The organism is Streptomyces sp. P13-3-3, assembly GCF_050571355.1.
Lineage (GTDB): Bacteria > Actinomycetota > Actinomycetes > Streptomycetales > Streptomycetaceae > Streptomyces > Streptomyces althioticus.
The window spans coordinates 4,542,628-4,657,970 of record NZ_CP192228.1; the positions used below are offsets into that span (position 1 = coordinate 4,542,628).

General features: G+C 72.2%; 93 protein-coding genes, 2 pseudogenes and 2 riboswitches (2 of these 97 only partly in view). Of the genes and pseudogenes, 64 read left to right on the forward strand and 31 right to left on the reverse strand.

Annotated features, from left to right (window positions below):
• Positions 1-340: the 5' end (the start) of a response regulator gene (locus ACQZOG_RS20920; RefSeq protein WP_193456131.1), read on the reverse strand. It extends 344 nt beyond the left edge of the window; only the first 340 of its 684 coding nucleotides appear in the window; the start codon lies at positions 338-340; the stop codon falls past the left edge of the window.
• Positions 337-1,980: a sensor histidine kinase gene (locus tag ACQZOG_RS20925; RefSeq protein WP_430741715.1), complete on the reverse strand. Its 1,644-nt coding sequence runs from the start codon at positions 1,978-1,980 to the stop codon at positions 337-339. Before ACQZOG_RS20925 ends, ACQZOG_RS20920 begins: the two co-directional genes overlap by 4 nt.
• 155 nt (positions 1,981-2,135) lie before the next feature.
• On the opposite strand from ACQZOG_RS20925, the gene ACQZOG_RS20930 reads away from it, so the two are divergent.
• The 4 genes from ACQZOG_RS20930 (at position 2,136) to ACQZOG_RS20945 (ending at position 6,876) form a co-directional block, all read left to right on the forward strand.
• Entirely contained in the window at positions 2,136-3,527 is a 1,392-nt protein-coding gene (locus tag ACQZOG_RS20930) for a cation:dicarboxylate symporter family transporter (RefSeq protein WP_033275471.1), read from the forward strand.
• A 198-nt stretch (positions 3,528-3,725) separates the two neighbouring features.
• Positions 3,726-4,154: a MerR family transcriptional regulator gene (locus ACQZOG_RS20935; RefSeq protein WP_033275470.1), complete on the forward strand. Its 429-nt coding sequence runs from the start codon at positions 3,726-3,728 to the stop codon at positions 4,152-4,154.
• Complete coding sequence (locus tag ACQZOG_RS20940) at positions 4,151-4,474, forward strand: thioredoxin family protein (RefSeq protein ID WP_037641652.1); 324 nt, start codon at positions 4,151-4,153, stop codon at positions 4,472-4,474. Before ACQZOG_RS20935 ends, ACQZOG_RS20940 begins: the two co-directional genes overlap by 4 nt.
• 122 nt (positions 4,475-4,596) lie before the next feature.
• Positions 4,597-6,876: a HelD family protein gene (locus ACQZOG_RS20945; protein WP_430741890.1), complete on the forward strand. Its 2,280-nt coding sequence runs from the start codon at positions 4,597-4,599 to the stop codon at positions 6,874-6,876.
• 15 nt (positions 6,877-6,891) lie between these two features.
• Here the strand turns inward: ACQZOG_RS20945 and glgB are convergent, their stop codons facing one another.
• From glgB to ACQZOG_RS20965, 4 genes are all read right to left on the reverse strand, one after another.
• Complete coding sequence (glgB, locus tag ACQZOG_RS20950) at positions 6,892-9,126, reverse strand: 1,4-alpha-glucan branching enzyme (protein ID WP_230229227.1); 2,235 nt, start codon at positions 9,124-9,126, stop codon at positions 6,892-6,894.
• Positions 9,127-9,415: 289 nt separating this feature from the next.
• Positions 9,416-10,834 carry a maltokinase N-terminal cap-like domain-containing protein gene (locus ACQZOG_RS20955; protein ID WP_430741716.1) on the reverse strand — a complete coding sequence of 473 codons (1,419 nt, stop codon included), beginning with the start codon at positions 10,832-10,834 and terminating at the stop codon, positions 9,416-9,418.
• Positions 10,835-10,944: 110 nt separating this feature from the next.
• Positions 10,945-12,645, reverse strand: a complete 1,701-nt coding sequence (gene treS / locus ACQZOG_RS20960) for a maltose alpha-D-glucosyltransferase (RefSeq protein WP_037641659.1) — start codon at positions 12,643-12,645, stop codon at positions 10,945-10,947.
• Positions 12,642-14,816 (reverse strand): alpha-1,4-glucan--maltose-1-phosphate maltosyltransferase, encoded by a 2,175-nt coding sequence (locus ACQZOG_RS20965; RefSeq protein ID WP_401457506.1) that lies wholly within the window; start codon positions 14,814-14,816, stop codon positions 12,642-12,644. The genes treS and ACQZOG_RS20965 overlap by 4 nt, the downstream gene beginning before the upstream one ends.
• Positions 14,817-15,576: 760 nt before the next feature.
• Between ACQZOG_RS20965 and ACQZOG_RS20970 the strand changes: the two genes are divergently transcribed.
• The gene (locus ACQZOG_RS20970) at positions 15,577-18,195 is read left to right on the forward strand and encodes a glycosyltransferase family 1 protein (protein ID WP_058916975.1); all 2,619 of its coding nucleotides are present in this window, start codon (positions 15,577-15,579) and stop codon (positions 18,193-18,195) included.
• Between the two features lie 344 nt (positions 18,196-18,539).
• Here ACQZOG_RS20970 and ACQZOG_RS20975 read toward each other — a convergent pair whose 3' ends face one another.
• The 9 genes from ACQZOG_RS20975 to ACQZOG_RS21015 all read right to left on the reverse strand — a co-directional run bounded on the left by ACQZOG_RS20975 (position 18,540) and on the right by ACQZOG_RS21015 (position 31,867).
• Positions 18,540-19,061: a DUF1990 domain-containing protein gene (locus tag ACQZOG_RS20975; protein ID WP_033276055.1), complete on the reverse strand. Its 522-nt coding sequence runs from the start codon at positions 19,059-19,061 to the stop codon at positions 18,540-18,542.
• Positions 19,062-19,152: 91 nt separating this feature from the next.
• Positions 19,153-20,805: a M4 family metallopeptidase gene (locus tag ACQZOG_RS20980; RefSeq protein WP_430741717.1), complete on the reverse strand. Its 1,653-nt coding sequence runs from the start codon at positions 20,803-20,805 to the stop codon at positions 19,153-19,155.
• Between the two features lie 324 nt (positions 20,806-21,129).
• A complete protein-coding gene (locus tag ACQZOG_RS20985) occupies positions 21,130-23,175 on the reverse strand; it encodes a M4 family metallopeptidase (protein WP_430741718.1) in 2,046 nt (681 codons plus the stop codon).
• Positions 23,176-23,410: 235 nt separating this feature from the next.
• Positions 23,411-25,186 carry an ABC transporter ATP-binding protein gene (locus ACQZOG_RS20990; RefSeq protein WP_037641673.1) on the reverse strand — a complete coding sequence of 592 codons (1,776 nt, stop codon included), beginning with the start codon at positions 25,184-25,186 and terminating at the stop codon, positions 23,411-23,413.
• A gap of 118 nt (positions 25,187-25,304) precedes the next feature.
• Positions 25,305-25,511: a hypothetical protein gene (locus tag ACQZOG_RS20995; protein ID WP_033276051.1), complete on the reverse strand. Its 207-nt coding sequence runs from the start codon at positions 25,509-25,511 to the stop codon at positions 25,305-25,307.
• Complete coding sequence (locus tag ACQZOG_RS21000; protein WP_033276050.1) at positions 25,508-27,229, reverse strand: ABC transporter ATP-binding protein; 1,722 nt, start codon at positions 27,227-27,229, stop codon at positions 25,508-25,510. Before ACQZOG_RS21000 ends, ACQZOG_RS20995 begins: the two co-directional genes overlap by 4 nt.
• A 52-nt stretch (positions 27,230-27,281) precedes the next feature.
• Positions 27,282-28,166, reverse strand: a complete 885-nt coding sequence (locus ACQZOG_RS21005) for a fructosamine kinase family protein (protein ID WP_430741719.1) — start codon at positions 28,164-28,166, stop codon at positions 27,282-27,284.
• Between the two features lie 66 nt (positions 28,167-28,232).
• A complete protein-coding gene (locus tag ACQZOG_RS21010) occupies positions 28,233-30,086 on the reverse strand; it encodes an ABC transporter ATP-binding protein (RefSeq protein WP_354795948.1) in 1,854 nt (617 codons plus the stop codon).
• Positions 30,083-31,867, reverse strand: a complete 1,785-nt coding sequence (locus ACQZOG_RS21015) for an ABC transporter ATP-binding protein (protein WP_037641682.1) — start codon at positions 31,865-31,867, stop codon at positions 30,083-30,085. The genes ACQZOG_RS21010 and ACQZOG_RS21015 overlap by 4 nt, the downstream gene beginning before the upstream one ends.
• 221 nt (positions 31,868-32,088) lie before the next feature.
• Here ACQZOG_RS21015 and ACQZOG_RS21020 point away from each other — a divergent pair, with 221 nt between their 5' ends.
• The 4 genes from ACQZOG_RS21020 to ACQZOG_RS21035 are packed head-to-tail and all read left to right on the forward strand — an operon-like array spanning position 32,089 to position 35,696.
• Positions 32,089-32,991, forward strand: a complete 903-nt coding sequence (locus ACQZOG_RS21020) for an ATP-binding cassette domain-containing protein (RefSeq protein WP_430741720.1) — start codon at positions 32,089-32,091, stop codon at positions 32,989-32,991.
• Positions 32,988-33,740: an ABC transporter permease gene (locus ACQZOG_RS21025; protein WP_430741721.1), complete on the forward strand. Its 753-nt coding sequence runs from the start codon at positions 32,988-32,990 to the stop codon at positions 33,738-33,740. Before ACQZOG_RS21020 ends, ACQZOG_RS21025 begins: the two co-directional genes overlap by 4 nt.
• A 26-nt stretch (positions 33,741-33,766) precedes the next feature.
• Complete coding sequence (locus tag ACQZOG_RS21030) at positions 33,767-35,023, forward strand: sensor histidine kinase (protein WP_387760111.1); 1,257 nt, start codon at positions 33,767-33,769, stop codon at positions 35,021-35,023.
• A complete protein-coding gene (locus ACQZOG_RS21035) occupies positions 35,013-35,696 on the forward strand; it encodes a response regulator (RefSeq protein ID WP_268267847.1) in 684 nt (227 codons plus the stop codon). Before ACQZOG_RS21030 ends, ACQZOG_RS21035 begins: the two co-directional genes overlap by 11 nt.
• A 19-nt stretch (positions 35,697-35,715) precedes the next feature.
• On the opposite strand, the gene glgX is transcribed toward ACQZOG_RS21035, so the two are convergent.
• Complete coding sequence (gene glgX / locus ACQZOG_RS21040) at positions 35,716-37,968, reverse strand: glycogen debranching protein GlgX (RefSeq protein ID WP_430741722.1); 2,253 nt, start codon at positions 37,966-37,968, stop codon at positions 35,716-35,718.
• 185 nt (positions 37,969-38,153) lie between these two features.
• On the opposite strand from glgX, the gene ACQZOG_RS21045 reads away from it, so the two are divergent.
• The 7 genes and pseudogenes from ACQZOG_RS21045 to ACQZOG_RS21075 form a co-directional block, all read left to right on the forward strand.
• Positions 38,154-39,380, forward strand: a complete 1,227-nt coding sequence (locus ACQZOG_RS21045) for a L,D-transpeptidase (RefSeq protein ID WP_430741723.1) — start codon at positions 38,154-38,156, stop codon at positions 39,378-39,380.
• Positions 39,381-39,532: 152 nt separating this feature from the next.
• On the forward strand, positions 39,533-40,774 hold the full coding sequence (locus tag ACQZOG_RS21050) for a L,D-transpeptidase (protein ID WP_430741724.1): 1,242 nt from the start codon (positions 39,533-39,535) through the stop codon (positions 40,772-40,774).
• A gap of 125 nt (positions 40,775-40,899) precedes the next feature.
• Positions 40,900-41,667, forward strand: a complete 768-nt coding sequence (locus ACQZOG_RS21055) for an enoyl-CoA hydratase/isomerase family protein (RefSeq protein ID WP_359596836.1) — start codon at positions 40,900-40,902, stop codon at positions 41,665-41,667.
• 179 nt (positions 41,668-41,846) lie between these two features.
• Positions 41,847-42,455, forward strand: a complete 609-nt coding sequence (locus ACQZOG_RS21060) for an ATP-binding protein (RefSeq protein ID WP_078493017.1) — start codon at positions 41,847-41,849, stop codon at positions 42,453-42,455.
• Positions 42,456-42,539: 84 nt separating this feature from the next.
• Positions 42,540-43,454 (forward strand): MerR family transcriptional regulator, encoded by a 915-nt coding sequence (locus tag ACQZOG_RS21065; protein WP_033276038.1) that lies wholly within the window; start codon positions 42,540-42,542, stop codon positions 43,452-43,454.
• 42 nt (positions 43,455-43,496) lie between these two features.
• Positions 43,497-43,709: an EF-hand domain-containing protein gene (locus ACQZOG_RS21070; RefSeq protein ID WP_033276037.1), complete on the forward strand. Its 213-nt coding sequence runs from the start codon at positions 43,497-43,499 to the stop codon at positions 43,707-43,709.
• A 215-nt stretch (positions 43,710-43,924) separates the two neighbouring features.
• Positions 43,925-44,590: pseudogene (locus ACQZOG_RS21075) on the forward strand (NADPH-dependent F420 reductase); the annotation flags it as partial.
• Positions 44,591-44,600: 10 nt separating this feature from the next.
• On the opposite strand, the gene ACQZOG_RS21080 reads toward ACQZOG_RS21075, so the two are convergent.
• The 5 genes from ACQZOG_RS21080 to gcvT form a co-directional block, all read right to left on the reverse strand.
• The gene (locus ACQZOG_RS21080) at positions 44,601-45,158 is read right to left on the reverse strand and encodes a glycoside hydrolase family 25 protein (RefSeq protein ID WP_033276035.1); all 558 of its coding nucleotides are present in this window, start codon (positions 45,156-45,158) and stop codon (positions 44,601-44,603) included.
• Positions 45,159-45,264: 106 nt separating this feature from the next.
• Positions 45,265-46,632 (reverse strand): L-serine ammonia-lyase, encoded by a 1,368-nt coding sequence (locus tag ACQZOG_RS21085; protein ID WP_037641699.1) that lies wholly within the window; start codon positions 46,630-46,632, stop codon positions 45,265-45,267.
• A 166-nt stretch (positions 46,633-46,798) separates the two neighbouring features.
• The gene (gene glyA / locus ACQZOG_RS21090) at positions 46,799-48,058 is read right to left on the reverse strand and encodes a serine hydroxymethyltransferase (protein WP_019524355.1); all 1,260 of its coding nucleotides are present in this window, start codon (positions 48,056-48,058) and stop codon (positions 46,799-46,801) included.
• Between the two features lie 14 nt (positions 48,059-48,072).
• The gene (gcvH, locus tag ACQZOG_RS21095; RefSeq protein WP_033276033.1) at positions 48,073-48,450 is read right to left on the reverse strand and encodes a glycine cleavage system protein GcvH; all 378 of its coding nucleotides are present in this window, start codon (positions 48,448-48,450) and stop codon (positions 48,073-48,075) included.
• 123 nt (positions 48,451-48,573) lie between these two features.
• Positions 48,574-49,692, reverse strand: coding sequence for a glycine cleavage system aminomethyltransferase GcvT (gene gcvT, locus ACQZOG_RS21100; RefSeq protein WP_037641701.1), 1,119 nt, complete (start codon positions 49,690-49,692; stop codon positions 48,574-48,576).
• 35 nt (positions 49,693-49,727) lie between these two features.
• Positions 49,728-49,850, reverse strand: a riboswitch (glycine riboswitch).
• Positions 49,851-49,951, reverse strand: a riboswitch (glycine riboswitch).
• A gap of 223 nt (positions 49,952-50,174) precedes the next feature.
• Between gcvT and ACQZOG_RS21105 the strand changes: the two genes are divergently transcribed.
• The 10 genes from ACQZOG_RS21105 to ACQZOG_RS21150 all read left to right on the forward strand — a co-directional run bounded on the left by ACQZOG_RS21105 (position 50,175) and on the right by ACQZOG_RS21150 (position 61,504).
• Positions 50,175-50,843: an AAA family ATPase gene (locus ACQZOG_RS21105; RefSeq protein WP_033276031.1), complete on the forward strand. Its 669-nt coding sequence runs from the start codon at positions 50,175-50,177 to the stop codon at positions 50,841-50,843.
• An 835-nt stretch (positions 50,844-51,678) separates the two neighbouring features.
• Entirely contained in the window at positions 51,679-52,455 is a 777-nt protein-coding gene (locus ACQZOG_RS21110) for an enhanced serine sensitivity protein SseB (RefSeq protein ID WP_058916990.1), read from the forward strand.
• A gap of 106 nt (positions 52,456-52,561) precedes the next feature.
• Positions 52,562-53,344, forward strand: coding sequence for an enhanced serine sensitivity protein SseB C-terminal domain-containing protein (locus ACQZOG_RS21115; protein ID WP_037641706.1), 783 nt, complete (start codon positions 52,562-52,564; stop codon positions 53,342-53,344).
• A 433-nt stretch (positions 53,345-53,777) separates the two neighbouring features.
• Positions 53,778-55,448 (forward strand): ABC transporter substrate-binding protein, encoded by a 1,671-nt coding sequence (locus ACQZOG_RS21120; protein WP_033276028.1) that lies wholly within the window; start codon positions 53,778-53,780, stop codon positions 55,446-55,448.
• Positions 55,449-55,555: 107 nt separating this feature from the next.
• Positions 55,556-56,560 carry an ABC transporter permease gene (locus ACQZOG_RS21125; protein WP_033276027.1) on the forward strand — a complete coding sequence of 335 codons (1,005 nt, stop codon included), beginning with the start codon at positions 55,556-55,558 and terminating at the stop codon, positions 56,558-56,560.
• A 1-nt stretch (position 56,561) separates the two neighbouring features.
• The gene (locus tag ACQZOG_RS21130; protein ID WP_033276026.1) at positions 56,562-57,521 is read left to right on the forward strand and encodes an ABC transporter permease; all 960 of its coding nucleotides are present in this window, start codon (positions 56,562-56,564) and stop codon (positions 57,519-57,521) included.
• Positions 57,522-57,527: 6 nt separating this feature from the next.
• Complete coding sequence (locus tag ACQZOG_RS21135; protein WP_033276025.1) at positions 57,528-58,529, forward strand: ABC transporter ATP-binding protein; 1,002 nt, start codon at positions 57,528-57,530, stop codon at positions 58,527-58,529.
• Positions 58,526-59,857, forward strand: coding sequence for an ABC transporter ATP-binding protein (locus ACQZOG_RS21140; RefSeq protein WP_203550064.1), 1,332 nt, complete (start codon positions 58,526-58,528; stop codon positions 59,855-59,857). Before ACQZOG_RS21135 ends, ACQZOG_RS21140 begins: the two co-directional genes overlap by 4 nt.
• A gap of 70 nt (positions 59,858-59,927) precedes the next feature.
• Positions 59,928-60,584, forward strand: coding sequence for a trimeric intracellular cation channel family protein (locus tag ACQZOG_RS21145; RefSeq protein WP_033276023.1), 657 nt, complete (start codon positions 59,928-59,930; stop codon positions 60,582-60,584).
• Between the two features lie 59 nt (positions 60,585-60,643).
• Positions 60,644-61,504, forward strand: a complete 861-nt coding sequence (locus tag ACQZOG_RS21150; RefSeq protein WP_033276022.1) for a thioesterase family protein — start codon at positions 60,644-60,646, stop codon at positions 61,502-61,504.
• A 72-nt stretch (positions 61,505-61,576) separates the two neighbouring features.
• Here the strand turns inward: ACQZOG_RS21150 and ACQZOG_RS21155 are convergent, their stop codons facing one another.
• On the reverse strand, positions 61,577-62,227 hold the full coding sequence (locus ACQZOG_RS21155; protein WP_058916993.1) for a TetR family transcriptional regulator: 651 nt from the start codon (positions 62,225-62,227) through the stop codon (positions 61,577-61,579).
• A 114-nt stretch (positions 62,228-62,341) separates the two neighbouring features.
• Here ACQZOG_RS21155 and ACQZOG_RS21160 point away from each other — a divergent pair, with 114 nt between their 5' ends.
• The 7 genes from ACQZOG_RS21160 (at position 62,342) to ACQZOG_RS21190 (ending at position 67,504) form a co-directional block, all read left to right on the forward strand.
• A complete protein-coding gene (locus ACQZOG_RS21160; RefSeq protein WP_033276020.1) occupies positions 62,342-62,509 on the forward strand; it encodes a hypothetical protein in 168 nt (55 codons plus the stop codon).
• A gap of 48 nt (positions 62,510-62,557) precedes the next feature.
• Positions 62,558-62,824, forward strand: coding sequence for a hypothetical protein (locus ACQZOG_RS21165; protein ID WP_033276019.1), 267 nt, complete (start codon positions 62,558-62,560; stop codon positions 62,822-62,824).
• Positions 62,825-62,917: 93 nt separating this feature from the next.
• On the forward strand, positions 62,918-64,087 hold the full coding sequence (locus ACQZOG_RS21170; protein ID WP_403261040.1) for a cysteine desulfurase family protein: 1,170 nt from the start codon (positions 62,918-62,920) through the stop codon (positions 64,085-64,087).
• Positions 64,088-64,193: 106 nt separating this feature from the next.
• Positions 64,194-64,709: a hypothetical protein gene (locus ACQZOG_RS21175; RefSeq protein WP_261675667.1), complete on the forward strand. Its 516-nt coding sequence runs from the start codon at positions 64,194-64,196 to the stop codon at positions 64,707-64,709.
• A 99-nt stretch (positions 64,710-64,808) separates the two neighbouring features.
• Positions 64,809-65,984, forward strand: coding sequence for a hypothetical protein (locus tag ACQZOG_RS21180; RefSeq protein ID WP_163092053.1), 1,176 nt, complete (start codon positions 64,809-64,811; stop codon positions 65,982-65,984).
• A gap of 48 nt (positions 65,985-66,032) precedes the next feature.
• On the forward strand, positions 66,033-66,608 hold the full coding sequence (locus ACQZOG_RS21185; RefSeq protein WP_261675668.1) for a hypothetical protein: 576 nt from the start codon (positions 66,033-66,035) through the stop codon (positions 66,606-66,608).
• A 56-nt stretch (positions 66,609-66,664) separates the two neighbouring features.
• Positions 66,665-67,504, forward strand: coding sequence for a hypothetical protein (locus ACQZOG_RS21190; protein ID WP_351035988.1), 840 nt, complete (start codon positions 66,665-66,667; stop codon positions 67,502-67,504).
• Positions 67,505-67,558: 54 nt separating this feature from the next.
• Here the strand turns inward: ACQZOG_RS21190 and ACQZOG_RS21195 are convergent, their stop codons facing one another.
• The gene (locus tag ACQZOG_RS21195) at positions 67,559-68,227 is read right to left on the reverse strand and encodes an N-acetylmuramoyl-L-alanine amidase (RefSeq protein ID WP_261675669.1); all 669 of its coding nucleotides are present in this window, start codon (positions 68,225-68,227) and stop codon (positions 67,559-67,561) included.
• Positions 68,228-68,287: 60 nt separating this feature from the next.
• Between ACQZOG_RS21195 and mnmA the strand changes: the two genes are divergently transcribed.
• On the forward strand, positions 68,288-69,418 hold the full coding sequence (mnmA, locus tag ACQZOG_RS21200; RefSeq protein WP_351035969.1) for a tRNA 2-thiouridine(34) synthase MnmA: 1,131 nt from the start codon (positions 68,288-68,290) through the stop codon (positions 69,416-69,418).
• Between the two features lie 51 nt (positions 69,419-69,469).
• Here the strand turns inward: mnmA and ACQZOG_RS21205 are convergent, their stop codons facing one another.
• Both ACQZOG_RS21205 and ACQZOG_RS21210 read right to left on the reverse strand, forming a co-directional pair.
• Positions 69,470-70,249, reverse strand: coding sequence for an alpha/beta fold hydrolase (locus ACQZOG_RS21205; protein ID WP_193456521.1), 780 nt, complete (start codon positions 70,247-70,249; stop codon positions 69,470-69,472).
• Positions 70,250-70,330: 81 nt separating this feature from the next.
• Positions 70,331-70,654, reverse strand: a complete 324-nt coding sequence (locus ACQZOG_RS21210) for a DUF427 domain-containing protein (RefSeq protein ID WP_033276015.1) — start codon at positions 70,652-70,654, stop codon at positions 70,331-70,333.
• Positions 70,655-70,732: 78 nt separating this feature from the next.
• On the opposite strand from ACQZOG_RS21210, the gene ACQZOG_RS21215 reads away from it, so the two are divergent.
• From ACQZOG_RS21215 to gatB, 9 genes are all read left to right on the forward strand, one after another.
• A complete protein-coding gene (locus tag ACQZOG_RS21215) occupies positions 70,733-71,272 on the forward strand; it encodes a TIGR00730 family Rossman fold protein (RefSeq protein ID WP_033276014.1) in 540 nt (179 codons plus the stop codon).
• Between the two features lie 18 nt (positions 71,273-71,290).
• Positions 71,291-71,989 (forward strand): SDR family oxidoreductase, encoded by a 699-nt coding sequence (locus tag ACQZOG_RS21220; RefSeq protein ID WP_033276013.1) that lies wholly within the window; start codon positions 71,291-71,293, stop codon positions 71,987-71,989.
• A gap of 142 nt (positions 71,990-72,131) precedes the next feature.
• Positions 72,132-73,133, forward strand: coding sequence for a methionine synthase (locus tag ACQZOG_RS21225; RefSeq protein WP_359520553.1), 1,002 nt, complete (start codon positions 72,132-72,134; stop codon positions 73,131-73,133).
• A 14-nt stretch (positions 73,134-73,147) separates the two neighbouring features.
• Positions 73,148-75,343: an NAD-dependent DNA ligase LigA gene (gene ligA, locus ACQZOG_RS21230; RefSeq protein ID WP_033276011.1), complete on the forward strand. Its 2,196-nt coding sequence runs from the start codon at positions 73,148-73,150 to the stop codon at positions 75,341-75,343.
• Between the two features lie 260 nt (positions 75,344-75,603).
• On the forward strand, positions 75,604-77,856 hold the full coding sequence (locus ACQZOG_RS21235; protein ID WP_193456520.1) for a putative bifunctional diguanylate cyclase/phosphodiesterase: 2,253 nt from the start codon (positions 75,604-75,606) through the stop codon (positions 77,854-77,856).
• Positions 77,857-78,127: 271 nt separating this feature from the next.
• Complete coding sequence (gene gatC, locus ACQZOG_RS21240; protein WP_006130840.1) at positions 78,128-78,424, forward strand: Asp-tRNA(Asn)/Glu-tRNA(Gln) amidotransferase subunit GatC; 297 nt, start codon at positions 78,128-78,130, stop codon at positions 78,422-78,424.
• A gap of 6 nt (positions 78,425-78,430) precedes the next feature.
• Positions 78,431-79,927: an Asp-tRNA(Asn)/Glu-tRNA(Gln) amidotransferase subunit GatA gene (gene gatA, locus ACQZOG_RS21245; RefSeq protein ID WP_037641728.1), complete on the forward strand. Its 1,497-nt coding sequence runs from the start codon at positions 78,431-78,433 to the stop codon at positions 79,925-79,927.
• Positions 79,924-80,163 (forward strand): hypothetical protein, encoded by a 240-nt coding sequence (locus ACQZOG_RS21250; RefSeq protein WP_033276008.1) that lies wholly within the window; start codon positions 79,924-79,926, stop codon positions 80,161-80,163. The genes gatA and ACQZOG_RS21250 overlap by 4 nt, the downstream gene beginning before the upstream one ends.
• A 16-nt stretch (positions 80,164-80,179) precedes the next feature.
• Positions 80,180-81,691 carry an Asp-tRNA(Asn)/Glu-tRNA(Gln) amidotransferase subunit GatB gene (gene gatB, locus ACQZOG_RS21255; RefSeq protein ID WP_193469260.1) on the forward strand — a complete coding sequence of 504 codons (1,512 nt, stop codon included), beginning with the start codon at positions 80,180-80,182 and terminating at the stop codon, positions 81,689-81,691.
• Between the two features lie 68 nt (positions 81,692-81,759).
• Here the strand turns inward: gatB and ACQZOG_RS21260 are convergent, their stop codons facing one another.
• The gene (locus ACQZOG_RS21260) at positions 81,760-82,563 is read right to left on the reverse strand and encodes an SAM-dependent methyltransferase (RefSeq protein WP_033276006.1); all 804 of its coding nucleotides are present in this window, start codon (positions 82,561-82,563) and stop codon (positions 81,760-81,762) included.
• Positions 82,564-82,751: 188 nt separating this feature from the next.
• Here ACQZOG_RS21260 and ACQZOG_RS21265 point away from each other — a divergent pair, with 188 nt between their 5' ends.
• From ACQZOG_RS21265 to ACQZOG_RS21295, 7 genes are all read left to right on the forward strand, one after another.
• Positions 82,752-83,108, forward strand: coding sequence for a hypothetical protein (locus ACQZOG_RS21265; protein WP_033276005.1), 357 nt, complete (start codon positions 82,752-82,754; stop codon positions 83,106-83,108).
• 192 nt (positions 83,109-83,300) lie between these two features.
• Positions 83,301-85,547, forward strand: coding sequence for an MMPL family transporter (locus tag ACQZOG_RS21270; RefSeq protein ID WP_230229245.1), 2,247 nt, complete (start codon positions 83,301-83,303; stop codon positions 85,545-85,547).
• The gene (locus tag ACQZOG_RS21275) at positions 85,525-86,094 is read left to right on the forward strand and encodes a GNAT family N-acetyltransferase (protein ID WP_430741725.1); all 570 of its coding nucleotides are present in this window, start codon (positions 85,525-85,527) and stop codon (positions 86,092-86,094) included. Before ACQZOG_RS21270 ends, ACQZOG_RS21275 begins: the two co-directional genes overlap by 23 nt.
• A gap of 35 nt (positions 86,095-86,129) precedes the next feature.
• On the forward strand, positions 86,130-86,681 hold the full coding sequence (locus tag ACQZOG_RS21280; protein ID WP_058917003.1) for a hypothetical protein: 552 nt from the start codon (positions 86,130-86,132) through the stop codon (positions 86,679-86,681).
• Between the two features lie 169 nt (positions 86,682-86,850).
• Entirely contained in the window at positions 86,851-87,030 is a 180-nt protein-coding gene (locus ACQZOG_RS21285; protein WP_033276001.1) for a hypothetical protein, read from the forward strand.
• A gap of 164 nt (positions 87,031-87,194) precedes the next feature.
• The gene (locus ACQZOG_RS21290) at positions 87,195-90,299 is read left to right on the forward strand and encodes a helix-turn-helix transcriptional regulator (protein ID WP_058917004.1); all 3,105 of its coding nucleotides are present in this window, start codon (positions 87,195-87,197) and stop codon (positions 90,297-90,299) included.
• Positions 90,300-90,343: 44 nt separating this feature from the next.
• The gene (locus ACQZOG_RS21295; RefSeq protein WP_359671578.1) at positions 90,344-90,598 is read left to right on the forward strand and encodes a DUF6191 domain-containing protein; all 255 of its coding nucleotides are present in this window, start codon (positions 90,344-90,346) and stop codon (positions 90,596-90,598) included.
• Here the strand turns inward: ACQZOG_RS21295 and ACQZOG_RS21300 are convergent.
• Both ACQZOG_RS21300 and ACQZOG_RS21305 read right to left on the reverse strand, forming a co-directional pair.
• On the reverse strand, positions 90,591-91,733 hold the full coding sequence (locus ACQZOG_RS21300) for a PQQ-dependent sugar dehydrogenase (RefSeq protein WP_430741891.1): 1,143 nt from the start codon (positions 91,731-91,733) through the stop codon (positions 90,591-90,593). The genes ACQZOG_RS21295 and ACQZOG_RS21300 overlap by 8 nt on opposite strands.
• 124 nt (positions 91,734-91,857) lie before the next feature.
• A complete protein-coding gene (locus ACQZOG_RS21305) occupies positions 91,858-92,856 on the reverse strand; it encodes an aldo/keto reductase (protein ID WP_033275997.1) in 999 nt (332 codons plus the stop codon).
• Positions 92,857-92,931: 75 nt separating this feature from the next.
• Between ACQZOG_RS21305 and ACQZOG_RS21310 the strand changes: the two genes are divergently transcribed.
• The 6 genes from ACQZOG_RS21310 (at position 92,932) to serA (ending at position 102,874) form a co-directional block, all read left to right on the forward strand.
• Positions 92,932-93,882 (forward strand): 2-hydroxyacid dehydrogenase, encoded by a 951-nt coding sequence (locus ACQZOG_RS21310; RefSeq protein ID WP_106963329.1) that lies wholly within the window; start codon positions 92,932-92,934, stop codon positions 93,880-93,882.
• 400 nt (positions 93,883-94,282) lie between these two features.
• Entirely contained in the window at positions 94,283-97,273 is a 2,991-nt protein-coding gene (locus ACQZOG_RS21315) for a putative bifunctional diguanylate cyclase/phosphodiesterase (protein ID WP_037641747.1), read from the forward strand.
• 231 nt (positions 97,274-97,504) lie between these two features.
• On the forward strand, positions 97,505-99,355 hold the full coding sequence (locus ACQZOG_RS21320; protein ID WP_193456517.1) for an acetolactate synthase large subunit: 1,851 nt from the start codon (positions 97,505-97,507) through the stop codon (positions 99,353-99,355).
• 21 nt (positions 99,356-99,376) lie between these two features.
• A complete protein-coding gene (ilvN, locus tag ACQZOG_RS21325) occupies positions 99,377-99,901 on the forward strand; it encodes an acetolactate synthase small subunit (protein WP_006130824.1) in 525 nt (174 codons plus the stop codon).
• A 117-nt stretch (positions 99,902-100,018) separates the two neighbouring features.
• Positions 100,019-101,017, forward strand: coding sequence for a ketol-acid reductoisomerase (gene ilvC, locus ACQZOG_RS21330; protein WP_033275993.1), 999 nt, complete (start codon positions 100,019-100,021; stop codon positions 101,015-101,017).
• Positions 101,018-101,284: 267 nt separating this feature from the next.
• A complete protein-coding gene (gene serA, locus ACQZOG_RS21335) occupies positions 101,285-102,874 on the forward strand; it encodes a phosphoglycerate dehydrogenase (protein WP_033275992.1) in 1,590 nt (529 codons plus the stop codon).
• Between the two features lie 18 nt (positions 102,875-102,892).
• Here the strand turns inward: serA and ACQZOG_RS21340 are convergent, their stop codons facing one another.
• The gene (locus ACQZOG_RS21340; RefSeq protein ID WP_430741726.1) at positions 102,893-104,434 is read right to left on the reverse strand and encodes an MFS transporter; all 1,542 of its coding nucleotides are present in this window, start codon (positions 104,432-104,434) and stop codon (positions 102,893-102,895) included.
• A gap of 85 nt (positions 104,435-104,519) precedes the next feature.
• Between ACQZOG_RS21340 and ACQZOG_RS21345 the strand changes: the two genes are divergently transcribed.
• Positions 104,520-105,137 (forward strand): TetR/AcrR family transcriptional regulator, encoded by a 618-nt coding sequence (locus tag ACQZOG_RS21345; RefSeq protein ID WP_033275990.1) that lies wholly within the window; start codon positions 104,520-104,522, stop codon positions 105,135-105,137.
• Here the strand turns inward: ACQZOG_RS21345 and ACQZOG_RS21350 are convergent.
• Positions 105,118-106,317, reverse strand: a complete 1,200-nt coding sequence (locus ACQZOG_RS21350) for a PucR family transcriptional regulator (protein WP_033275989.1) — start codon at positions 106,315-106,317, stop codon at positions 105,118-105,120. The two genes, ACQZOG_RS21345 and ACQZOG_RS21350, sit on opposite strands and share 20 nt — an antisense overlap.
• A 177-nt stretch (positions 106,318-106,494) precedes the next feature.
• On the opposite strand from ACQZOG_RS21350, the gene ACQZOG_RS21355 reads away from it, so the two are divergent.
• The 5 genes from ACQZOG_RS21355 (at position 106,495) to ACQZOG_RS21375 (ending at position 112,018) form a co-directional block, all read left to right on the forward strand.
• A complete protein-coding gene (locus tag ACQZOG_RS21355) occupies positions 106,495-107,421 on the forward strand; it encodes a proline dehydrogenase family protein (RefSeq protein ID WP_033275988.1) in 927 nt (308 codons plus the stop codon).
• A 36-nt stretch (positions 107,422-107,457) separates the two neighbouring features.
• Positions 107,458-109,089, forward strand: a complete 1,632-nt coding sequence (gene pruA / locus ACQZOG_RS21360; protein ID WP_037641755.1) for an L-glutamate gamma-semialdehyde dehydrogenase — start codon at positions 107,458-107,460, stop codon at positions 109,087-109,089.
• 323 nt (positions 109,090-109,412) lie between these two features.
• Positions 109,413-109,544 carry a hypothetical protein gene (locus tag ACQZOG_RS21365; protein WP_093768038.1) on the forward strand — a complete coding sequence of 44 codons (132 nt, stop codon included), beginning with the start codon at positions 109,413-109,415 and terminating at the stop codon, positions 109,542-109,544.
• 89 nt (positions 109,545-109,633) lie between these two features.
• Positions 109,634-110,677: a 3-isopropylmalate dehydrogenase gene (locus tag ACQZOG_RS21370; RefSeq protein WP_380827649.1), complete on the forward strand. Its 1,044-nt coding sequence runs from the start codon at positions 109,634-109,636 to the stop codon at positions 110,675-110,677.
• A gap of 252 nt (positions 110,678-110,929) precedes the next feature.
• Positions 110,930-112,018, forward strand: a complete 1,089-nt coding sequence (locus tag ACQZOG_RS21375; RefSeq protein ID WP_033275985.1) for a branched-chain amino acid aminotransferase — start codon at positions 110,930-110,932, stop codon at positions 112,016-112,018.
• Between the two features lie 50 nt (positions 112,019-112,068).
• Here ACQZOG_RS21375 and ACQZOG_RS21380 read toward each other — a convergent pair.
• Positions 112,069-113,503 (reverse strand): annotated as a pseudogene (locus tag ACQZOG_RS21380) (cytosine permease).
• Positions 113,504-113,657: 154 nt separating this feature from the next.
• On the opposite strand from ACQZOG_RS21380, the gene ureA reads away from it, so the two are divergent.
• Positions 113,658-114,380 (forward strand): urease subunit gamma, encoded by a 723-nt coding sequence (ureA, locus tag ACQZOG_RS21385; protein ID WP_037641756.1) that lies wholly within the window; start codon positions 113,658-113,660, stop codon positions 114,378-114,380.
• Positions 114,377-115,343: the 5' portion of an urease subunit alpha gene (locus ACQZOG_RS21390; protein WP_359671587.1), read on the forward strand. The gene runs 746 nt beyond the window's last position; 967 of the gene's 1,713 nt are visible here — the first part of the coding sequence; the start codon lies at positions 114,377-114,379; the stop codon falls past the right edge of the window. Before ureA ends, ACQZOG_RS21390 begins: the two co-directional genes overlap by 4 nt.

Genomic DNA, 115,343 nt, shown 5'->3' on the forward strand with positions numbered 1-115,343 from the left:
TCGCGAAGGTGAACGGCTTCAGCACGTACTGCACGACGCCGAGCGACACCCCCTCGCGCACCACGGCGAGGTCCCGCGCCGAGGTCACCGCGATCACGTCGGCCTGATGGCCGGCCGCCCGCAGCGTGCGGGCCAGCTGCAGCCCGTGCACGTCCGGCAGGTGCAGGTCGAGCAGCAGCAGGTCGACGGGGGTGCGGTCGAGCGCCCGGCGGGCCTCCGACCCGGTGTGCGCCTTGCCGACGGCGACGAAGCCGGGCACCCGCCCCACGTACATCACGTGCGCGTCGGCGGCCACCGGGTCGTCCTCGACGACCAGCACCCTGATCGGCTGCCCGGTCACACGGCACCGCCCACGCCGTTCACGACCGCACCGGCCGTCTCCCGCAGCGGGACCCGCACGTCGAACACGGCGCCGCCGTCCCCGCCGGAGGTCACCGCGAGGGTGCCGCCGTGCCGGGACACCGCCTGCCGGACCAGGGCGAGGCCCAGACCCCGCCCGCCGGGGCCGGACGGCTTGGTGGTGTACCCGAGCCGGAACAGTTCCTCCGCGCGGTCCGGGTCGACGCCCGGCCCCGTGTCGCCGACCCGCAGGACCAGCTCCGAGCCGTCCTCCTCGGTCAGCGCCGTCACCGTCACGCGCGGCCGCACCCCGCCCTGCGCCGCGTCCACCGCGTTGTCGATCAGGTTGCCGAGGATGGTCACCAGGTCGCGGGAGGGCAGCGCCTCCGGCAGCAGGCCGTCGTCCAGGCGGCTGTCCGGGGACACCACCAGCTCCACGCCCCGCTCGTTGGCCTGCGCGGTCTTGCCCAGCAGCAGCGCCGCCAGCACCGGCTCGCTCACCGCCGCCACCACCTGGTCGGTGAGGGCCTGCGCCAGCTCCAGCTCGGCGGTGGCGAACTCCACGGCCTCCTCGGCGCGGCCCAGCTCGATCAGCGACACCACGGTGTGCAGCCGGTTGGCCGCCTCGTGCGCCTGGGAGCGCAGCGCCTGCGTGAAGCCCCGCTCCGAGTCCAGCTCGCCCATCAGCGACTGCAGCTCGGTGACGTCCCGCAACGTCACCACCGAGCCGCGCCGCTGGCCGCCGGTGACCGGCGAGGTGTTCACCACCAGCACCCGGTCGGCCGTGAGGTGCACCTCGTCGACCCGGGGCTCGGAGGCGAGCAGCGCGCCCGTCAGCGGCGCCGGCAGCCCCAGTTCCGCGACCGACCGGCCCACCACGTCCTCCTCCTGGTCCACCCCGAGCAGCTCCCGGCCGCCGTCGTTGATCAGCGCCACCCGGAACTGACCGTCCAGCATCAGCAGCCCCTCGCGCACGGCGTGCAGCGCGGCCTGATGGTAGTCGTGCATGTGGCTCAGCTCGGTCGCGTTCATCCCGTGCGTGTGCCGGCGCAGCCGCGCGTTGATCACGTACGTGCCGATCGCGCCGAGCCCGAGCGCGCCCGCCGCGACCGCCAGCAGCGCGGCGAGCTGCTCCTGCACCCGCCGGCCGATCTCCTCGACCCGTATGCCCGCGCTGACCAGGCCGACGATCCGGTCGCCGTCCCGCACCGGCGTCACGGCCCGCACGGACGGGCCGAGGGTGCCGGTGTAGGTCTCGGTGAAGGTACGCCCCTGGAGCGCCGGGCCGGTGTGCCCCTGGAAGGGCAGGCCGATCTGGGCCGGGTCGGGGTGGGTCCAGCGGATGCCCCGCGGATCCATGATCGTGACGAAGTCCACGTCGGTGTCGCGCACCACCGCCACCGCGTACGGCTGGAGCCGCGCCGACGGGTCGGACGAGCGGATCGCCTCGCGCACCGACGGTGAGTCGGCGACGGAGCGGGCCACCGAGGCGGCCTGCCGCCCCGCGGCCTCCTCGGCTTCGCTGCGGTGGCTGAGATAGGTGGCCAGCGCGTACCCCGCCACGACGACCGTGAGCAGCACGGCCTGCATGGCGAAGAGCTGTCCCGCGAGGCTGCGGGGCCGGGGGAGGGGGATGCGCATCCAGCCAGTCTGCCTCGCGCCCTCGCGGTGAACTAAATGAACGGAAGGGTGACCGCACTCACAAGGCACGACATAGTCGCCGCGTTCCCCCGAACCATCCCCCGGACGTGAGCCGCACGCCGGTGATGCCGACGACGACGTCAAGGAGGGCCGCCGTGACCAGCACCGCCGATACGGCACCTGCCGCACCCAAGGCCAAGCGGGACCGCACGCACTATCTCTACATCGCGGTGATCATCGCGGTCGCCCTCGGCATCGCCGTCGGCCTGATCGCGCCGGACTTCGCGGTCGAGCTGAAGCCGATCGGCACCGGCTTCGTGAACCTGATCAAGATGATGATCTCGCCGATCATCTTCTGCACCATCGTGCTGGGCATCGGGTCCGTGCGGAAGGCGGCCAAGGTCGGCGCGGTGGGCGGCATCGCCCTCGGCTACTTCATGGTCATGTCCGTGGTGGCGCTCGGCATCGGCCTGGTCGTCGGCAACATCCTGGAGCCGGGCAGCGGCCTCGCGATCACGGATGCGGTCAAGGAGACCGGCCACGCGCAGATCGACGCCGAGGCGAAGGACACCACCGAGTTCCTGCTCGGCATCATCCCGACCACCATCGTGTCCGCCTTCACCCAGGGCGAGGTGCTGCAGACCCTGCTGATCGCCCTGCTGTGCGGCTTCGCCCTGCAGGCCATGGGCAACGCGGGTCAGCCGGTCCTGCGCGGCATCGAGCACATCCAGCGGCTGGTCTTCCGCGTCCTCGCCATGATCATGTGGGCCGCGCCGGTCGGCGCGTTCGGCGCGATGGCCGCCGTCACCGGCTCGGCCGGCCTGGAGGCGCTGAAGAGCCTCGCGGTGCTGATGCTCGGCTTCTACATCACGTGTGTGCTGTTCCTCTTCGTGGTGCTCGGCTCGATGCTGAGGATCGTCGCGGGCCTGAACGTGTGGACCCTGTTCAAGTACCTGGGCCGTGAGTTCCTGCTGATCCTGTCCACCTCGTCGTCCGAGTCCGCGCTGCCGCGGCTCATCGCGAAGATGGAGCACCTGGGCGTCAGCAAGCCGGTGGTCGGCATCACCGTCCCGACCGGCTACTCCTTCAACCTCGACGGCACCATGATCTACATGACCATGGCCTCGCTGTTCATCGCCGACGCCATGGGCACGCCGATGTCGGTCGGCGAGCAGATCCCGCTGCTGCTGTTCCTGCTGGTCGCCTCGAAGGGCGCCGCCGGAGTCACCGGCGCCGGCCTCGCGACCCTGGCCGGCGGTCTCCAGTCGCACAAGCCCGCCCTGGTGGACGGCATCGGCCTGATCGTCGGCATCGACCGCTTCATGAGCGAGGCCCGCGCGCTGACCAACTTCGCCGGCAACGCGATCGCCACGGTGCTGATCGGCACCTGGACGAAGGAGATCGACAAGGAGCGGGTCGCCGAGGTGCTGTCCGGGCGCGCCCCGTTCGACGAGCGCACGCTGCTGGACGACCACGGCGACGGCGCCGGCCGGGACGACGCCGAGGCGTCCGGGCCGGGCGGTGAGAAGGAACTCGCCAAGGCCTGACCCCGGGCCCTTCCCGCCCCGGCCGGCCGGGCCGCACCCCCGTCGCCCCGGCCGGCCGGCCCCCGGAGGCCCACCCCCCTGACAGGGCCTCCCGCCGGGCGGCCGGACTCTCCCCCGTGAGTCCGGCCGCCCGGCCTTCCGCGTCACCGGCGCTCCGCCCTTGCCCTGACGCCCGCGTCAAGCCTTACGTTCGACGGCATGCGAATCGGCGAGCTGGCCGCACGCGCCGGGACCACGACGCGGACGCTGCGGTACTACGAGTCCCGCGGGCTGCTGCCCGCACGACGGAACGGGAACGGATACCGGACCTACGACGAGTCCGACCTGAGGCTGCTGCGGCAGATCCGCACCCTCCAGGACTTCGGGTTCGGCCTGGAGGAGACCCGGCCGTTCGTGGAGTGCCTGCGGGCCGGGCACCCCGAGGGCGACTCCTGCCCGGCCTCGCTCCAGGTCTACCGGCGCAAGCTCGACGAGCTCGACACGCTCATCGCCGAACTGGGCGCGGTGCGGGAGCAGGTCGGGCGGCAGCTGGCGAGGGCGGAGGCGGCCCGTGCGGCGCTGGCCGCCGACGCGGCGGTCCCGGGTGGTCCGGAACCGGAGTGCGAACTGGGAGGGGGACCGCGATGAGCGGCGTTCCTGAGGTGACGGACACGGATTTCGCGGAGGAGGTGCTGGGCGCCGGGCTTCCGGTGCTGGTGGAATTCACGGCCGACTGGTGCCCGCCGTGCCGGCAGATGGCGCCGGTGCTGCGGGAGCTGGCCGCGGCGGAGGAGGGCCGGCTGAAGGTGGTCCAGCTGAACGTGGACCGCAACCCGACGACGACCCACGCGTACAAGGTGCTGTCGATGCCGACCTTCGTCGTCTTCCGCGACGGCGAGCCGCTGCGGTCGATGGTCGGCGCGCGGCCGGGCCGGCGGCTGCGGGAGGAACTGCGCGACGTGCTCTGACCCGCCGCCCTCCGCACAAGGAAAACCCCCGGGTAATTGCGCCCGGGGGTTTTCCTTGCGTATATTCGTTCATTCGCGCCTTCATGAAGAGAAGTCGCGAAGAAATTCAGTGAGCACAGTATATCCGGGCGGGAGTGGAATTGTCAAACACCGAATATCCGGACGATGAATTGCGGCACGAACAGGAATTCATCGACGGACTGTACGCACGGGTGGACGTCCTGCGGGGCGACGCCGAGGCCGGTGTGGCGGACGCCCTCGCCCAGGGCCACACACCCCGGCAGGCCCGGCTGGAACGGGACATCCTGGTCGCCGAGCGCTCCGGGCTGCTCGCCGCGCTCAACGCGGTGGACGGCTCCCTCTGCTTCGGGCGCATCGACCTCACGTCCGGGCAGACCCACCACATCGGACGCATCGGCCTGCGCGCCGACGACGACGAGCTCACCCCGCTCCTCATCGACTGGCGGGCCGACGTCGCCCGCCCGTTCTACCTGGCCACCGGCCACACCCCCATGGGGCTGCGGCGCCGCCGGCACATCGCCACCGAGGGCCGCCGGGTCACCGACCTGCACGACGAGATCCTCGACCTCGGCGACGACACCCGCACCGGCCACGAGGACCCCACCGGCGACGCCGTACTGCTCGCCGCCCTGAACTCCGCCCGCACCGGCCGCATGGGCGACATCGTCCGCACCATCCAGGCCGACCAGGACCGCATCATCCGCGCTCCGCACCGGGGCGTCATGGTGGTCGAGGGCGGCCCCGGCACCGGCAAGACCGCCGTCGCCCTGCACCGCGCCGCGTACCTGCTCTACGAGCACCGCGAGCTGCTCGCCCGCCGCGCCGTGCTGATCGTCGGACCCAACCCGGCGTTCCTCGGCTACATCGGCGAGGTGCTGCCCAGCCTCGGTGAGACCGGCGTGCTCCTCGCGACCGTCGGTGAGCTGTTCCCGGGCGTGCGGACCACCCGCACGGACACGCCGGAGGCCGCCGCCGTCAAGGGGCGGGCGGAGATGGCCGGCGTGCTCGCGGAGTACGTCCGCGACCGGCAGGCGCTGCCCGACCCGGTCATCGCGATCGAACACGACCGCGAGGTCCTGATGCTCGACGACGGCCTGGTGAACGTCGCCCGGGAGCGCACCCGCGCCACCAAGCTGCCGCACAACGTGGCACGCGAGCACTTCGAGGGGCACATCCTCAACACGCTCACCGACATGCTCGCCGAGCGCATCGGCACCGACCCGTACGACGGGTCCAACCTGCTCGACCCGAGCGACATCACCCAGATCCGCGACGAGCTGGCCGAGAACCCCGAAGTCTGGTCGGCGATCGACCAGCTCTGGCCGCGCATCACCCCGCAGCGGCTGGTCGCGGACTTCCTCGCCGCCCCGGAGGGCTACCTCCCCGACGAGGACGCCGCCGTGGTCCGCCGCCCGGTCACCCGGCACTGGACCGTCTCCGACGTGCCGCTGCTGGACGAGGCCGCCGAACTCCTCGGCGAGGACGACAGGCTCGCCCGCGACCGCGCCGAACGCGAGCGGCAGCGGCAGATCGCCTACGCCCAGGGCGTGCTGGACGTCTCCTACGCCTCCCGGACCTTCGAGTTCGAGGACAAGGAGGAGGACGACCCCGAGTCCTCCGAGGTGCTGTCCGCGCACGACATCATCGACGCCGAGCGGTTCGCCGAACGGCACGAGGAGGACGACCACCGCAGCGCCGCCGAGCGCGCCGCCGCCGACCGCACCTGGGCGTTCGGGCACATCATCGTGGACGAGGCGCAGGAGCTGTCCCCGATGGCGTGGCGGCTGCTGATGCGGCGCAGCCCCACCCGGTCCATGACCCTCGTCGGCGACCCGGCGCAGACCTCGGAGGCGGGCGGCGTCGGCTCCTGGGAGGGCATCCTCGACCCGTACGTCGAGGACCGCTGGGAGCACCACCGGCTCGGCGTCAACTACCGCACCCCCGCGGAGATCATGGAGGTCGCGGCCGCCGTGGTCCGGGACGCGCACCCCGGCTTCGAGCCGCCCAGCTCGGTCCGCGCCACCGGGGTGAGGCCCTGGGCCCGCGCCGCCGCCGACCTGCCCGCCGCCACCGCCGAGGCGGTCAAGGAGCTCACCCCGAAGGAGGGCCGCCTCGCGGTCATCGCGCCGCGCGAGCTGCACCGCACCCTCGCCGCCCGCCTGGACGGGGTCACGGCGGGCGCCGAGCCGGACCTCACCCACCAGGTGGTGCTCCTCGACCCGCGCCAGGCCAAGGGGCTCGAGTTCGACTCGGTCCTGGTGGTCGAGCCGGGCCGCTACGGCACCAGCGACCTGTACGTGGCGCTCACCCGCGCCACGCAACGGCTCGGCGTGCTGCACACCGAGCCGCTCCCGGAGCCGCTGGCCAAGGCGCTCGCGTAGACCGTCCGCCCGCCGTCAGGCCGGGCGCAGCCACACCGTCGCCAGGGGCGGCAGGGTCAGCCGGATGCTCGCCGGCAGGCCGTGCCACCCCTGCGGCTCCGGCTTCACCGGGTCGGGGTTGGTGACGTCGGAGCCGCCGTAGCGGGCCGCGTCGGTGTTCAGGGCCTCGTGCCAGGCGGGCACGTCGTCCGGGACGCCGATGCGGTAGTCGTGCCGCACCACGGGCGCGAAGTGGGACACCGCGAGCAGCGGCGAGCCGTCGGCGTCGTACCGCAGGAACGCCAGCACGTTGTCGTCGGCGGCGTCCCCGGTCACCCAGCGGAAGCCGGCCGGCTCGGTGTCGTACTGCCACAGTGCGGGGCTGGCCCGGTAGACCGTGTTGAGGTCGCGCACCAGGTCCCGCACCCCGCGGTGGTCGGCCTCCGCGCCGTAGTGCGGGTCGAGCAGCCACCAGTCGGGGCCGTGCGCCTCCGACCACTCCGCGCCCTGCGCGAACTCCTGCCCCATGAAGAGGAGCTGCTTGCCGGGGTGGGCCCACATGAAGCCCAGGTAGGCGCGCAGGTCGGCGCGCTGCCGCCACCAGTCGCCCGGCATCTTCGACACCAGGGACCGCTTGCCGTGCACCACCTCGTCGTGGGAGATCGGCAGCACGTAGTTCTCGCTGTACGCGTACACCATCGAGAACGTCATCTCACCGTGGTGGTACCTGCGGTGCACCGGCTCGTGGCTCATGTACTCCAGCGAGTCGTGCATCCAGCCCATGTTCCACTTCAGCCCGAAGCCCAGCCCGCCGAAGCCGCTCGGACCGCGGTGGTGGGTGGCGCGGGTGACGCCGTCCCAGGCGGTGGACTCCTCGGCGATCGTCACGACCCCCGGCACCCTGCGGTACACGGTCGCGTTCATCTCCTGCAGGAACGCCACCGCGTCCAGGTTCTCCCGGCCGCCGTGCTCGTTCGGCGTCCATTCGCCGGGCTCGCGCGAGTAGTCCAGGTAGAGCATGGAGGCGACCGCGTCGACCCGCAGCCCGTCGATGTGGAACTCCTCGCACCAGTACAGGGCGTTCGCCACCAGGAAGTTGCGCACCTCGCGCCGCCCGAAGTCGAACTCCAGGGTGCCCCAGTCGGGGTGCGCGGCGCGCAGCGGATCGGAGTGCTCGTACAGCGGGCGGCCGTCGAACTCGGCCAGCGCCCACTCGTCACGCGGGAAGTGCGCGGGCACCCAGTCCATGATCACGCCGATGCCGGCCCGGTGCAGGGCGTCCACCAGGTACTTGAAGTCGTCCGGGGTGCCGAGCCGGGCGGTCGGCGCGTAGAAGCCGGTGACCTGGTAGCCCCACGACCCGCCGAAGGGGTGCTCGGCGACCGGCATCAGCTCGACGTGCGTGAAGCCCAGGTCCTTCACATACGCGGGGAGCTGCTCGGCGAGCTGCCGGTAGGTGAGGCCCGGACGCCAGGAGGCCAGGTGCACCTCGTACACGGAGAGCGGCGCCCGGTGCGCGGGCACCTCCGCCCGCCGCTCCAGCCACTGCGCGTCACCCCACTCGTACCGGGACGACGTGACGATCGACGAGGTGGCCGGCGGCACCTCCGTGCGGCGGGCCATCGGGTCGGCGCGCAGGGTCTTCGAACCGTCGGGGCGGGTGATCTCGAACTTGTACAGCTCGCCCTCGCCGATCCCCGGCACGAACAGCTCCCACACCCCGGTCGAGCCCAGCGAGCGCATCGGGAAGCCGGTGCCGTCCCAGAAGTTGAACGAGCCCGCGACCCGCACGCCCCGCGCGTTCGGCGCCCACACGGAGAAGCGGGTGCCGGTCACCCCCTGGTGGGTCATGGGGTGCGCGCCCAGCACCGTCCACAGCTCCTCGTGCCGGCCCTCGCCGATCAGGTGCAGGTCCAGCTCGCCCAGCGTGGGCAGGAAGCGGTAGGCGTCCTCCGTCTCCAGCTCGGTCCCCTCGTACGCGACGCGCAGCCGGTACGCGGGGACCTCCCGCAGCGGCAGCAGGCCGGAGAAGAAGCCGTCGCCGTCGTCGTGCAGGTCGACGGTCATGCCGCCGGACACCACGGTCACCGCGCGGGCGTACGGGCGGAACGCCCGGAAGGCGACCCCGCCGGGTACGGGGTGCGCGCCCAGGACGGAGTGCGGGGCGTGGTGGGTGCCGTGCAGGAGGCGGTCGCGGTCGTCGGCGTCGAGAGCGGGGGAGACGGCGAGCTCCGCCTCCGGCGGGGCGAGCTGCGGTGCCTTTTCCGGCACCGGTGCCGGAGGCGCCGCCGGCGTTGTCCGTGCGGTCTTCGGCCCGGCAGTCGTCCGTTTCGGGCCGGCCGTCGCTGAGGGCGTTGCCCGGGTGCCGCCCGCGCCCACCCGTGCCGCCCCAGCGGCACGACTGCCCGCGGGCTGCGTAGTTGCCTTCTTCGCGGGCTTCTTCTTCCGCGTGGGTGCCGGTGGCTCGGTGGGCCGCTGGTCGGCCGGGTGCTCCGGGGGCGGACCGCTGGACTCGGGGCGGGGGGTCACGGGCGAAGCCTCCTGGACGCGGGTCGGGTGGTCAGGTCGGGTCGGCCGAGGCGAGCCGGCGCAGCGCCGCCAGCGGCACGGGCAGCCAGTCGGGGCGGTGCCGTGCCTCGTACACCGCCTCGTAGACCGCCTTGTCGGTCTCGTACGCGCGCAGCAGCACCGGCTCGGTGCGCGGGTCACGGCCGGCGGCCTCCGCGTACCCGGAGCAGTAGGCCGCCCGGCAGTGGGCGGCCCAGTCGGGCTGCGGCGGGTCCGTCGTGCGCGCCGCGTAGTCGAAGGAGCGCAGCATGCCCGCCACGTCCCGCACGGCCGGCTGCGGCATCCGGCGCTCGGCCAGCGGCCGGGCCGGCTCCCCCTCGAAGTCGATCAGCGACCAGGTGCCGGCCGGGGAGCGCAGGCACTGCCCCAGGTGCAGGTCGCCGTGGACCCGCTGGGCGGTCCAGGTGCGGCCCTCGGACGCGAGGTCGTCCAGCGCGGTGTACGCCGAGCGCAGATCCTCCGCGTACGGCCGCAGCGCGGGCACCGCGTGCACGGCCGCCTCCAGCCGCTCGGTCATGCCGTCGACCAGGGCGCGCATGGGCACATGACCCAGGGTGACCGTGGGCAGGGCACGCGCCAGCGCGGTGTGCACCTCCGCGGTGGCCCGCCCGATGGCCCGCGCCTCGGCGACGAAGTCCTCGCCCTTGGCGAGTTCCCGCAGCGACAGCTCCCAGCCGTCGGTGGCGCCCTGCACGAAGGGCTGGAGCACGCCCAGGACGTACGGCTCGGGGGTGTGCGACGGCCCGGCCGTGTCCTCGGCGTCGGCGACCAGCCACGCGGTCGGCGGGGGCACCCGGGGGCAGCCCTCGCGGGCGAGCGCCAGCGGCAGCTCCAGGTCGGGGTTGATGCCGGGCACCACCCGGCGCATCAGTTTCAGGATGAACGTGTCGCCGTAGACGACCGACGAGTTCGACTGCTCGACGGTCATCAGGCGCGGCACCAGCCCGGGACGGATCTCCTGGCGGGGGTCCCGCTCGAAGCGAAGCCCACCGATCCGGGCCTGGGTGCGCAGGGCCTCCAGGAGCAGGTCGGCGGGCCGGGTGTCGTGCAGGGCCTCGTAGACCGTCCGTCCGGCCAGGGGACCCTGCGACACATGACCGATCAGCGCGGGCGCCAGCCGGGGCGGCAGCGCCTCGCGCACGCCTATGAACAGCTGGTAGCAGTCGCCCGGCTGCTCCGACCCGCCATGCCCGGGCTGGAGGGGCTGATGGGCGCGCACCAGCAGGTGGTAGAGGCCCAGCTTGGCGCCGGCCGGCAGCAGCTCGGTGGCCGCGACCAGGTCGAACCCGGTGACCGGGCGGCCCTTCCCGGCGAACCAGCGCTGTCTCGGCAGCCACTCCCGCAACAGTGGATCCAGTGACGCAAGGAGGCCGGGCGGGGTCGTGACGGTGCGTGTGACGGCTTCCGACATGGCGTCGCGTCCTTTCCCCTCTGTCGGCGCGCCACGGGGCGCCGCCGGTGGGCGGGGTGTTACTCATGCGTGCCCCGGGCGGAGCGGGAGAAACCGCCCCGCCCCGGGTTCTACGCGGCGTCCTTCCGGAGCCGGAACCAGTAGAAGCCGTGCCCTCCGAGCGTCATCAGGTACGGCAGCTCGCCGACCGCCGGGAAGCGCACCCCGCCGAACAGCTCCACCGGGTGCCGCCCCTCGAAGGCGCTGAGATCCAGCTCCGTGGGCTGCGCGAAACGGGAGAAGTTGTTGACGCAGAGGACGAGGTCGTCCTCGTACTCGCGGAGGAAGGCGAGGACGGCGGGGTTGGAGGAGGGCAGCTCGGTGTAGGAGCCGAGGCCGAAGGCGGGGTTCTGCTTGCGGATCTCGATCATGCGCCGGGTCCAGTGGAGCAGCGACGAGGGTGAGGCCATGGAGGCTTCGACGTTGGTGACCTGGTAGCCGTAGACCGGGTCCATGATCGTGGGGAGGTAGAGGCGGCCGGGGTCGGAGGAGGAGAAGCCGGCGTTGCGGTCGGGGGTCCACTGCATGGGGGTGCGCACCGCGTCGCGGTCGCCGAGCCAGATGTTGTCGCCCATGCCGATCTCGTCGCCGTAGTAGATGATCGGCGAGCCGGGCAGGGACAGCAGCAGGGCGTTGAAGAGTTCGATCTGGTTGCGGTCGTTGTCGAGGAGGGGTGCGAGGCGGCGGCGGATGCCGATGTTGGCGCGCATGCGGGGGTCCTTGGCGTATTCGGCCCACATGTAGTCGCGTTCCTCGTCGGTGACCATCTCCAGGGTCAGCTCGTCGTGGTTGCGCAGGAAGATGCCCCACTGGCAGCCCGACGGGATGGCGGGGGTCTTGGCGAGGATCTCGGAGACCGGGTAGCGGGACTCCCGTCGTACCGCCATGAAGATGCGGGGCATGACGGGGAAGTGGAACGCCATGTGGCATTCGTCGCCGCCGGCGGCGTAGTCGCCGAAGTAGTCGACGACGTCCTCGGGCCACTGGTTCGCCTCCGCCAGCACCACCGTGTCCGGGTACTGCGTGTCGATCTCCTTGCGGACCCGCTTCAGGAACGCGTGGGTCTCCGGGAGGTTTTCGCAGTTCGTCCCTTCCCGCTGGTACAGATACGGCACCGCGTCGAGCCGGAACCCGTCGATGCCGAGGTCCAGCCAGAACTTCAGCGCCGAGATCATCTCCTCCTGCACGGCCGGGTTCTCGTAGTTCAGGTCCGGCTGGTGCGAGAAGAAGCGGTGCCAGTAGTACTGCTTGCGTACGGGGTCGTACGTCCAGTTCGACGCCTCGGTGTCGACGAAGATGATGCGCGCGTCCTGGAACTGCTTGTCGTCGTCGGCCCACACGTAGTAGTCGCCGTACGGACCGTCGGGGTCGCGCCTGGACTCCTGGAACCACGGGTGCTGGTCGCTGGTGTGGTTCATGACGAAGTCGATGATCACGCGCATGCCGCGCTGATGGGCCGAGTCGACGAACTCCACGAAGTCGGCGAGGTCACCGAACTCCGGCAGGACGGCGGTGTAGTCGGCCACGTCGTACCCGCCGTCGCGCAGCGGCGACTTGAAGAACGGCGGCAGCCACAGGCAGTCGACGCCCAGCCACTGCAGGTAGTCCAGCTTGGCGGTCAGACCCTTCAGGTCACCGATGCCGTCCCCGTTGCTGTCCTGGAAGGAGCGGACGAGGACCTCGTAGAAGACGGCGCGTTTGAACCAGTCGGGGTCCCGGTCCTTGGCGGGGGTGTCTTCGAAGGTGTCCGGGACGGGTTCGTTGACGCTCATGTGGCGGATGACCCTCCGATCTGCGGGGTGGACGGTCGCAGAACCGTGCTGTGCGGCCCGGAAGGCCCGTTCCCGGACCCTCCGCCGACGACGAGTACATGTGCCCCGCCCGGACCGAGACGCACATAGTTGGCGCTGCCCCATTGATAGGTCTCACCGGTGAGCTCGTCGCGCACCGGCACCGACTCGTGCCAGTCCAGGCCGAGTTGCGGCATGTCCAACGAGACCGTCGCCTCCTGGGTGTGCCGGGTGTCGAGATTGGCGACCACGAGCACCGTGTTGCCGTCCCGCCGCTTCGAGTAGGCGATGACCTCCTCCTTGTCCGACCGGTGGAAGTGGAGGTCGCGGAGCTGCCGCAGGGCCGGGTTCTCGCGCCGGATGGTGTTGAGGCGGGTGATCAGGGGTGCGATGGTGCGGCCCTCGCGGGCGGCGGCTTCCCAGTCGCGGGGTTTGAGCTGGTACTTCTCGCTGTCGAGGTACTCCTCGCTGCCCTCGCGCAGCGGGGTGTTCTCGCACAGTTCGTAGCCGCTGTAGATGCCCCAGGCGGGGGAGAGGGTGGCGGCGAGGACGGCGCGGACCTCGAAGGCGGGCCGGCCGCCGTGCTGGAGGTAGGCGTGCAGGATGTCGGGGGTGTTGGCGAAGAAGTTGGGCCGCATGTAGGAGGCGGCCTCCCCCGACAGTTCGGTGAGGTACTCCGTCAGTTCCTGTTTGGTGGTGCGCCAGGTGAAGTACGTGTAGGACTGCTGGAAGCCGATCTGGGCCAGGGTGTGCATCATCGCCGGGCGGGTGAAGGCCTCCGCCAGGAAGATGACGTCCGGGTCGCTGCCGTTGATCTCCCCGATGACGCGTTCCCAGAAGACGACGGGTTTGGTGTGCGGGTTGTCCACGCGGAAGATCCGCACCCCGGCGTCCATCCAGTGCCGCAGGACCCGGCAGGTCTCGGCGACCAGGCCGTCCATGTCGGCGTCGAAGGCGATCGGGTAGATGTCCTGGTACTTCTTCGGCGGGTTCTCGGCGTAGGCGATGGAGCCGTCGGGGCGGTGGTGGAACCACTCGGGGTGCTTGTGCACCCAGGGGTGGTCGGGGGAGCACTGCAGGGCGAAGTCGAGGGCGACCTCCATGCCCAGGTCCCGGGCGCGGTCCACGAACCGGGTGAAGTCCTCCAGCGTGCCCAGCTGGGGGTGGACGGCGTCGTGGCCGCCCTCGGGGGAGCCGATCGCCCACGGCACACCCACATCGTCCGGGCCGGCGTCCAGGCTGTTGTTGGGGCCCTTGCGGAAGGTGGTGCCGATCGGGTGGATCGGGGGCAGGTAGACGACGTCGAAGCCCATCGCCGCAATCGCCGGGAGCCGGCGCGCGGCCGTGTCGAAGGTGCCGTGCGGCTGCTCGGGCGTGCCCTCGGAGCGGGGGAAGAACTCGTACCAGGACCCGAACAGCGCCCGTTCCCGCTCCACCAGCAGGGGCAGCGGCTCGCTGCTGGTGACCAGCTCCCGCAGCGGATGCCGCGCCAGCACCGCGTCCACCTCCGGCGTCAACGCCGCCGCCAGCCGGGCCGCCGCCGGGCGTTCCGTGTCGCGCAGCGCCGCCACGGCCGCGCGCAGCACCTCCCGGTCGCCGGACCCGGGCACCTGTTCCGCCGCCCGCTCGTGCAGCCGGGCGCCCTCCTCCAGCACCAGCTCGGTGTCGATGCCCGCCGGGACCTTGATCTGCGCGTGGTGCCGCCAGGTGGTGACCGGGTCGCCCCACGCCTCCACCGCGTACGTCCACAGACCCGTGCGGGTCGGGGTGACGGTCGCCCCCCACCGGTCCGTGCCCGGCGCCAGCTCCCGCATCGGCGTGAACGGACCCGGACGCCCCTCCGGATCCCTCAGCACCACGTCGGCCGCCACCGCGTCGTGCCCCTCACGGAACACCGTCGCCGTCACCTCGAACGCCTCGCCCACCACGGCCTTCGCGGGCCGGCGGCCCTGCCGCACCAGCGGCCGGACGTCCAGCACGGGGATGCGTCCCACGGAGGTCCCGGGGGCCGCCGGGGGAGTGGTGCCGCGTGCGACGGCCGGGGCGGGACCGGTGCGGGGCGGGCGGCCGCGCGCGGGCGCTGTGCCGCTGCGGGCGGCGGACGCCTCGGTGCCGGACGGCGAGGGGGATGACGAGTGGTGCTTGGCGGGCATGACCGCTCCTGTCCGCGTCAACGAAGGGTGGGCGGATGACTGTGGGGAGGTGGGTCCTGCGGGGTCCCCGTGGGGTGTACCCGCAGGAGCCTTCCCACACCGTTCGGGTGGGCAATCCGGCCCTTTGTTAACTACTCACGCGTATGTCGACACACAAGACCGGCCGGTGCCCCTCGGCGCCCCAGGGTCCGGAGCGCACCCGTGCTGGGTTCGTTCCCACCGGCGGCGGGCGCTTCGAAGCGTGCGCGGCCCCCCGGCGCACGCGGGCGCCGCGGCGGACCGGGACACGCGCCGCGAGTGCGTCACCCGCCCCGCCCGGTGACCAGCGGCTTCCCCGAACGCGCCGTCCGCCACCCGTCCGGGGCGGGTCGGCACGCCCACGCCGTGCGTCGGCGGCGGCCCGTGACCGGTGGGACGGGCGGGGCGCAAGGGGCGCGCGAGGCGAGAACACCGCAGGTGACGTGGGGGCGAACCCGTCGGCGGGCGGAAACGGCCGGTTTCTTGCCCTGCCCGGCGACCGGCCCGGGGCGTGCGGTGCGACACGGGTCGCGGAGCGGCGGCGCGACGCGCGGGGTGAAGTGTGACAAGGCCGTACATGGGGCCGGAATCGGCCATGTCCACTGTGCGGTGAATCGTTTGGACGGGGCAGGCGAGGTACCCGTGTCCCCCGGCCTCCCCCGCGGACGGTGTCCGCGCCGGTACTGTCGGCTGCGATACCCGGACGCACACCGCGTCTCTCACGAACGCGCCGAGGTGGCTTGTGAAGGCTATCCGTCGATTCACCGTCCGACCCGTGCTCCCCGAACCCCTCCGGCCGCTGAGCGACCTGGCCCGCAATCTGCGCTGGTCCTGGCACACCGGAACCCGTGACCTCTTCCGCTCCGTCGACCCCGAACGCTGGGCCGCGGCCGGCGGCGACCCCATGCGCCTGCTGGGCAGCGTCCCCACCGAGCGGCTCACCGAGCTGGCCGGCGATCGCGACTTCCTCGACCGGCTCGCCGCGGTCGCGGACGACCTGGACACCTACATGACCGGCGACCGCTGGTACCAGCGGCAGAGCGGCCGGCTGCCCGCCGCCGTCGCCTACTTCTCCCCCGAGTTCGGCATCACCGCCGCCCTGCCCCAGTACTCGGGCGGGCTCGGCATCCTGGCCGGCGACCACCTCAAGGCCGCCAGCGACCTCGGCGCCCCGCTGATCGGCGTCGGCCTGCTCTACCGGCACGGCTACTTCCGCCAGTCGCTGTCCCGCGACGGCTGGCAGCAGGAGCACTACCCCGTCCTCGACCCGCACGAGCTGCCCCTGGACCAGCTCAAGGAGGCCGACGGCGCCCCCGCCCGGATCACCCTCGCCCTGCCCGGCGACCGCTCCCTGCGCGCCCGCGTCTGGGTCGCCCAGGTGGGCAGGATCCCGCTGCTCCTGCTCGACTCCGACATCGAGGAGAACGACCTCATCGAGCGCGGGGTGACCGACCGGCTCTACGGCGGCGGCAGCGAGCACCGGCTCCTCCAGGAGATGCTCCTCGGCATAGGAGGTGTCCGCGCCGTCCGCACGTACTGCAGGCTCACCGGGCACGCGGCGCCGGAGGTGTTCCACACCAACGAGGGGCACGCCGGGTTCCTCGGCCTGGAGCGGATGGCGGAGCTGCGCGCCGGAGGACTCGACTTCGACGCCGCCCTGGAGGCGGTCCGCGCCGGGACGGTGTTCACCACGCACACGCCCGTGCCGGCCGGCATCGACCGCTTCGACCGCGAACTGGTCGCCCGGCACTTCGGCCCGCACGCGGAGCTGCCGAACCTGGAGGTCGACCGCATCCTGCGGCTCGGCATGGAGACCTACCCCGGCGGCGAGCCCAACCTGTTCAACATGGCCGTGATGGGCCTGCGCCTCGCCCAGCGGGCCAACGGCGTCTCCCTGCTGCACGGCCAGGTCAGCCGGGAGATGTTCGCCGGACTGTGGCCCGGGTTCGATCCCGAGGAGGTGCCCATCACCTCCGTCACCAACGGGGTGCACGCGCCCACCTGGGTCGCCCCCGAGGTGTACCGGCTCGGCGCCCGGCAGATCGGCACCCAGCGCGCGGAGGAGGCGCTCAGCATCGGCGACTCCGACCGCTGGGACTCCGTCGCCGACATCCCCGACCAGGACATCTGGGACCTGCGCCGGTCGCTGCGCGAGCTGCTGGTGCTGGAGGTACGGGAACGGCTGCGCGCCTCCTGGCGGCAGCGCGGCGCCGGAACCGCCGAACTGGGCTGGATCGACGGCGTCCTCGACCCGGACGTGCTCACCATCGGCTTCGCCCGGCGCGTCCCGTCGTACAAGCGGCTGACGCTGATGCTGCGCGACCGGGACCGGCTGATGGACCTGCTGCTGCACCCCGAGCGGCCCGTGCAGATCGTGGTCGCGGGCAAGGCCCACCCGGCGGACGACGGGGGCAAGCGGCTCATCCAGGAGCTGGTCCGCTTCGCCGACGACCCGCGGGTGCGGCACCGGATCGTGTTCCTGCCCGACTACGGCATGGCGATGGCGCAGAAGCTGTACCCCGGCTGCGACATCTGGCTGAACAACCCGCTGCGGCCGCTGGAGGCGTGCGGCACCAGCGGGATGAAGGCCGCGCTCAACGGCGGGCTCAACCTGTCCGTGCTGGACGGCTGGTGGGACGAGTGGTTCCAGCCCGACTTCGGCTGGTCCATCCCCACGGCGGACGGCGCGGGGACCGACCCGGACCGGCGCGACGACATAGAGGCCGCGGCGCTGTACGACCTGCTGGAGCAGCGGGTGACCCGCACCTTCTACGAGCGCGGGCGCAGCGGGCTGCCGGACCGGTGGATCGAGATGGTCCGGCGGACGCTGAGCCTGCTCGGGCCGAAGGTGCTGGCCGGGCGCATGGTGCGGGAGTACGTGGACCGGCTGTACACGCCGGCCGCGCACGCGCACCGGGCGATGGACGCGGACGCGGCCCGGGAGCTCGCCGAGTGGAAGGCGGCGGTGCGGGGGGCGTGGCACGGGGTGACCGTCGACCACGTCGAGACGTCCGTGGCCTCCGCCACCGCCGAGCTGGGCAGCACGCTGGCCCTCCGGGTGCGGGTGGGGCTGGGGAGCCTGCGGCCGGAGGACGTGGAGGTGCAGGCCGTCGCGGGGCGGGTGGACGAGGAGGATCGCATCACGGACGCGGTCGCCGTGCCGCTGAAGCCGGTGGGTGTTCCCGGGGCGGGGGGCGAGTGGGTCTACGAGGGCCCGCTGGCCCTCGACCGGACGGGGCCGTTCGGGTACACGGTGCGGGTTCTTCCCAGCCATCGGCTGTTGGCGTCCGGGGCGGAGCTGGGTCTGGTGGCGGTGCCACCGGAGGATGTCGCCGAGGCGGCGGGCTTACTGATGCGGTGAGATGACGCCCTTCAGGGGCGCGGGGAACTGCGCGACCAGCCCCCGACGGCCGGCACCCGAGTACCCGTCGGGGGCGTTACGCTGCGAGGCGCCTTAGGGGCGCGGGGAACTGCGCGATCAGCCACGGATGGCCCGCGCCCGGCGGTGAACAGTGCCTGGCACTCTCGTGGCCGTGGGGGCGTTGCACACCTCGGTGCTGCGAGGTGCCGCCTGCGCCCACCCGTGCCGCCCCAAGCGGCACGACTGCCCGCAGGCGGAGGCGCCTTAGGGGCGCGGGGAACTGCGCGATCAGGCCCCGACAGCCCGCACCCGGCGATGGACAAGGCCCCGCACCCCCGTAACCCTCAGGCGTCCTCCACGCCTCGGGTCGCCAGGCGGCGGAGGGTCTTGCCGGCGCGGCGGGCGTACGCGTGCTGGAGGGACCGGGTAGCCGCGCCACCCGCTCGGGCGTACCAGCGGGCCGGGCGGCTGAACGCCGAGACCGTGAGCCACACCGTGCCGTCACCCGTACGGTGCACCACGAACGCCTCCTCCCCGCTCTCCGGATGCCCCGCCAGCGTCCCGTACGCCCACCCCGCCTCGCGGTACTCTTCCGCCGCCCACACGACCCGGCAGGGCGCCTTCACCAGCCCCGCCAGGGTGACGGTGACGTCGACGCCGGCCGCGGCCCGGTCCGCCGAGGCGTCGATGCCGACCCCCATCTCCCGGTGCATCTCGAAACCGAACAGCGCGTCCACCGCCTGGTGGAACACCTTCTCCCCCTCGCCGAGCCGCGTGCGCTCCCTCAAGTGGTGAAATCCCGGAGGGCAGAACTCGGGATCCCGGCTCGCGCCGACGTGGTCGTAGGTGAAGTCCGCCGAAGACATAGGACCCAAGCCTAGGCGGTGGCCCCGAACGCACCGGCGGCACCCGGAGCGAAGTGCTCCGGGTGCCGCGCGGCACGGGCGGGAACCGGCCTCAGCTGACGTTGACCGCCTTCCAGGCCGCGTTGACCGCCTTGTACTCCGTGCTGTTCGCGCCGTACAGCGCCGACGCCGCGTTCAGGGTGCCCGTGCGGGCCGCCTTGTAGTTGGTCGTCGAGGTGAAGTACGTGGTCAGCGCCTTGTACCAGATCTGCAGCGCCTTGGCGCGGCCGATGCCGGTGACGGTGGAGCCGTCGTACGTCGGCGAGTTGTAGCTCACGCCGTTGATCGTCTTCGAGCCGCTGCCCTCGGCGAGCAGGAAGAAGAAGTGGTTCGCCGGGCCCGAGGAGTAGTGCACGTCGACCGAGCCGAGGCTGGAGGACCAGTAGTCCTTGGACGCGCCGTCCTTGCTCGGCTTGTCCATGTACCGCAGCGGCGTGCCGTCGCCGTTGATGTCGATCTTCTCGCCGATGAGGTAGTCACCGGAGTCGGCGGAGTTGTTCGCATAGAACTCCGCCCCGGCGCCGAAGATGTCGCTGGTCGCCTCGTTCAGGCCGCCGGACTCGCCGCTGTAGCGCAGGCCCGCGGTGACCGAGGTGACGCCGTGGCTCATCTCGTGGCCGGCGACGTCCAGCGAGGTCAGCGGGTGGGTGTTGCCCGTGCCGTCGCCGTAGGTCATGCAGAAGCAGCTGTCCTGCCAGAAGGCGTTGACGTAGTTGCTGCCGTAGTGGACGCGGGAGTAGGCGGCCTTGCCGTCGTTCCTGATGCCGCTGCGCCCGAAGGTGTTCTTGTAGAAGTCCCAGGTGATCTGGGCGCCGTAGGCGGCGTCCACGGCCGCGGTCTGGTCGCTGGAGGAGCTGGAGGCGGTGCCGGTGCCCCAGGTGTCGTCCGCGTCGGTGAACAGGGTGCCGGTGCCGGAGGTGCCGCGCGCCAGGTTGTAGGTCTTGTGACCGCCGCGCGCGGTGTCGTACAGCTGGTACGTCGAGCCGGACTTGTAGGTGCCGAGGGTGACCGTGCCGGAGTAGAGGCTCTTGCCGGTGCCGGTGTGGACGGCCTGCCACTCGTGCAGCTTCTCGCCCGTGGTGGCGTCCGTGATCACGTGCAGCTCGTTCGGGGTGCCGTCCTCCTGGAGGCCGCCGACGACGGTCTCGTAGGCGAGGACGGGCGTGCCCTCGGCGGCCCAGATCACCTTGCGGGGCGCCGAGTCGGCCTCGGTGCGCGCGGAACCGGCCTTCTCGGCGGCGGCGAGCGCCTGCGTCTCCGCCTTGCCCGCGGCGACCTTCGGCGTCACGGAGGCGACGGCGACAGAGGTCTTCACGGCCTTGGTGACGGTTCTGGCGCCGCCCGCCGGCTCGTGCACGACGAGGTCGCCGCCGAGCACGGGCAGCCCGTCGTAGGTGCGCTCGTAGCGGGTGTGGACCGTGCCGTCGACGTCCTTGACGACATCCTTGACGATCAGCTTCTCCTTGGCGCCGAGGCCTATCGCGTCGGCGGTCCCGGAGGCCGTGGACTGCTGCTCCTGGATGAGGGAGGTGCGCGCGGAGGCGGACAGCAGCACGGGGGCGCTGCCCAGGACCGGCTTGCCGGCCGGGGCGGAGTCGGCGGTCGCGGTACCGGTGGCCAGGCCGGTGGTGAGCAGGGCGCCGGCCGCGACGGCGGTGGCGGCGGCCAGGGCGGTACGGCGACGACGCGCGTAGAGGGGAGTCACTCGAAGCTCCTCGGGGGGTGAGTGGGGGTGCCGGACGGTTGGGGGGCCGTCCGGGTGGTGCACCGAGCGAGGGAAGAGTGACACCCGCGACGCGTACATGTCATGAGGGTCGAATGATGTTGGCCGAAAGTAGCCGTCGGGCCGTGTGTTGCGGGTGTGTAAAACCGTGTGACCTCGGCAAAGGCGCAACCCTCGGTGCGTATGGGGTCGGCAAAAAGCGGCGCCGTCCCGGGCGGTCGGAACCACCCGGGACGGCGTCGCGACAGGGTCCGTACGACGACGGGATCCGTACGACGACGGAATCCGTACGACGACGGGGTCCGCCTACGGGAAGGTCAGGCTCCAGCCGTTGATGTAGCCGGTGTCGTAGCGGGCCGTGTCCTGGACCCGAAGCCGCCAGGTGCCGTTGGCCGTCTCCGACGAGGCGTTGACCGTGTACGTCTCGTTGATGTTGTCCGCCGAACCGCCGGTGCGGTTGCGGAGGCGGTACGAGGTGCCGTCCGGGGCCACCAGGTCGACGACCAGGTCACCGCTCCACGTGTGCACGATGTCCACCGCGACCTGGAGGTTGGCCGGCGCGTTGCCGGTGCGGCCGGTGACGGTGATCGCGGACGTCACCGCGGCGCCGGCGTCCGGGATCGCCACGTCGGTGGTCGACTCGAAGGTGGTGCCGCCGCCCCCGGGACCGCCGGAGCGGGTGCCGACGTTGACGGCCGCCCAGGCGTCCTGCACCGCCTTGTACTCGGCGCTGTCCGTGCCGTACAGCTCACCGGTCGCCGCCAGGGTGCCGGTGCGGGCCGCCGCGTAGTTCGTGGTGGAGGTGAACTTCGTGGTGAGCGCGCGGAACCAGATCTTCTCCGCCTTGGCGCGGCCGATGCCGGTGACCGGCAGGCCGTCGGAGGTGGGGGAGTCGTAGGTGACCCCGTTGATGGTCTTCGTACCGCTGCCCTCGCTCAGCAGGTAGAAGAAGTGGTTCGCCACGCCCGACGAGTAGTGGACGTCGATCGAGCCGATGCCGGAGTACCAGGAGTCCTTGGACCGGCCGTCCTTGCTCGGCTTGTCCATGTACCGCAGCGGGGTGCCGTTCCCGTTGATGTCGATCTCCTCGCCGATGAGGTAGTCACCCACGTCGGAGGAGTTGTTGGCGTAGAACTCGACGGTCGAGCCGAAGATGTCGCTCGTCGCCTCGTTGAGGCCGCCGGACTCGCCGCTGTAGACCAGGCCCGCGGTGGCCGAGGTGAGGCCGTGCGACATCTCGTGCGCGGCCACGTCGATCGAGGTGAGCGGGTTGGCGTTGCCGGAGCCGTCGCCGTAGGTCATGCAGAAGCAGCTGTCCGACCAGAAGGCGTTGACGTAGTTGTTGCCGTAGTGGACCCGGGAGTACGCGCCGACGCCGTCCCCGCGGATGCCGGTGCGGCCGTGCACGTTCTTGTAGTAGTCCCAGGTCAGCGCCGCCCCGTAGTGGGCGTCCGCGCCGGCCGACTCCGCGTTGGAGGGACTGCCGTTGCCCCAGACGTCGTCGGAGCCGGAGAACAGCGTCCCGGTGCCGGAGGTGCCGCGGTTGAGGTTGTACGTCTTGTGTCCGCCGCGCGCGCCGTCGGTGAGGTTGTACGTCGAGCCCGACTGGGTGGTCGTCAGGTCGACGGTGCCGCTGTAGACCGTGTGGCCGGTGCCGTTCTGCACGGCCTGCCACTCGTACAGCTTCTCGCCCGTGGTGGCGTCGGTGACGACGTGCAGCTCCTGCGGGGTGCCGTCGTGCTGGAGGCCGCCGACCACCGTCTCGTACGCGACGACCGGCTTGCCGTCCGCCGCCCAGATCACCTTGCGCGGGGCCCGGTCGACGTCCGCGCCCTCGGCCTTCTCGGCCTGCGCGGCGGACAGGGCCTGCGCCTCGGCCTTCGCGGCCGGCACCTTCGCGGCGGTGGTGGCGGGCTTCACCGCGGCGCGGGTCGCCTTGACGACCCTGTCCGCCTCGCCGGCCGAGTCACCCTGGACGATCAGGTCGCCGCCGAGGACGGGCAGCCCGTCGTAGGTGCGCTCGTAGCGGACGTGCACGGTGCCGTCGCGGTCCTTGAGGACGTCGCGGACGACGAGCTTCTCCTTCGCGCCCAGACCGAGGTCCTTCGCGGTCTCGGCCTTGACGGAGTCCGCCTGGCGCATCAGCGCGGCACGCTGGGCGGGGGTGAGCTTGACCGGCTCCGAGCCGGGCGCGGCGGCGCTCGCGGTCCGGGGCGCCGTGCCGGGGGCGGCGGTGGCGGCGCCGGACTGGACGGCCGTGGCGATCAGCGCGGCCACGCCGGCCAGGGCGACGGCGGCGACGCGGCGCTGCGCGGTGCGGGGGGTGCGTCTGTGGGACGTCCTGCTTCTCAACGCTGACTCCTTCTGCGGGGCCGCGGGGGTACGCGGCCTGGGGAGACCGGCCGGCGGGTCAGCCGGCCGGGCAGAACGGAAGTGCTCCGAGCAGTGACCGCCGCACAACGGGCAGCCGAAGCTGTGGGGTTGCTGTGAAGCGGCCGTGGGAAGAGTGGCAGGGGATCGCGGTTTCTGTCAGGAGCGCGTCAGGAAGTTGGCCGGATTCCGTTCGGTCTCCGGAAGGGGGCGTCCGTTATACGGACGACGGCGGGACGCCGCCCGTCCCGTCCCCGTGCCACGAGCGCCACAACGCCGCGTACACCCCGTCCTCCGCCACCAGGGTGTCGTGCGTGCCCAGTTCGGAGAGGCGGCCGTCCTCCATCACGGCCACCCGGTCCGCGTCGTGCGCGGTGTGCAGCCGGTGCGCGACGGCGACGACCGTACGGCCCTCCAGCACGGCGGCCAGCGCGCGCTCCGCGTGCCGGGCGGTCGCCGGGTCGAGCAGGGCCGTCGCCTCGTCCAGTACCAGCGTGTGCGGGTCGGCCAGCACCACGCGGGCCAGGGCGAGTTGCTGCGCCTGGGGTCCGTCGGTGGCGTGGCCGCCCTCGCCCAGCTCGGTGTCCAGCCCGCACGGCAGCTCACGTACCCAGCCGTCCGCGCCCACCACGGCCAGCGCCGCCCACAGCTCCCCGTCCCCGGCGTCCGGCGCGGCGATCCGCAGATTGTCCCGGACCGACCCCAGGAAGACATGGTGCTCCTGGGTCACCAGCACCACCTGCCGCCGCAGCCGCTCGGGGTCCAGCGCCGCCACCGGCACCCCGCCCACGGTCACGCTCCCGGCGGCCGGCGCGTCCACCCCCGCCAGCAGCCGGCTCAGCGTGGTCTTGCCCGCGCCCGACGGCCCGACCACCGCCAGCCGTTCGCCCGGCGTCAGCGTCAGGTCCACCCCCCGCAGCACCTCACCGCCCCCGTCGTACGCGTAGCGCACACCGGTCACGTCGATGCGGTCGTCCGCCGGGTCGGGAGCGTCGCTGCGCCCGGCCGCGCGCGGCGCCTGGGCCAGGCCCTCCACCCTGGCGAACGAGGCCCCGCTGGACTGGAGCTGCTCCAGCCGCATCAGCACCTCGTCCAGCGGGCCGCTCAACTGCAGCAGGTACAGCGACGTCGCCACGACCGCGCCCAGGCTCACCGCGTCCCGCGCGAGCAGCCATCCGCCGCACAGCAGCACCCCCGCCACCGGCACGATGTACGACAGCTCGACCACCGGGAAGAACACCGACCGCAGGAACAGCGTGCGCATACGGGCGCGGCGGGACGTCTCCAGCGCCTCCCGGCTCGCCCGGATCCGCCGCTCCTCCATCCGGAACGCCTCCACCGTGCGGGCGCCCGCCGCCGTCGACGCGACCACCTCCGCGACGTCCGAGTTGGCCGCGCCCTCGGCGAGGTACGCGTCCCTGGCCCGCCGCAGGTACCAGCGCAGCACCAGCCAGATCGGGGTGAGGCACAGCAGCCCCAGCGCGCCCAGCAGCGGGTCCACGACCAGGATCGCGACCATCACGAACAGCGACTGCACCAGGTTGACCAGCAGTGAGGGTCCGGCGTCGCGCAGCGTGGTGCCGACGGCGGTCACGTCCGCCGTGCCCCGCGTCGTCAGATCGCCGGTGCCGGCCCGCTCCACGACGGCGGACGGCAGCGCCAGCGCCCGGTCCACGAACCGCTCACGCACCCGCGCCAGCGTCCGCTCCCCGAACCGGTGGCCCACGTAACGGGCCCACCGGGACAGCAGCAGCTGCGCCACCGCGCACGCCAGGATGACCGGGGCCAGCCGGTCCACCACGGCGGTGCCGCCGCCCGCCCGCACCTCGTCGACGATCCGCCCGAGCAGCCACGGCCCGGCCAGCCCGGCGAGGGCGGCCGCGCCGTTCAGCGCCAGCACACCCGCGAACGCCCGCCCGTCGGCCCGCACCAGCTCCCCGGCGGCCCGCCGCACATCACCCGGCTCCGCCACCGGCAGTCGTTCCGCGCTCATCGGGGGACCTCCTGGGTGACGTTCCGTTCGGCGTCCCGGACCGCCGCGTTGGTCTCTGCCAGCTCCCCAAGCGTCCCCGGCACATCGCCCGGCTCCGCCACTGGCAGTCGTTCCGCGCTCATCGGGGGACCTCCTGGTGGGTGTCCTGTCCGGCGTCGTGGGCGACCTTGTGGCCGTGTTCCGGCTCTTCGGGCAGCCGGTGGTGGGCGCCGCTCGCCGACGCCTTGGCGGCGGTCGGGGGACGCCGACGGTCGGCCGGCGCGCGCTCCCCGGCGGCCCGCCGCACATCACCCGGTTCCGCCACAGGCAGTCGTTCCGCGCTCATCGGGCCACCTCCTCGGTGGCGTCCTGCTCCGCGTCCCTGGCCACCAGGCGTCGGTACTCCGGCTCACCTTCCAGCAGTTCACGATGCGAGCCGCTCGCCGTCACCTTGCCGTCGGACAGGAACAGCACCCGGTCGGCCCGGTCGAGGACCAGCGGTGAGGTGGTGACCAGCACCGTGGTCCGGCCCTCGCGCTCCGTGCGCAGCCGGTCGGCGACCAGCGCCTCGGTGTGCGCATCGAGCGCCGAGGTCGGCTCCACCGCCAGCAGCACCTCCGGGTCGGCGAGCAGCGCCCGCGCCAGCCGGACCCGCTGCCGCTGACCGCCGGACAGGCTGCGGCCCTGCGCGGACACCACCGAGTCGAGGCCGTCCGGCAGCCCGCGCACCACGTCGTCGGCCGCCGCCGCGTGCAGTGCGCCCAGCACCCGCGCGTCGGACGCCCCGCCCCGGCCCGCGACCACCTCGCGCAGCGGGCCCGCGAAGAGCGCGGCCTCCGGTTCGGCGACCAGGATCCGCTCCCGCACCCGGGCGAGCGCCACCTCGTCCAGCCGGACCCCGCCCCACATGACGTCGGACGGCGTGTACCGGCCCAGCCGGTCCACCACGGCCACCGCGTCCGCCGGCCGGGCACAGACCAGCGCGGTCAGCCGCCCCGGCAGCACCCGCACCCCGGACTGCGGGTCCTCCAGCGTGGACGGTTCGGCCGGCGGTTCGGCGGTGGCCGCGTCCGGCGGCGGCTGGATCCGCAGCAGCGCCGCCACCCGGCCGGCCGCGACCACGCCCCGGCTGAGGTAGTAGCCGCACTCGATCAGGAACATCACCGGCCACACCAGGACGGTCACGTACCCGTACACCGACACCAGTTCGCCGACGGTGATCTCCCCCTGCGCGGCCTGCCGGGCGGCGATCCACGTCACCACCGCGAGGAACAGCGCCGGCAGGCCCGCGGCCAGCGCCTGCATCCAGCTGGTCACCGCCCCCACCCGGTAGCCCTGCTCCCGCAGCCGCCCCGAGTCGCGGCGGAACGCGTCCGCGACCAGCCCCTTGCCGCCGAGCCCGCTCAGCACCCGCAGCCCGCCCGCGAGATCCCCGATCCGCGCGGTCAGCACGCCCTGCCTCTCGCGGTACTCCGTCTCCGCGCCCTGCAGCCGCCCGGCGAGCGGTCCCACCACCAGCCCGATCACCGGCACCCCCAGCACCACCACCGCGGCCAGCAGCGGAGACACCGTCAGCAGCAGCCCCGCCACCGCCGCGTACGCCACGACCGCGCCGAACCCCGGGCCGACGGCGGTGAGGGACTGGGCGATCACCTGCACGTCCCCCACGCCGATGGTGACGACCTCCCCGGCTGCCGCCCGCCGGTCCAGCGCTGCGCCCAGCCGCACGGTGTGCCCGACGACCACCTTCACCGTGCGGAAGTTGGCGTCCATCCGCACCTGCGTCATCGTGCGGTGCCGCATCATGCTCAGCCAGGCGTTGAAGGCGGTCACCAGGACCAGCAGACCGGCCCAGCCGGCCAGCGCCCCCATGTCGCCCGTCCCCAGCCCGTCGTCCACCGCCCGGGACATCAGGTACGGCGTGGACGCCAGCAGCACCATCCACACGCTGCCGTACACCGCCCCCGCCAGGCAGCGCCCCGGCTGCCGGCGCACCAGCCACCACAGATAGCGGGCACCGCCGCGCCCGTCGGGCGTGCCGGGATCCCCGTAGGTGTCGATCACGTGCGCTGTCCTCCCCCTGCGGCCCGGCGGCCGGCGTGCCTCGTCGGTCGTCTCACGGGCGCTCCCGGAACGGCGCGAGCGTGGCCCGTACGTGTTCGGCGGCGCCCCAGTCGGGCTCGAACTGGGCGATCACGGCCAGGTGCTGCCGCAGCTGGAGGACGGGCATCCGCTCCCGCCAGCCGGCGTCGAGACCGGTCAGCTCCGCGTACCGCTCGAAGAACACCCGCGCCTCGGGTGGCGGTGCGGTCGTCCACAGGTGGGCGAGGTCCACCTCGGCCCAGGTGTACGACACGGCCGGGTCGATCAGCGCGGGCCGGCCGTCGGGGGCGGCCATCACGTTCTGCGCCCACAGGTCGCCGTGGGTCAGGCACGCGGGCCGGTCCGGCAGCAGCTCGGGCAGCCGGTCGCACAGCCGCTCCAGCGCGCGGCGGTCGGCGGCGTCCAGCGCCTCACGGACCCGGGGCTCCTCCAGCCAGCGCAGCAGACGGTGCCGGGCGAAGAACTCGAACGCGTCGTCGGTCCAGGTGTTGACCTGGCGGCGGCGGCCCAGCCAGTTGTCCCGGTGCCAGCCGAACCGGTCGTGGCGCGTGGTGGTGTGCAGGCGGGCGAACGCGTGCGCGCACGCCTCCCAGAACGCCTCCGTGTCCGGCCGCGCCCGCAGCACCGACAGCACCAGCAGGTCCCGGTCCGCGCGCACGACGTCCGGCGTGACCACACCGCCCGCCTCGCGCAGCACGGCCAGCCCCTCGGCCTCCGCGGCGAAGGCGTCGTCCGCCGGCGGCTCGCCGAACGCCTTCACGAACAGCGGGGTGCCGTCCGCGCGGCGGGCCAGACCCGCGGTCGCGGCGAGACCCCCGGACGCCGGCTCGACCGCGCCGACGTCCGTGAGACCCGCCGCGTGCAGCCGCGCGAGCAGCATCGACGTCGCCTCCGTCACGGGTGTGCTCCTCTCGGTCGGTCCCCCGGCACGCCCCCGGGAGCGGGCCCGCGACGGCGGCACGCGTCAGGCCAGGCTGTCCCGCCAGGCCCGGTGCAGGTCCGCGAACCGGCCCGTGCCGCCGACGAGTTCGTCCGGGCTGCCGTCCTCCACGATCCGCCCGTGCTCCATCACCAGCACGCGGTCCGCGATCTCCACGGTGGACAGACGGTGCGCGATCACCACCGCCGTACGGCCCTTCAGCACCGTGGCCATCGCCCGCTGCACCGCCCGCTCGCCGGGGACGTCCAGCGAGCTGGTCGCCTCGTCGAGGATCAGCACCGCCGGGTCCGCGAGCAGCGCCCGCGCGAACGCCACCAGCTGCCGCTGTCCCGCCGAGATGCGTCCGCCGCGCTTGCGGACGTCCGTGTCGTAGCCGTCGGGCAGGGCGGCGATGAAGTCGTGCGCTCCGATCTCCCTGGCCGCCTGCTCGATCTCCTCGCGGGTGGCCTCCGGACGGCCGATGGAGATGTTCTCGGCGACCGTCCCGGAGAACAGGAACGCCTCCTGGGTCACCATCACCACCTCGCGCCGCAGATCCCGTCCCGTCAGGTCGCGCAGGTCGACCCCGTCGAGCAGCACCCGTCCGTCGCTCGGGTCGTAGAAGCGGGCGAGCAGCTTCGCCAGCGTCGACTTGCCCGCGCCCGTGGAGCCGACCACGGCGACGGTCTGCCCGGCCGGCAGGGTGAGGCCGAAGCGGGGCAGCACCTCGCCGCCGGTGCGGTACGCGAACCGCACGTCGTCGAAGACCACCTCCCGCCCGGGGAGACCGGAGCGCCGCCCCGGCAGCTCGCGGGGCGCCGCCGGCTCGGGCACGGACGGGGTCTGCGCGAGCAGGCCTGCGATCTTCTCCAGCGAGGCCGCCGCCGACTGGTAGGAGTTGAGGAACATGCCCAGCCGGTCGATCGGGTCGTACAGCCGCCGCAGATAGAGCACGGCCGCCGCCAGCACACCCAGCGCCAGCGTCTCCCCGGCCACCCGGTAGGCGCCCCACAGCACGATCAGCGCGACCGTGGTGTTCGCGGTCACCCGGGAGCCGACGACGTAACGGGCCATCTCCAGCAGCGCGTCGCCGTTGGTCTTCTCGTGCCGCCGGTTCAGCACCGCGAAGTCGGCGTCGTTGGCCTTCTCGCGGCGGAAGGCGCGCACCGGGCGGATGCCGTTCATCGTCTCGACGAACTTCACGATCACCGCGGCGATCGCCGTCGACCGCTTCCGGTACACCCGCTGCGCCCGCCGCTGGTAGGACCGCACCAGCAGGTACAGCGGCACGAACGACGCCACCGCGACCGCGCCGAGACCCAGGTCCAGCCAGAGCAGCAGCACCGAGATGTACACGGCGGACAGAATGGTCATCACCAGTTCCTGCAGGCCCTCCTCCAGCAGCTCCCGCAGCGACTCGACGTCGGTGGTGGAGCGGGAGATCAGCCGGCCGGAGGTGTACCGCTCGTGGAAGTCCACGCTCAGCGCCTGCGCGTGCCGGAAGATCCGGCCGCGCAGGTCCAGGAGCACGTCCTGGCTGACCCGGGCGGAAGCGGTGATGAACGCGTACTGCAGCGCCCCGGCCGCCGACGCGCACAGCAGATAGCCCGCCGCCACCGCGAACAGCGGCCCGTGGTCGCTGTCGCGGAACGCGGGCACCGCGCTGTCGATCGCGTACGCCACCAGCAGCGGGCCCGCCTGCACGGCGGCCTGCTGGAGCAGCAGCAACAGCGCGGTCAGCGCCACCCGGCCGCGCATCGGCGCGAGCAGGGAGCGCAGCAGCGCGCCGGTGGCGCCCGGGGGAGTGGGCAGCACGTCCCGGTCGAAGGGGTCGCCCGACTCCTGCGGGGTCCGGTCGTCGTCCTCGTCGCGGACCGGTGCGGTCGTGGCCGCCGTCATCGCTGCTCCTCCAGTTCCTCCGCCGGGTCGCCCGACATGAGGTGGGCGTACTCGGCATTGCCGCGCAGCAGTTCGTGATGGGTGCCGACCGCCGTGATACGCCCGCCGGACAGCAGCGCCACCCGGTCGGCGAGCAGCACGGTGGACGGGCGGTGCGCCACGATCAGCGCCGTGGTGTCGGCGAGGACCCGGCGCAGCGCGGCCTCGACCGCGGCCTCGGTGTGCACGTCCAGCGCGGACAGCGGGTCGTCCAGCACCAGGAAGTCGGGCCGCCCCACGACCGCGCGGGCGAGCGCGAGCCGCTGCCGCTGCCCGCCGGACAGGCTCAGGCCCTGCTCGCCGACCTGGGTCGCGGTGCCCTGGGGCAGCGCGTGGGCGAAGTCGGCCTGGGCGACGGCCAGGGCGCGGTCCAGGTCCTCCTCGCCGCTGCCGCCGCCCATCAGGACGTTCTCGCCGACGGTCGCGGAGAACAGCGTGGGCTCCTCGAAGGCGACGGCGACCCGGGAGCGCAGTTCGTCCCGGGACATGTCCCTGATGTCCCGCCCGTCGAGGGTGACGCGCCCCTCGGTGACCTCGTGCAGCCGGGGCACCAGCGCGGTCAGCGTGGTCTTGCCGCTGCCGGTCGCCCCGACCAGCGCCAGCGACTCGCCGGGCCGGATGTGCAGGTCGACGCGGTCCAGCACGGGCGGCGAGCCCTCGGGCGCGTCCGGGTAGCGGAAGGTGACGTTCTCGAACCGCAGCCCTTCCCGGGGGCCGCCGTCCTTCGCCGGGGACGCCGGGCCGCCCGACTCCGGCTCCGCGTCCATCACCTCGAAGTACCGCTCGGTGGCCGTCGCCGCCTCCTGGCTCATCGCCAGCAGGAAGCCGATCGAGTCCACCGGCCAGCGCAGCGCCAGCGCCGTGGACAGGAACGCCACCAGGGTGCCCGCCGACAGCTCGCCGTCCGCCACCTGCACCGCGCCCAGCACCAGCGCCGCGCCGATGGCCAGTTCGGGCAGCGTCACGATGATGCCGAGGATCGTCGCCAGCAGCCGCGCCTTGTGCAGCTCCGTGCCCCGCAGCTTCCCCGACAGCTCGCGGAACGCCCGCGCCTGGCTGCGGTGCCGGCCGAACCCCTTGATGATCCGGATGCCGAGCACGCTCTCCTCGACCACGGTCGTCAGATCGCCCACCTGGTCCTGCGCCTGCCGCGCCGCCCGCGAGTACTGCTTCTCGAACACCACGCAGGTGATCAGCACGGGCACCGCCGGGATCAGGATGACCAGCCCCAGCGTCCAGTCCTGGACCAGCATGATGCTCACGCCGACCAGGATCGTCACGCCGTTGACCAGCAGGAACGTCAGCGGGAACGCGAGGAACATGCGCAGCAGCATGAGGTCCGTGGTGGCCCGGGACAGCAGCTGGCCCGAGGCCCAGCGGTCGTGGAAGGCGATCGGCAGCCGCTGGAGATGGCGGTACAGATCGGCGCGCATCTCCGCCTCGACGTGCGACAGGGGCCGCGCCACCAGCCAGCGCCGGAACCCGAACAGCAGCGCCTCCGCCAGCCCGAGCAGCAGCAGGTACAGCGCCCCGAGCCACACCCCCGCCGGGTCACGGTCGGCGATGGGGCCGTCGACCATCCACTTGAGCACCAGCGGGATGACGAGACCTATGCAGGACGCCAGGACGGCGATGAACGCGGCGGTGAACAGGCGCGTCCGCACAGGCCGCACGTACGGCCACAGCCGTAGCAGCGTCCGCACGGTGGAGCGGGGTTCCCGGGGAGAAGGTGTAGTGGGCATCAGCAGTGAGAGTACGGTTCGCCACTGACGCTGCCCACCGAATTCCGGCCCGGTCCGCCTCGGCCGTGAGTCCTACGACCGGCGCCACGGTCCCGCCCCACCTCGGTGAACGCCCGTCACGGGGCCCGGGAGTCGTACCACTCCATCGGCCGATCGGACGATGCGCGGCCGAGCGCGACGGCCGATGTGCGCGCGCCCCGTCCACCACGACACTGACCGTCATGTCCGTCATCGACGTCACCGACCTGCGCAAGGCCTACGGCGGCAGGACCGCCGTCGACGGGGTGTCCTTCTCCGTCGACGAGGGCGAGATCTTCGGGATTCTCGGTCCCAACGGCGCCGGCAAGACCACCACCGTGGAGTGCGTGGAGGGGCTGCGCGTCCCCGATTCCGGCCGGATCCGGGTCGCCGGGCTCGACCCCGTCACCGACCACGACGAGGTCACCCGGGTTCTCGGCGCGCAACTCCAGGAGAGCGAACTCCAGCCGAAGCTGACCGTCCGCGAGGCCCTGGAGCTCTACGCCTCCTTCCACCGCCGCCCCGCCGACTGGCGCCCGCTCGCCGAACGCCTCGGCCTCACCGAGAAGCTGGCCACCCGGTTCGCGAAGCTGTCCGGCGGCCAGAAGCAGCGCCTGTTCATCGCGCTCGCCCTCATCGGCAACCCGCGGATCGTCGTGCTGGACGAGCTGACCACCGGTCTCGACCCGCGCGCCCGGCGGGACACCTGGGAACTCATCGAGGACGTCCGCGCCGGCGGCGTCACCGTCCTGCTCGTCACCCACTTCATGGAGGAGGCCCAGCGCCTCTGCGACCGGATCGCGGTCATCGACCAGGGACGCGTCGCCGCCCTCGACACCCCCGCGGGACTGGTCCGCCGCTCGGCCGGGGCCACCGTCATCAGCTTCACCCCGTCCGCCCCGCTCGACGACGCCGACCTGAACGCGCTGCCCGGGCTCGCCTCGGTGGCCCGGAAGGACGGCCGGATCACCCTGTCCGGCACCGACGACACGGTCAACGCCGTCCTCACCCTCCTCGCCCGCTCCCGCGTCACCGCCCACCAGCTGCGCGTCACCGACGCCACGCTGGACGACGCCTTCCTCGACCTCACGGAGAGCCCCGCATGAGCACCACCGGACTCGTGAACACGGCAGTGCTGCGCACCGAGTTCCGCCTCTTCCGGCGCGAACCCGCCGGCATCTTCTGGATCATGCTCTTCCCGACCCTCCTGCTGGCGATCCTCGGCTCCATCCCGTCCTTCCGGGAGGCCGACCCGGCCCTCGGCGGACTGCGCCCGGTCGACGCCTACGTACCGGTCGCCCTCCTCCTCGGCCTGATCATCGGCGGGCTCCAGGGCATGCCGCCCACCCTCACCGGCTACCGCGAGACCGGCATCCTGCGCCGGATGTCCACCACACCGGTCCGCCCCTCCGCCCTGCTCGCCGCGCAGATGACGGTGCTCGGCGCCGCCTCCCTGGTGTCCGCGCTGCTCACCTTCGCCGTCGGCCGCCTCGCCTTCGACGTAGCCCTGCCGGAACAGCCCCTCGGCCACCTCCTCGCGCTGCTGCTCGCCCTGGCCGCCTCCCTCGCGTTCGGCGCGCTGCTCAGCGCCCTGGCCCGCACGGCGAAGATCGCGACGGCGGTCGGCTCCACCGCGCTGTTCCCGATGATGTTCACCGCGGGTGTGTGGCTGCCCGTCGGGGCCATGCCCGACCTGATGGCCGACATCGTCGGCTGGACCCCGTTCGGCGCGGCAGCGCAGGCCCTCGGCGAGGCGTCGGCGGGCCACTGGCCGGGAACGGGGCACCTGGCGGTGACGGCGGGGTGGGCGGTGCTGCTCACCGCGGGCGCGGTGCGGTGGTTCCGCTGGGAGTGAGGACGGCGGTGCCGGACACTGGTGCGATGACGGAATCGGCCCGACTCGAGGACCGCTGGGCGGTGTTCGACCGCTGGGGCCCCTACGGACTGCTCCTGCTGGGCGCCGTGCTGGCCTGGGCGACCACCGACGCCCTCGGCATGAGCACCGGCGAACGGCGGACCGCCGGCGCCCTCACCGCCGGTGCCGTCGCCGTGGAGCTGTGGTGGGGCGTGCGGTCACGCACCCGGCCGCCCGGGCCGTCCGCGGCGGGCATCCGCCAGTACGTCCTGCGCTGGGGCCTCGGCTTCGCCCTGACCTGGCTGAACCCGCTGTTCGCCTTCTACGCAGTCATCGGCTACTTCAGCACCGAGCGCCTGCTGCCGCGTGCGCTGCGCAAGGCGGGCCTGTGCGCCACCGCCGTGACCTTGGCCGGTTCCCAGTCGGGCGGGCTGCCGCCGCACGACGGCCTCGGCTGGACGCTCTTCGGCGCCCTCCTGGCCGCCAACGGCGTCCTGGTCCTGCTCTTCGGGCACTTCGCCGACCTGGAGGAGGACCGCGGCCGGGCCCGTGTGGCGACCATCGCCGAACTCGAACGCACCAACACCGCGTTGCAGCAGGCGCTCGACGAGAACGCCGCCCTGCACTCCCAACTGCTCGTCCAGGCGCGGGAGGCCGGCGTCGCAGACGAGCGCCGCAGGCTCGCCGCCGAGATCCACGACACGCTGGCCCAGGGCCTCACCGGCATCATCGCCCAGCTCCAGGTCGCCGCGAACACCCCCGACCCGGCCGCCGGCCGCGACCGTCTGGACCGGGCGCTCGCCCTGGCCCGCGAGAGCCTCGGCGAGGCCCGCCGCTCCGTGCACAACCTCGCCCCGGTCGCGCTCGCCGACGGCGGACTGCCCGAGGCGCTGAAGCGGACCGTCACCGAGTGGGGCGAACGCACCGACGTGCGGGCCCAGTTCACCGTCACCGGGACCGCCGAGCCGCTGCACGACGAGATCGCGGCCACCCTGCTGCGCATCGCCCAGGAGGCCCTCTCCAACACCGCGCGCCACGCGGGCGCCACCCGCGCTGGCGTGACCCTCTCCTACATGGGCGACGAGGTCACCCTCGACATCCGCGACGACGGCCGCGGGTTCGACCCGCTCGCCGTCCCCGCGCACACCTCCGCCGGCGGCTTCGGCCTGGACGGCATGCGGGCCCGCGCCGAACGCGTCGCCGGGTCCCTCACGGTCGAGTCCGAGCCGGGCGGCGGCACGGCGGTCTCGGCTCGCGTACCGTTGGTCCGCCATGACCCCTGACGCCGCCCCCGACGAGGCCGCCGAGGCCGCCGAGGCCGTGCCCGTGATCACCCTGCTCGTCGTCGACGACCACCCCGTCGTCCGCGACGGCCTGCGCGGCATGTTCGAGTCCGCGCCCGGCTTCCGCGTGCTCGGCGAGGCGGCCGACGGCGCGGCGGCGCTCCGACGGGCGGCGGAGCTGGACCCCGACGTGATCCTCATGGACCTGCGCATGCCCGGCACGGGCGGCGTGGAGGCCATCCGGGAGCTGACCCGGCGGGGCGCCCGCGCCCGGGTGCTGGTGCTCACCACGTACGACACCGACTCCGACACGCTGCCCGCGATCGAGGCGGGCGCGACCGGCTATCTGCTCAAGGACGCGCCGCGCGAGGAGCTGTTCACCGCCGTCCGCGCCGCGGCCCAGGGGCGTTCCGTGCTGTCCCCGGCCGTCGCCTCCCGGCTGGTGTCCGCCGTCCGCGCGCCCCGCACCCCGGGCGCGGAACCGCTGTCCGCGCGGGAGCGGGAGGTGCTGGCGCTGGTCGCCAGGGGCACCTCCAACCGGGAGATCGCCCGTGAGCTGTTCATCAGCGAGGCCACGGTGAAGACGCACCTGACGCACATCTTCGCCAAGCTGGGCGCCAAGGACCGTGCGGCGGCCGTGGCGACGGCGTACGACCGGGGCATCCTCGGCTGACCGCGGGGCGCCCTTCGCGTCAGGGCCGCACCCGCAGCAGCAGCACCGACCGTCCGGGCACGCGCACCGGCGCCCCCGCCCGGTGCACCACGGCGGGCGCGCGGTCCTGCTCCTCCCGCGCCGTGTCGACGACCACCTCGTACCGCTCGGCCCACGGAGGCCCCGGCAGGACGAACTCCACCGGTTCCGCGCCCGCGTGCAGCACGGCCAGGAAGCTGTCGTCGAGCACCGGCGCCCCCTGCTCGTCCCGCCCCGGGATGTCCCGCCCGGAGAGGTACATGCCGAGCGTGGCGGCCGGCGCGTACCAGTCGTCCTCGGTCATCTCCCGTCCGTGCGGGGTGAACCAGGCCAGGTCCCGCAGCCCGTCCGCGGCGTGCGCCCGGCCGGAGAAGAAGGAGCGGCGGCGCAGCACCGGATGTTCGTGGCGCAGCGCGATCAGCCGCGAGGTCAGCTCCAGCAGCGGACGCCACTCCGGGTCGTCCCGCAGGCTCCAGTCCACCCAGCCGATCTCGTTGTCCTGGCAGTAGGCGTTGTTGTTGCCGCGCTGGGTGCGGCCCATCTCGTCGCCCGCCACCAGCATCGGCACGCCCGTCGACAGCAGCAGCGTGGTCAGCAGGTTGCGCAGCTGCCGCCGCCGCAGGGCGCGCACGTCAGGGTCGTCCGTCCCGCCCTCCACGCCGCAGTTCCACGACCGGTTGTCGTCCGTGCCGTCGCGGTTGCCCTCCCCGTTGGCCTCGTTGTGCTTGCGGTCGTACGACACCAGGTCGCGCAGGGTGAAACCGTCGTGCGCGGTGACGAAGTTGACCGAGGCGTACGGCCGCCGCCCGCCCCAGGCGTACAGGTCGCTGGAGCCGGACAGCCGGTAGCCCATCTCCCGCACGTCCGGCAGCGCGTGGCGCCAGAAGTCCCGCACGGCGTCCCGGTAGCGGTCGTTCCACTCCGTCCACAGGGGTGGGAAGGCGCCCACCTGGTAGCCGCCCGACCCGACGTCCCACGGCTCCGCGATCAGCTTCACCCGGCGCAGCACCGGGTCCTGCGCGATCACCGCGAGGAACGGGGAGAGCATGTCGACGTCGTGCATGGAGCGGGCCAGCGCCGCCGCCAGGTCGAAGCGGAAGCCGTCGACGCCCATCTCCGTCACCCAGTAGCGCAGCGAGTCCGTGATCAGCCGCAGCACGTGCGGCTGCACCACGTGCAGGGTGTTGCCGCACCCGGTGTAGTCGGCGTACCGGCGGGCGTCGGGCTGGAGGCGGTAGTAGCCGCGGTTGTCGACGCCCTTCAGGGACAGGGTGGGGCCCAGCTCGCCCGCCTCGGCGGTGTGGTTGTAGACGACGTCGAGGATCACCTCGATGCCGGCCGCGTGCAGCGCGCGCACCATCCGCTTGAACTCGCCGACCTGCTGCCCGGCCGTCCCGGAGGCCGCGTAGGCGGCGTGCGGGGCGAAGTAGCCGACGGAGTTGTAGCCCCAGTAGTTGCGCAGCCCCCGGCGCAGCAGATGGTCCTCGTGCGCGAACTGGTGCACCGGCAGCAGCTCGACGGCCGTCACGCCCAGCTTCACCAGGTGCTCGATCGCCGCCGGGTGCGCGAGCCCCGCGTAGGTGCCGCGCAGCTCCTCCGGGACGCCCGGGTGCCGCTGGGTGAAGCCGCGCACGTGCAGCTCGTAGATGACCGAGTCGGCCCACGGGGTCTTCGGCCGCCGGTCGTCCGCCCAGTCGTCGTCGTCATGCACGACCACGCCCTTCGGCACGTACGGCGCCGAGTCCCGGTCGTCGCGCACGGTGTCCGCGACATGCTGCTCCGGCCAGTCCCGGACGTGCCCGTACACCTCGGGCGGCAGCGTGAAGTCCCCGTCCACGGCGCGCGCGTACGGGTCGAGCAGCAGCTTCGCCGGGTTCCAGCGCCCGCCCGTCCACGGGTCCCACCGGCCGTGCACCCGGTAGCCGTACCGCTGCCCCGGCAGCACCCCCGGCACGAAGCCGTGCCAGATGCCGTGCGTCAGCTCGGTCAGCGGGGCCCGGCTCTCCCGGCCGTGCTCGTCGAACAGGCACAGCTCCACGCCCTCCGCCCCGCCCGCCCAGAGCGCGAAGTTCGTCCCCGCCACCCCGTCCGGTCCGGTGCGGAACCGGGCGCCCAGCGGCGTCGGCCGGCCCGGCCGGACGGGCACCGTGGGCACGGGCGGCGCCGGCCGCGCGCCGTTCACGACGACGGCCGGGCGCCCGTCCCCGGTGGCCCGCTCTCCGGCCACCGCCTCCTGCTCGGCTGCGCTGGACACCTGTCAGCCTCCCGCGGCTCGTGGGGGACGACGGCGGACAGGGGAGCCACGGCCCGTGCGGCCCGGCCGCGGCTCCCCGGTGCGTCGTCCTCCCACAGTTCTGCCCAGAGCGCGCCTCGCACTCACGTTTCCCCGAGGGGCGGCATGGTCGTTTCCCGGAGGCGAGGCCCGTCGTTGGGTACCGCGTGAGGCACGTACAAGGGCGCGCACGGCGCGCGAGGGCCGCGCTGGCCGTCGTAGTGACATGGGCAGGACTGCTGACCGCGACCGCCGGGTGCAGCTCGGAGGGCCCCGTTGCGGGGGCGTTCGGGCCGCCGGGGCGGGGGGAGACCATCCAGGTGTCCCCGCGCGACGGCAGCAAGGGCGTCCGCCCCGGCGACGCGCTGCGGGTGCGGGTGGCCGAGGGCCGGCTGGAGTCGGTGAAGGCGGTCGTGTGGCAGGACGCGCGCGAGTCGCCGGTCCCGGGCCGGATCTCCGAGGACGGCCGCAGCTGGAAGCCCGACGACGAACGCCTCGCCCTCGCCGCGAAGTACACCGTCGACGCGGTCGCCGTGGACGGCTCGGGACGCCGCTCCGCCCGGCACACCACGTTCACCACGCACGTCCCGGAGGAACGCTTCATCGGCTACGTCGCCCCCGAGGACCGGTCCACCGTCGGCACCGGGATGATCGTGTCCCTGGAGTTCAACCGGAAGATCACCCGCCGTGCCGCCGTGGAGCGCGCGGTCAGGGTCACGGCACGGCCCGCCGTGGAGATCCGCCCCCACTGGTTCGGCGACACCCGCCTGGACTTCCGCCCCGAGGAGTACTGGAAGCCCGGCACCGAGGTCACCGTCGACCTGAACCTGCGCGACGTGGAGGGCGCGCCCGGCGTCTACGGCCTCCAGCGCCGCACCTTCACCTTCACCGTCGGCCGCAGCCAGGTGTCCGTGGTCGACGCCGCCGCCCACACCATGCGGGTGCGGCGGGACGGGGACCTGCTCGCCACCGTGCCGGTCACGGCGGGCGCGGCGAAGACGCCCACGTACAACGGCAAGATGGTGATCACCGAGATGCTCGAGGTCACCCGCATGGACAGCCGCACGGTCGGCTTCGGCGGCGAGTACGACATCCCCGACGTCCCGCACGCCATCCGGCTGACCAGTTCCGGCACCTTCCTGCACGGCAACTACTGGGCCGCGCCCGAGGTGTTCGGCAGCGGCAACGTCAGCCACGGCTGCGTCGGCCTGCGCGACGTGAAGGGCGGCGGCGCGGACACCCCGGCGGGCTGGTTCTTCGACCGCAGTCTGATCGGCGACGTCGTCGAGGTCGTCAACAGCAAGGACCGCACGGTCGCGCCGGACAACGGACTCGGCGGCTGGAACATGAACTGGAAGGAATGGAAGGCGGGCGGCGCGGTGAACCGCCGCTGACCGCACCCCCTCGGCCGGACCGTTGAACTTGGAACGGAACGGTGACAGAACCGCCGCCTTCCAGGCCCTTGGCCAGTGGTTACCATTCGCCGTGTGCGCGAGAGGCGCGCTGGGGGGCCGGGTCCGGCCAGACCCGCCGAGGGGAGAAACAAGTGAACGTGGGGCCGATATCGGGGGCGTCGGTGGGCGCGCGGCGCGGCGGCAGGAAACTGGCCGCGCTGGCACTCGGGGTGATGCTGGCGGTCACCGCCTGCGGCGGGGGATCGGAGCCGGGCTCCGGCTCGGACGACGGCAAGGGCAAGGGCAAGGACTCCACGGCGGCGCGCAGCACGCAGTCCGAGGCGCGGGTGACCATCGCGCCGCGCGACGGCGCCGAGTCGGTGGAGACCAGCGGTGAGCTGAAGGTGACGGCCGCCCGGGGCAAACTGACCGAGGTGGTCGTCAAGAACGCCAAGGGCAAGGCCGTCGAGGGCGCGATATCCGGGGACGGCGCCTCCTGGACGCCGTCCACCCACCTCGCCGCCTCCACCAGCTACACGGTGCACGCGGTCGCCGAGGACGCCGAGGGCCGCACCACCACGCAGGACTCCCGCTTCACCACTTTGACGCCGAAGGAGACGTTCATCGGGCACTTCACCCCTGAGGACGGCTCCACCGTCGGCGTCGGCATGCCCTTCTCCCTCAACTTCACCCGGGGCATCACCAAGCCCGAGGACGTCGAGAAGGCCGTCCGCATCACCACCGAGCCGGCCGTCGAGGTCGAAGGCCACTGGTTCGACAACGACCGCCTGGACTTCCGCCCGCAGACGTACTGGAAGGCCGGCACCAAGGTCACCGTCGACCTGAACCTCGACGGGGTCGAGGGCCGCGACGGCGTCTACGGCGAGCAGTCCAAGAAGATCTCCTTCACCATCGGCCGCAGCCAGATCTCCGTCGTCGACGCCAAGAAGCACACCATGAAGGTGATGCGCGACGGCAAGGTGATCAAGAAGATCAAGGTCACCACCGGCGCGCCGGGCTACGAGACCTGGAACGGCAAGATGGTCATCAGCGAGAAGCACAAGGTGACCCGCATGAACGGCGAGACCGTCGGTTACGCCGGCGAGTACGACATCGAGGACGTTCCGCACGCCATGCGCCTGTCCACCTCCGGCACCTTCATCCACGGCAACTACTGGGGCGGCGACGCCTTCGGCAACCGCAACGCCAGCCACGGCTGCGTCGGCCTGCGCGACGTGAAGGGCGGCTGGGACAAGAAGGCCCCGGCGGCCTGGTTCTTCGACAACTCGCTGATCGGCGACGTGGTCGAGGTCAAGAACAGCGACGACGCGGTGATCGCGCCGGACAACGGCCTCAACGGCTGGAACATGTCCTGGGAGAAGTGGAAGGCGTAAACCTGACGTTCGTCCTGCCCACGGCCCCGGTGTCCGCACCGGGGCCGTGGGCGTCTCCGGTACCGGAATCGGGTGTGAGCCACGGCACCGGAGCGCACGGCGTTAGTCACCGTTAACCTGCTGGCATGACCGTACATCTCGAAGTCGCCGAGGGCGTCGGCACGCTGCGCCTGGACCGGCCGCCCATGAACGCGCTGGACGTCGCCACGCAGGACCGTCTGAAGGAGCTCGCCGAGGAGGCCACGCGCCACGAGGACGTGCGCGCCGTGGTGATCTACGGCGGCGAGAAGGTGTTCGCGGCGGGCGCGGACATCAAGGAGATGCAGGCCATGGACCACACCGCGATGGTCCTGCGCGCCCGCGGCCTCCAGGACTCCTTCACCGCCGTGGCCCGCATCCCCAAGCCCGTCGTCGCCGCCGTCACCGGCTACGCGCTCGGCGGCGGCTGCGAGCTCGCCCTGTGCGCCGACTACCGGATCGCCGGGGAGAACGCCAAGCTCGGCCAGCCGGAGATCCTGCTCGGCCTGATCCCGGGCGCGGGCGGCACCCAGCGGCTGGCCCGGCTCGTCGGCCCGTCCAAGGCCAAGGACCTGATCTTCACCGGCCGTCAGGTGAAGGCCGACGAGGCGCTCGCCCTCGGCCTGGTGGACCGCGTGGTCCCCGCCGACGAGGTCTACACCCAGGCACACGCATGGGCGGCGAAGCTGGCGCAGGGGCCGGCGCTCGCGCTGCGGGCGGCCAAGGAGTCCGTCGACACCGGCCTGGAGACGGACATCGACACCGGGCTCGCGGTGGAGCGCAACTGGTTCGCGGGCCTGTTCGCCACGGAGGACCGCGAGCGGGGCATGCGCAGCTTCGTGGAGGAGGGCCCCGGCAAGGCGAAGTTCCTGTGACGAGCAGTTGAAATCCCCGCAAGGGGCTTGCAGTTGACGTCATGTCTGATTGGGCCCTCTCGGCGGTACGCATTATGGGAGCCTTAACGCACCCTTAAGCCGTGTCCGTCGAGGGGGCCCGTCGATTGCCCGAGCATGAGTCGTTTTCGCAGGTCGAGCAGGCTTTCGGAGGCATCGGCATGCCTGTGGCACATGCCGGAGGACCAGGAACGGGCGGGGGCGCACGGGGGGCGTATTCCCTCGGAACGGCCCCGGCCCTCCCGGCGGGCGGCCATGATGGGGCCATGGCGGGGCTGGAGGGCATGGAACAGCCGCGGGGAGACGGACGCGCCATCGCGTCACGCTGGTCGCCGACGGTCGAGGACGAACGTGCCGTGCACGCGCTGGAGACGCACGGCGACCCTACGGAGGGTGAAGTTCCGCTCCCGTCCCTCCCCGAGTCCGCCGCCGTCGCCCGCCGACTGGTCCAGATCGTCATCCTGCGCCGCTGGGGCCTGACCCCCAAGCTCACCGAGGACGCCGTACTGCTCGTCTCCGAACTCGTCGGCAACGCCGTACGCCACACCGGGGCCCGCGCCTTCGGGCTGCGCATGCGGCACCGCCGGGGCTGGATCCGCGTCGAGGTCCGCGACCCGTCCCGCGCCCTGCCCTGTCTGATGCCGGTGCAGGAGATGGACATCAGCGGCCGTGGCCTGTTCCTCGTCGACAAACTCGCCGACCGCTGGGGCGTCGACCTCCTCTCCCACGGCAAGACCACCTGGTTCGAGATGCGCGTGGCGGACCGCTGACCTCCCCGCCCCCGGGGCACACCGGGGGCACCCGCCACCGCGCGGCTTGAGTCTCCACCCGCTGGAAGGCCCAGACTCCCCGACATGACCCACGACGGCACCGGGCTCCTCACCATCGGGGCACTCGCCCGCGCCACCGGCCTGTCCGTGCGCACCATCCGCTACTGGTCCGACGAGGGCGCCCTGCCGCCCGTGGCGCGGTCCGCGGGCGGCTACCGGCTCTACGACGCCGGCTCCGTCGCCCGGCTGGAACTGGTCCGCACCCTGCGGGAACTGGGCCTCGGCCTCGACGACGTGCGCCGGGTGCTCACCGGCGAGACCACGGTCGCCCAGGTCGCGGCCGCACACGTGGCCGCGCTGGACGCGCGGATCCGGTCGCTGAAGGTGACCCGCGCGGTGCTGTCGACCGTGGCCCGCAGGGGCTCGACCGCCGAGGAGACGACCCTGATGAACCGACTGGCCAGACTGTCCGCCGCCGAGCGCGCCCGCATCCTCGACGACTTCATGACCGAGATCTTCCAGGGGCTCGACACCGCGGACCCCGACATCCGGCAACGCCTGCGGTTCGCCGCGGCCGACCTGCCCGACGACCCCACACCCGAGCAGGTGGACGCCTGGGTGGAACTCGTCGAGCTGATCCAGGACCCCGGGTTCCGGACCGTCATGCGCGGGATGATCGAGTTCAACGCCGCCGACCGGGGCCCCGGCGTGCCCGGCGGCAGCTCCCTGTGGTTCATGAGCCGCCTGATCCGCGGCGCGGGCGAGGCCCTGCGCGACGGCGTCGAGCCGGGCACACCCCGCGCCGCGGCCGTGCTGCGCGACCTGATCGGCGACGCCGACCCGGCCGCCGTGCTGAAGCGCCTCGCGGCGGCGGCCGACCCGCGCCTGGTCCGCTACCGCGAACTGTCCGGCGTGGTGAACGGATGGGACCGGCCCTCCGCCCACACCGAGGAGTTCGGATGGGTGGTCGCCGCGCTGGAGGCGCGGGCCGCCGGATAATCTTGGCCGCGACAGAACCAGTACCAGCGAAGGGGCGGACCGGTGGCGGACATCGAGGAAGCACGCAAGCAGTTCGAGCGGATCGACACGAACGGGGACGGCTACATCACCGCTGCCGAGTTCAAGACCGCGCTGGCCCAGGGCGGCGACTGGAACGTCACCGAGGCCGTCGCCGAGGCCGTCATCAAGGCACAGGACCTCGACGGCGACAAGCTTCTGTCCTTCGACGAGTTCTGGATCCACCTGAACAAGTAGGACCGGACCCGTAGGCCGGACATTCCCCGGCGCCGGAGTTCCGGCGCCGGGAATCCCCGCGGTGGGAATCCCCGCGGACGCCGCACGGGGCCCGCAACGGGGGCCGTACGGGCGAAAGCGCCGGGAATGGTCCGCCCGCCCCCGGGGTTGGTGCCGATCATTGAGGTTTCCAGAAACCTCGGCGACATCGACCCCCGGAAAGGGCGAGGCGAGCAGACATGAAGATCGGCATCATCGGCGCGGGCAACATCGGCGGAAACCTCACGCGACGGCTCACGGCACTCGGCCACGACGTCTCCGTCGCCAACTCCCGCGGCCCGCACACCCTCAAGGAACTCGCCGACGAGACCGGCGCGACCCCGGTACGGGCCGAGGAGGCCGCGCGCGGCGCCGAGATCGCCGTCGTCACCGTGCCGCTCAAGGCCGTGCCCGACCTGCCCTCCGGACTGTTCGACGAGGCCGCCGACGGCCTGGTCGTCATCGACACCGGCAACTACTACCCGCGGCAGCGCGACGGCAGGATCGCCGGCATCGAGGACGAGGGCCTCACCGAGAGCCGCTGGACCGAGCGCCAGATCGGCCACCCCGTCGTCAAGGCGTTCAACGGCACCTACGCCCAGGACCTGCTGGACCGGCACCGCCCCGCGGGCGACCCCGAGCGCATGGCCCTTCCCGTCGCCGGCGACGACGAGGCCGCCAAGCGCAAGGTCCGCGACCTGATCGAGGAACTGGGCTTCGACACCGTCGACGCGGGCGGCATCGACGGCTCCTGGCGCCAGCAGCCCGGCACCCCCGTCTACGGCCTGCGCGGAAGCGCCGACGCCGTCACCCGCGCCCTCGCCGAGGCATCCACGGAGCGCCCGGAGGAGTTCCGCGGCTAGATCCGCGCTTTCAGCCGCCCGCCCATTCCCGCAGCGCCGACCCGCTGGAGAAGTCCGCCACGTTCTTGTCCAGCGGGTCGTCGGTGTACTGGTGGAAGCGCCAGTCCGCCTTGATGCGCGGTTTCCCGGCGGCCGCCGCGTAATCGGCGATCCAGAGGCCGTCGCCCGCGTAGGAAGTGGTGTCGACGTTCAGCCAGAAGTGGCGGTTGCAATAGAGAATGACCTTGTGATGGGGGCGGAGTTCCTTCACCTTGCGGATGAAGCGGTCCTTCTCGGAATTGCTCGCGTGCGAGCCGCCCCCCGTCGTCTCCCAGTCCACCGCGAGGATGTCCCCCCGCGTCTCGGGCGCCTTGCTGACGAAGTACTCGGCCTGTTCGGTGAGGTTCCCCGGCCAGAGGAAGTGGTAGAACCCGACCACCAGGCCGGCGTCCCGTCCCCTCTTGGTCTGGGCGGCCAGTTTCGGATTCACGTACGAACGGCCTTCCGTCGCCTTGATGAAGACGAAGGAAAGGCCGTCCGTGTCGTACGAGGAGGACTGGTAGGAACTGACGTCGATGCCACGCAGCATGCAGGTTCTCCCGTGTGGTGCTGTGGGGGGACGGGACTTGATGGTTCCCCGTTTCAACCTGCTTGACGCAAAGCCCTGTTCAGCGAGGCGTTTCCCGGCGCCCGGCTCAGCACTCGATGATGTTCACCGCGAGCCCGCCCCGCGCGGTCTCCTTGTACTTCACCGACATGTCCGCCCCGGTCTCCTTCATGGTCTTGATGACCTTGTCCAGGGACACCTTGTGCGAGCCGTCGCCGCGCATCGCCATCCGGGCGGCGGTCACCGCCTTGACGGCGGCCATGCCGTTGCGCTCGATGCACGGGATCTGCACCAGGCCGCCGACCGGGTCGCAGGTCAGCCCCAGGTTGTGCTCCATGCCGATCTCGGCCGCGTTCTCCACCTGCTCCGGGGAACCGCCCAGCACCTCCGCGAGCGCGCCCGCCGCCATCGAGCAGGCGGAGCCCACCTCGCCCTGGCAGCCGACCTCGGCGCCGGAGATGGAGGCGTTCTCCTTGAAGAGCATGCCGATGGCGCCCGCCGCGAGCAGGAAGCGGACCACGCCCTCCTCGTCGGCGCCCGGCACGAAGTTCATGTAGTAGTGCAGGACCGCCGGGATGATGCCCGCCGCGCCGTTCGTCGGAGCGGTGACGACCCGGCCGCCGGCCGCGTTCTCCTCGTTCACCGCCATCGCGTAGAGGGTGATCCACTCCATCGCGAGCGCCTGCGGGTCCCCCTCGGAGCGCAGCTTGCGGGCGGTGGTGGCGGCCCGGCGGCGGACCTTCAGGCCGCCCGGCAGAATGCCCTCGCGGGTCATGCCCCGCTCCACGCAGGCCCGCATCACGCGCCAGATCTCCAGCAGCCCTTCGCGGATCTCCTCCTCGGTCCGCCAGGCGCGCTCGTTCTCCAGCATCAGCGCGGAGATCGACAGGCCGGTCTCCTTGGTGAGGCGGAGCAGCTCGTCACCGGTGCGGAAGGGGTACTTCAGGACGGTGTCGTCCAGCACGATGCGGTCCGCGCCCACGGCGTCCTCGTCGACGACGAAACCGCCGCCGACCGAGTAGTACGTCTTGGCCAGCAGCTCCGCGCCGGAGGAGTCGTACGCCCACAGGGTCATGCCGTTGGCGTGGTAGGGCAGCGCCTTGCGGCGGTGCAGCACCAGGTCGTCGTCGTAGGAGAAGCCGATCTCGTGCTCGCCGAGCAGCCGGATCCGGCCGCCGTCCTTGATCTTCTCCACGCGCTCGTCGGCCGACTCGACGTCCACCGTGCGCGGCGAGTCGCCCTCAAGGCCGAGCAGCACCGCCTTGGGCGTGCCGTGGCCGTGTCCGGTGGCGCCCAGGGAGCCGTACAGCTCCGCCCGCACGGAGGCGACGGAGTCCAGGAGGTCCTCGTTGCGCAGCCGCCGGGCGAACATGCGGGCCGCCCGCATCGGGCCGACCGTGTGCGAGCTGGACGGGCCGATGCCGATCGAGAACAGGTCGAAGACCGAGATGGCCACGGGAGGACTCCTCAGGGTTCGGCGGACGACGCTGTCCACCGGGGGAAGGGCGGTTCACTGGGTCGGGCGGGGTGCTGAATCGTTCATGCGCTGCATGGTGCGGGGCACCGCGCCCACCGACCCAGTGTGCGCGATGCCCCGTGTGTCCGTGAAAAAGCGGACGGTATTACCGCAGACCGGGGTACAGCGGGTGCTTCGCGGCCAGCGCCGCGACCCGGCCCCGGAGCGCCTCGGCGTCGTACGACGGCTTCAGCGCCTCGGCGATCACGTCCGCGACCTCGGCGAAGTCCTCGGCCGTGAAGCCGCGGGTGGCGAGGGCGGGCGTGCCGATGCGCAGACCCGAGGTGACCATCGGAGGCCGCGGGTCGTTCGGGATCGCGTTCCGGTTGACGGTGATGCCGACCTCGTGCAGCCGGTCCTCGGCCTGCTGGCCGTCCAGCTCCGAGTTCCGCAGGTCCACCAGGACGAGGTGCACGTCCGTGCCGCCGGACAGCACGTCCACGCCCACGGCCTTCACGTCGTCCCGCACCAGACGCTCGGCCAGGATGCGGGCGCCCTCCAGGGTGCGGCGCTGGCGCTCCTTGAACTCCTCCGAGGCGCACACCTTGAAGGCGACGGCCTTGGCGGCGACCACGTGCTCCAGCGGACCGCCCTGCTGGCCCGGGAACACCGCGGAGTTGATCTTCTTGGCCAGCTCGGCCGTGGAGAGGATCACACCGCCGCGCGGACCGCCGAGGGTCTTGTGCGTGGTGGTCGTCACGACGTGGGCGTGCGGCACCGGGTTCGGGTGCAGGCCCGCGGCGACCAGACCGGCGAAGTGCGCCATGTCGACCATCAGGTACGCGCCGACCTCGTCCGCGATCCGGCGGAACGCGGCGAAGTCCAGCTGACGCGGGTACGCCGACCAGCCGGCGACGATCAGCTTCGGCTTGTTCTCCTTGGCGAGACGCTCGACCTCGGCCATGTCGACCTGGCCGTCGTCGCCCACGTGGTACGCGACCACGTTGTAGAGCTTGCCGGAGAAGTTGATCTTCATTCCGTGGGTCAGGTGCCCGCCGTGCGCGAGGTTCAGACCCATGATCGTGTCACCCGGCTTGAGCAGGGCGAACATGGCGGCCGCGTTGGCCTGGGCGCCCGAGTGCGGCTGGACGTTGGCGTGCTCGGCGCCGAACAGTTCCTTCACCCGGTCGATGGCGATCTGCTCGATCACGTCGACGTGCTCGCAGCCGCCGTAGTAGCGGCGGCCGGGGTAGCCCTCGGCGTACTTGTTGGTCAGGACCGAGCCCTGGGCCTCCATGACCGCGACCGGGGCGAAGTTCTCCGAGGCGATCATCTCGAGGGTGGACTGCTGCCGGTGCAGCTCGGCGTCGACCGCGGCGGCGACCGCCGGGTCGAGCTCGTGCAGGGGCGTGTTCAGAAGCGACATGCGGATCCGGCTCCTCAGCCCGCGGTGAACGCGTCGTACTCGGCGGCGGACAGCAGGTCGGCCGGCTCGTCGGTGATCCGCACCTTGAACAGCCAGCCGCCCTCGAAGGGGGCCGAGTTCACGAGCGCCGGGTCGTTCACCACGTCCTCGTTGACCTCGGTGACCTCGCCGGAGACGGGGGAGTACAGGTCGCTGACGGACTTGGTGGACTCCAGCTCGCCGCAGGTCTCGCCCGCGCTCACCGTGTCACCGACCTCGGGGAGCTGGACGAAGACCACGTCGCCGAGCGCGTTGGCCGCGTGCTCCGTGATGCCGACCGTCGACACGCCGTCCTCGGCGGCCGACAGCCACTCGTGCTCCTTGCTGTAGCGCAGCTGCTGGGGGTTGCTCATGGCCTGAATTCTCCTGTACGCGGGAAACTGCTGATGACGGGGAGGGCGCGGGACGCGGCCGGACGGGTGGCACACCCGGGCCACGGACGCGCGGGGACGGCCCGGAGGCTGCCTACGACGGTGTCACTTCTGCCGCTTGTAGAACGGCAGCGCCACGACGTCGTACGGCTCGTGGCTGCCGCGGATGTCCACACCGACGCCCTCGGCGCCCGGCTCCGCGTGGGCGGCGTCGACGTAGGCCATGGCGATCGGCTTCCCCAGGGTGGGGGAGGGGGCGCCGGAGGTGACCTCGCCGATCCGCTCGCCGCCGGCGACCACCGCGTACCCGGCGCGCGGCACCCGGCGGCCGTGGGCGACCAGGCCGACCAGGACGCGCGGCGGGTTCTTCGCGGCGCGCTCCGCGGCCTCGGCGAGGGCGGCGCGGCCCACGAAGTCGCCCTCCTTCTCGAACTTCACCACCCGGCCGAGACCGGCGTCGAAGGGCGTGAGGGAGGTGCTCAGCTCGTTGCCGTACAGCGGCATGCCCGCCTCGAGGCGGAGCGTGTCCCGGCAGGACAGACCGCACGGGACCAGCCCGTGGCCCTCACCCGCCTTGGTCAGCGCCTGCCACAGCTCCACGGCGTGCTCCGGCTTCACGAACAGCTCGAAGCCGTCCTCGCCGGTGTAGCCGGTGCGGGCGATCAGCGCGGGGACCCCGGCCACGGTGCCCGGCAGGCCGGCGTAGTACTTCAGGCCGTCCAGGTCGGCGTCGGTGAGGGAGCGCAGGATCGCCGGGGACTCGGGGCCCTGCACGGCCAGCAGCGCGTAGGCGTCGCGGTCGTCGCGCACCTCGGCGTCGAAGCCCGCGGCCCGCTCGGTCAGCGCGTCCAGGACCACTTGGGCGTTGGAGGCGTTGGCCACGACCATGTACTCGGTGTCGCCCAGCCGGTAGACGATCAGGTCGTCCAGGATGCCGCCGTCCTCACGGCAGATCATGGTGTAGCGGGCGCGGCCCGGCTTCACCCCCGAGATGTTGCCGACCAGCGCGAAGTCCAGCAGCGCGGCGGCCTGCGGGCCGGTGACCGTGATCTCGCCCATGTGCGAGAGGTCGAACAGGCCGGCCCTCGTGCGCACGGCGTTGTGCTCGTCCCGCTCGGAGCCGTAGCGCAGGGGCATGTCCCAGCCGGCGAAGTCGGTCATCGTCGCGCCGAGCGACCGATGCAGGGCATCGAGCGCGGTGCGGCGGGGTTCGTTACTGCTCATCGGTCGGTCTCCCAGGGGCATGACAGCGAGGTCGTTCCTCCCCATCTGTCATCGGAACCTGAGAGGTTCGCCATGACCACCGGTGACACGGCGATCAGGACTTGCACCTTGGGTGGGGCCCCGGAGCACTGCCACGGCGGCCCGCTTTTCAGATGTGCCTCGCCCGCGCGGTAACGGTGCCTGAGAGATTCAAGGGAGGGACTTGCTCCTTCGGCGCCCCGGCGGCACACGGTGCCGGGGACTCTCCCGCGCGGATTCAAACGGCCGGTATGCAGTTGGCGCGCACATCATTGCACGCATCGGGGGACACCGGCAGGGGGACCCTTGCCGGGCGTGCACCGCTCGTGCAGGCTCGGTCACAGGGAGCTGTGACAGGCCTGTAGCGGTATGAGCACGCAACCGCGAGCGACCTGGCATTACCTTCTCTTTACACGCTGCGGGGATCGGACACCGTATCCGGCCCCAGGGGGAGGACGACCACGGTGAACAGGCCCACGGCGTACGCCGCCACCACAGGCGTGGCGCTGCCGCGGCAGCACGCCCACCGGGCCGGCGGCGCCCGTGACACGGCGCCCGCCGCCCTCGTCCAGGACCTGCGCGCCCGCTCCGGACGCAGCCCCCGCGCCCTGCTCTTCGGCCCCCGTGACCTCGTCGTCGTCACCGGACTGCCCGGCAGCGGCAAGTCCACGCTGATGCGGCGCACGGTGCACGAGGACCGCGTCGACTCCCAGGACGCCCGTGACCGCTGGGACCGCCGCATGCCCCGCCTCCTGCCGTACGCGGTCTACCGCCCGCTGGTCCGGCTCGCCCACTACGCGGGACTGCGCCGCGTGCTGCGCTCAGGCCGGCCCGTCGTCGTGCACGACTGCGGCACCCAGGCCTGGGTACGGCGCTGGCTGGCCCGCGAGGCCCGCCGCCGCGGGGCCGCACTGCATCTGCTGCTCCTCGACGTCCCGCCCGAGGAGGCACTGGCCGGGCAGCTGGAGCGCGGCCGGGGCGTCTCGCGCTACGCCTTCCGCCGCCACCGCACGGCGTGCGGACGGCTGCTCGACGCGGTGGAGTCAGGACGCGTGCCGGAGGGCTGCGCCTCGGCGGTGCTCGTCGACCGGGACGCGGCGAACACCTTGCGGCGCATCGGCTTCACCGGCTGACTGGCCGACGCACGTCTGGTGGGGGGCCGGCTCCGCCGGCTGATCGAAACGCCGTACGTCCGCTGCCGGGTCGGCTCCACCGGCCGACCGGCAGGCGCACGCCCCGCGTCGGGCCGGCTTCACCGGGCTGATCGAGCGGCGTATGTCCGGTGCACCGGGGCGGTGGCACCGGCTGGCGGGTCGGCGCACGTCCTGTGCCGGGTCGGCTTCCACGGCCGACCGGCAGGCGTACGCCCCGCGTCGGGCCGGCTTCGGCGGCTGGCGGGTCAGCGCACGTCCGGTGCGGGGGCGGCGGCACCCGCTGATCGATGGCGCACGTCCTGTGCCGGGCCGGCTGACCGGCAGGCGCACGCCCCGCATCGAGCAGGCTTCACCGGTTGACGGGTCGGCGCATGCCTTGTGCCGGGGCGGTGGCATCGGCTGACCGGACGGCGCACGTCCTGTGCGGGGTCGGCTTCGCCGGTCGACGGGTCGGCGTACGCCCCGCGTCGGGCCGGCTTCACCGCCTGGCGGGTCGGAGCCTTGCGCCGGGGCGGTGGCATCGGCTGACGGTCGGCGCACGTCCTGCGTCAGGCCGGTTTCACCGGCTGGCGGGTCGGCGCACGCCCTGTGCGGGGTCGGCTTCGCCGGCTGGCGGGTCGGCGCACGTCCTGTGCCGGGTCGGCTTCGCCGGCGGACGGGCCGGCGCACGTCATGTGCGGGGTCGGCTTCGCCGGTCGACGGGGCGGTGCACGTGCCGGGGCGGTTCCACCGGCCGACCGGACGGCGAGCGCCCCGTGCGGGACCGGCTAGCCTTTCCGCCAAGCAGTGGCATCAGGCAGACGGTGGGCGACAGATGGACTTCCCGGCGGACAACCCGGAGCGGACGCACTTCCACCCGCACGGCGGGTGGCCCGGCAACGAACTGGAGGAGGCGCTCTCCGCCTCCCTCGGCGTCCCCTCGGCGGGAGCCCGCATCGTCGAGGTCCTCGGCCGCAGCTTCGTGTGGGTGCCCCTGCCCAACGGGGGCGGTCCGCACAGCGGCCCCCTCGACCTGCCCACCATGGAGTTGGACGGCCAGGCGTACGTGCCGGTCTTCAGCTCCGAGGAGCAGTTCCGTCAGGTCGTCGGCGCCCACATGGGCTGCACCATCGCCCCCGCCGTGGAGTTCGCCCGCGGACTGCCGCCGCAGGCCGGCATCGTGGTCAACCCGGGCGGCACGGTCGCCGTCCCGCTGCCGCCGGCCGCGGTGGCCGAGCTGTGCCGGGCGGGGCGCACCCCGCTCGACGGCGCCGCGAGCGGCGGCCGGGTCCGGCTGTTCGAACCGGACTGGCAGGACGACCCGGTGGACTTCCTCGCCGCCGCCTCGCAGGAGTTCGACGCCCTCGGCGTGGTGGCGACCGCCCGCCGCTGCCTGGCCGCCGTCGAGACGGCCGACCCCGTGCTGTTCGTCGGCGTGGAGCTGCTGCACTGGGAGGGCGACCCGCGCGCACTGCCCCTGGACGCCCTCGGCCGGGCGCTGGGCCGCAGCCCCGCCCGATGGCCGGTCAACCTCGTCGTCCTCGACGTGGCCCAGGACCCGGTCGCCGACTGGCTGCGCGCCAAGGTCCGCCCCTTCTACCAGCGTGCCTGACGCGCCGCCGCCCCGTCTTCCGCGCACTGACCGCAGACCGCCGGAGGCCGTCGGCATAAGCTAGGGAGCATTGGCCGGAAGGGTGTTGTACGGAGGGGCGATACAAGTGAGCGCTGGCACCGCGGCGGCCGGACAGGTCGAGCACATGCTGCGCCAGGTGACGCCCGGGCGTTACGACGCCTACGAGGCCTTGCTGCGCGCCCTCGCCACCCCCTCGTCCGGCAGGGTCTGGATGCTGCTCTGGCACGGCCAGGCCGGCTCGCCCGACGCCCAGTACGGGACCATGGAGGTCGACGGGCACGGCTACGCGCCCTGCGTGACCTCCGCCCAGGAGCTGTCCGCCAGCGGCTGGAACCGCTCGTACGAGGTGGTCGACGGGCTCGAGGTGGCCCGCGCGCTCTACCTGGACCGCCACGGCCTCTGGCTCAACCCGCACGCGCCCGGCGGCGGCGTCGGCATCCCCTGGCTCGACCTGCGCCGCATCGCCGGCGGACTCGACCAGCAGCCCGCGGGACCGCTGCGGCTGTCCGAACCGGCCATCGAGATCCCGCAGTTCTACGCGCTCCTCGCGCAGAACGCCCACCGCACCCCGGCCGTGCGCGCGCTGCGCCGCGCCTGGGTGCAGCCCGCGCTGGGCGCCCCGTACCTCGCCATCGGCCTGGACGTGTACGACACCTCGCCGCCCGCCGTGGAGTCGGTGCGGCAGATGATGCGGCAGTCGCTGCCCGCGGTGCCCGACGGTCTGCCGGTCTCCACCGTCGCCCTGTCCGACGAGCACGACCCGGTCGCGATGTGGCTGCGCGTCAACGGGCGTCCGTTCTACGACCGTGAGGCGCACGCCCCGGCCCCCGCCGCGGGCTACGGCTATCCGCCCGCGCACCACCTCTGACCGGTACGTCTTCCCGAGGCCCCCGGCGCGGCACCCCCGCCGCCGGGAGCCTCGCGCGTGGTGACGCAGCGTCACGGTGTCCAGCATGTGGACACTGGAGGCGGGTGTGGCGCCCGTCCTGGGGCCGTCCACAGCTGATCCCATGTCAGATTCTGTCGGATGCGGTCAGCTACCTCACGCTGACCCCCTGTCACCTGCGGTTTCACCGCGCCTTCACGCCATCCGAGCCCGAATGGGCGGCACTTGGGGCGCCGTCGTTTGTGTCGCCGGTGTTAAATCATCGCGCGAAGATGCCGGAACAGTCCCTTATGTCGACTGTTCAGATCTCAGGTAGGTATCACCGCTATCCGGACTGTTCCTGACTCACTGCGAACGTCTGTAGTGTTCGGCCGGTCAAGATGCATCCACATAGCGGACCCGGAGTGGCCCCAGTATGCGCATATTCAAGACCCGAGCCGTTCGGGCGATCACGGCCGCGGTCGCGGTCGGCCTGATCGCCACGGGCTGCGCCAGCGAGCGGGACAGTGACAACGAGAGCGGCGGCAAGAAGGACACCTTCGTGTTCGCCGGTGCGGGCGACCCGGGATCCCTGGACCCTGCCCTCGCGAGTGACGGTGAAACCTTCCGCGTGACCCGCCAGGCGTTCGAGGCCCTCCTCGAGCACGAGTCGGGCGGCACCAAGCTGGTCGGCGGCCTCGCCGAGACCTGGTCGAGCAACGACGCGGGCACCGTCTGGACCTTCAACCTCCGCAAGGGCGTGAAGTTCCACGACGGCGAGGCGTTCAACGCCGCCGCGGTCTGCGCCAACTACGACCACTGGTTCAACTGGAAGGGCACCTACCAGTCGAGCGCGGTCTCCTACTACTGGCAGACCATCATGGGCGGGTTCGCGAAGAACGAGGACCCGGAGACGCCCGAGGCGAACTACAAGAGCTGCACCGCGAAGGACGAGAACACCGCCGTCATCGAGGTCAAGCAGCCCTCCGCCAACCTCCCCGGCGGCTTCTCGCTGAACGCCCTCGCCATCCACTCGCCGAAGGCGATCAAGGAGTACGAGAAGCAGGAGGCGACCGCCAAGGGCGACGCCATCACGTACCCCAAGTACAGCCAGGAGGCCGGCACGGTCGCCGGTACCGGCCCGTACAAGATCGTCAAGTGGAACAAGGGCAACAAGGAAGTCACCCTCGAGCGCTTCGACGACTACTGGGGCGACAAGGCCAAGATCAAGAACCTGGTCTTCCGCACGATCGACACCGAGGAGGGCCGCCGCCAGGCGCTCCAGGCCGGTGACATCGACGGCTACGACCTCGTCGCTCCGGCCGACGTCAAGACCCTCGAGAACGAGGGCTACGTCGTCCCGACCCGTGGCGTCTTCAACCTCTTCTACGTGGGCATGAGCCAGTCGGCCAACCCCGCCCTGAAGAAGAAGGAGGTCCGCCAGGCGATCGCGCAGGCGATCGACAAGGAGAACCTGGTCAAGACCCAGCTGCCCGAGGGCGGCAAGGTGGCCGACCAGTTCATGCCGGACACCATCGCGGGCTACTCCAAGAACGTCACCAAGTACCCGTACGACCCCAACGCGTCCAAGGCGCTGCTGAAGAAGGCCGGCGCGCAGAACCTGACCATCGAGTTCTGCTACCCGACCGAGGTCACCCGCCCGTACATGCCTGCCCCGCAGGACCTGTTCGAGCTGATGAAGGCCGACCTGGAGAAGGCCGGCATCAAGGTCAAGCCGAAGGCCATGAAGTGGGCCCCGGACTACCTGGACGCCACCGAGGCCGGCTCCTGCGCCCTGCACATGCTCGGCTGGACCGGTGACTTCAACGACGGCTACAACTTCATCGGCACCTGGTTCGCCGGGTTCGACAAGCAGTGGGGCTTCAAGGACAAGAAGGTCTTCGACGCGGTGAACGCCGGCTCGAAGATGGGCAAGGCCGACGAGCGCACCGCGGCCTACGAGAAGGCCAACGAGGTCATCATGGACTACCTGCCCGGCGTCCCGATCTCGTCGTCCCCGCCGGCCATCGCCTTCGGCAAGAACGTCAACCCGCCGAACGTGTCGCCGCTGACGCAGGAAGTCTTCGCCGAAGCCTCCTTCAAGTAGGCGTACCGGCAGGAAATCGATAACGGGGTGGTCCGCCCGGCCGTCGCAACTCGGCGGCCGGGCGGGTCCGTTCATGTAAGACAACACGCAAGAAAGGGGCAAGCGGGGTGCTGCGTCTCGTCGTACGAAGACTGCTCCAGCTCATACCCACGCTGCTCGGCCTGTCGGTTCTGCTCTTCCTGTGGCTCGACCGGCTGCCCGGTGGACCCGCCTCAGCGATCCTGGGGGAGAGGGCCACCGAGGCCGAAGTGGCGCGCATCAACCGTGCGCTCGGGCTGGACCAGCCCATTTACGTCCAGTACTGGCGCTTCCTCAAGCGCATCTTCCAGGGCGACCTGGGAACCTCCGTCCAGACCGGGCAGCCCGTCACGGACGAGTTCTTCCTCCGGTTCCCGGCGACGGTGGAGCTGTCCCTGCTGGCCATGCTCATCGCCGTGGCGATCGGCATCCCCCTCGGTTACCTCGCCGCCCGCAAGCGCGGCGGCTGGCTCGACGTCGGCGCGGTCTCCGGCTCCCTCGTGGGCATCTGCATCCCCGTCTTCTTCCTCGGTCTCATCCTCAAGGAAGTCCTCGCCGTGAAGCTGGGCTTCTTCCCCAGCTACGGACGCATGGACACCGGCATCAACGCCACCGACGTGACCGGCTTCGCCGTCCTGGACGGTGTGCTCACCGGCGAGTTCGACGCCTCGTGGAACGCGATCCACCATCTGATCCTCCCGGCCGTCACCCTCGCCTCCATCCCGCTCGCGGTCATCGTCCGCATGACCCGCGCCAGCGTGCTCGAGGTGCAGGACGAGGACTACGTGCGCACCGCCCAGGCCAAGGGGCTCAAGAGCAGCGTCGTCCGCGGCCGTCACGTGCTGCGCAACGCGCTGCTGCCCGTGATCACGTCGGTCGGTCTGCTCACCGGCTCCCTGCTGTCCGGGGCCGTCCTCACCGAGTCCGTGTTCTCGTTCAACGGCATCGGCAACTTCATCAAGACGTCGATCGACGGCCGTGACTACCCGGTGCTGGTCGGGTTCATCATGTTCATCGCGATGGTGTACGTCCTGATCAACCTGCTGGTGGACCTGGCGTACAGCATCATCGACCCGAGAGTGCGGGTGCACTGACATGGCTGTCGCCACCAAGTCCGAGAAGATCCAGCGTCTCGCGGAACTGACGGCCGTCAGCGAGACCAGCACCGGCGCCAGCCTCTGGCGGGAGGCCTTCCGCCGGCTGAAGTCCAGCAAGATGGCGATCGTCGGCGCCGTCATCATCGTCGCGTTCGTGCTCGTCGCCGTCGTCGGGCCGTTCCTCGCGCCCTACTCGCCGAGCGCGCAGACCTGGCGCAACGAGGTCTTCCCCAACCAGGGCAAGTTCGTCGGGGCCCGCGACGGCAACTGGTTCGGCCTCGACCACCTCGGCCGTGACCTGTTCTCCCGCATGCTCGTCGGCGCCCGCCAGACGCTCCTCGTCGGCATCGTCGCCACGCTGATCGGCCTGGTCGCCGGCTTCCTGATCGGCATCGTCTCCGGCGCCGCGGCCACCCTCGGCGGCGACACCGGACGGCGCGTCGACTCCGTCATCATGCGCTTCATCGACATGATGCTGGCCCTGCCGTCGCTGCTGCTGGCCGTGTCCATCGCCGCCGTCATGGGGCAGTCGCTCACCACCGTGATGATCGCGGTGGGTGTGGTCCAGGTGCCGGTCTTCGCCCGCCTGCTGCGCGGCTCGATGCTGGCCCAGGGCAACGCGGACTACGTGCTCGCGGCCCAGTCCCTGGGCGTGCGCAAGCGGCGCATCGTGCTCTCGCAGATCCTGCCCAACTCGCTCAGCCCGGTGATCGTGCAGGCCACGCTCTCCCTGGCCACGGCGATCATCGAGGCGGCCGCCCTGTCCTACCTGGGCCTCGGCAACCCCGACCCGGCGATCCCCGAATGGGGCGTCATGCTCGCCCAGGCGCAGCGCTTCTTCAGCTACGCCCCCGCGATGGCGGTCTACCCCGCCGTCGGCATCATCATCACCGCCCTCGGCTTCACCCTCCTCGGCGAGGCCATGCGGGAAGCCCTCGACCCGAAGCTGAGGGGCTGAACCACCATGTCTCTGCTCACTGTCGACGAACTGACCGTCACCTTCGGCGGCCGCGGCCGCAAGGAGTCCCGGGCGGTCGACGGCATCTCCTTCGAGGTCGACCAGGGCCAGGTCGTGGGCCTGGTCGGCGAGTCCGGCTGCGGCAAGTCCGTCACCTCCCTGGCCCTGATGGGCCTGCTGCCCTCGAAGGGCCTCACCATCGGCGGCCGTGCCGAGTTCGACGGCACGGACCTGTTCACGATGAGTCCCTCCGCCCGCCGCGACCTGCGCGGCAGCGAGATGGCGATGATCTTCCAGGACCCGCTGTCCTCGCTGAACCCGGTCGTCCCGATCGGCGTGCAGGTCACCGAGATCCTGGAGCGCCACCGCGGGATGAAGGGGGAGGCCGCCCGCAAGGAGGCCGCCCACCTGCTGGACCGGGTCGGCATCCCCGACCCCACCCGGCGGCTCAAGGAGTACCCGCACCAGCTGTCCGGCGGCATGCGCCAGCGCGCGCTGATCGCCATGGCGGTGGCCTGCGCCCCGCGTCTGCTCATCGCGGACGAGCCCACCACGGCGCTCGACGTGACGATCCAGGCGCAGATCCTGGAGCTGCTCAAGGAGCTCGTGGACCAGGAGGGTACCGCCCTGCTGATGATCACCCACGACCTCGGTGTGGTCGCCGGCCTCTGCGACCAGGTCAACGTGCTCTACGCGGGCAAGGTCGTGGAGTCCGCCGGACGCCGCGAGCTGTTCGCCCACCCCACCCACCCCTACGCGCACGGACTGCTGGGCTCCATCCCGCGGCTCGACGCGCCCCGGGGCGAGCCGCTCAACCCCATCCGCGGCTCGATCAACGACCGCATCGCCTGGGCCGACGGCTGCGCCTTCGCGCCCCGCTGCGACCGGTACGAGATGGGCTGCCTGACCGGCACCCCGCAACTCGGCGAGCCCCGCGCGGCCGGTCACCAGGTGCGGTGCGTCAACCCCGTACTCGACGACGCGAAGGCCGAGGAGGTCCCCGCATGAGCCTGCTCGAACTGGACGGCGTCAAGGTCCACTTCCCCATCAAGAAGGGCGTCCTGGTCGACCGCACGGTCGGCCACGTGTACGCCGTGGACGGGGTGTCGCTGAAGGTCGAGGCCGGCGAGACCTACGGCCTGGTGGGCGAGTCCGGCTGCGGCAAGACCACCCTCGGGCGGTCGGTGCTGCGGCTGGTCGACATCACCGAGGGCTCGGTCGTCCTCGACGGCACCGACCTGGCGAAGCTGCCCGGCGAGGAGATGCGCCGCTTCCGGCGCCGGCTCCAGATGGTCTTCCAGGACCCGCTGGGCTCGCTCAACCCGCGGCAGAACATCGAGTCGATCCTGTCCGAGGGCATGATCGCCCACGGCATCGGCAAGGACCAGGAGGAGCGCCGGGAGAAGATCAAGGCCATCCTCGACAAGGTCGGCCTGCCCTCCAACGCGCTCGCCCGCTACCCGCACGAGTTCTCCGGCGGTCAGCGGCAGCGCATCGGCATCGCCCGCGCCCTCGTCCTCGAACCGGACGTGATCATCTGCGACGAGCCGGTCTCCGCGCTCGACGTGTCGGTGCAGGCCCAGGTCATCAACCTGCTGGAGGAGCTCCAGCAGGAACTCGGCTTGACCTACCTGGTGATCGCCCACGACCTCGCGGTGGTCCGGCACATCTCCGACACCATCGGCGTGATGTACCTGGGCTCGCTGGTCGAGGAGGCGCCGAGCGACGCGCTCTACGCCGAGCCGAAGCACCCGTACACCAAGGCCCTGATGTCGGCCGTGCCGGTGCCGGACCCGGAGGTGGAGGACAAGCGCGAGCGCATCCTGCTCACCGGTGACCTGCCCTCGCCGGCCAACCCGCCGAGCGGCTGCCGGTTCCACACCCGCTGCCCGTGGGCCCAGGCCGAGCGCTGTGCGACCGAGCGTCCCCAGCTGCGGGACGTCGGCGGCGGCCACCGGGTGGCGTGCCACTACGCGGAGGACATCGCGTCCGGGAAGCTCTCGCTGAACCAGGGCGAGGTGGTCTCGGCGACCCGCGAGGGCGTCGAGGACAACCCGGAGACGGACACTCCGGCCGAGGACACTCCGGCCGAAGACGCCCCGGCCAAGGTCCCGGCGCAGGCGGAGAAGCCCGCGAAGGACGCCCCGGTCGCCGAGGCCGACAAGGCCTCCGACGCCGACAAGGCCTCCGAGGCGGAGAAGCCGGCCAAGGCGGACAAGCCCGCCCAGGCGGAGAAGCCGGCCGACGGCGACAAGGCATCCGAGGCCGAGAAGCCTGCCAAGGCCGAGAAGCCTGCCGAGGCCGAGAAGGTCACCAAGGCCGACGAGGCTGTGTAACGGCGCACCCGAATGAAGCCCTCGCCTTGCTTTGCAAGGCGAGGGCTTCATTCTGCGCCACAATATGCAAGTGCTTCAGCAACTCTTCAGCCCGTCCGTCCTCCACACGCTCGATCTGATCGGCATCTTCGTCTTCGCCATCTCCGGCGCCCTGCTGGCCGTCCGGAAGAACTTCGACGTGTTCGGGATCGCCGTGCTGGCCGAGATCACCGCTCTCGGCGGCGGTCTCTTCCGCGACCTGATCATCGGCGCCGTCCCGCCTGCCGCCTTCACGGACCTGGGGTACTTCGTCACCCCGCTGCTGGCCACCGTCCTCGTCTTCTTCCTGCACCCGCACGTCGAGCGGATCCAGGTCGCCGTCAACGTCTTCGACGCGGCGGGCCTCGGCCTCTTCTGCGTCGTCGGCACGACGAAGGCGTACGACTACGGGCTCGGCCTCACCGCGTCCGCCTGTCTGGGCCTGGCCACGGCGGTCGGCGGCGGTGTGCTGCGGGACGTGCTCGCCAACGAGGTGCCCTCGCTGCTGCGCTGGGACCGCGACCTGTACGCGGTGCCGGCGATCGTCGGCGCGGCCATGGTCGCCCTCTGCCTGCGCTTCGACGTGCTGAACCCGTTGACCAGCACGACCGCGGCCGTCACCGCCTTCGTGCTGCGGCTGCTGGCGATGCGCTTCCACTGGCGTGCGCCCCGCGCCTGGCACCGGCGTTCGACGGTCAGTGAGGAGTGAGCGAAGCCGGCGAGCGAGCAAAGCTACCGCTTAGTATTATCTTCTTGTACTGTTCACCCATGCCAGAAGCAGCCTCCGCCCAGGCCACCCGGGCCGTCATCGGTGACAGTGAGTTCGACCGCGACACCGCGCTCACCCAGCGGGAACCCGGCGTCTACGACATCGACCTCTCCGCCGGCTGGACGATCATCAACGCCGTCAACGGCGGGTACCTGCTGGCCGTCCTGGGCCGCGCCCTCGCGGACGCGCTGCCGCACTCCGACCCCTTCACGGTCTCCGCGCACTACCTGACGGCCTCCCAGCCGGGCCCGGCGGTCGTCCGCACCGAGACCGTCCGCACCGGGCGCACGCTCTCCACCGGCCAGGCGTCCCTCTTCCAGCGCGACGAGCAGGGCAACGAGGTCGAGCGCATCCGCGTCCTCGCCTCCTACGGCGACCTGGACTCCCTCCCCGACGACGTCCGTACGACGGCCGTGCCGCCCGCGCTGCCGCCGATGGACCAGTGCTTCGGCCCCGAGGACGGCCCCGCCCCGGTCGACGGAAGCTCCGAGATCGCCGGCAGGCTGATGCTGAAGCTCGACCCGTCGACCCTCGGCTGGGCCCTCGGAAAGCCGTCCGGCAAGGGGGAGATGCGTGCCTGGTTCGGTCTCGCCGACGGCCGGGACCCCGACCCGCTGGCGCTGCTGCTCGCGGTGGACGCGCTGCCGCCGACCGCGTTCGAGATGGGCCTGACCGGCTGGGTGCCCACGGTCGAGCTGACCGTCCACGTGCGCTGCCGCCCGGCGCCGGGTCCGCTGCGCGTGTCCATCACCACCCGCAACCTCGCGGGCGGCTTCCTGGAGGAGGACGCCGAGGTCTGGGACAGTGCCGGCCGTCTCGTCGCGCAGTCCCGTCAGCTGGCCCGGGTGCGGCTGAGCTGAACCGACTGCCGTCCACGGCGCGAGGGCGGTGCGGGGTCACTCACGGGTGGCCCCGCACCGCCCCTCGCCGTGTCACCGGTTCCCGGCCGCGTCCGTCCCGTCGAGCCAGTGCCGCCGTCCCACGTGGATCAGCCGCAGCTGACGCGCCGCCACCTTCGCCACCCGCTCCCGCGCCTCGGGCGCACTCGCCGGCGCCTCCAGGAAGAGCGAGGCGATGATGAGCATCTGGTCCACGTAGAGCTGGGCCAGCATCAGCAGGTCCTCCTGGCTCCAGCCCGCCGACTCCGCGTCCCCGGCCAGCGCCTCCCCGACCTCCGCGGTGAACCGGGCCAGCTGCTGCTGTATCGCCTCGCGGACCGGACGCACCCCGCCGTGCCGCTCCCGGGCGACGAACCTCACATGGGCCGGGTGCGCGTCCACATGACCGGCGATCAGCTCGATGGCGCGCGCGATGCGCTCCTCGCCCTCGTCGGCCGGGGACACCGTCGTCCGGATCATCGGGTGCAGGCTGCCCAGCGCCTCCTCGACCAGTGCCACGCCCAGGTCCTCGACCGACCGGAAGTGCCGGTAGAAGGCCGTCGGGGCGATCCCGACGGCGCGGGTGACCTCACGCAGACCCAGGCTGCTCAGGCTCTGGCCCTCCAGCAGTTCGAGCGCCGCGTCGAGGAGCGCCTGCCGGGTCCTCTGCTTCTGGGCCTGCCGGATGCCGGACGTGTGACTCATGCCATGCAGTTAACAACTGTTCTCCCAGATTGAAAAGTGAGGAGGACGCTAGACTGGGAAGTCAGTGAACAAGTGTTACTACAGCCGTTCACCCAATCCTGGGGGGTCCGACCCATGCTGTTCCTCGTCGCCGCGCTGCTGCTGCTGGGCGTCGTCCTCGGCGCCGTCGCGCACGCGCCGCTCACCTTCTCCGTCGCCGTCGGTGCCGTCATCGCCGTCTGGCTCGGCGTCTTCGCCCTGCGCGAGCACCAGGGCCGCGGCCGCGGCACCTCCGCGCACTGACCCGCGCCGCCCGCCCGACCACCTTCCGACCGCAGGAGTCCGATCACCATGCAGCTCACCGCACCCGCCGGCCGCCGCACCGGGATCCGCGACACCGACGGCATGGCCGTCGCGTCGTTCGTCCTGGGCCTGCTCGGCCTGCTCGTCCTCAACGTCTTCCTCGGTCCCACCGCCATCGCGCTGGCGTCCGTCGCCCTGTGGCGGGGCACCGCCCGCCGCGGACGCGCCCTGCTCGGCCTCGGCCTCGGCATCGCCGACCTCGTCGTCCTCGCCGCGTTCATGCAGGCGGACGGCACCATCTCCTGGAGCTTCTGACGCGCGGACCCGCCGCGCCGGCGGTACGGGCGTCACATCCCGGCCACCGGGATCCGTGGCTCATGCACCGGGCCCCGTAGAATCGGCCCCACCATGGCTTACCTCGACCACGCCGCGACCACCCCGATGCTGCCCGAGGCGGTCGAGGCGCTCACCGAGCACCTGGGCGTCACCGGCAACGCCTCCTCCCTGCACGCGGCAGGCCGCCGCGCCCGGCGCACCGTCGAGGAGGCCCGCGAGACCCTCGCCGAGGCCCTCGGCGCCCGCCCCAGCGAGATCGTCTTCACCTCCGGCGGCACGGAGGCCGACAACCTCGCCGTGAAGGGCCTGTACTGGGCGCGCCGCGACGCCGACCCGGCCCGCACCCGGGTCCTCGCCAGCCCCGTCGAACACCACGCCGTCCTCGACGCCGTCGACTGGCTCGCCACGCACGAGGGCGCCACCGTCGAGTACCTCCCCGTCGACGCCTACGGCCGGGTCCACCCCGACGCCCTGCGCGAGGCCGTCGCCCGCAACCCCGACGACGTCGCCCTCGCCACCGTGATGTGGGCGAACAACGAGATCGGGACGATCCTGCCGGTCGCCGAACTCGCCGCCGTCGCCGCCGAGTTCGGCGTCCCTCTGCACTCCGACGCGGTCCAGGCCTTCGGCCAGGTCCCGGTGCACTTCGCCGCGTCCGGGCTCGCCGCGATGACGGTCTCCGGCCACAAGATCGGCGGCCCTTACGGCATCGGCGCCCTGGTCCTGGGCCGCGAGCACACCCCCGTTCCCGTGCTGCACGGCGGCGGACAGGAGCGCCACGTCCGCTCCGGCACCCTCGACGTGCCGGCGATCGCCTCGTTCGCGGTCGCCGGACGGGTCGCCGCCGAGGAGCGGGAGCGGTTCGCCCTGGAGATCGGACGCCTCCGCGACGACCTCGTGGCCGCGGTCCTGGACGCCGTCCCCGACGCCGTCCTCGGCGGCGACCCCGCCCCCGGCGGACGCCTCCCGGCCAACGCCCACTTCACCTTCCCCGGCTGCGAGGGCGACTCCCTGCTGCTCCTTCTCGACGCCCAGGGCATCGAGTGCTCCACCGGCTCCGCCTGCACCGCCGGCGTCGCCCAGCCCAGCCACGTCCTCCTCGCCACCGGCACCGACCCCGACCTCGCCCGAGGCACCCTCCGCTTCTCCCTCGGCCACACCTCCACGGACGCCGACGTCAAGGCCCTCGCCAAGGCCATCGGCCCGGCGGTGGAGCGAGCGCGGGCGGCGGGGCTGAGCTGAAACCTCGGTAGCCTGTGGGGGCTCTGTCCCTGCGAACTGTACGGGAGCGGTTATGGAGAGCGGGCAAGGTGGTGCAGAGGAGCCCCTGCGCCACGGGGTGGCGGTGATGTACGAGGAAAAGCTGCCGCGGCGGTGGACCCTCGTCACCGTGACGGTACTCACTGTGTGGGTTGTTCATCAGGGTGCGGTCCTCCTGCCCGAGGAGAGCACGGTCTTCTTGGTGATCCTCGCCTTCACCGGTCTCCTGGCGCTCGTCCTCAACGCCGTGCCGCTTTCCAAGCGTGTCTACCACCGGATCCGACTGCAGGGCGGGCAGTTGACCGTGGGCCGGGAGACGATAGCGGTGGACTCGCTCTCGTCCGACTCGGTGCTCGAGGCGCGGGAGCAGCCTTCGGACGCCGAGTTCGCCGCCTCACTGGCAGGGCGCTCCCGTGAGGAACTCGCGGAAATTCGAAGGAAAAGCCGCACCGCTTCCGCGCCCCGCCTCGTTGGCGGGGGATGGTCCGTGCCGCTGGGCATGGAGGAGGTCGTGGTCGAGACGGTCGGGGGCGAGTCCTTGCTGATCGCCACTCACGACCGTGGAGCCTTGCTGGACGCGCTGGCGCGTGCCTGCCGGACGTGATCCGCGTCCGCCGACGTCTTTCGACAGACCGGCCGACCACCATCCGTAGGTCCGTGCTGCTGAACCCCGGAGGAATACCGAACCCTTGAAGGGACAGTTGTGACCGGCAAGGCGAACAGAGTTGTCAATCCACAGGACCTCGAGCATCTGGCCAAGTTGCTCGACGGCCGGGGCGGAACAGGGGACAAGCTCGACGAGGCGTTCACGCGGGCCAGCGCGCTCGGCGTGGCAGATCGGCTGGGCCCGATCAAGCCGATGCGTTCCTGGATATCCGACACTGCCCCTGAACTCCGCAGGAAGGCGGCCTACGCTCGCCTGGAGGATGGTGATCCGCTTGCCGGGCTGTTGCTCGCGGGATTCACCCCCGAGCAGCTGAAGGGCAAGCAACTGCCTCCCGACCTTCTGTTGGTCGCCAACGCGGCTGCGTCCGACGACAAGGTCGACGACGGCTGGCTCAAACGCAAGGACGGCGAGACTCTCGACGACTGGATCGTGCGGGTGCAGGGGGACGCCGTCACGCAGATGACGGGCAATGAGCAGTTGGGGAAGGCCGTCGCGACGTACATCGAGGGCGCCGCCAATCTGGCGGCGTTCTTCAACGCGTCCAGCGTCGCGATCCTGGGCGGCAAATCGCTGATCTCCTACTTCAAAACGTCCAAGGTGCTGAACGCGCCGGGCACCTTCACCGCCCGGTTGATCAACGGTCATTGGGACAAGCTGGCCCGCGTCCCCAGGGCCGGCAGCTGGCTGGCCCGGGTGTCGCCCAGCGTAATTGCAGGTTCCGACGAGGCAGCCATGCTCGCCGGTTACATGCGCAAAGGGGCGTTCTACCTTCCCACCTCCACCGAGGCGAACCTGCTCAAGGTGGCCCAGCGCGGAGGCCTTGGTCAGGCTGCGAAGGCCGCCGGATGGATCCGGGGCGCGGGTGTCGTCGGCTCGGCCGGTGCCACCGCGTGGGGCGTCGCCAACCTGGCGACGATGGACCATGCGAAGGCGTGGAAGGAGGACAAGGCCAAGTACCTTTCCAACTGGACAGGAACGGCCTTCAACGCCTCGCTCACGGCCGCGATGATTGCTCCCAACCCGGTGACGGTCGGCCTCGCCGTCGGGACCGGTGTCGCCTACGCCGGAACCTTGATCTGGGACAACGCGGACAAGATCGAAGCTGCTGCCGAGGACGCCGCCGACTGGGTCGGGGACAAGGCCGAAAAGGCGGGAGAGGCCATATCCGAGGGGGCGAAAAAGCTCGGCAGTGCCCTCAACCCGTTCGACTGATGCCGACCACGACACATCCGCGCAGGGCGGCGTGAGGAAAAGGGGATCATGCAGCAGACGTACACCCTGGATCACTGGGAAGACCGCTCGGGTCACCGGCTGACCTGGAAGTTCGGCTACCGGGGCGTGGCAGGTGCATTCGGGCGGATCGAGGTCGTGTATCCGGCAGGACGTCACGGCGACCGCCATGTGACCGAGGTGCGTGGGGACGGAATACCCGTCGTTTCCTTCACCGGCTGGGCCTACGGTCGCAAACCGTCCCTGTACATGGCCCAGCTGAGCGTCGGGAGTGACGGCATCCGCGTCAAGCGCAACCGCTGGGCACAGACCAGGGCGGGGCGGGCCCTGCGCATGCAGGTGGCGGGGCGAGAATACCGGTACCTCGCGACCGGCCGACGGCATCACGACCGTGCTCTGGTGCGCGACGGCGTAGAGATCCGGACAGGCCGTCGTGGAAGGGGCGCGCGGAAAAAAGCGACCTTCACTGTCGTGGGACAGGCGGACGCCCACGACATCGCACTGGCCGCGGTCATGGTCGGGGTGAACACCCGCAACCTGACCCGCGGCGGGGCAGTGCGTGCCTTCTTCAACAGGTCGTTGAACTGGCTCGACGTTTTCAACTGACGCACTGACGATCTCGCCCCATGGTTTCAGCCCAGCAGACGAAAGCGATTCGAACGATGCCCTCATTCGACAGCACCCGGGCCCGGTTCCGCCTCGCCGAGGACCACCTGGCCGTCCTGAAGCACCTCGTGGACGGCGAAGAGGTCCCCGCGCACTTGGCAGAGGCGGAGCGTGCCCTGATATCAGCCGGTCTCACCCACCAGGACGGCACCTTCGACTTCTCACTGACTCCGCTTGTCGACACGTTGCGGGCTCCTGCCGTTCTCATCCACGTGGAGGCACTGGGTGCGCACGGAACCCTGCACCACGGCGTCACCATCGGCGACGGTCACGTCTACTCCCACGAGTCGTGGCCGGGCAGTGAGGAGTCGGAGTACGTCCGCCTGGAGCCGGCGATGCTCGTCTGGGCGCTGGCAAGGATGGTCGACCTGCACGGGGAGGACACGGTCGAGGTCGCGACGCCCGTGATCGAGACCACCACAGCCGTGCTCGATGCGGGGCTCCGGACCCTGGACGGTCTCCACGGCCTGACGGCCGAGGAGGGAGTCGATCGGATCGCCAAGGCGCTCGAGGGCGCCGGTCTCACCGGCAAGAGCCGGATCACCTTCGCCGCCCTGATCGCCGGCATGCGGTGCAGTTGGAGGATGACCGCCTTGTGGCACGGGCACCGACACGGAGAACCGGGCCCCCAGGTACGGGGATTCGCGGTGTGGGACTGCGGGCCTCTGGGCTATTGGCACCGTGAACTGCCCGTCGAGCCCCTGGAACCGGGTCAGGTCGGCGACGTCGGCCCGTTCAAGCTGGTTCGTGTGGACGCAAAGCAGGTCTGGCAGATGATCACCGATCTGTTGCCCGCTGCTCGGGAGTTCGCCAGGGTCGTTCCGGAGGAAGGCTGAGCCGGCCTTGTGCGCGGCGGGTGAACCGACGAGCGGGTTGTGTCTCCCCCCGACTCATGCCCGTGATGACGTGCCCGCCCGGCGCACCAGGTTGAGGTAGCGGTCCCAGTCCCAGTGAGGGCCCGGGTCCGTGTGGTCCGTGCCCGGGACCTCGACGTGGCCGACGATGTGCTTCCGGTCCACCGGTATCCCGTAGCGGGCGCATATGCGGGCCGTCAGGCGGGCCGAGGCCGCGTACATCTCGTCCGTGAAGTCCTCCGGGCGGTCCACGAAGCCCTCGTGCTCGATGCCGATGCTGCGCTCGTTGTAGTCCCGGTTGCCCGCGTGGTACGCCACGTCCAGCTCGCGGATCATCTGCGTGATCCGGCCGTCCTTGCCGACGATGTAGTGCGCCGCCGCCTTGTGGCCCGGGTTCTGGAACGCCTTCACCGCGCTGTCCAGGCTGCCCTGCGTGACATGCACGACCACCATGTCGATGCCGAAGTCGTCCGGACGGTCCGCGCCACGCCAGTTGGCGTCCGAGGCCGCCACCCAGCGGGCGCCCGCGAAGTCGACCTCGCCGGGCTTGCGCGGCTTGTCGACGCCGGGCAGCCGCCACCACAGCCGCCCCAGCTCGTCACGCGCCAGCGCCGCCGTCCCCGCCGCGGCCGCCAGCCCGCCCACGATCAGGGCGCGCCGCCCGATGCGCCGGTCGCCGTCCTCGGATGCTCCCTTGGCCCCCATGTGATCGTGAACGCATATCCGGCGGCCGTGGTTCCCGCGCCCCCTTACCCTGGAGGGGCTATGACTGACACCCCGCAGCGCACCCGCCCCCTCCGCGTCCTGGCCGCCATGTCCGGAGGCGTCGACTCCGCCGTCGCCGCCGCCCGCGCCGCCGAAGCGGGTCACGACGTGACCGGCGTCCACCTCGCGCTCTCCGCGAACCCCCAGTCGTTCCGCACGGGCGCGCGGGGCTGCTGCACCATCGAGGACTCCCGCGACGCCCGCCGCGCCGCCGACGTCATCGGCATCCCGTTCTACGTCTGGGACCTCGCCGACCGCTTCCGCGAGGACGTCGTCGAGGACTTCGTCGCCGAGTACGAGGCCGGCCGCACGCCCAACCCCTGCCTGCGCTGCAACGAGAAGATCAAGTTCGCCGCGCTGCTCGACAAGGCGCTCGCGCTCGGCTTCGACGCCGTCTGCACCGGCCACTACGCCAAGGTGATCCTCCGCGAGGACGGCACCCGCGAACTGCACCGCGCCTCCGACATGGCCAAGGACCAGTCCTACGTGCTCGGCGTCCTCGACGACCGCCAGCTCGCCCACGCCATGTTCCCCCTCGGCGACACGGTCACCACCAAGGAGGAGATCCGCGCGGAGGCCGAGCGCCGCGGACTCGCCGTCGCCAAGAAGCCCGACTCGCACGACATCTGCTTCATCGCCGACGGCGACACCCAGGGCTTCCTCGCCAAGCGGCTCGGCAAGGCCGAGGGTGACATCGTCGACGAGTCCGGCGCCAGGATCGGCACCCACGACGGCGCGTACGGCTTCACCATCGGCCAGCGCAAGGGCCTGCGCATCGGCACCCCCGCCCCCGACGGCAAGCCGCGCTACGTCCTGGACATCTCCCCGGTGGACAACACCGTCACCGTCGGCCCCGCCGCCTCGCTCGACGTCGGCGCCCTCACCGCGATCAAGCCCCGCTGGTGCGGCACCGCCCCCGCAGGACCCGGCACCTACACCGCCCAGCTGCGCGCCCACGGCGACGAGACCCCGGTGACCGCCGAACTCGTCGGCGAGGAACTGCGCGTCCGCTTCACCGAGCCGGTCCGCGGCGTCGCCCCCGGCCAGGCGGTCGTCCTGTACGACGGCACGCGCGTGGTGGGTTCGGCGACCATCGCCGCCACGGAGCGGGCCACGGCGGACGTGGCCTGAGCCGCCCCGCCCCGCCCCGGCCGGTCGCCGGGAGCACCGGAAGCTCAGGGCTCACCGGGCGAAGAACTCCGCCAGCACCGGCGCCAGGACGTCCGGTTCGGCCATGTGGGTCTGGCCCTCCAGGGTGCGGTACGCGCCCCGGGGGACCGACTCCGCGATCGCCTTCGCCGCCTGACGCATCCACGCCGGGCTGGCGTCGCCCGCGATCGACAGCACCGGCACCCCGATCGACGCCAGCATCTCCCGCGGCACACCTCCGCCGCCCATCACGGCGTCGTCGTACGCCAGGCTCGGCGCCAGCGCCTCCATCCCCGCCCACATCGGCGACTGCCGCGCGCTCCCGATCACCGCGTCGTCCAGCCCGGTGAGCTGGAGGAAGAGCTCCACCGCGTCGCCCCGCCGCCCCTCCTCCAGAGCCGCCGTCAGCCGCTCGGTGTAGCGGGCGCGCTCCGCCAGGTGCTCCTCGGACAGCGCGTACGGCGTCTCGTACACCGCGACCTGGCGCACCGGCAGCCCGCTCGCCGCCGCCCGCAGCGCCAGCGCGCCGCCCGAGGAGACGCCGTACAGCGCCGCCTCGCCGCCCGTCGCCTCGATCAGCGCCGCCAGGTCCTCCACCTCGCGTTCCACCGTGTACGGCGGCGTGTCTCCGCTCGCGCCCCGGCCGCGGCGGTCGTAGACCACCACCCGGAACCGCTCGGAGAGCGGGGCGGCCAGCGGCGCCACTGTGGCGCCCGTCGACATCGCGCCGCTGACGAGGACGATCGTGGCGCCGCGTCCGGCGCTCTCGTGGGCGAGGGCGGTCCCGTCGCGCGAAGAGATGTTCTGGTCCATGGCTCACGAGACTGCCGCACGGCGCGGAAAACGTCGGTGAGGCGGGCCGCGCGTCCGTCGATCACGTCCCGCGGGGAGCGGTCAGTCCACGTCCACGTCGTAGAAGCACAGATGGTCCTTGATCGACGCCACCGCCGGCTTCGGGTCCGGGTACGACCACACCAGGTCGGGGGCGTCCGGCAGCGACCAGTACGAGGCGGTCCCCTTGAACGGGCAGTACGTGTGTGTCGCGGACGGCGTCAGCAGGTCGAGCCGCACGTCCTCCGGCGGGATGTACCAACGCGCGGGGCAGCCCGTTTCGTGCAGCACCAGCGCCCGGTCGCTCTCCGCCAGCACGCGTCCGTCGCGCACCACGCGCACGTGCCGCTCGCCCGGCTCGACGGTGATGCGATGGCCTGTGGTCACGGCGTCCTCCTCGTGGGTCGGTCCACCCGGTACAGCGTCCCTCGGGGCGGCCTTCTTCCCGGGCGTAGGCTGACGACCGTGAACATCTGCGTCTTCCTCTCCGCCGCCGACCTCGACGACCGTTACACAGGACCCGCGCGCGAGTTCGCGCGCCTGCTCGGCAAGGGCGGGCACACCCTGGTCTGGGGCGGCTCGGACGTCGGCCTGATGAAGGTCGTCGCCGACGGGGTGGAGGAGGCCGGCGGCCGGCTCCTCGGCGTCTCGGTGGAGTTCCTCGCGGCCAAGGCGCGCCCCGGCGTGGACGAGATGGTGGTCGCCAAGGACCTCGCCGAGCGCAAGCGGCTGCTGCTGGAGAAGGCCGACGCGGTGGTGATCATGGTGGGCGGCACCGGCACCCTTGACGAGGCGACCGAGATCCTGGAGCTGAAGAAGCACGGCCACACCGAGAAGCCGGTGGTGCTGCTCAACACCGCGGGCTTCTACGACGGCCTCAAGGAGCAGTTCCGTCGCATGGACGACGAGGGCTTCCTGCCCCGCCCGCTCACCGAGCTGGTCTTCTTCGCCGAGGAGCCGGTCGGGGCGCTCGCCTACCTGGAGGAGAGCCTGGGCGTCGCATGACCGCGCGGTGATGCGAGCATGGCGGACATGGCTACACATGTGATCACCGGAGCCGGCTCCGGCATCGGCGCGGCCGTCGCGCGCCGCCTCCACGCGCGCGGGGACGAACTGGTGCTCCACGCGCGCGACGCCGGCCGCGCGAAGGAGCTGGCCGCCGAGTACCCCGGTGCCCGCACCCTGGTCGGCGACCTCTCCGACCCGGACCGGCTCAGCTGGGCGTTCTCCCACCAGTCGCTGCCCGACCGGGTGGACTCGCTGCTGCACGTGGCGGGCGTCGTCGACCTGGGCCGCGTCGGCGACCTCACCCCGAAGAGCTGGCGTCACCAGCTCAACGTCAACCTCGTCGCCCCCGCCGAACTGACCCGTCACTTCCTGCCGCAGCTCCGCGCGAGCCGCGGCCACGTGATCTTCGTCAACTCCGGCGCCGGCCTCGCCGCCCACGCGGACTGGTCCGCCTACGCGGCCTCCAAGCACGGCCTGAAGGCCCTCGCCGACTCCCTCCGCCACGAGGAGCACGCGAACGGCGTCCGTGTCACGTCGGTCTACCCGGGCCGCACCGCCAGCCCCATGCAGGCCAAGGTCCATCAGCAGGAGGGCAAGGACTACGACGCGTCGAAGTGGATCGACCCCGAGTCGGTCGCCACGACGATCCTCATGGCCCTGGACCTCCCCAGGGACGCGGAAGTGAACGACCTGACGGTCCGCCCGGGCACCTGAAGCCCGTCCGGCGCTTGAGGACGAGGCCCGAAGGGCCGACAGGGGGTCTGGGGACGGCAGCCCCCAGGGACGGGACGGGAAGCGTACGCAGTGCGGGGCGGGGGCGAAAACCCCCCGCCCCGCACTGCGTACGCTTCCCGTTGTGAACGACACCCCTCACCTCCCACCCGCCACCGGCATCGGCTCCCTCCCCGGCACGGACGCGAGAGAGGCCGCCAAGGCGGCCACAGGCAGCTTCGAGGACTTCCCCCACCTCCCCGAACTCCCCGCCCGCGGCCCCGGCGCCGACATGATCGGCCGCACCGCCGGCCTGCTCGTCGAGCTCTACGCGCGCGTGGAGCCCAGCGGCTGGCGGATCGGCGACCGTCCGGGCCGGGACACCCGCCGCGCCCGCTCCTGGCTCGGCGAGGACCTGGACGCGCTGGAGGAGTTCACGCAGGGCTACGAAGGCTTCCTCAAGGTCCAGGCGGTGGGCCCCTGGACCCTCGCCGCGGCCCTGGAGCTGAGGAACGGAGAGGCCGCCCTCTCCGACCCCGGCGCCTGCCGGGACCTCGCCGCCTCCCTCGCCGAGGGGCTGCGCCTGCACCTCGAGGAGGTGCGCCGCCGCGTCCCCGGCGCGCGGCTCGTCCTCCAGCTCGACGAACCGTCCCTCACCGCCGTCCTGCGTGGTCAGGTCCGGACGGCCAGCGGCTACCGCACCCACCGCGCGGTCGACCGGCAGATCGTCGAGGCCACCCTGCGCGACGTGGTCGGCGTGCACGAGGGCGGCCCGGTCGTGGTCCACTCCTGTGCCCCGGACGTCCCGTTCGCCCTGCTGCGCCGGGCGGGCGTGGCGGGCATCTCGTTCGATTTCTCCCTCCTCACCGAGCGTGACGACGAGGCGATCGGCGGGGCGGTCGAGGGCGGCACCCGCCTGTTCGCCGGTGTCGTCCCCGGCACGGACGGTCCATTGTCGGACCCTGCCGGTAGCGTCATGGGTGTCAGGACGCTCTGGCGCAGGCTGGGGCTGCGGCCGGGACTTCTCCCGGAGGCGGTCACGGTCACCCCGGCGTGCGGACTCGCGGGGGCCTCCCCCGGGTACGCGCGCTCGGCCTACGCCCACTGCGTCCGGGCGGCGAGATCCCTCGCGGACAACCCTGAGTAACGGGAGGACACACGGTGGCCGGCGACAAGCAAGCGGAGACGACGAGCGTGCCCGCACAAGCGCGGGAGCAGCACGCCACGCTCGCCGAGCAGATCGAGGAGCACCGCTTCCGGTACTACGTGAACGACGCGCCCGTCATCAGCGACGCGGAGTTCGACCGCCTGCTGCGGGAGCTCGAGGAGCTGGAGGAGCGCCACCCGGAGCTGCGCACGCCGGAGTCGCCGACCCAGAAGGTCGCCGGGGCCTACGAGACGGAGTTCACCTCCGTCCAGCACCGGTCCCGGATGCTGTCCCTGGACAACACCTTCAACGACGAGGACCTCGCCGCCTGGGCCGACCGCATCCACCGGGAACTGGGCGACCAGGCCTTCCACTTCCTGTGCGAGCTGAAGGTCGACGGCCTGGCGGTCAACCTCACCTACGAGCACGGCCGGCTGGTCCGCGCGGCGACCCGCGGCGACGGCCGCACGGGCGAGGACATCACACCCAACGTCCGCACCATCGCCGAGATCCCGGACCGCCTCAAGGGCGACAAGGTGCCCGACGTCGTGGAGATCCGCGGCGAGGTCTACTTCCCGATGGAGAAGTTCCAGGAGCTCAACGCCCGGCTGGTGGAGGCCGGCGACAAGCCGTTCGCCAACCCGCGCAACGCGGCGGCCGGTTCCCTGCGCCAGAAGGACCCGCGGGTCACCGCCACCCGCCCGCTGCACATGGTGGTGCACGGCATCGGCGTGCTCGAGGGCTACAAGGGCCTGACCCGCCTCTCCCAGGGCTACGACCTGCTGAAGGAGTGGGGGCTGCCGACCTCCCCGCACAACAAGGTGGTCGACGGCCTGGAGGGCGTGCGGGAATTCATCGCCTACTACGGCGAGAACCGCCACTCCGTGGCCCACGAGATCGACGGCGTCGTCGTCAAGCTCGACGAGATCCCCCTCCAGGGCCGCCTCGGCACCACCTCCCGCGCCCCGCGCTGGGCCATCGCGTACAAGTACGCGCCCGAGGAGGTCAACACCAAGCTGGTGAACATCCGCGTGGGCGTCGGCCGCACCGGCCGCGTCACGCCGTACGCGCAGGTCGAGCCGGTGACGGTGGCCGGCTCGGAGGTCGAGTTCGCCACGCTGCACAACCAGGACGTGGTGAAGGCCAAGGGCGTCCTCATCGGCGACACGGTGGTGCTGCGCAAGGCCGGCGACGTCATCCCGGAGATCCTCGGCCCGGTGGCCGACCTGCGGGACGGCAGCGAGCGGGAGTTCGTGATGCCGTCCGAGTGCCCCGAGTGCGGCACCCCGCTCAGGCCGATGAAGGAGGGCGACGTCGACCTGCGCTGCCCCAACGCCAGGGCATGCCCCGCCCAGTTGCGTGAGCGGCTGTTCTACCTGGCCGGCCGTAAGGCGCTGGACATCGAGCACTTCGGGTACGTCGCCGCCGCGGCCCTCACCGGCCCGCTGGAGCCGGAGGAGCCGCCGCTGAAGGACGAGGGCGACCTGTTCGACCTCACCGTCGAGCAGCTGCTGCCCATCAAGGCGTACGTCCTCGACCAGGACAGCGGACTGCCCAAGCGGGACCCGAAGACCGGCGAGGAGAAGGTCGTCACCGTCTTCGCCAACCAGCAGGGCGAGCCGAAGAAGAACGCCCTGGCGATGCTGGAGAACATCGCCGCGGCGAAGGAGCGCCCGCTGGCCCGGGTGCTCACCGCCCTGTCGATCCGTCATGTCGGCCCCGTCGCGGCGGAGGCGCTGGCCCGGGAGTTCCGCTCGATCGACCGCATCGAGCAGGCCTCCGAGGAGGAGCTGTCGGCCACCGAGGGCGTCGGCCCGACCATCGCCGCCTCCCTCAAGGAGTGGTTCGCCGCGGACTGGCACCGGGAGATCATCCGCAAGTGGAAGGCGGCCGGGGTCCGCATGGAGGACGAGCGCTCCGGCGAGGACGAGGGCCCCCGTCCGCTCGAAGGACTCACGGTCGTGGTGACCGGAACCCTGGAGAACTTCACCCGGGATGGCGCGAAAGAGGCCCTGCAGAACCGGGGCGCCAAGGTGACCGGATCGGTGTCCAAGAAGACGTCGTTCGTCGTCGTGGGCGACAACCCAGGGTCGAAGTATGACAAAGCGGTGCAGTTGAAGGTGCCGGTTCTGAACGAGGACGGTTTCCAGGTGCTGTTGGAGGAGGGACCCGACGCCGCGGCCGACGCCGCCCTTTCGGCCGAGGAGTAGCGGTTGAAGGCCCCCCGATCGGCGCATACCAGATGCATACGGGTGGCTGGGGCGCATTCGGGCAACCGTCGGCGACCGGTGCCCGTACAAGCCTTCCGCGGCCTACTGTTGAGATGTGCGCCTGCCGTGCCCAGTTGCGGTCGGGGCAACCCCCGTACCCGTGACGGGTCCGGGGAAGGGCTTTCCACGGCGGAGCCGCTGAGGGATGTCGGGCATCGGGCCGCGTGGCGTGGGCACCGCCGGCTGTGAGAGGGACGGGAATGGAACCGACCGAGAGCGCCGCCCCGGGCTCACGGCTGCGCCTGCGCCGCCTTGCGGTCGTCCGGCGGCGCGGCCGTGAGGACGGGCGGCCCGCGGAGCGACCGGACGCGCGGGGGCGCACCGGGGCACGCGCCGCGGACGCGCGCGACGCCGGCGCGGCACGCCCGGCCGGCGGGCACGGCATCGGGGAGACCGCGACGGAGACCGAACGGCACCCGTCCTGGCCCGCGTTGCCCACCGCGGTCGTCGCGGCCGCCGGCTTCGTCCTCGGCGCGGGCTTCCTGCGCGCCTTCACCGGCGGCCACGCCCTCTTCCCGTCCGGCACGGTCGGCTGGTCGCTGGCCGTGCTCACCGGCATCGTCGTCGGCCACCTGGTGATGCTGGGCCGCTCCCGCTGGTGGGGCGGCACCGGCTCCGGCGCGGCCCTCACCCTCGCCGTGCTGCTGCTCTACGGCTGGGTCCCGGCCGGCATGGTCAGCCTCACCGTCGTCGTCCTGGTCGGCATAGCCCGCCGGGGCCGCTGGCGGCAGGGCGTGCTGCACGGCGCGGTCGACCTGCTCGGCATCGGCGCCGGAGCGCTCGTCCTGGCCGCGTTCGGCACAGTGCCGTCCGTCGAGTCGCCGTCCACCCCCGACACCTGGACCCTCTACACCGGTCCCGGGGTGGTGCTCGTCGCCGCCGCCTATCTCGCGGTCACCCGCACCCTGTTGTGGTACCTGCACACCCCCCGCTCGGGCCTGCCCACCGTCGCCCGCACCGCCCTGGTCCGCCAGGGGCTCGTCGCGGTCGCCCTGCTCGGCATCGCCCCGTTGGTGTGCGTGGTCGCCGATGCCAAGCCCGTGCTGCTGCCGCTGTTCGCCATCCCGCTGATCGCCCTCGACTCCACCCTGTGGATAGCCCGCGCGCGGGCCGAGGAGCAGCTGCGCGACCCGCTGACCGGACTGCCCAACCGGCAGTGGCTCCAGGAGCGCATCTGGACCGCGCTGGACGACGCCGAGCGGGCAGGCTCCCGCGCCGCGCTCATGCTCATCGACCTCGACCGCTTCCGGTCGGTCAACGACACCCTCGGCCATCTCGCGGGCGACCGGCTGCTGCTGCAGATCGCCGACCGGCTGAGAGCGGCCCTGCCGCGCGGGGCGGAGGCCGCGCGGCTCGGCGGCGACGAGTTCGCGGTGTTACTGCCCGCCGCGGACTCCACGACGTCCGCGACCCGCGCCGCCCGCGGACTCGTCGCGGCCCTCAGCTCCCCGCTCGACCTCGACGGGCTCACCCTCGTCCTGGAGGCGAGTGCGGGAGTCGCCGTCTTCCCGGACCACGCGTCCGACGCCGAGGGACTGCTGCGCCGCGCGGACGTGGCGATGTACCAGGCCAAGCGGGACCGCACGGGCGTCGAGGCGTACGAGTCCAAACGGGACTCCAACACCCCCGACCGGCTCGGGCTGCTGGGTGATCTGCGCCGCGCCCTCGACGCGCACGAGGTGGAGCTGCACTACCAGCCCAAGGTCCGCTTCGACGGCCAGGTCTCCGGCCTCGAGGCGCTGGTGCGGTGGGTGCACCCGGAGCGCGGGCGGGTCCCCCCGGACGAGTTCATAGCGATAGCCGAGTCGTCGGGACTGATGCCCCAGCTCACCGAGTACGTGCTGGAGACGGCGCTCGGGCAGGTCGCCGCGTGGCGTTCCCAGGGGCTGTTCGTGCCGGTCGCCGTCAACGTCTCGCCGCGGGACGTGCACAGCCCCGGCTTCGCCGGCTCCGTCGCCGCCCGCCTGGCCCGGCACGGGGTGCCCGCGGGAGCGCTCCAGCTGGAGATCACCGAGCACGTGCTGCTGGAGGACCCCACGCGGGCCGCCGACACCCTCAACGCGCTGACCGGCCACGGCGTGAAGATGTCCCTCGACGACTTCGGCACGGGCTACTCCTCCCTGGTGCACCTGCGGCGGCTGCCGGTGAGCGAGCTGAAGATCGACCGCTCGTTCGTGGCCCGGCTGGCGGTCGACACGGAGGACGCGGAGATCGTGCGCTGCACGATCGACCTGGCCCACTCGCTGGGCCTGCTCGTCGTCGCCGAGGGCGTCGAGGACGACGAGACGTGGGAACGGCTGCGGGACCTGCGGTGCGACGCGGTCCAGGGATGGCTGGTCGCGGCCGCGATGCCGCCGGACGAGACCACGGCGTGGCTGCTGGCGCGGGGGTCGCGGGGGTGGCAGCGGCCGGCGGCCGCCTTGCCGGCGGCCACGGGTACGGCGGAGGACTGACCTCCGCCCGACACCGCCGTACGCCGGGTGCGGGTCCGCTGTGGCTGGTCGCGCAGTTCCCCGCGCCCCTTGCGGGGCCCGGGAGTCCGCGTTGCGTTGCCTGGCGAGGGTGCGGTCGCTTCGCGGGGAGGTCGTCGTGCGGCCGCGGGTCCGCCGTGGCCGGTCGCGCAGTTCCCCGCGCCCCTTATGGGGCGACGGGTTTCACGGGCATGGGTGCCCGCCCCATAGGATTGGTCCCAAACCACACACACTCACCCCAGAGGATCGCTGCATGCCTGGCATCACGCGCGAGGAGGTCGCCCACCTCGCCCGGCTGGCGCGTCTGGAGCTGAAGCCCGAAGAGCTCGACCACTTCGCGGGCCAGCTCGACGACATCATCGGCGCGGTCGCCCGCGTCAGCGAGGTCGCCGACCAAGACGTACCGCCGACCTCGCACCCGCTCCCGCTGACGAACGTCATGCGGGCCGACGAGGTCCGTCCCTCGCTCACCCCCGAGCAGGCGCTCTCCGGCGCCCCGGCCCAGGAGCAGCAGCGTTTCAAGGTGCCGCAGATCCTGGGGGAGGAGTAAACCGCCATGAGCGATCACATCATCAAGCTCACCGCGGCCGAGACCGCCGCGAAGATCGCCTCCGGCGAACTCACCGCGGTCGAGGTCACCGAGGCCCACCTGGCCCGCATCGAGGCCGTCGACGAGAAGGTGCACGCCTTCCTGCACGTCGACCGTGAGGGCGCCCTCGCGCAGGCCCGCGCCGTCGACGCCAAGCGCGAGCGCGGCGAGCAGCTCGGCCCGCTGGCCGGTGTGCCCCTCGCGCTGAAGGACATCTTCACCACCGAGGGCATCCCGACCACCGTCGGCTCCAAGATCCTCGAGGGCTGGATCCCGCCGTACGACGCGACGCTCACCAAGCGCCTCAAGGACGCCGACGTCGTCATCCTCGGCAAGACCAACATGGATGAGTTCGCCATGGGGTCCTCCACCGAGAACAGCGCCTACGGCCCGACCGGCAACCCGTGGGACCTCACCCGCATCCCCGGCGGCTCCGGCGGCGGCTCCTCCGCCGCGCTCGCCGCGCACATGGCGCCGCTCGCCATCGGCACCGACACCGGCGGCTCGATCCGCCAGCCGGCCGCCGTCACCGGCACGGTCGGCGTGAAGCCGACGTACGGCGCGGTGTCCCGGTACGGCATGGTGGCGTTCTCCTCCTCCCTCGACCAGGGCGGCCCCTGCGCCCGCACGGTCCTGGACGCGGCCCTGCTGCACGAGGTGATCGCCGGACACGACCCGATGGACTCCACCTCCATCGACGAGCCGGTCCCGCCGGTCGTGGAGGCCGCCCGCAACGGCAGCGTCCAGGGCATGCGCGTCGGCGTCGTCAAGCAGTTCCGCGGCGAGGGCTACCAGGCCGGCGTCGTCCAGCGGTTCGACGAGTCGGTGCAGATGCTCAAGGAGCTCGGCGCCGAGATCGTCGAGCTGGACTGCCCGTCCTTCGACCTGGCGCTCTCCGCGTACTACCTGATCGCGCCGTCCGAGTGCTCCTCCAACCTCGCCCGCTTCGACGGCCTGCGCTACGGCGCGCGCGTCGGCGACGACGGCACGCACTCCGCCGAGGAGGTCACCTCGCTGACCCGCGAGGCCGGCTTCGGCGACGAGGTCAAGCGCCGCATCATGCTCGGCACGTACGCGCTCAGCTCCGGCTACTACGACGCGTACTACGGCAGCGCCCAGAAGGTCCGCACGCTCATCAAGCGGGACTTCGACCAGGCCTTCGAGCAGGTCGACGTGATCGTCTCCCCGACGACCCCGACCACCGCCTTCCCGATCGGCGAGCGCGCCGACGACCCGATGGCGATGTACCTCGCGGACCTGTGCACCATCCCGACCAACCTGGCGGGCAACGCCGCCATGTCGCTGCCCTGCGGCCTCGCGCCGGAGGACAACCTGCCGGTCGGCCTGCAGATCATCGCCCCGGTCATGAAGGACGACCGCCTCTACAAGGTGGGTGCCGCCGTCGAGGCCGCCTTCGTGGAAAAGTGGGGCCACCCGCTGCTCGAGGAGGCTCCGTCGCTGTGAGTGCACTGACCAAGGCCAAGGGATTCAAGAAGTCCCGGTCCGGTACGTACCTGTCCATGGCCGCCACCGCGTTCGGCGCGTTCGGCGTCGCCAAGCGGCTGAAGACGGCGCGCGCCGAGAAGGACACCCTGGTCCTGATCGACGCCACCGTGTCCGCCGCCGCCATCGTCACCGGCCTCGCCATCCTCTACCGCGAGCTGAAGCGGCTGGGCGACGACGACGTCCTGCTGGGCTGAGAGGGAAGTTTTCACCGTGACCACCACGACCGACCTGGTGTCGTACGAGGACGCGCTCGCGTCGTACGACCCCGTCATGGGCCTCGAGGTCCATGTCGAACTCGGCACCGCCACCAAGATGTTCTGCGGTTGCTCGACCGCGCTCGGCGCCGCCCCGAACACCCAGACCTGCCCGGTCTGCCTCGGCCTGCCCGGCGCGCTCCCGGTCGTCAACGCGACCGGCGTCGAGTCCGCGATCAAGATCGGCCTCGCGCTGAACTGCGAGATCGCCGAGTGGTGCCGCTTCGCCCGGAAGAACTACTTCTATCCGGACATGCCGAAGAACTTCCAGACCTCCCAGTACGACGAGCCGATCGCCTTCAACGGCTACCTCGACGTGCAGCTGGAGGACGGCGAGACCTTCCGCGTGGAGATCGAGCGCGCCCACATGGAGGAGGACACCGGCAAGTCGCTGCACGTCGGCGGCGCCACCGGCCGTATCCACGGCGCCTCGCACTCCCTCCTCGACTACAACCGCGCCGGCATCCCGCTCATCGAGATCGTCACCAAGCCGATCGAGGGAGCGGGCGAGCGCGCCCCCGAGGTGGCCCGGGCCTATGTCCGTGAGCTGCGCGAGCTCATCCGGGCGCTCGGCGTGTCCGAGGCCCGCATGGAGATGGGCCAGATGCGCTGCGACGTGAACCTGTCGCTGCGCCCGCACGGCACCGAGAAGTTCGGTACGCGCTCGGAGACGAAGAACGTCAACTCGCTGCGTTCCGTCGAGCGTGCCGCCCGCTTCGAGATCCAGCGGCACGCGGCCGTGCTGTCGTCCGGCGGCACGATCGTCCAGGAGACCCGGCACTTCCACGAGGACACGGGGTCGACGACGTCGGGCCGTGTGAAGGAGGAGGCCGAGGACTACCGGTACTTCCCCGAGCCGGACCTGGTGCCCGTGGCACCGTCCCGCGAGTGGGTCGAGGAGCTGCGCGCGGGCCTGCCCGAGCTGCCGCTGGTGCGCCGCAACCGGCTCCGCGAGGAATGGGGCGTCTCCGGCACCGACATGCAGGCCATCCTGAACGCCGGGGCGCTGGACCTGATCGTCGCGACCATCGACGCGGGTGCCGACGCGGCCTCCGCCCGCAAGTGGTGGATGGGCGAGCTGGCCCGCAGCGCCAACGAGTCGCAGAAGCCGCTGGACGAGCTGGCGATCACCCCGGCGCAGGTGGCCCGGGTCACCGAGCTGGTGGCCAAGGGCGAGCTGAACGACAAGCTGGCCCGCCAGGTCATCGAGGGTGTCCTCGCCGGTGAGGGCACGCCGGACGAGGTCGTGGAGAAGCGCGGCCTGAAGGTCGTCTCCGACGAGGGCGCGCTCACCGCCGCCGTCGACGAGGCGATCGCCGGCAACCCGGGCGTCGCGGACAAGATCCGCGGCGGCAAGGTCGCCGCGGCCGGTGCGCTGGTCGGCGCGGTCATGAAGGCCACGCGCGGTCAGGCGGACGCGGCCCGGGTGAAGGAGCTGATCCTTCAGAAGCTGGGCGTCGAGGGCTGAGCCCGAATGGCACGCGGGAAGGGGGGCGCACCTGACGGGTGCGCCCCCCTTCCCGTGTCGCGGGCGGGTCAGCGGCGACGGCCCACCACGCGGGTGAAGCCCAGCGTGCGGCCCTGGTCGGCGCGCACCAGCCGCGCGTTCTCCCGGCTCATCCGTACATGGAACTCGTCGGGGTGGTGCTCGGCGACGGTCTCGCTCCACAGCAGCCACTCCCGCCAGCCGTCCTCCAGCCAGTCGGCCGCCAGGACGTCCACCGCCCCGCTGCGGGTCCAGTGGCGGCGCCACCAGGCGGGGCTGTGGAAGCACCAGAACGCGGGCTCCCAGAAGGGCCGCAGATGCTCCGGCGGCTCACTGCCCTCGATCTCCTCGGACAGGGACGGGACGACGACCCCGATCCGCCCGCCCGGCTTCAGCAGCCGGGTCAGCGTCGGCAGGTACAGGTCGTCGGTGCCGAAGTACTGGTAGGCGTCGACGGAGACGACGGCGTCGAAGGTCTCCGCCCCGAAGGGCAGGTCGTGCGCCTCCGCGAGGACGGGCTGGACGCGGTCGGCGACGCCCGCCTCGGCGATCCGGACGGCGTTCTCGTCCGGCTTGATCCACAGATCGGCGGCGGTGACCTGGACGTCGTACTCCCGGGCCAGGAAGACCGAGGTCATGGCGCGGCCGCAGCCCAGGTCGAGCACCCGCGCGCCGGGGCGCAGGGTGTCCAGGCCGAGGGCGGGGGCCAGCCACTCCAGCAGCCACAGCGCGTGCGGGCCCATCTGGTTGTCGATGGCCCACCGCGCGTCGTAGGCGCTGCTGCGCGGATAGCGGGGCAGGCTCAGGCGGCTAGCGAGGTCGTCGTGCGAGGTGTTCGGTGTGATGTCCGACATCGGTGAACGGGCTCCTTGAGGCCGTGAAGAGGGAAGGTGGCGCGTCGGAGGTCGGACGGACAAGCATCAAAGCACCTGCTTCGGCCGGCGGCGGACTGCCGCGGGGGTGTCGGACCGTCGGACGCTAGCAGCCGTCCGGGCGGACCCGCATCCACGTTTCCTGAGGTGAGGCGCTACGCTCCGGCGCCATGAGTGGACGTCCTGATTCCGACCTGCCCCCGGACACTCGGGCCGCAGAGGACCTCCCCGAACCCCCCGAGGCCGACGACGAGGCCCTCCACGACGACGACTCCCCCGACGTCGACGCCCGCCGCGCCCGCTGGGCCGCCGTCGGCACCGGCGTCGTGCTCGCCCTCGCCGGAACGGCCGCCGCCGTGCTCCGTGTCTCCGGAACCGCCCCGGTCCTCGTCCCCGCCGCCTACGCCTGCGGGGCGTCCGTCTGCGCCCTCGCGGCGGTGCTGGGTGGGCGCGGCCGCACCCGCAGGGCGCTGTGGGCCGCCGTCGCGGGCGTCATGATCATGGCGCTGGGCGACCAGTTCGACTGAGACGAACGGTCCGCGAACCGCCTGTGACCGGCCCGGAAGAATAAATGTGACTTAGTCAACGAAGGTGACAAACGATCATTTTCGCCTGCAACAGTGGCAGGGCATTGCTCATGCGTTCTTTGCGGGCCGTTCGGCCGTCCGCCGCCGGTGTCCGCTCAAAGATCCACCCCGAGCCATACCGGGAGCACGCCTGTGGCAGCCCTAGCACGTTGGTGCGTTCAGCGCCGTCTCTTCACCGTTCTGCTGTGGCTGCTCGCCCTGGTCGGCATCGCCGCGGGCGCCTTCGTCGCCGGCTCCGCCTACTCCAACGACTACAAGGTGCCCGGCACCGAGTCGGGGCGGGCCACCGAGCTGCTGAAGGAAGGCTTCCCCTCGCTGGGGGGCGACAGCGACAGCGTGGTCTGGCACACGTCCTCCGGCACCGTCCGGGACAGCGGCGTCGAGCAGACCATGACGCGCACCCTCGACCGGCTCGAGGAGCTGCCCGGCGTCGCCTCCGTGAGCGGCCCGTACGACGACGGGGGCGCCGGCCGTATCAGCGCCGACGGCCGTACCGCCTACGCCACCGTGACCTTCGAGCACTCCGGCAAGGACATCACCAGCGGTGAGGCCGAGGCCGTGGTCGAGACGGCGAAGGCCGCCGAGACCGACGGGCTGGACGTCGAGCTGGGCGGCAGCGCCGTCGAGCTGAGCGAGCCGTCCGGCGGGCACACCGCCGAGATCGTCGGCGTGGCCGTCGCCGCCGTCGTGCTGTTCCTCGCCTTCGGCTCCCTCGCCGCCTCCCTGCTGCCCATCGCCACCGCGCTGGTGAGCGTGGGCACCGCCTACGCGGGCATCGTGCTGCTCGGCCACGTGATGACCGTCGCGGACTTCGCGCCGATGCTCGGCCTGCTCATCGGGCTGGGCGTGGGCATCGACTACGCGCTGTTCATCGTGACCCGGCACCGGCGCGGGCTGAAACGCGGCCTGAGCGTCACCGAGGCCGCCACCAACGCGGTCGCCACCACCGGCCGGGCCGTCGTGTTCGCGGGTGCGACCGTCTGCATAGCCCTGCTGGGCATGCTGATCCTGCGCCTGAACTTCCTCAACGGCGTCGCCGTGGCCGCCTCGCTCACCGTGGTGCTCACCGTCGCCGCCTCCGTCACTCTGCTGCCCGCCCTGCTGTCGCTGATCGGCACCCGCGCCCTCAGCCGCAGGGAGCGGCGCCGGCTCGCCGAGCACGGGCCGGAACCGGAGATGCCCACCGGGTTCGCCGCCCGCTGGTCGGCGTTCGTGGAGCGCCACCCCAAGCTGCTCGGCGCGGTCGCCGTCGTCGTGATGGCCGTCCTCGCGCTGCCCACCTTCTCGCTCCACCTGGGCACCTCCGACCAGGGCAACGACCCCAAGACCTCCACCACCCGCCAGGCCTACGACCTGATCGCCGACGGCTTCGGGCCGGGCGTGAACGGACCGCTCACCCTCGTCACCGAGGTCGACGACGCCCAGGACCGGCTCGCCCTGGACAACCTCGGCTCCACCCTGCGCACCACCGAGAACGTCGCCTCCGTGTCGCCGGTGACGTTCAACCAGGGCGGCGACACCGCCTTCCTCACCGTCGTACCGGAGTCGTCCCCGCAGTCGAAGCAGACCAGCGACCTGGTGGACCGGCTGCGCGAGGACGTGCTGCCGCGCGCCGAGTCGGGCACCTCGCTCGACGTGCACGTCGGAGGCGTGACGGCCGGCTACGACGACTTCGCCTCCGTCATCGTCGAGAAGCTGCCCCTGTTCGTCGGGGTCGTGATCGGCCTGGGCTGTCTGCTGCTGCTCCTCGCCTTCCGCTCCATCGGCATCCCGCTCAAGGCCGCCGCGATGAACGTGGCCGCCGTCGCCGGCGCGTTCGGCGTGGTCGTCATGATCTTCCAGTGGGGCTGGGGGAGCGACCTGCTCGGCCTCGGCAGGGCGGGCCCCATCGAGCCCTTCCTGCCCGTGATCATGGTGTCGGTGCTGTTCGGGCTGTCCATGGACTACCAGGTTTTCCTGGTGAGCCGGATGTACGAGGAGTGGCTGGAGACCGGTGACAACCGGCGGGCCGTGCGCGTGGGCCTCGCCGAGACGAGCCGCGTGATCAACTCCGCCGCCGTCATCATGATCTCGGTCTTCCTCGCCTTCGTGCTCAGCGGCGACCGTGTGATCGCCATGTTCGGCATCGCCCTGGCCGCGGCCGTCGCCCTCGACGCGTTCGTGCTGCGCACCCTGCTCGTGCCCGCGCTGATGCACCTCCTCGGCGGCGCCAACTGGTGGCTGCCGAAGTGGCTGGACCGGATCCTGCCCCGGATCAGCATCGAACCGCCCGAGTGCCGTGCCGCCCATGAGAGGCTGGCCGCCGTCACGGACGCCGAGGTCGCGGACGTGCTGGCGGAGGAGGAGCGGCAGCGGGATGTACGCGATACGACTGGGTGACGACGGCGCGGAGATGCGCCCCCTGGAGATCTGGCACGCCGAGGAGTTCCTCGCGCACCTGGACCGGGGCCGGGAGTTCATCAACCGGTACATCCCCTTCGGCTCCCGCGCCACCGACCTGGACAGCGCGCGGGAGGCGCTCCAGCGGTACGCAGACCTGCGCGCCGCCGACACGGCCTCCCTGCACGGGCTGTGGCTCGACGGCACGCTGGTCGGCGGGGTCCTCACCCTGAACTTCGACGCGGCGGCCGGCACCTGCGAGGTCGGCTGCTGGCTGGAGCCCGCCGCCACCGGACGCGGACTGGTCACCCGCGCCATGCGCGTCCTGATCGACTGGGCCGTCGAGGAGCGCGGCGTCCACCGCGTCGAATGGGTCGCCGCGTCCGCCAACACCGCCAGCGTCGCCGTCGCCCGCCGGCTCGGCATGACCTGCGACGGCGTCCGCCGCGAGGCCCACCTCCACCACGGCGTACGGCACGACCTGGAGGTCTGGTCCCTGCTGGCCCCCGAGTGGCGCGTTGCTCGCAAACAGCTCGAAGGGCATTAAGCGGAATCTCAGACGGCGTCCGTACGGTGCGGAGCATGGCTGAGAAAACAGAGGACGAGACCGTAACCGGAACCACCACCGCGACCGCGGTGGTGGACCCCGACGCACAGACGGCGGAGCGGTCGGAGGACGCCGCCGCCGGGTCGGAGGACATCGCCGCCGAGGAGCACGCCGAGCCGGCCGAGGCCCCCTCCGGGACCGGACAGGGCGCGGCGGCGGTCGTCTCCGCGGCGCTCGGCCTGGTCTCCCTCACCGGCGGCTGGCCGGGCACGGTGGCCGCCGCCCGCGAGACCCTGGTGGGACAGCTGCGCACCGCTGCCGACGCGAGCGTCGCCACCCAGATCAAGGAGGTCTACGGCGACGCCTGGGATGCCACCGCCCTGTGGGGCGGCCTGTTCGCCCTCGTCGCGCTGATCACCGGTGTGGTGGTCCTGGTCCGGCCCGCGTTCGGCGCGCCGGGCCGCATCGCGCAGGCTCCGTGGATCAAGTCGGTCGCCTGGGCCGGCGTCAGCCTCGGCGTCATCGGGCTGCTGCTCGCCGTGCTCACGTACACGGGCGTGCTGCTGGGCCTGCCCTCGGCCTCCTGAGGGGGCCTAAGCACCCTCTTAGGCGTCGGCTCCTCACGGCACGCGACTTCTAAGGCTTCACGGCCCGCGAAGATATGGAACTCTCCCGATGCGGCTCGCCCGCCTTGGAGACGAAGGTGGAGGCATCGCAGAACGCGATACCGACACCGGATCCGAGGGGGACACCATCATGTTCGAGATCGAGCTGCACCGGCTCCGCCACGACGACCTGATCCGCCGGGCCGAGGCGGAGCGGCAGGTCCGCGAGGCGGTCCGGGTCCGCCGCGCCGCCCGCCGGGGAGCCGCCGCACGCGGCGCCGAGCCCGAGAGCCATACCCGGCGCCGGTCCTGGTTCGCCCGGACCGCATGAGCACCGCCCGGGGGCGGCGGCCGCACGGAAGCGGCCGCCGCCCCCTCGTCGGTGCGCACGGCCGGGGAAGGCGTCCGCGACGAGGAGGACGCGAGAGGGAGGAGAGCGCCGTGCCGGTGCGCCAGGAGACGAAAACCGCTGCGCCGACACCGCGGGCGCGTGCGATGCTCGGGGGCGTGGAGACCAAGTCCGTCAGTCCCGTGTTCGTCGGCCGAGCCGGCGAACTCGCCACCCTGATCGACGCGTTCACCCGGGCCGGCGCCGGTGAACCGCAGGCGCTGCTGGTCGGCGGCGAGGCCGGGGTGGGCAAGACCCGCCTCGTGGAGGAGTTCGCCGCCGCCGTCCGGGACCGGGGCGGGGTCGTCGCCCTCGGCGGATGCGTGGAGATCGGCGCCGACGGCCTGCCCTTCGCCCCCTTCTCCACGGCCCTGCGCCGGCTGCGCCGGGAGCTGCCCGAACAGCTCGCGGCCGCCGCCGACGGGCAGGAGGAGGAACTGGCCAGGCTGCTGCCCGAACTCGCCGTCGCCGCCGCCCGCGAGGCCCGCCGCGACGAACAGGGCATGGCCCGCCTCTTCGAGCTCACCGCCCGCCTGCTGGAACGCGTCGCCGCCGAGCACACCGTCGTCCTCGTCCTGGAGGACCTGCACTGGGCCGACGCCTCCACCCGCCATCTGCTCGCCTATCTCTTCCGTACCCTGCGCACCGGCCGTCTCGTCGTCCTCGCCACCTACCGCTCCGACGACATCCACCGCCGCCACCCGCTGCGCCCCCTCCTCGCCGAACTCGACCGGCTGCGCACCGTCCACCGCGTCGAACTGGGCCGGTTCAGCCGCGAGGAGGTGCACCGGCAGATCGCCGGCATCCTCGACCGCGAACCCGAGCCGGACCGCGTCGACGACATCTTCGAACGCTCCGACGGCAACGCCTTCTTCGTCGAGGAACTCGCCGTCGCCGCCCACGAGGGCTGCCGCACCGGTCTCACCGACTCCCTGCGCGATCTGCTCCTGGTCAGGGTCGAGAACCTGCCGGAGAGCGCCCAGCGGGTCGTCCGGATCGTCGCCGAGGGGGGTTCCACCGTCGAGGACAGGCTGCTCGCCGCCGTCGCGGGACTCGGCGAGGACGACCTCATCGAGGCCCTGCGCGCCGCCGTCAACGCCAGCATCCTCACCCCCGCGCCCGACCGCGACGGCTACCGCTTCCGGCACTCCCTGGTCCGCGAGGCCGTCAGCGACGACCTGCTGCCCGGTGAGCGTTCCCGGCTCAACCGCCGTTTCGCCGAGGCGCTGGAGGCCGACCCCACGCTCGTCCCCGCCGACGAGCGGCCCACCCGGCTGGCCAGCTACTGGTACCACGCCCACGACGCCGCCAAGGCCCTGCCCGCCGTCCTCGACGCCTCCGTCGTGGCCCGCCGACGCCACGCCTTCGCCGAGCAACTCCGCCTGCTCGAACGGGCGATGGAGCTGTGGGACGCCGTCCCCGACACCGTGCGCGCCGGACTGCGGCCGCTCGACCACGCCGAGGCCTACCCGCCCCCGCCGCCCGGCTGCGACGACCCCGGCGCCGACGACGAGGCCACGCGGCCGCTGCGCCACCTCGACCTGCTGGCCGAGGCCGCCGTCGCCGGCCGCCTCTGCGGCGAACGCGAACGGGCCCTGAAGCTCACCAGACGGGCGCTGCGCCTCCTCGACGAGGACCCCGACCCGCTGCGCGCCGCCTGGTTCTGGGTGCAGCGCTCCAGGCTCACCCAGGCCCTGGCCCGTGGTGACGGCTGGGAGGAACTGGGCACCGCCCAGGAACTGGTGCGCGGACTGCCGCCCTCCGAGGTGCACGCCGAGGTGCTCGCCGCCGTCGCCGGCTGGTCGATGCTGCACGAGCCCGGCCCCGACGCCATGGCCGACGCGGAACGCGCCGTCGAGTACGCCCGCATGGTCGGGGCCCACGACATCGAACTCAACGCCCGGCTCACCCTCGGCGGCCTGATGGTCGACGCCGGTGACATCGAGGCCGGACTGACCGAGATGTACGAGGTCAAGCAGCGGGCGACCGAGCTGGGCGTCGACACGGTGGTGGCCCGCGCCTTCGTCAACCTGCCCTCCGTGCTGGAGGGCGTCGGCCGCTCCGAGGAGGCCGTACGGCTCCTCGAGGAGGGGGTCAGGGTCACCCGGCGGCTCGGCCTGCTGGACTCCGAGGGATGGGTGTGGGGCAACCTCGCCGAGTCCCTGCTGTCCGTCGGCCGCTGGGAGGACGCCGCCCGCGCCGCGGCCAGCGCGCAGCGGATCGAGCAGAGCGCCAAACCGCGCGCCGGCGGCTCGATCCGCCTGGCCCATCTCGCCCACCTGCGGGGCGACACCGCCGAGGCGTCCCGCTGCCTCGCCGAGGCCCGCGCCCACTTCGGCACCCACGACCCGATGCCCCAGTACGCCCTGCCGATGAAGTACGTCGCGCTCCGCGTCGCCGCCGCCGAGGGACGCCCCGAGGAGGCCCGCGCCGAACTGTTCGCCGCACTCGACGCCGGCTTCCCGCCCGGCACCCAGCGCTACGCCTGGCCCCTGCTGCTCGCCGCCACCACCGCCGAGGCCGACCGGTACGACGACCCGGCCACCGAACCGGGCCGCCCGGAGGTCCTCGACCGGATCCGGGAGGCGGCGAGGAACCTCGCCACGGGGGTGCCCCTGTGGCAGGCCCACGACCGGTGGCTGCGCGCCGAACTGCTGCGCGCCGAGGGTCGCGGCGCGCCGGACGCCTGGTCCGAGGCCGTCGCCGCGCTGGAGCCGCTGGGACGGCCCCACGACCTCGCCTGCGTCCGCCTCCGGCTCGCCGAGGCGCTGCTGGCCGCCGGCGGAGGCGAGGACGAGCGGGCCCGCGCCACCGAGCTGCTGCGCCTGGTCGACGCCGTCGCCACCCACCTGGGCGCGGCGCCGCTGGCCCGGGACGCCGCGCTGCTGGCCCGCCGGGGCCGCCTGACGCTGACGCCCGCCCCGCGCGAGGAGCCGTCCCCGGCGCCCGCCGACCCGGCCGAGGCGCTCGGCCTGACCAGCAGGGAGCGGGACGTGCTGCGCCTGGTGGCGGCCGGGCACACCAACCGGCGGATCGCCGAGGAGCTGTTCATCTCGCCGAAGACGGCCAGCGTCCATGTGTCGAACATCCTCGCCAAGCTGGGCGTCTCCGGCCGCGGCGAGGCAGCGGCGGTGGCCCACCGCCTCGGCCTGTTCCCGGACGGTTCTTCCGGCGGATCCGGAAATCTCGCCGCCGCGCGACAATCGGTGTAGGACACAGCGGCCCGGCACCCGGGGCGCCCTGCGAAAGGGGAGCGATGTTCAACGCCTTCGAGGAACTGTTCTCCCCCGGGCGCAAGCACACCCAGGACGAGCAGAAGCGCCTGGCGCTGTCCCGGGAGGACGTCGGCGACGCCGATCCCGGACGCGGGCCGATAGACCTCGCCTCCGGGAAGGTCACCGTCCGCCGCCCGGCCACGGCGGACGAGGACACGGACGGCGACGACGCCCCGGACGGCACCGGTGGCGCCCCGGGCGCCTCCGCGGAGGACCGGGCGACGCCCGCTAGCTGACCCGCAGCTCCAGCACGCGGTCGTCCTCCGGCTTCGGGTCGCCCCGGCCGTCCGTGTTGCTGGTCACCAGCCACAGCCGGTCGCCGCCCGCCGCGACCACCGTGCGCAGCCGGCCGTACTCCTCCTCCAGGAACGCCTGCGGCTTCGCGGAGGCCTCCGTGCCCTTGAGGGGTATCCGCCACAGCCGCTCGCCCCGCAGCCCCGCCATCCAGACGGACCCCTCGGCGTACGCGATGCCGCTGGGCGAGGCGTCCTCGGTGCTCCACTGGGCGACCGGGTTGTGGAAGCCGCCCTCGTCCTCGTGGCCCTCGGCCTCCGGCCAGCCGTAGTTGTCGCCCGGCGCGATCGCGTTCAGCTCGTCCCAGGTGTTCTGGCCGAACTCCGAGGCGAACAACCGCTGTTCACGGTCCCACGCCAGGCCCTGCACATTGCGGTGGCCGTAGGAGTACACGGGGGAGTCGGGGAACGGGTTGCCCGGGGCCGGCTCGCCGTCCGGGGTCATCCGCAGGATCTTGCCGCCGAGGGACTTCTTGTCCTGGGACAGCCCGGTGTCGCCGCTCTCGCCCGTGCCCGCGTACAGCATGCGGTCGGGGCCGAAGGCGATCCGGCCGCCGTTGTGGATCGTGCCCTTGGAGATGCCCCGGAACACCGTGTCGGGCGCCCCGAGCTGCTCGCCCGCCGGCTTCCGCTCGTTGTACAGCATCCGCACGACGCGGTTGTCGGAGGCCGAGGTGAAGTACGCGTAGATCATGTGGTCCGAGGCGAAGTCGGGGGAGAGGGCGATGCCCAGCAGGCCCCCCTCGCCCTCGGACGCCACCCCGGGCACCTCGCCCAGCTCGGTCTTCTTCCCCGTCTTCCCGTCGATCCGGGTGATCGTGGCCTCGTCGCGCGAGGACACCAGGAGGTCGCCGTCCCCGACCGGGGCCAGGCCCCAGGGACTGGCCAGCCCCGTGGCCACCGTGCGGACCACCTCCACCGAGCCCTTCGCGGGCGGGGTCTCCTCCGCCTTCCCGGACGGGGAGGACGGGGCCGCGGCGGCCGAGGAGGCGGCGGCGTCCTTCTCCGGCGGTGCTCCGTCGCCGGAGGAGCAGCCGGCGGTCAGCAGGAGCGCGGCGGCGGCCAGCACGGCCGGCACGGCTCGTCGTTGCACGATCTCGTCCCTTCGACGCGGCGGGTTCTGTCTGTCATACACCGCTCGCGCCTCACAGGTTCCCGCTTCGCCGGCCCCGAACCCGGGACACCACCGGGAGGTGGGACGCTCAGTCCCACGACCCCTGGGCCGGCGGCAGGCCCGCGATCTCCGCCAGGTCCTCGTCGGTCAGCCGCAGTCCGGCCGCCGCCGCGTTCTCCGTCACCCACCGCTCCCGCTTGGCGCCCGGCACCGGGATCACCTGCCGGCCGCGGCCCAGCACCCAGGCCAGGGCGACCTGCGCCGGGGTGACGTGCTCCCCGTGCCGGCGCGCGACCCGGCGCAGACCGGCCACGATCGGCTGGTTCGCGGCCATCATCTCGGCCGTGAACCGCGGATGCCTGGCCCGCAGGTCGTCCGCCTCGAACCCCTGGCCGGGCGTCAGCGTCCCCGTCAGGAAGCCGTTCCCCAGCGGCATCGCCGCCAGGAAACCCACACCCCGCGCCTCGCACCAGGGCAGCAGCGTCTCCAGCGCCTCCGGCGACCACACCGACAGCTCCGCCTGCACCGCGCTCACCGGGAACACCTGCTGCACCCGCTCCAGCTGGCGGATCGTCGCGTCGTGCAGCCGCGCCCCCGGCCGCCGCGACGACCGCGCCCCGACCGCGCACAGGCCCAGCGCCCGTACCTTGCCCGCCCGCACCAGCTCCGCCATCGCGCCCCAGGTCTCCTCGACCGGGACCTCCGGGTCGGCGCGGTGCAGCTGGTAGAGGTCGATCACGTCGGTCTGCAGCCGCCGCAGCGAGGCGTCGCAGGCCCGCCTGACGTATCCGGGACGGCCGTTGGCCACGATGTGCTGGTCGCCCACCAGCAACCCGACCTTCGTCGACACGAAGGCGTCGGCACGCCGCTCCTTCAGCACCCGCCCGAGCAGCAGCTCGTTGGTGAACGGGCCGTACATGTCGGCGGTGTCGAGGAGGGACGAGCCCGCGTCCAGCGCCCGGTGCACCGCCCTCAGCGACTCCTCGCCGCGCTGCCGGGACGTGCTGTAGGCCCAGCTCATCGGCATGCATCCGAGGCCTATCGCGCCCACCGAGAGCGCCGCCGCGCCGATCGTCCTGCGCTCCACCTGCTCGTGACCCTCCCTCTCCGGCCCCCCAACCTAACCTCTGCCGTCCGGGCGGCCTGAACTAGCCTCCGTGGCATGACTCCTGACGTGTGGCTTCCCATCCCCCCGGACGAGATCGACGGGCTCCCCGAGGGGCCGCGCTACCACTTCTGGGACGGCGGCGAGACGTACCCGGCCGACCCGGAGGAGTGCGACTTCTACGTCGTGCCGTACATGAAGTCCGCCGAGGTGTGCCTGCGTCCGCTGCCCCGGATGCGGTCCGTGCGCGTGGTGCAGACCCTGTCGGCCGGCATCGACCATGTGCAGCCCGGCCTGAAGGACCTGCCCCCCGGCGTGCGGCTGTGCAACGCGCGCGGGGTGCACGAGGCCAGCACCGCGGAGCTCACGCTCACCCTGATCCTCGCCTCCCTGCGCGGCGTCCCCGGCTTCGTGCGCGCCCAGGACCGCGGGGAGTGGCAGGGCGGCTTCCGGCCGGCGCTCGCCGACCGGACCGTGCTGATCGTCGGGTACGGCTCGATCGGCGCGGCCGTCGAGGACCGGCTCGTGCCGTTCGAGGTCGCGCGGGTGGCGCGCGTCGCGCGCTCCGCGCGCACAACGGAGCGCGGGCCGGTGCATCCGCTCACCGAACTTCCCTCCCTGCTCCCGGAGGCGGACGTCGTCGTCCTGACCACCCCGCTGACCGAGGGCACCCGGCACCTCGTGGACGCCGCGTTCCTCGCCCGGATGAAGGACGGCGCCCTCCTCGTGAACGTCTCCCGCGGACCCGTCGTCGACACCAAGGCCCTGCTCACCGAGGTGGAGAGCGGCCGCATCACCGCGGCCCTCGACGTGACCGACCCCGAACCCCTGCCCGCCGACCACCCGTTGTGGCGGGCGCCCGGCGTGCTGATCACCCCGCACGTCGGCGGACCCACGTCCGCGTTCCTCCCCCGCGCGAAGCGCCTGCTGCGCGACCAGTTGCGCCGATACGTGAACCACGAGGAGCCGGGGAACGTGATCCTGGTGACGGGAACGGAAGACGTGTAGTCCGCTTCGGGTACCGTCCGCGACCCCTCGGGAGCGGTGGGTACTCGACGGTCCGTTGATCGTCACGGAGCGTAGAGGACCTATGTCCCTGAGTGACGATACTGGTGTATCGTCCGGACAGGGGCTGCGCCGCCGACCAACGGCGCGGGGGAGCGACACGGAGACTGTGAGGGGGGCGACGGGCGATGCACGGCCAGACGACCAGCGATCCGACGCGGCGGATGCGTCGGCGGCGACACCGGCACGCGGACACGCACAGGCACGGTCAGCACATCCGGCGCGGCGGAAGGACCGACGGCGCCGGCCCGCACGACCCGCTCCGGCCGACGAGCCGCCCGACCCGGTCTCAGGCGCACCGGGGACCCTGGAGCGCGGAGGCGGCGCGGACCGGGAGGGACCGGTGAGCGCGCCGCCGACCCCCACCCTCGACGGAGCGCTGCGTCCCGCGTCCGCCCCGCGGACCCTGCTGCCGGTGAAGGGCGCGGGCCGCCGCCCCGGCCCCGCGGCCCAGCTGGTGCTCGCCCTGGTCTGCGGCGCCTACGCCGTCGGCGCCGCGTTCGGCTGGGGGTCGGAGCGACTCGCCCTGATCATGGGGGACTTCGGGCTGAGCGCCGCCGCCGCGGTCGCCGCCGTCTCCTGCGCGGTCTACGCCCGCGACCGCCGCACCCGGTACCGGTCCGCGTGGACGCTGTTCGGGATCTCCTCGGCCATGGCGTCCCTGGGCAACCTGGTCTGGGGCTGGTACGAGGTCGTGCTCCACCGTGAGGTGCCGAGCCCCAGCTACGCCGACCTGTTCTTCCTGTGTTTCGCGCCGCCCGCCATCGTCGGACTGCTGGTGCTCGCCAAACGGCCCGTGACCAAGGCCGGCTGGGTGTGCCTCGGCCTCGACGCCTGGCTGATCGGCGGCTCGCTGCTGACCCTGGCGTGGAGCCTCGCCCTCGCCCAGGCCGCGCAGGCCGAGGGGCCGAGCGTCGCGCACACGGCGCTGTCCCTGGCGTACCCGCTGCTCGACATCGCCCTCGTCAGCATGGTCCTCGCGCTGCACTTCCGGCGCTCCTCGGTCAACCGCTCGGCGGTGAACACCGCGATCGGGGCGCTCGCGCTCACCGTGATGTGCGACGCCCTGTTCACCTCCCCGCTGCTGCACGCCGACTACCGCTCGGGGCAACTCCTCGACGCGGGCTGGTTCGCCGGGTCGCTGCTGCTGGCCTACGCCCCGTGGACCGCGCCCCGCCGCGGCGGACCCGACCGGGAGACGTCCACGCGCGTGGTCCGCGAGCACCTGCCCGGACGGCGCGCCGCCCCCGACCACCAGCACGGACCGGCGCCCGGTGGGGGAGCGGTCCGGTACCAGCTCTCCCGGCCCCTCACCGGCTCCCTCGCCGCGCTCACCCCGTACCTGGCGGCGGCCGTGTGCACCCTCGGGATCCTCTACAACGTCCTCAACGGCCGCAGCGTCGACCGGGTGGTGCTGATCACCGGGGGCACCGTGGCGCTCGCGCTCGTCGTGCGCCAGGGCATCATGCTCCTCGACAACATCACCCTCACCCAGGAACTGGCCCAGGCGGAGAACCACTTCCGCTCCCTGGTGCAGGGTTCCAGCGACGTCATCATGATCGCCGCCCCCAGCGGCGTCCTGCGCTACGTCTCCCCGGCCGCCGCCGGCGTGTACGGCCGCCCGGCGGAGGACCTGGTCGGAACCGAACTGGCCTCCCTGATCCACCCCGAGGACCTCGGCCGCGTGGTGCACGAGGTACGGCGGTTCCTCGCCGCCGACCCGGTGGAGGAGCCCACCACACGCATCGAGTGCCGCTTCCGGTCCGGTGACGGCGGCTGGCTCAACGTGGAGTCCACCGTCAACCGGCACCACGGCGGCCTCATCTTCAACAGCCGTGACGTCACCGAGCGGGTCCGCCTCCAGGCCCAGCTCCAGCACAACGCGGAACACGACCCGCTGACCGACCTGCCCAACCGGGCCCTGTTCACCCGGCGCGTGCAGCAGGCCCTCTCCGGCCGCCGCGCCTCGGACCGGGGCGCCGCCCTGCGCGGCACGGCGGTGCTCTTCATCGACCTCGACGGCTTCAAGGGCGTCAACGACACCATCGGCCACCAGGCCGGGGACGAACTGCTCGTGCAGGCCGCCCGCAGACTCCAGGACGCCGTCCGCAAGGGCGACACCGCCTCCCGTCTCGGCGGCGACGAATTCGCGGCGCTCATCGCCGGCGACGGCGTACGCGACCGGGACGCGCGCGAGGGGCACATCCTCGAACTGGCCGACCGGCTCAGAGCCACGCTCTCCCAGCCCTACCTCATCGACGGCAACGATGTCCGTGTCAACGCCTCCATCGGCGTCGCCTTCGCCGAACCGGGCATCGGCGCGGGCGAGTTGCTGCGCAACGCCGACCTCGCCATGTACCGGGCGAAGGCCGCGGGCAAGGGCCGCGTCGAGCTGTACAAGCCGCACATGCAGCAGGACGTCGTCCGCAAGGCCGAGCTGGCCACCCGGCTGCGCGCGGCGCTGCACCACGGCGAGTTCGCCCTGCTGCACCAGCCCGTGGTGAGCCTGGCGGACGGCCGGATCACCTCCGTGTGCGCCCAGGCGCGCTGGCGCTCCTCCCAGGGCGTGCTGTTCACGCCCGCGGAGTTCCTGCGCGTCGCCGAGGACAGCGAGAAGACCGCCGAGCTGGGCCGCTGGGTGCTGGAGGAGGCGGTCGAGCAGGCCGCCGAACGGCACGCCACGGGCCTGCCCCTGCCGGTCGCCGTACGGCTGAGCGCGCGCCGGCTGCTGGACCGCTCGCTGCCCCTCGGCTCGGTCGAGGCGCTGCTCACCCGGCACGGTCTGCCGTCCGGTTCGCTGATCGTGGAACTGGCCGACACCGACCCCCGGGTGTCCCTCGACGAGCTGGAGCGGCGGCTCACCGTGCTCAAGCGGCTCGGCGTGCGGATCTCCCTGGACGGCTTCGGCAGCGGACGCGCGGCGATCACGGCTCTGCGGCGGCTGCCCGTCGACATGCTGAAGCTCGACCGCAGCCTGGTCGACGGGGTGGCGGAGTCCGCGCGGCTGTACAAGATCACCCACGGGCTGCTGCGGATCGCCTCCGACCTCGGGCTGCAGACCGTGGCCGACGGCGTGGACCTGCCCGAGCAGGCCGAGGCGCTGCGCGCGATGGGCTGCACCCACGGGCAGGGGCTGGCCTTCTCCGGGCCGCTCGACGAGTACCGGCTGCGCCGGGCGCTGACCGCCGGGCACTACCCGGTGCCGCACGTCCCGGCCGAGCCGGTGCTGGCCGGTGGAGGCGGTTCCCCCGTGTACTCCACGGGGGTGACGGCGGTGCTCAAGAGCGCCACGGCACTCCGCTCACATAATGAGACTCCCGTCCCACCCACTTGACACCGAGTGTGCGCCGGGGGGAGGGTCAGTGCCATGCGCACCCGAATTCTCGTACTTGGACAGCGCGTCGGCTGACGCTGAGCGGCGATCGCTCAGCGACCCACCACCCGGCGCGCTCCCCTCGCTTGCCTTACGGCACGAGGGGTTTTTTGTTGCACAGGCACCTGCCGAGCAGCACGCGTAACCCGCACGAACTTCGCAAAAACCCTCAGCATCGAGAAGAGAATGCCGATGACCGAGCAGGCCACCGGGGCCCATCACCCGCAGCCGCGGCCCCGTACCGGAGGACAGCAGTCCGCCCCCGTCGAGCACGTCACGGGCGCGCAGTCCCTCATCCGCTCTCTCGAGGAGGTCGGCGCCGACACGGTATTCGGCATCCCCGGCGGTGCGATCCTCCCGGCGTACGACCCGCTGATGGACTCCACGCGGGTGCGCCACGTGCTGGTCCGGCACGAGCAGGGCGCGGGTCACGCGGCCACGGGTTACGCGCAGGCCACCGGCAAGGTGGGCGTCTGCATGGCGACCTCGGGCCCGGGCGCCACCAACCTGGTGACGCCCATCGCCGACGCGCACATGGACTCCGTCCCGATGGTGGCCATCACCGGCCAGGTCGCCTCCAAGGCCATCGGCACCGACGCCTTCCAGGAGGCGGACATCGTCGGCATCACCATGCCGATCACCAAGCACAACTTCCTGGTCACCAAGGCCGAGGACATCCCGCGGGTCATCGCCCAGGCGTTCCACATCGCCTCCACCGGCCGCCCCGGCCCGGTGCTGGTCGACATCGCCAAGGACGCCCTCCAGGCGAAGACCACCTTCTCCTGGCCGCCCGTCATGGACCTGCCCGGCTACCGGCCCGTCACCAAGCCGCACGCCAAGCAGATCCGTGAGGCCGCCAAGCTCATCACCTCCGCGAAGCGACCGGTCCTCTACGTCGGCGGCGGGGTCATCAAGGCCCAGGCCACCGCCGAGCTGAAGGTCCTCGCCGAGCTCACCGGAGCGCCCGTCACCACCACCCTGATGGCGCTCGGCGCATTCCCCGACGGCCACCCGCTGCACGTGGGAATGCCGGGCATGCACGGTGCGGTCACCGCCGTCACCGCGCTGCAGAAGGCCGACCTGATCGTCGCCCTCGGAGCCCGCTTCGACGACCGCGTCACCGGCAAGCTGGACAGCTTCGCCCCGTACGCGAAGATCGTCCACGCCGACATCGACCCGGCGGAGATCGGCAAGAACCGCGCCGCCGACGTGCCGATCGTCGGTGACGCCCGCGAGGTCCTCGCCGACCTCATCCAGGCCGTCCAGAAGGAGCACGCCGACGGCCACCGCGGCGACTACTCCGCCTGGTGGAACGACCTGAACCGCTGGCGCGACACCTACCCGCTGGGCTACGACCAGCCGGCGGACGGCTCGCTCTCCCCGCAGCAGGTCATCGAGCGCATCGGACAGCTCGCGCCCGAGGGCACGATCTTCGCGGCGGGCGTCGGCCAGCACCAGATGTGGGCCGCGCACTTCATCCAGTACGACAAGCCCGCCACCTGGCTGAACTCCGGCGGCGCCGGGACGATGGGCTACGCGGTCCCGGCCGCCATGGGCGCCAAGGCCGGCGCGCCCGACCGCGCGGTCTGGGCGATCGACGGCGACGGCTGCTTCCAGATGACCAACCAGGAGCTCACCACCTGCGCCCTGAACAACATCCCGATCAAGGTCGCCGTCATCAACAACGGCGCCCTCGGGATGGTCCGCCAGTGGCAGACGCTGTTCTACAACCAGCGGTACTCCAACACGGTCCTGCACTCCGGTCCCGACGACGTCAACCCGCAGGCGAGGGGCACCCGCGTCCCCGACTTCGTGAAGCTGTCGGAGGCCATGGGCTGCTACGCGATCCGCTGCGAGGACCCCGCGGACCTCGACAAGGTCATCGAGGAGGCGAACAGCATCAACGACCGGCCGGTCGTCGTGGACTTCGTCGTCCACGAGGACGCGATGGTCTGGCCGATGGTCGCCGCCGGCACCTCCAACGACGAGATCATGGCCGCCCGGGACGTGCGCCCCGACTTCGGCGACAACGAAGACGACTGAGCGAGAGAGACCGAAGAGATCATGTCCAAGCACACGCTCTCCGTCCTGGTGGAGAACACCCCCGGCATCCTGGCCCGGATCGCCGCCCTGTTCTCCCGCCGCGGCTTCAACATCGACTCGCTCGCCGTGGGTGTCACCGAGCACCCCGACATCTCCCGCATCACCATCGTGGTGAGCGTCGACGAGTTCCCGCTGGAGCAGGTCACCAAGCAGCTCAACAAGCTCGTCAACGTGCTGAAGATCGTCGAGCTCGAACCCGGGCAGGCCGTCCAGCGCGAACTCGTCCTGGTGAAGGTGCGCGCCGACAACGAGACGCGCTCCCAGATCGTCGAGATCGTCCAGCTCTTCCGCGCCAAGACCGTGGACGTCTCCCCGGAGGCCGTGACCGTCGAGGCCACCGGGAGCAGCGACAAGCTGTCCGCCATGCTCAAGATGCTGGAGCCGTTCGGCATCAAGGAGCTGGTCCAGTCCGGCACCATCGCGATCGGACGCGGTGCCCGTTCGATCACGGACCGGTCGCTGCGCGCCCTCGACCGGTCGGCGTAAGACACCGTTCGGGCGGCCGGGACACGGCCGGCCGCCCGCATCGCGAGACCCTCAACCTTCCCCCTCCCTCACCGTCATACGGTGGGACGCAACACCTGCACACAAGGAGAGAACCCAGTGGCCGAGCTGTTCTACGACGCCGACGCCGACCTGTCCATCATCCAGGGCCGCAAGGTCGCGGTCATCGGGTACGGCAGCCAGGGCCACGCCCACGCCCTGTCGCTGCGCGACTCCGGCGTCGACGTGCGCGTCGGTCTGCACGAGGGCTCCAAGTCCAAGGCCAAGGCCGAGGAGCAGGGCCTGCGCGTGGTGACCCCGTCCGAGGCCGCCGCCGAGGCCGACGTCATCATGATCCTCGTCCCGGACCCGATCCAGTCCAAGGTCTACGAGGAGTCCATCGCCCCGAACCTGAAGGACGGCGACGCGCTGTTCTTCGGCCACGGCTTCAACATCCGCTTCGGCTTCATCAAGCCCCCGGCCGGCGTCGACGTCTGCATGGTCGCCCCGAAGGGCCCGGGCCACCTGGTGCGCCGTCAGTACGAGGAGGGCCGCGGCGTCCCCTGCATCGCGGCCGTCGAGCAGGACGCCACGGGCAACGCCTTCGCGCTGGCCCTGTCGTACGCGAAGGGCATCGGCGGCACCCGCGCCGGCGTCATCAAGACCACCTTCACCGAGGAGACCGAGACCGACCTGTTCGGTGAGCAGGCCGTGCTCTGCGGCGGCACCGCCGCGCTGGTGAAGGCGGGCTTCGAGACGCTGACCGAGGCCGGCTACCAGCCGGAGATCGCCTACTTCGAGTGCCTGCACGAGCTGAAGCTGATCGTGGACCTCATGTACGAGGGCGGCCTGGAGAAGATGCGCTGGTCGATCTCCGAGACCGCCGAGTGGGGCGACTACGTCACCGGCCCGCGGATCATCACCGACGCCACCAAGGCCGAGATGAAGAAGGTCCTCGCCGAGATCCAGGACGGCACCTTCGCCCAGACCTGGATGGACGAGTACCACGGCGGCCTGAAGAAGTACGACGAGTACAAGAAGCAGGACTCCGAGCACCTCCTGGAGACCACCGGCAAGCAGCTGCGCAAGCTGATGAGCTGGGTCGACGAAGAGGCCTGAGCCCGACCGTCCTGAGGGCCGGGGCACCACGCCCCGGCCCTTCGGGCGAACCAGGGGTAACGTCGGACGTACGGCGTTGTCCATCCCGTCCGCCACGGACGGGTGATCCTTCCGAAGCGGCGTAAGACGACGCCCTCGGCGCCACTACACTGCTGCACTACATACGCGTCAGGCCCACAGCGTCGTGCGTCTTCCACGCGGCTAGCACTTCTTCACCGCCTGCGGCCGTCGGGACGGCCGTCCGCATTGGGACTTGTGAGGACTCACGTGAGCTCGAAACCCGTCGTACTCATCGCTGAAGAGCTGTCGCCCGCCACCGTCGACGCACTCGGCCCGGACTTCGAGATCCGGCACTGCAACGGCGCGGACCGCGCCGAACTGCTCCCCGCCATCGCCGACGTGGACGCGATTCTCATCCGCTCGGCCACCAAGGTCGACGCCGAGGCGATCGCCGCCGCGAACAAGCTGAAGGTCGTCGCACGAGCCGGCGTCGGCCTCGACAACGTCGACGTCTCCGCCGCCACCAAGGCCGGCGTGATGGTCGTCAACGCCCCCACCTCGAACATCGTGACCGCCGCCGAGCTCGCCTGCGGTCTGATCCTCGCCACCGCGCGCAACATCCCGCAGGCCAACGCCGCGCTGAAGAACGGCGAGTGGAAGCGGAGCAAGTACACGGGCGTCGAGCTCGCCGAGAAGACCCTCGGTGTCGTGGGTCTGGGGCGGATCGGCGCCCTCGTCGCGCAGCGCATGTCCGCCTTCGGCATGAAGGTCGTCGCCTACGACCCCTACGTGCAGCCCGCGCGGGCCGCGCAGATGGGCGTGAAGGTGCTGTCGCTGGACGAGCTGCTCGAGGTCTCCGACTTCATCACCGTCCACCTGCCGAAGACCCCCGAGACGCTGGGCCTGATCGGCGACGAGGCGCTGCGCAAGGTCAAGCCGACCGTCCGCGTCATCAACGCCGCGCGCGGCGGCATCGTCGACGAGGAGGCGCTGTACTCGGCGCTCAAGGAGGGCCGCGTCGCCGGCGCCGGCCTCGACGTGTACGCGAAGGAGCCCTGCACGGACTCCCCGCTCTTCGAGTTCGACCAGGTCGTGTGCACCCCGCACCTCGGCGCCTCCACGGACGAGGCCCAGGAGAAGGCCGGCATCGCCGTCGCCCGCTCCGTGCGCCTCGCCCTCGCCGGCGAGCTGGTCCCCGACGCGGTGAACGTCCAGGGCGGCGTCATCGCCGAGGACGTCAAGCCGGGCCTGCCGCTCGCCGAGCGCCTCGGCCGCATCTTCACCGCGCTCGCGGGCGAGGTCGCGGTCCGCCTCGACGTCGAGGTGTACGGCGAGATCACCCAGCACGACGTGAAGGTGCTGGAGCTGTCCGCCCTCAAGGGCGTCTTCGAGGACGTCGTGGACGAGACCGTCTCCTACGTCAACGCCCCGCTGTTCGCGCAGGAGCGCGGCGTCGAGGTGCGGCTGACCACCAGCTCGGAGTCGGCCGACCACCGCAACGTCGTCACCGTGCGCGGCACGCTGGCCGACGGCGAGGAGATCTCGGTCTCCGGCACGCTGGCCGGCCCCAAGCACGTCCAGAAGATCGTCGCGATCGGCGAGTACGACGTCGACCTGGCGCTCGCCGACCACATGGTCGTCCTGCGCTACGAGGACCGTCCGGGTGTCGTCGGCACCGTCGGCCGCATCCTCGGCGAGGCGGGCATCAACATCGGCGGCATGCAGGTCGCCCGTGCGACGGTCGGCGGCGAGGCGCTCGCCGTGCTCACCGTCGACGACACGGTGTCCACCTCGGTGCTGGGCGAGCTGGCCGCGGAGACCGGGGCGACCTCCGCGCGGTCCGTGAACCTGGTCTGACCGCACCTTCGTCAGGGCTCACACGCCGGACGGGCTGAGAGAATCGGCCTGTCCGGCGTTCTCCGTGTCCGGGCGTACCCGGATGTGCCGCAGGCCCGCCACCGCGATCCCGGCCGCGACCAGGAGCAGCACCGCACCGGCGATCGCCGCGCCCCGCATGCCCTCGGTGAACGCCTCGCGCGCCGCCGCGGTCAGGGCGTCCCCCGCGCGCCCCGGCATCTCGGTGGCGACGGCGAGCGCCCCGCCGAGGGTCTCCCGCGCGGGCTCCGGCGCGGTGACCGGCATCGCGTGCCGGTAGACGGCGGCGCCGATCGACCCGAGGGCGGCCATGCCCAGGGCCCCTCCGAACTCGGTGCCGGTCTCCAGCAGGGACGACGCCGAACCCGCCCGGTCCACCGGGGCCGAGCCGAGTGCCAGGTCGGTGAGCAGGGACATCACGACGACGATGCCCGATGCCATCCCCCCGCACGCCGCCAGCACCAGCCACAGGGAGTCGGTCCCGGCCAGGGCGAGCAGTCCGTAGCCGCAGGCGGAGACGACGAACCCGGCGGTGACGACGTGCGCGCGCTCGGCCCCGCGCTGCACCAGCGTCGCCGCGACCGGGGCGGCGACGCCGATGAGCACCGACGGCAGCAGGCTCCACAGCGCGGCCTCCAGCGCGCTCTTGCCGAGCACCGACTGCAGGTACTGGGTGGTGAAGATCGCGGAGCCCATCATCCCGAGCGCCGACAGGGTGTTGAGGACGAGCGCGGGACTGAAGCCGTGCCCGCGGAACAGGGCCGGCGGGATCATCGGGGAGCGCGCGGTGCGCTGTCGGTGCACGAACAGCGCGGCGAACAGCAGGCCGACGGTGATCGAGAGGACGTACCGGACGTTCCAGCCCTCGGAGGGCAGCTCCTTCAGGCCGTAGACCACGGGGAGCACGGCGGCCAGGGACAGCGGGACGCTGTGCCAGTCGAAGCGGCCCGGGGAGGGGTTCCTCGACTCCGGCAGCAGCAGCGGCCCGAGGACCAGCAGCAGCGCCATCGCGGGCAGGTTGACCAGGAAGACCGAGCCCCACCAGAAGTGCTCGACCAGCAGTCCGCTCATCACCGAGCCGAGCGCGATGCCGCCCGTCATCACCCCGGACCACAGCCCGATGGCCTTCGCCCGCTGGCCGGGGTCGGTGAACATCGTGCGGACCAGCGCCATCGTCGACGGCATCAGGGTGGCGCCGCCGATGCCGAGGACCGCGCGGGCCACGATCAGCGTCTCCGCGGACTGCGCGTAGGCCGCGAGCAGGGAGGCGGCACCGAAGGCGGCCGCGCCGCACAGCAGCAGCCGGCGGCGGCCGATGCGGTCGCCGAGCGCGCCCATGGTCATCAGCAGTCCGGCCAGCACGAAGCCGTAGATGTCGAAGATCCACAGCTGCTGGGTGCCGGTCGGCTCCAGGTCGGCGCTGATCTCCGGGACGGCGAAGTAGAGGACGGAGACGTCCATCGAGACGAGCAGCAACGGCAGCATCAGCACGACGAGCGCGGTCCACTCACGGCGGCCGGCCCGGTTCGGGTTCGGTGTCATGACGCCGACTGTAGGCACGTCTTATACGGCTGTCTAGAACAACCGTATAAGACAGCCGTATGGGGCCCGGAGGTAGGCTGCGGCCATGGGACACCGTGAGGATCTGCTCGAAGGGGCCAAGCGCTGCCTGCTCGACAAGGGGTTCGTGCGCACCACGGCGCGCGACATCGTCAAGGAGTCGGGCACCAACCTCGCGTCGATCGGCTACCACTACGGCTCCAAGGACGCGCTCCTCGCGCAGGCCTACGTCTCCCTCGTCGAGGGCATGGGAGACGCCTTCGAGGGCAACGGCACCGTCGACGAGGCCGCGCCCGGATCGCTGGAGCGGTTCGAGCGGGTGTGGGCGAACATCATCGCCACCATGAAGGACCCCGGCTCGCTGTGGCGGCTCAGCATGGAGGTGCTCGCGATGGGCGACCGCCTGCCCGAGGTGCGCGCCCACCTCGCCGCGGCCCAGCGCGAGGCCGGACGCGGTCTGGTGCCGCTGCTGATGGGCGGCAGGGAGGAGGACGTGTCCGACGCGACCGCCGACACCGTCGGCGCGTTCTACGTGACCCTGATGACCGGCCTCATCGCCCAGTGGACCTTCGACCCGGCCAGTGCCCCCGACGCGGAGCGGCTCACCGCCGGTCTGCGCCAGGTGGTCGAGGCGGCCACGGGCACGGCGTCCGCCGGCAGCACGTCTACAGGCGGTGCGCCTTGAGCGCCATGTGCAGCAGCAGACGGTCCTCGCCGTCGTCCAGGTCCAGGCCGGTGAGCCGCTCGATCCGCGACAGCCGGTAGTACAGCGTCTGCCGGTGCACGCCCAGCTCCGCCGCCGTGCGCCCGGCCTGGCCGGCGCAGTCGAGGTACACCTCGGCGGTGCGGGCCAGTTCCGTGTGCGCGGGGGAGAGCAGCGGGCTGACGGCGGGGTCGTGGGCGGCGCCGGGGGAGAGCGCGGCCAGCAGACGGTACGGGCCGATCGACGCCCAGCGCGCCACGGGCCCGAGGCGGGGCTCGGCCAGCGCCGCCCGCGCCGACGCCGACGCCTCGTCCCAGGCCGTGCCCAGATCGGCCAGACCCGTACGCGGCGCGGCGATCCCCGCGGCCGACGGCGGCGGCCCCGACCGCCCTCTCGGCCCGCCGTCCCGGGCCCGCTCCAGCAGCCGCCCGGCCGCGGTCTCCGCCGGCGTCAGAACGTCGGCGGAGCGCAGCCGCAGCAGCAGCGCCAGCGACACGGCCGTCGCGCCCCACGGCAGGGTGCACAGCGCGGTCGCCCCCGGCACCGTGCGGACCGACGGCGCGTCGTCGGGGTCGGCGGACGGCCAGGGCGCGACGCAGACCACCGTGTGCAGGCCCTCCGCGCGGGCGCCGAGGGCGGTGCGCAGCTCGGCCACCGCCATGTCCCGCTGCCAGCCGCGCTCCGCCGTCAATACCGCCCGCAGCTCCCGGGTGAGGTCCGCGCCGTGCTGCGCCTCGTCCGCGAGCAGCGCGCCGATCCGCGCCGTCACCCGCATGGCCGCGTCCAGCTGCTCCGTCGTGGGGCCGGGGTCGTCCTCCAGCAGCCAGACGTAGCCGAGGGCCACCCCGCGGTGCCGTACGGGAAGACACACCCGTCCCCGGTGCACGCCGGCCTCCGGGGTGCGCGGGATGTGGACCGGGCCGGTCGCGCGGGTGATGCCGAACCCCTCGAACCAGGCGCGGACGGCGGGTGTGGAGCGCCGGGTCAGGATCGAGCGGGCCCGCACCGGGTCCAGCGACGACGGGTCGAGGTCGCCCTCGCTGTCGTACGCGCCGAAGGCGATCAGCTCGAAGTCGCGGTTCTCCAGGGTCGCCGGAGCGCCGAGGAGCTCCGAGATCTCGTCCACCAGCTCCTGGTAGTCGTCCCTGTATTCCGACGTCATCCGGGCATTCTGCCGCAAGAACCGGCCACCTTCATACATCTGTCTGAGATCTCGCTCAGGGATGCGTGACGTCTGTCGATGGCCCAGGATCGGCGTCATCCTTAGGTTTCACGGTGGTTCTCCGTGCCGTCCCCGAACCGTCGGGCGGCGGCCTCTCGCAGCTTGTGGAGGTGCCCCGTGCTGGGTCCCGTGATTCTCGCCGCGTCGCGCAGCGACCGGATGCGACGCCTGATCTCGGCGGCCCCGGTGACCAAGCAGGTCGTCGACCGCTTCATCCCCGGTGAGACCGTCGACGGGATCCTGCCGATCGTGCGGCAGCTCACCGACAACGGCCTGGAACTGACCATGGACGTCGTCGGCGAGGACATCACCACCCCGGAGCAGGCCGAGGCCGCCCGCGACGCGTACCTGGAGCTGATCGACCGGCTGAAGCCGCTGGAGCTCGGCGAGCGCGCCGAGATGTCCGTGAAGCTCTCCATGTTCGGCCAGGCGCTTCCCGGCGGCCACGAGCTGGCCCTCGCCAACGTCCGCCCGGTCGTCGAGGCCGCCGCGGAGATCGGCACCACGGTCACCCTGGACGCGGAGGACCACACCACCCTCGACTCGATGTTCGCCATCCACGAGGAGCTGCGGAAGGACTTCCCGCAGACCGGCTGCGTCATCCAGGCCTACCTCTTCCGCACCGAGGAGGACGCGCGCCGGCTCGCCGCCGCGGGCAGTCGCGTACGGTTGGTGAAGGGCGCCTACAAGGAGCCCGCCGAGGTCGCCTACCAGCAGAAGCACGAGATCGACAAGGCGTACGTGCGCATCCTGCGGACGCTGATGGAGGGCGAGGGCTACCCGATGATCGGGTCCCACGACCCGCGCCTGATCGCCATCGCCCAGGAACTGGCCCGCACCGCCGGACGCAAGCTCGACGAGTACGAGTTCCAGATGCTCTACGGCATCCGCGGGGAGGAGCACCTCCGGCTCGCCGCGGAGGGCCACCGCATGCGCGTCTACACGGCCTACGGCACCGACTGGTACGGCTACTTCATGCGGCGCCTGGCGGAGAAGCCGGCCAACCTCCGGTTCTTCGCCCGCAGCATGATCACCAAGGGCTGACACCACACCCCGCTCAGACAAGGAGTTACGGAACCCATGGACGCTGTGACCCAGGTCCCCACCCCCGTCAACGAGCCGGTGCACGGCTACGCCCCCGGAACCCCCGAACGGGCCCGGCTGGAGGCCAAGCTCAAGGAGCTGGCCGACAACCCGATCGACCTGCCCTGCACCATCGGCGGCGAGAAGCGGATGGGCGGAGGCGAGCGCTTCGACGTCGTGCAGCCGCACAACCACAAGGCCCGCCTCGGCACCTACGCCAACGCCACCCGGCAGGACGCCCAGGACGCCATCGACGCGGCCCTCGCCGCCGCCCCCGCCTGGCGCGCCATGTCCTTCGACGACCGCGCCGCGATCATCCTGCGCGCCGCCGAGCTGCTGGCCGGCCCCTGGCGCGAGACCATCGCCGCCTCCACCATGCTCGGCCAGTCCAAGACCGCGCAGCAGGCCGAGATCGACAGCCCCTGCGAGCTGGTCGACTTCTGGCGCTTCAACGTCCACTACGCGCGCGGCATCCTCGCGGAGCAGCCCCCGGCCAACTCCCCGGGCGTGTGGAACCGCCTGGACCACCGGCCGCTGGAGGGCTTCGTCTACGCGATCACGCCCTTCAACTTCAGCGCCATCGCGGCCAACCTGCCCACCGCGCCCGCGCTCATGGGCAACGTCGTGGTGTGGAAGCCGTCCCCGACGCAGACCCACGCCGCCGTGCTGCTCATGCGGCTCCTGGAGGAGGCCGGGCTGCCCAAGGGCGTCATCAACCTGGTCACCGGCGACGGCCTGGAGGTCTCCGAGGTCGCCCTCAACCACCGCGACCTGGCGGGCATCCACTTCACCGGCTCCACGAAGACCTTCCAGCACCTGTGGAAGACGGTCGGCCAGAACATCGAGAAGTACCGCACCTACCCGCGTCTCGTCGGCGAGACCGGCGGCAAGGACTTCCTCGTCGCCCACCCGAGCGCCGACCGCGCGGTGCTGAAGACCGCCCTGACCCGCGGCGCCTTCGAGTACCAGGGCCAGAAGTGCTCGGCCACCTCCCGCGCCTACATCCCGGCCTCGATCTGGAACTCCGGCTTCAAGGAGGAGTTCGCGGCCGAGGTGGACGGCATCACGATGGGTGACGTCACCGACCTGTCGAACTTCATCGGCGCCGTCATCGACGAGCGGTCCTTCGCCAAGAACAAGGCCGCCATCGACCGCGCCCAGGAGGACCCGGCCTGCACGATCGTCGCGGGCGGCTCCTACGACGACTCGGTCGGCTACTTCGTGCGCCCGACCGTCATCGAGTGCTCCGACCCGGAGAACGAGGTGTTCCGCACCGAGTACTTCGGCCCGATCCTCGCCGTCCACGTCTACGAGGACGACCGGTACGACGAGATGCTGACCCAGATGGAGTCGGTGTCCGACTACGCCCTCACCGGCTCGGTCATCTCCAACGACCGCGCGGCGGCGGCGTACACGATGGAGAAGCTGCGCTACGCGGCCGGCAACTTCTACATCAACGACAAGTCGACCGGCGCCGTGGTCGGCCAGCAGCCCTTCGGCGGCGGCCGTGCCTCCGGCACCAACGACAAGGCCGGCGCCCCGCAGAACCTGATGCGCTGGACGCTGACCCGCGCCATCAAGGAGACGCTGGTCCCGCCGACCGACTACACGTACCCGCACATGGGCTGACGCCCACCCCGATCGCGAACGGGCCAGGTCACCCCCCGACCTGGCCCGTTCGTGTGTCCGTATCCGGGAAAGCACCAGGTCAGGCGGGTGTGACCCACTCCACCGTCTCAGATAGTAGGAAGCCCAAGTAATTGTGCAGACAGATGCGGGCGGCGCCCTTACTTTTGTAGGAGCCGAACGCATCGCTCGATCCAGCGAACGGCGGTTGTGAGCAGGCCCCGTGCAGGCGACCCCTGCGGCCGTGGCTCCCCGCCCCTTCCGGCGTCTCGTCACCCTCCGCGCATCTTCGAGTCCGCGCGTCTTTCCGAAGGAGTCGATCCGCCATGCCCGAGACGACCGCCCGCCGCCGTGTCCGCCGCTCCGTCCGCAGCGCCGAGAGCGACCGCAAGAACGCCGCCGCAGCCCTGCAGCGCGCCCTCGACCGCCGGGACAACGGCGGTTCGACCGGCCACTGAGCAGCCGCCGGCCGGTGCCTGACACGCCCGCGCTGTCCGTATGCCGGACGTCGTATGTCATCCCGTGGGACGAGGAGTAGGGTGCCCGCATGTCTCGCAGCATCGATCTCGCAGTGATCCCCGGTGACGGCATCGGCCAGGAGGTCGTGGCCGAAGGCCTGAAGGTCCTCTCCGCCGTCCTTCCGCAGGATGTGAAGCTGGAGACCAAGGACTACGACTTCGGCGCCCGGCGCTACCACGCCACCGGTGAGACCCTCACCGACGCCGACCTCGACGCGCTCAAGCAGCACGACGCGATCCTGCTCGGCGCCATCGGCGACCCGAGCGTCCCGTCAGGCGTCCTCGAGCGGGGCTTCCTGCTGAAGCTCCGCTTCGCGTTCGACCACCACGTCAACCTGCGCCCGTCCAAGCTCCTGCCGGGCGTCGCCACCCCGCTCGCCGGGCAGCCCGAGATCGACTTCGTGGTCGTCCGCGAGGGCACCGAGGGCCCCTACACGGGTAACGGCGGCACCATCCGCAAGGGCACCGAGCACGAGGTCGCCACCGAGGTCTCCGTCAACACGGCCTTCGGTGTCGAGCGCGTGGTCCGCGACGCCTTCGCCCGCGCCCAGGCCCGCCCGCGCAAGAAGCTGACGCTGGTCCACAAGAACAACGTGCTGACCTTCGCCGGCCACCTGTGGACGAACATCTTCAACAAGGTGGCCGCGGAGTACCCGGACGTCACCACCGACTACATCCACGTCGACGCCGCGACCATCTACCTGGTCACCGACCCCGGCCGGTTCGACGTGATCGTCACCGACAACCTCTTCGGCGACATCATCACCGACCTCGCCGCGGCCGTCTCCGGCGGCATCGGCGTCGCGGCCTCCGGCAACATCAACCCGAGCCGTGACTTCCCGTCCATGTTCGAGCCCGTGCACGGCTCCGCCCCGGACATCGCCGGACAGGGCAAGGCGGACCCCACCGCCACCGTCCTGTCCGTCGCCCTCCTGCTGCGCCACCTCGGCCACGACGCCGAGGCCGCCCGCATCGAGGACGCCGTCTCCGCCGACCTCGCGGAGCGCGGCGGCCTGCCCGCCCGCGGCACCTCTCAGATCGGCGACGCCCTCGCCGCACGAGTAGCCGGCTGACCCGGCGCCCACCTCGACACACTCGAAGCCGCCGGGTCGCATCCGCACCCGGCGGCTTCGACGTGTCCGCCGCCGGGTGTGGCGTCAACGACCACCGGGCCGCATTCACCCTGTTTCTTCCGCCGCCTCCGCCGGGCGATAATCGAACGCGGAGCCGCGGATTGAGGGAATGCTCGGACGTCCTGGTACTGGCCACAGGCCGTACGGGCGTGTGCGCGGCCCGTCACTACAACCGGTGAAGGACAACCACTCATGACGACGCCCACGATCGAGCTCAAGCCCTCGGCCCACCCGCTCTCCGACGCGGAGCGCGAGGCGATCCTGGCCAACCCCGGCTTCGGCCGCCACTTCACCGACCACATGGTGACGATCAAGTGGACCGAGGGCCGCGGCTGGCACGACGGCCAGCTCGTCCCGTACGCGCCGATCTCCCTCGACCCGGCGACCACGGTGCTGCACTACGCGCAGGAGATCTTCGAGGGCCTCAAGGCCTACCGGCAGCCCGACGGGTCCGTCGCCACGTTCCGCCCCGAGAAGAACGCCGAGCGGTTCCAGCGCTCCGCCCGTCGTCTCGCCATGCCGGAGCTTCCGGTCGAGACGTTCATCGAGGCGTGCGACGCCCTGGTCGCCCAGGACCAGGCGTGGGTGCCCGCGCACGGCGGCGAGGAGTCCCTCTACCTGCGGCCCTTCATGATCGCGACCGAGGTCGGGCTGGGCGTGAAGCCGGCCAACGAGTACCTGTTCCTGGTGATCGCCTCCCCGGCCGGCGCCTACTTCCCGGGCGGCGTGAAGCCGGTCTCCATCTGGGTCTCCGAGGACCGTGTCCGCGCCGTCCCCGGCGGCATGGGCGACGCCAAGACCGGCGGCAACTACGCGGCCTCCCTGCTCGCGCAGGCCGAGGCGGCCGCCAAGGGCTGCGACCAGGTCTGCTACCTCGACGCCGTCGAGCACACGTGGGTCGAGGAGCTGGGCGGCATGAACCTGTACTTCGTGTACGGGAACAAGATCGTCACGCCGGCCCTCTCCGGGTCCATCCTGGAGGGCGTCACCCGTGACTCCCTGCTGGGCGTCGCCCGCGACCTCGGCTACGAGGCGGTCGAGGAGCGCGTGTCGGTCGAGCAGTGGCAGCGCGACTCGGAGAACGGCACGCTGACCGAGGTGTTCGCCTGCGGCACGGCGGCCGTGATCACGCCCGTCGGCACGGTGAAGCGCGCGAGCGGCGAGTGGCGGCAGGGCGACGGCGAACCGGGCGAGGTCACCTCCCGCCTCCGCCAGGCCCTCCTCGACATCCAGCGTGGCACGGTCGAGGACAAGCACGGCTGGATGCACAAGCTGGCCTGACGGACGAGGGGTCCGGGGCCGCGGCCCCGGACCCCTCGTACCTGTACGGCTCAGACCCGCTCGTCCGCCGGCGCCCGGACGGGCGTCACGGGCGCCGTGACCTCCCGGGCGCGGCGCGTCGCCAGGGCGTACGCCGCCCCGCCCACCGCGCCCGACAGCAGGAAGCTCGCGTCCACCCCTCCCGTCAGGGCGACCAGGGGGCCCTCGTAGGAGGGCAGGGAGACGGCCAGGAGGCCGACGAGCGAGCCCAGGGCCCAGGAGGCCGTCGCCGGGATGTTCCAGCCGGCCGTGTACCAGTACGCCCCGCCCCGCGCCCGGCGGTTGAAGACCTGGAGGGCGTCCGCGTCGTAGACCCCCTCCGCAGCGGACCGAGCCGATCAGGGTGATCACCGCCCACGGCGTGCCCACGGCCGTGAGCAGCAGCACGAACGACGTCATCGCGTCCTGCGCGGTCGAGAGATGGTGGCCGGCGAAGACGCAGACCGTGGCGACGGCCGCGACGACGTACGTCGCCGTCGTCCGGGACGCGCGCGGCAGGATCGCGTCCAGGTCCAGCCCCATCGAGTACAGCATCAGCCCCGCGTTCCCCACCGACCCCGCGGACGCGGCCAGCAGCAGCGGCAGCAGGTACCAGCCGGGCGCCGCGTCGACCAGCGGCCCGGCGTAGTCGAGGGCGGCGCGGGCCGCGTACGCGGTGAACGTGCCGAACAGCTGCGGCACCAGCAGGCCCAGGAGCAGCCCCAGCCAGGTCGCCCGCAGCACGCGCCGGGAGGAGAAGCGGGCGGGGGAGATGTAGCGGGTGTAGTCGCCGAGCAGGGTGATGAAGGCGATCGGCCCGGACAGTCCCGCGGCGACCGCGGCCAGCAGCCACGTCGGCCAGTAACCGTCCAGCAGGTAGCCGCCGGTCTCCGGCAGCGCCTCGGTGGTGAAGTGCGGCGCGTACGCGAACACGCCCAGCACCAGCAGCGCCGTCATGCCGAACGCCAGCACCCGGGACATGGCGAGCAGCACCCGGTACCCGTACACCGCGCCCGCCACCGTCGCCGCCGCGAGCAGCGCGTAGACCACGGTGTACGCCGTCCCGTCGGCCGGAAGCCCGAAGAGCCGCCCGAGCACGCCCACCATCACGTCCCCGCCGATCCACACGGTCAGCGCGGTGTAGCCGAGCGCCAGCAGCAGCCCCACCACCGACCCCACCAGCCGCCCCCGCACGCCGAACTGCGCGCCGGACGAGGTGGACAGGTTGGTCGCGGTGCGCAGCGAGACCAGGGCCAGCGGGGCCGTGAACAGCGTGCCCACGACGGTGCCGGCCACCACCGAGGTGACGGACGACCACCAGTCCAGACCGAAGGACGGCGGCAGCCAGCCGAAGACGATCACGCCCAGGCAGAGGTTGGAGCCCAGCAGGATCGAGACGAGGTCGCGCGGGCCGCTGGTGCGTTCCGCCTCGGGAATGGTGTCGACTCCGCGCAGTTCCCTCGGCATGGGCAGCTCCCCTTCAACAGTGCGTCGACAACGTTTGAGTGACGTTCAATGTGACTTCTCCCCGCGCTTACGTCAATGGTTCCGTTCCTCTCGGCTCGGGTTTAGAGTGATGCTCTAATTTCGGGACGAGGGAAGGCAAGGAGGTGTTCACGGCGTGAGACTGACCCCGACGGAACGCGACCGGCTGCTGCTCTTCGGCGCGGCCGAGCTCGCCCGGGCCCGCCGTGCCCGGGGACTCAGGCTGAACGTCCCCGAGGCGACGGCGCTGATCGCCGACACCGTCTGCGAGGCCGCCCGGGACGGTGCGCGCCTCGCGGAGGCCGTCGAGCGGGCCCGCTCGGTGCTCGGCCCGGACGACGTGCTGCCCGGGGTGGCCGGCGTGGTCACCGAGGTGCACGTGGAGGCCGTGTTCGACGACGGCTCCCGGCTGGCGGTCGTCACCGACCCCATCGGCGGCGGACCGGGCGAGGACGCCCCGGGCGCGCTGCTGCCAGGACCACCGCACGACGAACCCGCGCCCGTGGCGACGGTGACCGTCACCAACACGGCCGCCGTACCCGTCTCGGTCACCTCCCACTTCCACTTCTTCGAGGCCAACCCGCGCCTCGACTTCCCCCGCGCCGAGGCCTACGGCATGCGGCTCGCGGTGCCCGCCGGGTCGTCCGTGCGCTTCGGCCCCGGCGAGACCCGGCAGGTCGGTCTCGTGCCGATGGGCGGGGACCGCGTCGCCGTCGGCTTCGCCGGACTCGTCGACGGCCCGCTGGACGCGCCCGGCGCCGAGGCGGAGGCGCTGCGCCGCGCGGCCGCCTGCGGCTACCTGGGGGCCACCGCCCCCGACGACGACCGCCCCGACGGTCCGGAAGGAGCGACGCGATGAGCCGCACCCTCGGCCGCGAGGCCGGCGAGTACGACGGCCTCGACCCGCACGCCTACGCCGCCACCCACGGCCCCCGCGCCGGCGACCGGCTCCGCCTCGGCGACTCGGGTCTGGTGATCCGGGTGGAGTCCGACGCCCAGCGGTACGGCGACGAGTTCCTCGCCGGGTTCGGCAAGACCGCCCGCGACGGACTGCACCTCAAGGCCGCCTCCGTGCGCGAGACCTGCGACGTCGTCATCAGCAACGTGGTCGTGATCGACGCGGTCCTCGGCATCCGGAAGGTGTCCGTCGGCATCCGGGAGGGGCGGATCAGCGCGGTCGGGCGCGCCGGGAACCCCGACACCCTCGACGGCGTGGACGTCGTCGTCGGCACCGGCACCACGATCGTCTCCGGCGAAGGGCTCATCGCCACCGCCGGCGCGGTCGACACCCACGTCCACCTGCTGTCGCCGCGCGTCATGGAGGCGTCCCTCGCCTCCGGGGTGACCACGGTCATCGGGCAGGAGTTCGGCCCGGTGTGGGGTGTCGGCGTCAACTCGCCCTGGGCGCTGCGCCACGCGTTCTCCGCCTTCGACGCCTGGCCCGTCAACATCGGGTTCCTCGGCCGGGGTTCGTCCTCGCACGAGGCCCCGCTGGTCGAGGCGCTCGCCGAGGGCGGGGCGTGCGGCTTCAAGGTGCACGAGGACATGGGCGCCCACACCCGCGCCCTGGACACCGCGCTGCGCGTCGCCGAGGAGCACGACGTCCAGGTGGCCCTGCACAGCGACGGCCTGAACGAGTGCCTGTCCGTGGAGGACACCCTGCGCGCACTGGAGGGCCGCACCGTGCACGCCTTCCACATCGAGGGCTGCGGCGGGGGGCACGTCCCCAACGTGCTGATGATGGCGGGCGTGCCGAACGTCATCGGCTCCTCCACCAACCCCACGCTGCCCTTCGGCCGGGACGCGGTCGCCGAGCACCACG

Coding starts and splice junctions, on each gene's coding strand:
- ACQZOG_RS21150 (WP_033276022.1), top strand. CDS start 60,644: ATGCCAGAAGCAGCCTCCGCCCAGGCCACCCGGGCCGTCATCGGTGAC.
- ACQZOG_RS21160 (WP_033276020.1), top strand. CDS start 62,342: ATGCTGTTCCTCGTCGCCGCGCTGCTGCTGCTGGGCGTCGTCCTCGGC.
- ACQZOG_RS21205 (WP_193456521.1), bottom strand. CDS start 70,249: ATGGACCAGAACATCTCTTCGCGCGACGGGACCGCCCTCGCCCACGAG.
- ACQZOG_RS21345 (WP_033275990.1), top strand. CDS start 104,520: ATGGGACACCGTGAGGATCTGCTCGAAGGGGCCAAGCGCTGCCTGCTC.
- ACQZOG_RS21235 (WP_193456520.1), top strand. CDS start 75,604: ATGGAACCGACCGAGAGCGCCGCCCCGGGCTCACGGCTGCGCCTGCGC.
- ACQZOG_RS21155 (WP_058916993.1), bottom strand. CDS start 62,227: ATGAGTCACACGTCCGGCATCCGGCAGGCCCAGAAGCAGAGGACCCGG.
- ACQZOG_RS21165 (WP_033276019.1), top strand. CDS start 62,558: ATGCAGCTCACCGCACCCGCCGGCCGCCGCACCGGGATCCGCGACACC.
- ACQZOG_RS20940 (WP_037641652.1), top strand. CDS start 4,151: ATGAGCGGCGTTCCTGAGGTGACGGACACGGATTTCGCGGAGGAGGTG.
- ACQZOG_RS21320 (WP_193456517.1), top strand. CDS start 97,505: ATGACCGAGCAGGCCACCGGGGCCCATCACCCGCAGCCGCGGCCCCGT.
- ACQZOG_RS20925 (WP_430741715.1), bottom strand. CDS start 1,980: ATGCGCATCCCCCTCCCCCGGCCCCGCAGCCTCGCGGGACAGCTCTTC.
- ACQZOG_RS21140 (WP_203550064.1), top strand. CDS start 58,526: ATGAGCCTGCTCGAACTGGACGGCGTCAAGGTCCACTTCCCCATCAAG.
- ACQZOG_RS21365 (WP_093768038.1), top strand. CDS start 109,413: ATGCCCGAGACGACCGCCCGCCGCCGTGTCCGCCGCTCCGTCCGCAGC.
- ACQZOG_RS21120 (WP_033276028.1), top strand. CDS start 53,778: ATGCGCATATTCAAGACCCGAGCCGTTCGGGCGATCACGGCCGCGGTC.
- ACQZOG_RS21015 (WP_037641682.1), bottom strand. CDS start 31,867: ATGCCCACTACACCTTCTCCCCGGGAACCCCGCTCCACCGTGCGGACG.
- ACQZOG_RS21340 (WP_430741726.1), bottom strand. CDS start 104,434: ATGACACCGAACCCGAACCGGGCCGGCCGCCGTGAGTGGACCGCGCTC.
- gatA (WP_037641728.1), top strand. CDS start 78,431: ATGAGCGATCACATCATCAAGCTCACCGCGGCCGAGACCGCCGCGAAG.
- ACQZOG_RS21280 (WP_058917003.1), top strand. CDS start 86,130: ATGGCTGAGAAAACAGAGGACGAGACCGTAACCGGAACCACCACCGCG.
- ACQZOG_RS21030 (WP_387760111.1), top strand. CDS start 33,767: ATGACGGAATCGGCCCGACTCGAGGACCGCTGGGCGGTGTTCGACCGC.
- ACQZOG_RS21310 (WP_106963329.1), top strand. CDS start 92,932: ATGACTCCTGACGTGTGGCTTCCCATCCCCCCGGACGAGATCGACGGG.
- ACQZOG_RS21275 (WP_430741725.1), top strand. CDS start 85,525: ATGTACGCGATACGACTGGGTGACGACGGCGCGGAGATGCGCCCCCTG.
- ACQZOG_RS21020 (WP_430741720.1), top strand. CDS start 32,089: ATGTCCGTCATCGACGTCACCGACCTGCGCAAGGCCTACGGCGGCAGG.
- ilvN (WP_006130824.1), top strand. CDS start 99,377: ATGTCCAAGCACACGCTCTCCGTCCTGGTGGAGAACACCCCCGGCATC.
- ACQZOG_RS21260 (WP_033276006.1), bottom strand. CDS start 82,563: ATGTCGGACATCACACCGAACACCTCGCACGACGACCTCGCTAGCCGC.
- ACQZOG_RS20995 (WP_033276051.1), bottom strand. CDS start 25,511: ATGAGCGCGGAACGACTGCCTGTGGCGGAACCGGGTGATGTGCGGCGG.
- ACQZOG_RS20965 (WP_401457506.1), bottom strand. CDS start 14,816: ATGCCCGCCAAGCACCACTCGTCATCCCCCTCGCCGTCCGGCACCGAG.
- treS (WP_037641659.1), bottom strand. CDS start 12,645: ATGAGCGTCAACGAACCCGTCCCGGACACCTTCGAAGACACCCCCGCC.
- ACQZOG_RS21195 (WP_261675669.1), bottom strand. CDS start 68,227: ATGGGGGCCAAGGGAGCATCCGAGGACGGCGACCGGCGCATCGGGCGG.
- mnmA (WP_351035969.1), top strand. CDS start 68,288: ATGACTGACACCCCGCAGCGCACCCGCCCCCTCCGCGTCCTGGCCGCC.
- ACQZOG_RS20975 (WP_033276055.1), bottom strand. CDS start 19,061: ATGTCTTCGGCGGACTTCACCTACGACCACGTCGGCGCGAGCCGGGAT.
- ACQZOG_RS20990 (WP_037641673.1), bottom strand. CDS start 25,186: ATGAGCGCGGAACGACTGCCGGTGGCGGAGCCGGGTGATGTGCGGCGG.
- ACQZOG_RS21080 (WP_033276035.1), bottom strand. CDS start 45,158: ATGCTGCGTGGCATCGACGTCAGTTCCTACCAGTCCTCCTCGTACGAC.
- ACQZOG_RS21375 (WP_033275985.1), top strand. CDS start 110,930: ATGACGACGCCCACGATCGAGCTCAAGCCCTCGGCCCACCCGCTCTCC.
- ACQZOG_RS20935 (WP_033275470.1), top strand. CDS start 3,726: ATGCGAATCGGCGAGCTGGCCGCACGCGCCGGGACCACGACGCGGACG.
- pruA (WP_037641755.1), top strand. CDS start 107,458: ATGGACGCTGTGACCCAGGTCCCCACCCCCGTCAACGAGCCGGTGCAC.
- ACQZOG_RS21190 (WP_351035988.1), top strand. CDS start 66,665: ATGCCCTCATTCGACAGCACCCGGGCCCGGTTCCGCCTCGCCGAGGAC.
- ACQZOG_RS21170 (WP_403261040.1), top strand. CDS start 62,918: ATGGCTTACCTCGACCACGCCGCGACCACCCCGATGCTGCCCGAGGCG.
- ACQZOG_RS21185 (WP_261675668.1), top strand. CDS start 66,033: ATGCAGCAGACGTACACCCTGGATCACTGGGAAGACCGCTCGGGTCAC.
- ACQZOG_RS21035 (WP_268267847.1), top strand. CDS start 35,013: ATGACCCCTGACGCCGCCCCCGACGAGGCCGCCGAGGCCGCCGAGGCC.
- ACQZOG_RS21295 (WP_359671578.1), top strand. CDS start 90,344: ATGTTCAACGCCTTCGAGGAACTGTTCTCCCCCGGGCGCAAGCACACC.
- ACQZOG_RS21265 (WP_033276005.1), top strand. CDS start 82,752: ATGAGTGGACGTCCTGATTCCGACCTGCCCCCGGACACTCGGGCCGCA.
- ACQZOG_RS21135 (WP_033276025.1), top strand. CDS start 57,528: ATGTCTCTGCTCACTGTCGACGAACTGACCGTCACCTTCGGCGGCCGC.
- gatC (WP_006130840.1), top strand. CDS start 78,128: ATGCCTGGCATCACGCGCGAGGAGGTCGCCCACCTCGCCCGGCTGGCG.
- glyA (WP_019524355.1), bottom strand. CDS start 48,058: ATGTCGCTTCTGAACACGCCCCTGCACGAGCTCGACCCGGCGGTCGCC.
- gcvT (WP_037641701.1), bottom strand. CDS start 49,692: ATGAGCAGTAACGAACCCCGCCGCACCGCGCTCGATGCCCTGCATCGG.
- ACQZOG_RS21220 (WP_033276013.1), top strand. CDS start 71,291: ATGGCGGACATGGCTACACATGTGATCACCGGAGCCGGCTCCGGCATC.
- ACQZOG_RS21130 (WP_033276026.1), top strand. CDS start 56,562: ATGGCTGTCGCCACCAAGTCCGAGAAGATCCAGCGTCTCGCGGAACTG.
- ACQZOG_RS21290 (WP_058917004.1), top strand. CDS start 87,195: ATGCTCGGGGGCGTGGAGACCAAGTCCGTCAGTCCCGTGTTCGTCGGC.
- ACQZOG_RS21350 (WP_033275989.1), bottom strand. CDS start 106,317: ATGACGTCGGAATACAGGGACGACTACCAGGAGCTGGTGGACGAGATC.
- ACQZOG_RS21055 (WP_359596836.1), top strand. CDS start 40,900: ATGACCGTACATCTCGAAGTCGCCGAGGGCGTCGGCACGCTGCGCCTG.
- ACQZOG_RS21175 (WP_261675667.1), top strand. CDS start 64,194: ATGTACGAGGAAAAGCTGCCGCGGCGGTGGACCCTCGTCACCGTGACG.
- gcvH (WP_033276033.1), bottom strand. CDS start 48,450: ATGAGCAACCCCCAGCAGCTGCGCTACAGCAAGGAGCACGAGTGGCTG.
- ACQZOG_RS21370 (WP_380827649.1), top strand. CDS start 109,634: ATGTCTCGCAGCATCGATCTCGCAGTGATCCCCGGTGACGGCATCGGC.
- ACQZOG_RS21110 (WP_058916990.1), top strand. CDS start 51,679: ATGGACTTCCCGGCGGACAACCCGGAGCGGACGCACTTCCACCCGCAC.
- ACQZOG_RS21025 (WP_430741721.1), top strand. CDS start 32,988: ATGAGCACCACCGGACTCGTGAACACGGCAGTGCTGCGCACCGAGTTC.
- ACQZOG_RS21065 (WP_033276038.1), top strand. CDS start 42,540: ATGACCCACGACGGCACCGGGCTCCTCACCATCGGGGCACTCGCCCGC.
- ACQZOG_RS21010 (WP_354795948.1), bottom strand. CDS start 30,086: ATGACGGCGGCCACGACCGCACCGGTCCGCGACGAGGACGACGACCGG.
- ACQZOG_RS21060 (WP_078493017.1), top strand. CDS start 41,847: ATGCCTGTGGCACATGCCGGAGGACCAGGAACGGGCGGGGGCGCACGG.
- ACQZOG_RS21285 (WP_033276001.1), top strand. CDS start 86,851: ATGTTCGAGATCGAGCTGCACCGGCTCCGCCACGACGACCTGATCCGC.
- ACQZOG_RS20955 (WP_430741716.1), bottom strand. CDS start 10,834: ATGTCGGAAGCCGTCACACGCACCGTCACGACCCCGCCCGGCCTCCTT.